The organism is Mesorhizobium sp. 1B3 (genome assembly GCF_050958605.1).
Lineage (GTDB): Bacteria > Pseudomonadota > Alphaproteobacteria > Rhizobiales > Rhizobiaceae.
Genome location: NZ_JBJHDO010000001.1, coordinates 567,166 through 680,518, shown reverse-complemented (window position 1 = coordinate 680,518; position 113,353 = coordinate 567,166). Strand labels below are relative to the sequence as shown.

The window sequence follows — 113,353 nt, the reverse complement described above, 5'->3', positions numbered from 1 at the left end:
TGGGGGCGTTCAGCTCGGCTACGACTACCAGACCGGTCCATGGGTCTTCGGTGCAGTGGCGGACATCGCCTTCACCAACCACGAAGCCAGCCTCAGCGGCTCGATCCCAGGGGTGGGGAACGCCTCGGCCGACTCGGAGCTGAAGTATCTCGGCACCGTCCGCGCTCGCGCCGGCTACGCCTTCGACCGCGCCCTGTTCTATGGCCATGGCGGTTTCGCCTATGGCAAGACCGAGCAGGATGTCGTTCTTGACGGCGTCTCCGTGTTCTCGGGCGACAAGAGCAGGACCGGCTTCGTCGTCGGCGCCGGCGTGGAGTACGCCATCACCGATCGGGTCTCCTTCCAGACCGAATACAGCTACGTCGATCTCGGCAAGGACGATATCTTCAGCCAGGGTGGCCTGACGGTTCGCGAGGACGTCAGCTTCCACACGATCAAGGCGGCTGTGAACTTCCGCTTCTAACGCGAAGATGTCTACGGAGGCCAAGCCCCAGGCCTCCACGCCAGCTTCTTCGGACCCCGGCCTCGGCCGGGGTTCTTGCTTCAGCGGGTGGTGCTACTCGTCCGCAAATTTCCGCGCTGAGACGCGTTGAATGCAGACATTGTCGTTAAGTGACTGCTCCACGCGCACGGAAGCCGCCACCTTGACGTAGTCCGGTGCCACGCATTTCCGCTTGAGTTGAAGGATCGAGGCGCATAACGGCGATGCGCTCGCCTAACGCGTGATCTCGCCGAGAACATCGGCCGGGAGGGAGCCGATTGGGCCAGACCGGCATGCCATTTACGCCACGGAATGTCGCATTCGGCCTTGCCGCATGCTTTCCGTTGCGGCCAATATCTCCTCAACAAAACATAAAAAAATCCCTTGGTCGGCACCAATGGAGTGAGGAGCACTCGATGTCCAACGAACTCGAATTCCTGAGCAGACATGTCGTTGCCGGCAAGTTGAACCGACGGGACTTCCTCGGCCGTGCCGCCGCGCTCGGTGTGACGGCCACCTTCGCCAACGGATTGCTGGCCGACGCCGCCAAGGCGGCTGGTCCGATCAAGGGCGGGATCCTGAAGGCCGGCATGCAGGGTGGTGAATCCACCAACAGCCTCGACCCCGCCTCCTGGGCGAGCCAGGTGCCTTATCTGTTCGGCCGCAACTGGGCCGAGCAGCTTGTAGAAGTGACGCCCGACGGCCAGATCGCCCCCAAGCTCGCCGAAGAGGTAGGCGCCTCGGACGACGCCAAGATCTGGACCTTCAAGATCCGCAAAGGCGTCAGCTTCCACAACGGCAAGGAGTTGACCCCCGACGACGTGGTCGCCACGCTCGAACGCCACTCCGACGCCAGCTCCAAGTCGGGCGCGCTCGGCCTGATGGGCGGTATCGACACGATCAAGGCCGACGGCCAGAACGTTGTCATCACGCTCAAGGAGGGCGACGCCGACCTGCCCTATCTGATGGCCGACTTCCATCTGATGATCCAGCCCAATGGCGGCAAAGACGATCCGACGGCGGGCGTCGGCACCGGACCTTACAAGATTGCCGTCAACGAGCCTGGCGTACGCCATGTCGGGGAAAGGTTCGACGGCTATTGGAACGCAGCGAATCGCGGCTTCGTCGATCAGATCGAGATCATCGTCATCAACGACGCGACCGCGCGCACCGCGGCTCTGCAGAGCGGCCAGGTCGACATGGTCAACCGCGTCGAGCCCAAGATCGTCGGCCTGATCAAAAACGTACCGGGTGTCACTATCCGCAACATCGCGGGTCGAGGGCACTACGTCCTGATCATGCACTGCAATACCGCGCCATTCGATAACAACGACCTCAGGCTGGCATTGAAATACGCCGTGAACCGCGAGGAGATGCTGCAGAAGATCCTGATGGGCTACGGCTCGATCGGCAACGACATACCGGTCAACGCCACCTATCCCCTGTTCTCGGAAATCGAACAGCGCCCCTTCGATCCCGAAAAGGCGGCATTCCACTACAAGAAGTCGGGGCATAGCGGTCCGATCCTGCTGCGGACCTCCGACGTCGCCTTCCCCGGCGCGGTCGATGCCGCCCAGCTTTACCAGCAGAGCTGCGCCAAGGCTGGAATCACCCTGGAGGTCAAGCGCGAGCCGGGCGACGGCTACTGGTCGGAAGTGTGGAACAAGCAGCCGTTCTCGACCTCCTACTGGGAGGGGCGCCCGACCCAGAACCAGATGTATACGACGGCCTACTATTCGAAGGCGGACTGGAACGACACGCGCTTCTTCCGCGACGACTTCGACAAGCTGCTGATCCAGGCGCGGTCGGAGCTCAATCCCGAGAAGCGTACGGCACTTTACAAGTCGATGGGAGAGATGGTGCACAATGACGGCGGCGTCATCGTGCCGATGTTCAACGAATTCATCGATGCCACCGGCCCCAGGGTCGCAGGATGGATCCAGGACCCGACCTCGGAGATGATGGGCGGATACGCCCTTTCCAAGTGCTGGGTTGCGGCCTGAGCCGCTCGTGCCCGCATGCGCTCACCGATCGTGAAACTCGTCGCCCAGCGCATCGTGCTGGGCGTCCTCCTGCTCCTGGCCGTTTCGGTCCTGATCTTCGCCGGCACCCAAATCCTGCCTGGCGACGTCGCCCAATCCATTCTCGGCCAATCCGCGACGCCCCAGGCGCTTGCCAACCTACGCCAGGAGCTCGGCCTGAACGATCCGGCCTATGTTCGCTATTTCCGCTGGCTGGGTGGTGTTTTGACCGGCGACCTGGGCAAGGCGCTCACCAGCGGTCAGGACATCGCAACCTCGCTGGGCAAGCGTTTCTGGAACACCCTGTTCCTCGCCTTCTGGGCCGCCGCGCTGTCGATACCGCTTGCCATTGCCGCCGGCCTGGTCGCGGTGCGCTACCGCAATGGCCCGGTCGACAAGGCGATCTCCGGCTTTGCACTCGCTTCCACCTCGCTGCCCGAATTCTTCATCGGCTACCTGCTGATCTATTTCGTGGCTGTGAAGATGCAATGGCTGCCGAGCGTCTCGACCGTTTATGACGGCATGGGCTTCGTCGATCGGCTGAAGGCGATAACGCTGCCGGCGCTGGCACTGACCTTCGTCGTCTTCGCCCACATGATGCGCATGACGCGTGCGGCGATCCTCAACGTCATGCAGTCGGCCTATATCGAAACGGCCGAGCTGAAAGGGCTGTCGCCGATCCAGGTCATCCGGCGGCACGCCTTTCCCAATGCCATAGCACCGATCGTCAATGTGGTGATGCTCAACCTCGCCTTCCTGGTGGTCGGCGTCGTCGTGGTCGAAGTGATCTTCGTCTATCCCGGCATGGGCCAATATCTGGTCGACCACGTCTCGAAGCGGGATGTCCCGGTGGTGCAGGCCTGCGGACTGATCTTCGCCGCCGTCTACATCTGCCTCAACATCGTCGCCGACGTAACAGCCATCGTCACCAATCCGCGCCTCAGGCACCCGAAGTGAGGGCCGGGTCATGCTTTCCCTGACACGAATCCCGACCGGCGCAGCTCTCGGCCTCCTCCTGACCTTCCTTTTCCTGGCCATGGCCGTGCTTGCGCCCTTCCTCGCCCCGTATCCGATGGACGCGACTGTCGGCGACGTCTGGCAGCCTGCATCGGCCGCCCATTGGCTGGGCACCGACAATCTCGGCCGGGACCTCTTTGCCCGCATGATCTACGGGGCTCGTACGACGATCTTCATCGCGGCGGCGGCAACAGCCATCTCCTTCGTCCTGGGCTCGGTGCTGGGCTTCGCGGCGGCTGTCGTCGGCGGATGGTTCGACACGCTCATGTCTCGCTTCGTGGATCTCATGATGGCGATACCTACGCTGATCTTCGGCCTGGTCATCCTATCAGTCCTGCCTTCCACCCTGACGACGCTGATCCTCGTGATGGGTATCCTCGATTCGACCCGCGTCTATCGCTTGTCGCGCGCCGTCGCGGCCGACATCAACGTCATGGATTTCGTCGAGGCGGCGAAGCTGCGCGGTGAAGGCCGCGGCTGGATCATCTTCCGGGAGATCCTGCCGAATGCCCTGTCGCCTCTGGTCTCCGAGCTTGGCCTGCGCTTCATCTATGCCGTGCTGTTCCTGTCGGCGCTGTCCTTCCTCGGCCTCGGCGTCCAGCCGCCGGAAGCCGATTGGGGTGGCATGGTGAAGGAGAACAAGGACGGCATCGTCTTCGGCGTGCCGGCGGCGCTGATCCCGGCCGCCGCCATCGCATTGCTGGCCATATCGGTAAACCTGGTCGCCGACTGGATCCTCAACCGCACTACCGACCTCAAGGGAGGCCGCGGCAATGGCTGACACCAAGCGCGATCCTCTCCTCGATATACGCGACCTGCGGATCGAGGCGACGGCCTATCCGCCGGGCGAGCCGCCACTTACTCTGACCATCGTCGATGGCGTGTCGCTGTCGCTGGAGCGCGGCAAGGTGCTCGGCCTTATCGGCGAATCCGGCGCTGGGAAGTCGACCATCGGCTTGGCTTCGATGGGATACGGGCGCGGCGGCGTGAGGATCACCGGCGGCGAGGTGGTGCTCAACGGGCGTGACATACTGAAGGGCGGGGCGAGGAGCCTGCGCCGCCTCCGCGGGCGCGAGGTCTGCTACGTCGCGCAGTCAGCCGCGGCCGCCTTCAACCCCGCCCACCGGCTCATGGATCAGGTCGTGGAAGCAGCGGTCGGGCATGGCGTCGCCTCCCGCGCCGAGGCAGAAAAACGCGCCATCGCCCTGTTTCGCAAGCTCAGCCTGCCGGATCCGGAAACCATCGGCAAACGCTTTCCGCATCAGGTTTCAGGCGGTCAGCTACAACGTGTGATGACAGCGATGGCGCTCTGCTCCGAGCCCGACCTGATCGTCTTCGACGAGCCGACGACAGCGCTCGACGTCACGACCCAGATCGACGTGCTCGCCGCCATCAAGGATGCGATCCGCGATACCGGCGTGGCCGCGCTTTACATCACGCACGATCTTGCGGTGGTTGCTCAGGTCTCGGACGAGATCATGGTGTTGCGGCATGGCAAGCTCGTGGAATGGGGCGACACACGACAGATCATCCATGAGCCTCGCCAGGACTACACGAAGGCGCTCGTCTCCGTAAACCGTATCGCGCATGAGGAGCAGCGCTCGGAAAAGGCGCCTCTCCTTTCCATCGCCAATGTCACGGCGGGCTATGGCGGCGGTGCGGTCCGGGTGTTGAAAAATGTCTCGATAGATATCCATCCCGGTCAGACGCTCGCCGTGGTCGGGGAGTCCGGATCGGGCAAGTCCACGCTGGCGCGCGCCATCACCGGCCTGCTGCCGCCGATGGAAGGTTCAATCACCTTCGCAGGGCGCAAGTTGGCAAACCGCCTGACAGACCGCAGCCGCGCGGATCTTCGCGAATTGCAAATGATCTACCAGATGGCCGATGTCGCGATGAATCCGCGTCAGACCGTCGGCGCCATCATCGGCCGGCCACTGGAGTTCTATTTCGGCATGAAGGGCAAGGAGCGCGATGCACGTGTCGCCGAGTTGCTCGACAAGATCGAGATGAGCAAGGGCTTCGCCGAACGTTACCCGGCCGAGCTCTCCGGCGGGCAGAAGCAGCGCGTCTGCATCGCCCGAGCACTGGCCGCCAAACCGAAGCTGATAATTTGCGACGAGGTGACGAGCGCACTCGACCCGCTCGTGGCGAACGGCATCCTGAAGCTCCTGCTCGAATTGCAGAGCGAAGAGGATGTCGCCTACATGTTCATCACCCACGACCTTGCGACGGTGAAGGCGATCGCGGACGCAGTAGTGGTCATGTATCGCGGCGAAGTCGTGCGCTACGGACCTAGATCCAAGGTGCTGACGCCGCCCTTCGACGCCTACACCGACCTGCTTCTTTCCTCGGTCCCGGAGATGGAGATCGGCTGGCTGGAAAAGGCCATCGAGGGCAGGCGCATGGAGGCGGCCGGGAATTGACATTTTTATCGGTTCCGATTCGGTGTGCGTTCTTCGAGGACTCGAAGGACGCACACCGAACTCCTAAAGGATCGCGTCGTCGCCTAGCTGATAGGCGTGAATATAATCGATCTTCATCTCGGCAGGAGTAGCGAGACCGTCCGCCGGTGTTCCGGCCCAACCGCCGAGACCCATATTGGCAATCATGTACATCGGATCATGCATGTCGGGAGGCGTCTCCGCGCGCGCCACCTCGACATCATCGAAGTACCAGACGAGTTCATTCTGGGTCCACAACAGCCCGTAGGTGTGGAAGCCTTCAGTATCGGAGACATTCGCGACGGAGCGTATCTGGGTGTGTTCTCCCGTTGCCTCGCTATGAGCGGTCAGCACCAACTGGTTGGGATTCTGTCCCCGCATCTCGATGACGTCGAGTTCCGGCGGCCATGTTCCATCCGCCGGAAGCAGCCAGAACGCAGGCCATGTGCCTTGGGTGTCCGGCATGTCGGCGCGAATCTCGAAATAGCCGTATGTCTGGGAGAACGACTCGAACGAGGTGATCATTCCCGATGTGTATTCGTAGTTATTTATGAACGGCCTGATCTCCTCAGGCGCGCGCGCGGCAGTGATCGTCAGGACGCCATCCTCGACGCTGAAGGGATTGACCGATTTCGTCGGGCGGTAATCGGTATCGATATACCATTCCAACTCCTTGTTGTCTGGAAGGGTGCTACCGTTTGGGGCGCCCCACCAATAGTTGGTGTCCCATGTTCCGGTTTGCCCGTTCCACAGGCTGAGGGAATCGAATTCATCTGCAAAAGTCAGTCTCAGATTCGACTTGTCGAGGCCGAGCTTGAATTGGTCGGCATGGAGTTGCTCGATCGTCTTGTTCGCGAAGACCAGCACCTCGCCGTCGGCCAAGCCGAGCGTGACGTCAATTCCCGACTGGAACATGTTAGCCTTGACCTGATCGAAAGAGGTGAAGCCGTAGCCGTCAAGGCGCACAATATCGTTCGCATTGAAATCCAGGATCACATCGCTGCCATTGCCCCGTTTTACGGAGAAGATATCGGCACCGTCGCCACCTATGAGCACGTCGTTGCCTGCCCCACCGTCAAGCGTCTGCTGAGCCGAGCGGCCGGAGATGATGTTGTCCTGGTCGTTCCCGATCGCGATTTGTCTATCGCCGGTGACGGTCAGATTCTCGAAATTCTCCGGAAGCGTGTAGCTCATCCAGGTGATGATCGTGTCGATCCCCTCGCCGGGTTGCTCGAACACCTGATCCTTGGTGGAATAGAGATTATAGATGTCGTCGCCGGCAAGACCCCACATGGTGACCGTGCCGTTGCCGCCGCCGTAGAGGGAGTCGTTTAAGGGAGTTGCCAGAAGGGTCGGCCCGGAATCGGCCGCCGACAACCACCTCGATGAGGGGCCGCTATAAGGAAGAAGAACGCCCAGGGCGTTTGCAACACTGGCCATTTCGCCGGCTCCTTTGCACTGCCCCGCCGCCGCTCGGAATGCATTGCTGGTATGCCAGCGTACGCCGGCACCGATTCCTGGTCCTCGTAACAAGGTCGGCGCTGAGCGTCACCCCCGGGATGGTAGTCCTCATACAAACTGCGGCAACCCGCGGTAACAAACTTGTGTCCGCAGATCTCAATAAGGCCACTCACGCTTACCGAGCGCTTTCACCGCGTCGACGATCCGCGTGAAGCTTTCGCGGGCTCGACGTACCGTGTGCCGCGCGCGCAGATAGCCATGCACGAGACCCCGCTCCTCCAGCGAATAGGCTTTGCCGCCAGCCGCATGAACGAGATCGCGGTACGCCTCGCCGTCGGACGAAAGCGGATCGCATTCGGCGGTGAAGATGACCGTCGGCGGAAGCGAAGAAAAATCCGGATCACGCATCGGCATGTAGCTGACGTCGTCCGAGACGTCGGCCCCGCCGGTGCGGATGTCCTTGTAGAAAACGAGGTCGCGCATGGTCAGCATCGGCGCGTTCGCATGGGTCACATAGGAACCCCTGGTGGTGTCGCCACCAAGGCCGGGATAGATGAGGATTTGTCCGATCGGAGCCCGCTCATGGCCGCGAGTGTGGTGCGCGACCGCAGCGGCCAGGTTGCCCCCCGCGCTATCGCCGCAGAGCAGGATCGGACGCGATGCCGTGGCGGCCCATTTGAACGCGGCCATCGCGTCCTGGAAGGCGGCCGGGTGGAGATGCTCGGGGACCAGCCGGTAATCGATGGACACCACCTCGTAGCCGGTACGGGCGCAGAGTTCGGCGCAAACGTCGTCGTGGCTGTCGAGACCGCCGAGGATAAAACCACCGCCGTGGAAATAGAGTACCATAGCTGCATTGTCGGACTTCGCCGCGCGATAGCTGCGGATCGGAATCGGATGGCTCGGCGCCTCGATAGCGCGGTCCTCCGCGGTCACGCCCTCGGGATAGCCGACGAAGAACTCGCGGCACATGCGATCGTAGATCCGCCTCTGCTCGGCGATCGTACAGTCGATCGTGTCGGGCGGATAAAAGCTGTTGGTCCGTTCGATGAAGGCCCAGGTTTCTGCATCGATAAGCTTCGTGTAGTCCGTGGACATGCTTATCGTCCTTTCCAGACGGGATCGCGCTTCTCGGCGAAAGCCCGGAAGCCCTCCTGATTGTCGTCGGAGGCATAAAGCTCATCGACGGTGCGGAATTTGCGTTTGGTGATCCAGTTCATCGCATCCTGGAATTCCATGGCTTCGGCTTTGCGCGCGACTTCCTTAATGGCCGCATAGACCAGGGGTGGCCCGGCGGCGAGCAGCCGCGCGGTCGCCCAGACCCTGTCTTCGAGCTTTTCCCTGGGCAACACCTCGTTGACCAGCCCCCAGCGATGAGCTTCCTCCGCATCCATCCAGCGGCCGGTCAGCAGAAGGTCCATGGCAACGTGATAGGGAATACGCTTCGGCAACTTCACCGTAGCGGCGTCGGCCAAGGTGCCGGCGCGGATTTCCGGCAGGGCGAAAGTGGAATGGTCGGCGGCATAAATGAGGTCGCAGGACAGCGCCAGTTCGAAGCCGCCCCCGACCGCCATGCCGTTGACGCAAGCAATCACCGGCTTGTTGAGATCGCGCAATTCCTGCAGTCCTGCAAAACCGCCGACGCCGTAGTCGCCGTCTACCGCGTCGCCGGCAGCCGCCGCCTTCAAGTCCCATCCGGCGGAGAAGAATTTGTCGCCGGCCGTCTTGACGATCGCCACACGAAGGTCCGGATCGTCGCGGAAGGACTGGAAGGTGAGCCCCATCAACCGCGAGGTCGCGAGATCGATGGCATTGGCCTTGGGACGGTCGAGCGTAACCTCGAGGATAGCGCCCTCGCGGCGCGTCGTTATGACTTCGGACATGAGCTGTCTCCATTCATCACCAACAGGGCGTCGGCGACCCAGGCACCCTGTCCTTCACGGCCGACGATCAGCGGATTGATGTCGAGTTCTTCGATCCGTTCGGTGTGGGCCGCGACGAAGGACGCGATTCCGAGAATCATCTCCAGCGCGGCGTCGAGATCGCCCTTTGGACGACCTCGATAGCCATCGAGCAGGGGGAAAAGTTTGAGCCCGCGCAATGCAGCCTCCACCTCTACCTTTGTCGCTGGGAGGAGCAGCGTGGCGGAATCCTTGAGCAGTTCGACCAGCACGCCACCCGACCCCAAGGTCATAACCGGCCCGAACAGCGGATCGCGTGTGACGCCGACGATCAGCTCGGCGACACCGTCCATCACCATCCGTTCGACATAAAGCCCGGTGCCGAGACCGGCGAGACGCTCGGCCGCGGCATGGACGGCCTGGCGATCAGCCAAACCGAGCTTCACCGCGCCCTGCTCGGATTTATGGGCCAAGCCGAGTGCCTTCAACGCCACCGGAAAGCCCAAAGCTTCCGCTGCCACGGCGGCTTCGTGGACATCGGCAACCCGTCGGCCTCGCGGAACGGATAGCCCATGCGCCGCGAGCAACGCCTTTGCCTCGGCCTCGTCCGGCTCGTGTCGGGCTGCCGTTTCGGCCTCCCAGCCTCTTGCCGCAACCGGATCGGCTGGCTTTCGAGACCACGCTTCGCCGACGAAGCCGGCGGCTTCCGCGGCATTCATCGCCTCGGGAATGCCATAAAGCGGGGCGATGCCGTGCGCGATCAGGTCGGCGCAGTACTGCTCCGGCAGGTTCTCCGGCATGGAGGCGACGATCGCGCCCTTGGCCGCATTGCTCCTCAAAGCGGCTTCGAAGGCGCGCAAGGTCGGAAACCACTCGGCATCCGAGCAGCGGTCGCCGCGGGGAAAATCGATCACCAGCATGTTGAGATCGAAACCGCCCGACGCCATGGCCGTGAAGGCAGCGGTCATGGCGGGTTCGTTGTTCCAGATGAAGGTGTGGTAGTCGAGCGGATTGGCGACGGCGACCAGCGGACCGAGCGCTTCCTTGACCCGCGCGTGGTGTTCGTCCACCAGCTTGGGAAAATAGACGGAGCGTCCGTCGGCACTGTCGGCCATGATGGACGCCTCTCCGCCGGAACAACTCATCGAGGAAAGCCGATACCCGGGAAGCGGGCCGACGGTGTGGAGCAGCTTCAGCGCCTCCAGGAAGGATGGGATCGTGTCGACCCGGGCGATACCCAGCCGCCTCAAGAAGGCTTCAGCGGCCGCATCGGATCCGGCAAGCGAGGCCGTGTGCGAGATCGTGGCCGCACGCGCCTGCTCGGACCTGCCGACCTTCATGGCGACGACAGGCTTGCCGAGTTCGCGTGCGCGCGCCGCCAAACGTTCGAAGCCAATGATTGAATCGAAGCCTTCGATATGAAGTCCCAAGGCCGAGACGCGCCCGTCCTCGACAAGCCCAAGCGCCATTTCCGACAAGCCGGTCTGCGCCTGGTTGCCGGCGGTCATGACATAGGCCACCGGCAGCCCGCGCTTCTGCATCGTCATGTTGATGGCGATGTTCGACGATTGCGTGACGATCGCCACGCCACGGATCCCTTCTTGAAGCCGCGTTCCGCCGTGCTGATCGGGCCAGAGAAGAGCCCCATCGGCATAGTTGATCAGGCCGTAGCAGTTGGGCCCGATGATCGGCATGGACCCGGCGGCCTCCAAGAGCCCCTGCTGCAGCTGCGGGCCTTCGGCATCGTAGTCGCCGGTCTCCAGAAAACCGGCGGCGAAGCAGACCGCCCCGCCCGCGCCGCGCTCGCGCAACTGCCTGACGATGTCCAGTGTCAGATGTCTGTTGACCCCCACGAACGCCGCGTCCGGGGCTCCGGGGAGCTCGGCCGCCGAACGGTAGGCCCTTACTCCTTCAACCGCGTCCTTCGACGGATGCACCGGCCAGATCTCGCCGGCGAAGCCCATCTTGAGCGACTCCCGCACGACCGCCGCCGCCTGAACGCCGCCGAAGACGGCAATGGATCTCGGCCGCAGCAGGCGCTCAAGACGGTGCATGGCAGGCACCCCCCTCTGTCCTGCCGGACATCTCCCCCACAAGGGGGGAGATTGGCCGTCGCGAATGATTTCGCCAATCTTCAGCCGAGCAAAGCGAGTGCAAAGATCGAAGCTGCCGATCTCCCCCCTTGAGGGCTACGACATTCACACATCTCACGGATCGTCGGCGGTCTCTGGAACACCCCTCAGCCGACCTCCGGCGCTTGTGCCGCGGCTCAGCCGCGTCACAGGCTTGTCGGCCACCTTCTCCCACAAGGGGAGAAGGTGGCCGCGCCAAGCGCGGTCGGATGAGGGGTACTCCAGAAAGCTCCGCCGGATGTGTGAATCTCGTAGCCTTGTGGCGGAGATGTCCGGCAGGACAGAGGGGGGTATGCTGATCCGCCATCATAGTAGCGCTATCCTCCCACCGCCCTAAGCAGCGCGCGCGAGATGATGTGCCGTTGTATCTCGGACGTTCCCTCCCAGATGCGCTCGACCCGGGCATCGCGCCAAATGCGCTCCAGCGGCAGGTCGGCCATGAGGCCCATGCCGCCATGAATCTGGATAGCCTCGTCGGCAACGAAGGCGAGCATCTCGGTCGCTTTGAGCTTCGCCATCGCCATGTCTTGGTCGGTGACTGTCCCCTGGTCGTATTTCCAGGCAGCCTCGAAGACCATGAGGTCGGCGGCCTTCAACTCAGTGGCCATATCGGCCAATTTGAAGGAGACGCCCTGGAACTTGCCGATCCGCTGGCCGAACTGCTCGCGCTCGGCGGCATAGGCGACGGCATGGGAGAATGCCCTGTCGGCACGGCCGAGGCAGGTCGCCGCCACCTGGAGACGTGTCGCCCCCAGCCAGCTGTTGGCGACCTCGAACCCTTTGTGGATTTCGCCCAGCACCTGCTCTCCGGGCAGACGGCAATCGTCGAATTCGAGGATCGAATTGGTGTAGCCGCGGTGCGAGACATTGCGATAGCCGTCGCGGACAGTGAAGCCTTTCGTGCCCTTGTCGACGAAGAAGGCCGTGATTTTCTTGCGCTTGCCGCGCGCGCTGTCCTCCTCGCCCGTGGCCATGAAGACGATGGCGAAATCGGCGATATCGGCATGCGAGATGAAATGCTTGGTGCCGTTGAGCACCCAGTCGTCGCCGTCCTGAACCGCGCTCGCCTTCATGCCGCGCAGGTCCGATCCCGCGCCCGGCTCGGTCATGGCGAGACAGTCCCATTTCTCGCCGCGTATGCAGGGATAGAGGTACTTTTCGCGCTGCTCCGGCGTACCGGCGAGCAGGATGTTGGAAGGCCGCGCCACGCAGGTCCAATGAAGCGCGTAATTCGCCCGGCCGAGCTCTTTCTCGTAGAGGAGCCAAGTCACGGTATCCAGCCCTGCCCCTCCGACCTCGACCGGCATGTTCGCTGCATAGAGGCCGGCGGCGATGGCCTTCGCCTTGAGTTCCTCGATGAGCTCGCGGCGCAGGTGGCCGGTCCTCTCGACCTCCGCCTCATGCGGATAGAGCTCGTTCTCGACGAAGGATCGCGTCGTCTCGACGATCAGCTTCTGCTCTTCGGACAGGCCGAAATCCATTGGCCTCAACCCTTGCTCTTCGCCACGTTGGCAGGCTTGCCCTTGCCAACGTCCTTCGCAGCCGCCTTGGCAAGCTGTTTCGTATAGTCCTTATGCAGCGCACCGGCGCCCCAGCCCTTGCCTTTGTTCTGTTTGGACAGCGCTTCCATGATGGCGACGAGATTGTCGTCGCGGATGCGCTCCAGCTCGCGGATCGACAGACCCTGCGCCTGCTCGTCCGACTGGGCGGCAATCTTGTCGACCAGTTCGTCCGTCAATTCCGGTACGTCGGTAAGCTTGGTCCAGGGCCAGGCGAGACAGGGACCGAACTGGGCAATGAAGTGGCGCATGCCCGCTTCGCCGCCGGCGATACGATAGACTTGGAACATGCCCATCTGCGCCCAGCGTATGCCGAAAGAGTAGCGCATGATGTCGTCGAGCTCCTCGACGGTGGTGATATCGTCCTTGATCAGCCACAACGCCTCGCGCCAGACGGCTTCGAGCAGGCGGTCGCCGACAAAGGCTTCGATCTCCTTGCGGATAACGACCGGCTTCATGCCGATCGAAGCGTAGACAGAGCGCGCTTTCTCGATCGTCTTCCTTGATGTCTTGTCGCCGCCGACGACTTCCACCAGTGGCAGGAGATAGACTGGGTTGAAGGGATGGCCCACGACAAGCCGCTCCGGACGTTCCATTGCGGCCTGCATATCGGAAGGCTTGAGGCCCGATGTGGAAGAGCCGATCAGCGCATCCCTGGATGCGTGGGCGTCGATCTCGGCCAGCACTTTGTGCTTCAGGTCGAGCCGTTCGGGCACGCTTTCCTGGATGAAATCTGCGCCGGTCACCGCCTCCGCAATGGTCTTGGCGTAGGTGACCCGGCCCTCCCCAGGCAACCCGCCCGGAGCCATCTTTCGGTAAGCGCGGCGCGCGCCCTTCATGACCTCGCCGACCTTTCGGGAGGCCTCCGGGTCGGGGTCGAAGACGGCGACGTCGATGCCGTTCAAGGCGAGCCGCGCGACCCAGCCGGCACCGATCACCCCGCCGCCAATCGCGGCGGCCTTGCAGATCCTGCTCATCGACTACCACCGCTTCTCGAGCTTGAGCTTTTCGCGCACATCTGCCGGTCCCATGATGCGGGAGCCCATGCCCTCGGCCACCTTCACCGCTCGCTCGACCAGCGCGCCGTTGGTGGCGAGCACGCCTTTTTCCAACCAGATATTGTCCTCCAACCCGACGCGAATGTTGCCGCCGGTGGCCAGCGCCACCCCCACATAGGGAAGCTGGTTGCGGCCGATCGAGAAGGCAGAAAAGACCCAGTCGGAAGGCAGGTTGGCGGTGAGGGCTGTAAGCGTGGCAATGTCGTCCGGCGCCCCCCAGGGAATGCCCATGCAGAGTTGCACCATCACGGGGTCATCGAGCAGGCCCTGTCCGTGAAGCCATTTGGCGAGAAGCAGATGACCGGTATCGAAGATTTCGACCTCCGGCCTCACGCCAAGCGCCTGGATCTGGCGCGCCATCTCCTTCAGCATGACCGGCGTGTTGGTCATGATATAATCCTGCTCGCCGAAATTCATCGTGCCGCAATCAAGCGTGCAGATTTCCGGAAGCAGCTTGGCGACATGGGCGAGACGCTCCGTGGCGCCGGCCATGTCGGTGCCTGCCGTCGCGGGCGGCAGGGGCTTCTCGACCCCGCCGAGCGTCAGGTCACCACCCATGCCCGCGGTCAGGTTGAGCACGACATCGACGCCAGACTGCTTCACCAGATCGACCACCTCTTCATAGAGATGAACGTCGCGCGCGCCCTTCCCGGTTTCGGGATCCCTCACATGGATATGGGCGATCGCGGCACCTGCATTCGCAGCCTCGATCGCCGCATCGGCAATCTGACGGGGGGTGACGGGAACCTTGTCGGAACGGCCGGTCGTGTCGCCGGAACCGGTCACGGCGCAGGTGATGAAAACGTCACGGCTGGGGTTGAGACCCATCAGAGCTCCTCCTTCTCCGGGGCTGTCCTTCTCCGATCATCCCTCGCCTTGCCGAACAGTGCTTTGCATTTTACGAATGAGGATTGATGAAAAGCGAACCAGCTTCAATCTTTCAGCCAGAGCGTTTTCCGCTCAGGATGACGCTGCTGATCTTTCCCGGTTCCTCGATCATGTGCGTCGCCTCGACGGTCGATCCACTGCGGGCAGCGAACCGAGTGTCAGGCGAAACGTTGTTCGACTGGAAGATCGTTTCGGCCGACGGGAACGCGCCTCTCACCACGGCGGACCTGCCTGTCGCCGTCAGCGGACGCTTCGACGCGCGGGAGGACACGGACGTTCTCATCGTGGTCGGAGGCTTTGGCTCGCGCGAACAAGGCTCTTCGGCCACGCTCGCGTCGATCCGCAAAGCGGCGCGTTCAGCCCGGGCGGTCGGCGGCGTCGAGGCCGGCACCTGGTTCCTCGGCCGTGCCGGTCTGCTCGACGGCCGCTCGGCGACGACCCATTGGGAGGATCTGGAGGATTTCGCGGCGGCCTTTCCGGAAGCAGACGTGCGGCCGGACCGCTACATCATCGATGGACCGGTCTTCACCACGGGAGGAGCCTCACCGACCTTCGACTTGATGCTGCACCTCATCCGCACCCGGCTCGGCATGGCGGTGGCGCTCGATGTGGCGAGCGTCTTCATTTATGACCAAGCGCGCGCTGCTACCGACGCACAGCCATTAGTGTCCCTTGGGCGGCTCGACGGCTACGATCCCCGTCTTGCCCAGGCCGTGCGGCTCATGGAGGCGCATGTCGACCAGCCCTTGACGATCGCCGCGATCGCCAAGCGGGCCGGGGTTTCGGCTCGCACTTTGGAGAAGATCTTCAACCACGCGATCGGCGAGACGCCAGGCGCATACTACCAGCGGCTGCGCCTCCTTGCGGCGCGGCGCCTGGTGCTCGACACCGCGGTGCCCATGGCCGACATCGCCGCGCGCACAGGCTTTTCGAGCGCCGCCGCATTTTCACGAGCGTTCTCGCATATGTTCGGCGAGGCGCCAGTGAGATTACGCCGACAGTGAACGCTGGCGTACCGCCTTGCTGTGCCCTGCCACGAGATATATATCATGGTATATATCATGTGTTTGGAGGCTCTGGAGGGGACAGCAGTTGCCAAGTTGTTCATGAACGGTCGGAGCCAAGCCGTTCGCCTGCCTGCCGAGTTCCGGTTCAAAGGAACGGAGGTCGAGATTTGGCGTGATCCGGAGACAGGGCACGTCGTTCTTGCGGAAAAACCTCAACGAACAGGTTCTTGGGATAAGTTCTTTGCCGCGGTCAATATGCTCAGGTCTGAGGATATTCCGGACGATTTCATGAAGGATCGGGATCAGGGCGCACAGGAGCGGGACGACCCGTTCAAGTGACCCGCCGTTCTATGCTCGACACGAATGCCGTCAGCCGGATCGTCACGAAACGATCGGCACCGGCCTTGAAGCGGATAAGCCGGCTTCCGCCGCGGGACCTATGTGTTTCGGTCATCACATTCGGCGAAATCAGATCCGGTTTGGTGAGACGCCCGGAAGCAACCCGGCTGGCGACAGCAACCACTGACTTCTTCGCGGAAATCGACGTGCTGCATTGGACCGAGGACTGCGCGATGGTTTACGGTCGCCTTCGCGCAACCTTGGAGCGCATGGGAAAATCCCTAGGCCCAATCGACATGCTCATCGCGGCCCACGCCCTTACGGTCGGCGCGACGCTGGTGACCAGCGATCGCGCCTTCCACTTCGTCCCCGACCTCGCTATCGAGGATTGGTTGGAGAGTTAGGCCCTCTCCAGCGCCACCGCGATGCCCTGCCCCACGCCGATGCACATGGTGGCGAGCGCGAGTTTCGCGCCGCGCTCCCTGAGTTCCAGCGCCGCCGTTCCCGAAATCCGCGCCCCGGACATGCCGAGCGGGTGGCCGAGCGCGATCGCACCGCCATTCGGGTTCACGTGCTCCGCGTCCTCGGCGATTCCGAGTTCGCGGAGCACGGCGATGCCTTGGGAGGCAAAGGCTTCATTGAGTTCGACCACGTCGAAATCGGCCGGCTCGAGGCCGAGCCGGGCGCAGAGCTTCTTGGTCGCAGGTGCCGGTCCGATGCCCATGACACGCGGGGCGACGCCCGCTGTCGCTCCGCCCAGGACACGGGCGATCGGCGTGAGGCCATACTTTCTGGCGGCAGCCTCCGAAGCGACGATCAGCGCGGCCGCACCGTCGTTGACGCCCGAGGCGTTGCCAGCCGTCACGGTACCACCCTGACGGAACGGCGTGGGCAGCTTGGCGAGGGTCTCGACCGTGGTTCCGGCGCGAGGATGCTCGTCCTTGTCGACGATCACCGGATCGCCCTTGCGCTGCGGGATGGTTACCGGCGCGATCTCCTTCGCCAGCCTGCCGCTCTTCTGTGCCGCCACGGCCTTCTCCTGGCTGCGCACGGCGAAGGCGTCCTGGTCGACGCGGCTCACCTTGAAATCCTCGGCGACGTTCTCGCCGGTCTCCGGCATGGAATCGACGCCGTACTGCTTCTTCATCAGCGGATTGACGAAGCGCCAGCCGATGGTGGTGTCGTAAATCTCGGCATTGCGGGAGAAAGCACTGTCGGCCTTGGGCAGCACGAATGGCGCACGCGACATCGATTCCACGCCGCCGACCACCATCAACTCGGCCTCGCCAGACTTGACCGCGCGCGCGGCGATGATGAGCGCATCCATGCCCGAGCCGCAGAGGCGATTGACCGTCGAGCCGGGGATCTCCTTCGGCAGCCCGGCCAGAAGCAAGGACATGCGCGCCACGTTGCGGTTGTCTTCTCCGGCCTGGTTGGCGCAGCCGAAGACCACGTCATCGACCGCTTGCCAATCGACCGAACCGTTGCGCTCGACCAGCGCTTTCAGCGGGATCGCGCCGAGATCGTCGGCGCGCACTGAAGAGAGCGATCCGCCGAAACGACCGATCGGCGTGCGGATGTAATCGCAAATGAAAGCTTCAGCCATCTTACGCCGCCTTTCCGGTCTTGGCTGTTCCCTGATGGGCAGCCTTGGTGCGCGCCTGCAGGTCGCGCAACGTTTTGAGCTCGAGTTCGGTGGGAGCAGGCGTGACCGCGACCTCTTCGGCGAACTTGACCGGCCAGCCGCAGGTCTCCTGGACCTGCTCGCGCGTGACGCCTGGATGCATGGAAACGACCGTGAACTCCTTGGTGACCGGGTCCGGCTTCCAGATCGCCAGATCGGTGATCAACAGCGTCGGACCTTTGGTGTCGATGCCGAGACGCTGGCGATGGTCGCCGCCCTCGCCATGGCCGAAGGAAGTGAAGAAGTCGATCTTCTCGACCATGCCGCGCTTCGATTGAGCCAAGGTGATGTAGACCTCCTGCGAGGAGGTGGCGATCTCCGGCGCGCCGCCGCCGCCGGGCAGCCGGGTCTTCGGCTTGTGATAGTCGCCGATGACAGTGGTGTTGATGTTGCCGAACCTGTCGATCTGGGCCGCGCCCAGGAAGCCGATCGTGATGCGGCCGCCCTGCAGCCAGTAGCGGAACATCTCCGGCACGGAGACCGTGGTCACCGCCGTCTCGCACAGTTCGCCGTCGCCGATCGACAACGGCAGCACGTCAGGCGCCGTGCCGATCGTGCCGCTTTCGTAGATCAGGGTGATGTCGGGCGCATGCGTCAGCCGCGCCACGTTGCAGGCCGCCGAGGGCGCGCCGATGCCGACGAAGCATACGTCGTCGTTCTTCAGCGCCCGGCTAGCGGCGATGGTCATCATTTCGTTGGGCGTAAAGCCGAGATCGGTGCTCATGCGTCTTTCCTCAGATGGGCGACCCGCCCGGCGAAATCGTCGGCGGTCTTCTCGATCACGTTCTTCTGCATCCATTCGCGGAACTTCTCGCGGTCCGACGCGATCTCGTCCCATTCCAGATAGGCGGCGTTGTCGCGGATATAATAGCCATGCGTATAGGAGGGATGAGCCCCGCCCGGCACGAGCGCGATTGCCGTGACCGTCCAACTTGGCAGGACAGTCAGGTTCGGGTGGAGATCGTCGAAACTGTCGACGACCTCCTCCACGGTCACCACCGCGCGTTTGGCGGCGAGAACGGCTTCCTTCTGGATACCGATGATGCCTTCGACCAGGACGTTGCCCTTCTTGTCGGCCTTCTGGGCGTGGATGAAGGTCACGTCCGGGCGCACAGCCGGCACGGCGGCGAGCTTCTCGCCGGTGAACGGGCAGGTGATCGACTTGATGTTCGGATTGACCTCGGCGAGGCCGGCGCCGCGATACCCGCGGAACACGGCGAAGGGCATGCCTGCCGCGCCCGCCTCATAGGCGTTTGCCATGCCGGCATGAGAATGCTCTTCGACCTCGACGGAACGCGGCCAGCCGTTCTCGATCGAGTCGCGCGCGCGGCGCAACAGGCCCACGCCAGGATTGCCCACATAGGAAAAGACGATCTTCTTCGCCATGCCCATGCCGATCATCTGATCGTAGACGAGATCGGGCGTCATGCGGATCAGCGTCAGGTCCTTGAAGCCCTGGCGGATCGCCTCATGCGCGGCGGCCGTTGGAATGAGATGCGTGAACCCCTCGAAGGCGACGGCGTCGCCGTCTTTCAGGTTCTCCGCCACAGCCTGGCTGAGCGGCATGAACTTTGCCATTGCGCGTACTCCGAATTGCGCCAGAGCGGCGGCCACCGCCTGACCTTTTTTTGCCCCGGCTTCGGATTCTCCGAAACCCAACATGTTCGTATTGCGAACATATGTTCTTTATGCGATACATTCCTATATGAGCGCTCAAGAGGAGTCAAATGTGGCGGAGACCGGCCGCGGGGAAACCGGGGATGGGCACTCGCGCGATCATGTGGCTTCGCTCGAACGCGGGCTCGGCGTGATGGAGATCCTGGCTGCGCACCCGGCCGGACTGACGCTCAGCGAGATGGCGGAAAAGGCCGGACTGACCCGAGCCGGTGCCCGCCGCTTCCTTCTCACCCTGGTCGCCACGGGATATGCTACGCAGAACGGCCGGCGCTTTTTCCTGTCGCCCCGTCTGATCTCGCTCGCCCGGACCTGGCTGTCGGGCGCTTCGCTTTGGACCTATGCCGAGCCCTTCATGCGCGAGGTGTCATCGACCCTGAACGAATCCTGCTCGGCGGGCATACTCTCCGGCGAAGACGTGGTCTACGTGGCCCGAGTGCCGAGCCGTCATCTCTTGAGCGTCGCCCTGAATGTCGGCACCCATCTGCCCGCCTATTGCACTTCGATGGGACGGGTCCTCCTCTCGGACCTTTCGCCTGAGGCGCTCGAGATCTTCCTGGCCAAGGCCACGATCCGAGCGAACACCCCCAAGACGATCACCAGTCGGACCGAACTCGCCAAGTTGATCGCGCGTGCCCGGGAACAGGGTTATGCCAGCGTGGACGACCAACTGGAACGCGGCCTGCGCTCGGTCGCCGTTCCGATCCGTGATCGCTCGGGCGCCATCGTCGCGGCGATCAACGCTTCGACGCAGTCGGCGCGCTTCTCGGTCGAAGAAATGGAACGCGTGTTCCTGCCTCACCTCCAGCGAGCGGCCGCGCGGATCGAAGACTTCTTCGTCGCCAAATAGATAGATGATACCAATGGTCGGTCGGATTGACCGCTGGAGCGCGCGACCTTCCGTCGGCGACTGGGGCGTCCTGGATGTACCAACATGCAGGAACAGTGGTATTACGCGTCGAGCACTGACTCGACATGTCTTGCCATTTCGTGGGCGGCGCGCTCGCCGTCGGCCGAGCGTATCGCATCGAGTATGCGCAGATGGTCGCCATAGGCCTGCCGCGACCGGCCCGGGGTCGTCGAAAGGAGCAGGAATCTCTCGCGGTCGACATGCGCCTTGATCGAGTGGACGAGCTGCCAGGCATTGGGCACGTCGGCCATCCTGGCGAGCAACGCGTGGAACTCCTCGTCCGCATCGAAGAAGCTGGCGTAATCGTCGATCTCGGCCGCGGTGGCCTGCCGCTCCATCACGGACGCCAGTGCCGCCTCGTCGAGCCCCGTCGTCGCCAGGCGCCGCACCACTTGCTGCTCGATCGCCGAGCGCACGAACAGTGCCTCCTCAAGACGAGAACTGTCGGGCGGGGCGACCACAGAACCGACCTGTGGCCGCGTGACGATCAAGCCCTCATTGCCAAGTTGCTGGAGCGCGCTGCGCAGCGGAGTTCGCGACACGAGGCAATGCGAGGCGATGTCGTTTTCGTGGATCGGCGTGCCGCCCGGCAGCCGTCCATCGACTATGCGATGCCGCAGCGCCGCATAGATCTGCGGGCCGATCGCCTGGCCGCGATCGATGTTTATTCCGGCAAGCGCCTGCGCGAGGTCGAAACCCTCCGGCACATGCTTTACACGCGGCATGTCTCGGCCTCACGGGCAACCGCGCGCCGCATGCCTTCGGCCAGCATCGGCTGAAGCTTGTGCTGCAACGCGTCGCGCCATTTCGCCGATCCGGTCAATTCCTCCGGGAACAGCCCCGGCAAAGCGAGAAGGTGGTCGGCGACTGCATTCGCATCGCGACGGGAGCCGGCGAGCGCCGTCGCGATCTCGCTCTCTCGCGGGTCGCGTAGCACATAGATGTCTCCCCTGTCCGTCATGCCGAGAGCGTAGCGCATCCAGGCGGCGACGGCGAAGGCATAGCTATCCAATGGGAGACCTCGCCGCAGCGCGATCAGGGCCGGTTCGATGATCCGCTGAGGTAGTTTTTGCGAGCCGTCCATGGCGATCTGCCACGTCTCATGCGCCATCGCCGGATTGGCGAAGCGCTCGCGAAGCTGCCCCGCATAGCCCTGGAGGTCCACACCCGGGACGGGCTCCAACGTGCGCGCGGCTTCGCGCATGTGGCGCGCGGCGAGCAGGGCAAGATCCGCGTCGGCCATCACGTCGCGCACATATTTGTGGCCGGCGAGGAAGCCCGAATAGGCCAGCATGGAATGCGTGCCGTTGAGCATCCTGAGCTTCATCTTTTCGTAAGGCGCGACATCCCCTACGAACAGCGCCCCCCCCGCTTCCCATTCCGGCCTGCCGGCAACGAACTCGTCCTCTATGATCCATTGCGAGAAGGGCTCGGTCTCGACAGCTGCATAGTCCTCGCGGCCGGTGGCGGCCAGCGTGTCGGCGAATGTCTTGTCCGTACTTGCCGGCGTGATGCGGTCCACCATGGTCGAGGGAAAGCTGACTTCGCCTTCCAGATAGGGAACCATGTTGGCGTTCCTTGCCGCCGCGAACTCGAGCGCCAGCCGGCGCAGGACCTTGCCGTTCGACGGCAGGTTGTCGCAACAAAGGACGGTGAAGGGCTGCTGTCCGCGGTTCCTGCGGTGCTGCAGCGCCGCCACGATGAGCCCTACCGCGCTTTGCATGCTCGTGGGCTCGGCAAGGTCGGCCGCAAGCGCCGGATGGTTGCGATCGAGCCCGCCTGTCTTGGGGTCGAGCCCATAACCTTTTTCGGTGATGGTGAGGCTGACGATCCTTGTCTCCGGCTTCGTCAGCGCAGCGAGCACCGCCGCTCGATCGCCGGGGGCGACCAGCACCCCCGCGATACTGCCGACGATGCGTGCGGACGTGCCCTCAGGGCCGCGCGTGAGCAGCGTATAGAGTCCCTTCTGCGGATTGAGCGCGGCGGCCACGTCGGGCGAGCGCAGGCTGACGCCGGTGATCATCCAGTCGCCGCCGGATCCTTCCAGCGCGTCGTCGGTGTAGACGGCCTGGTGAGCCTTGTGGAAGGCACCAGTCCCCAGATGCACGATGCCGCTCGGCCGGCGGCGGTCGTATGACGGTTTGCTCACTCCTTGCTTCAAGCCCGTCAGACTGTCGAGCCGCGCATTCATAGGCCGATCTCCGGATGGGAAAGCGCCGCCATCACGCCGCGCAGTTCCGCTAGCCCTTTCAGCCGGCCGATCGCCGGATAGCCAGGCTGCGCGCCCCGCTCGAGATCATCGAGTATATCCTGTCCATGGTCGGGCCGCATCGGGATCTCGGCATCGCCGCGGCCGTTTTCGCGGCGCCGCCGCTCTTCGCTGAGAAGCGCCGCGACGACGGCTACCATGTCGGTGTCGCCGGCAAGGTGCTCGTCCTCGAAGAAGGAGCACGGCACTTCATCTGTATCGCGACTGACGTTGCGCAGATGCACGAAATGAATGCGCGGCGCGAGTTCCCTCACCATGGCCGGCAGATCGTTGTCAGGGCGGGCGCCGAGCGAACCCGTGCAGAAAGTCGCCCCGCTGGCCGGGCTGTCGACGGCGTCGAGCACGTGGCGGTAGTCGGATAACGACGACATGACGCGCGGCAGGCCGAGCAGCGGGAAAGGCGGATCGTCGGGATGACAGCAGAGCCTAAGCCCCAGCTTCTCCGCGGTGGGCACGACTTCCGACAGGAAGTCCATGAGATGCCGGCGCAGCTTGTCCGGTCCGACCCGGTCATAGGTCGAAAGATGTTCCTTGATGCTTTCCAAGGACCAGTGTTCCTGAGCTCCCGGCAGGCCGGCGGTGATGTTGGCGGCGAGTTGTCTCTGACGCTCGTCACTCATCGACGCAAAGCGTCTTCTCGCCTCCGCGACCACCGGCACTGGAAAACTCTCGGCTGCGCCCTTTCGCGCCAATATGTGGATGTCGAAAGCGGCGAAATCGACAAGGTCGAAACGCATTGCCGTGCCGCCATGGGCAACCCGCCAGGCAAGATCCGTGCGGGTCCAATCCAGTACCGGCATGAAATTGTAGCAGACGACGGGAATGGCAGCCCGCGCCAGATTCTCGAGGCTGCGCCGGTAGTGGATGATATGGGCTCGCCAGTCGCCGGTCTGGGTCTTTATGGCCTCCGACACCGGGAGGCTCTCGACCACTTCCCATTTGAGGTGCGTCATGCCCCTTCCGTCGGGATGAAAAGCCACCTCGCGCTGCCTTTTCTCGATCTCCTCCGGCCGCCAGATCTCGCCGGTGGGCACGTGATGCAGCGCGGTGACGATACCTTCCACGCCCGCTTGTCGCGCATCCGCCAGCGTGACCTTGTCCGGCGGACCGAACCATCGCCATGTCTGACGCATAAACCCTCCTCGAATGCTGGCAATAACTAGTATTCAAGTTTCCGAATGATCGGTCAAGAAGTGCCGCCGCTCGCCTATCCTGACCACAGGCTGTCAGGAGCATGTGGTAGGAACGGCCCGTCGTAACGATCAGCGGGCCCGCCATGCCGGAAGAGAATTCCCTGCTTCTCAAGGAAATCATCAATCGCGACAGGCTCGCCCACATCGCGCAAGAGACCGCTGCGATCAGCAGCGGGTTCGACGCGGCGCGGTTCAAGGCGCTCGCCATGGAGAACCTCGATGGGCTGGCCATCATGCAGCGGATTCGCCGGGTCGCTACGAGCCTGCACCTCACCCTCCCCGGCAGCTATGCCGACAACGTCGATGTGCTTTGTGCCCTTGCCCCGCGCATCAACCACAGCTTCGCCTCGATCGCGCTGGCGGAGTATGTCGCGCTCTACGGCCAGGATCATTTCGACCTCTCCATGAAAGCACTGCGGTTCCTCACCCGTTTCGGCTCAGCAGAATTCGCCGTCCGGCCGTTCCTCGCGCGCGACCTCGAGCGAACGCTCACCGTCATGGAAGGCTGGGCGCGTGACGAAAACGAGCATGTGCGCCGGCTGGCCAGCGAGGGCTCCCGGCCGCGCCTGCCGTGGTCCTTCCAGCTCAAGGAGTTGGTCGTCGATCCGCAGCCGGTGGCCTGCATCCTCGAAGCATTGAAGAGCGATCCCAGTCTCTATGTCCGCAAGTCCGTCGCCAACCACCTGAACGATATTACAAAGAACCACCCGGGATGGGTGCTCGAACGGCTGGCGCAATGGCCGATGGATAATCCCCATACGAAATGGATCGCCCGGCATGCGCTGCGGACGCTGATCAAGAAAGGCGATCGTGGCGCGCTTGCCGTCATCGGCGCGGGCGGAAGAACACAGGTGCGGATCGCGAATTTCGCGATCGTTCCCAGCGGGATCACCCTCGGCGAACGCATCGCGCTCAACGCCTCCATAATTTCGACTTCCGATCAGCCGCAGCGTCTCGTAGTCGACTATGCCATTCATTACGTGAAGAAGAGTGGAATGCCGTCGCGCAAGGTCTTCAAGCTGAAGGAGATGGACCTCACACCGGCAGACACGCGCGAGCTCTCGGCCAGCCAGTTGATCCGCGATTTCACAACCAGGAAGCACTATGCCGGCCACCATCGCGTGGAGCTCGTGGTGAATGGCGAAGTGCTTGCCGAGAGTGGGTTTGAGCTCACGATTTGAGGAGCCTGTAGCCCCTCACCCGGCCTCCGCTTCGCTCGGCACCCTCTCCCCGTCGGGGAGAGGAGATCGTGAGACGTCCCAACTGAGTGGCATTTTCCAGATTGGCACGGGTGTCGAATATCTCCTCTCCCCAGCGGGGGCCCCAGCGGGGAGAGGGTGGCCGAGCGAAGCGGAGGCCGGGTGAGGGAGCGTTTCAGAAATGGCGCTATCCCTCAGACATACCGATTGACGACATTCTCCAGATACTCCTGACGGCCGGACCTCGGCTGCGGTTCTATCTTCTTCTTCACCACGCGGTCGGCAATCTCCTCGAGCGAGCGCTTGCCGGCCAGCATCGCCTTTGCCTCTGTCGACCTCCAGCCCGAATAACGCTCTTCCAGCGGAGCCGAAAGCGCCTTGTCCTCGATCATGCGGGCCGCGGCCTTGAGCCCACGGGCGCAGCAATCCATGCCGCCTATATGGGCGATCAACAGGTCGTCGGGGTCGAGCGACTGACGGCGCAGCTTGGCATCGAAATTCGTACCGCCGGTCTTGAAGCCGCCGGCAAGCAGCACCTGATAATAGGCGAGCGTCATTTCCGGCACGTTGTTGGGGAACTGGTCCGTATCCCAACCTGATTGATAGTCATTCCGGTTCATGTCGATCGAGCCGAAGATGCCCAGCGCGTTGGCCAGGGCGAGCTCATGCTCGAAGGAATGTCCCGCAAGGATCGCGTGTCCCTGCTCGATATTGACCTTCACCTCCTTCTCTAGCCCATATCGCTTGAGGAAGCCGTACACTGTCGCCACATCGTAGTCGTACTGGTGCTTGGTCGGCTCCTGTGGCTTGGGCTCGATCAGGATGGTGCCCTTGAAGCCGATCTTGTGCTTGTAGTCGACGACCAGCGACAGGAACCGCCCGAGTTGGTCGAGCTCGCGACGCATGTCGGAGTTGAGCAAGGTCTCGTAGCCCTCACGACCGCCCCACAGTACGTAGTTCTCGCCCTTCAGCCGCTTGGTGACGTCGATGCACTTCTTCACCGTGGCGGCGGCGTAGGCGAAAACGTCAGGGTCGGGATTGGTGGCGGCGCCCGCCATGTAGCGGCGGTTGGAGAAGAGGTTGGCGGTGCCCCAGAGAAGCTTGACGCCGGATTGCTTCATCTTGCCTTCGAACACGTCGGCGATCTCGTCGAGCCGGGCAGCGCTCTCGGCAAAGGTCGAGGCTTCCGGCCTCACATCGGCGTCGTGGAAGCAGAAATAAGGAACGTCGAGCAGGGAAAACATCTCGAAAGCGACGTCGGCCTTGAACCTGGCCTGCTCCATCGTCTCGCCGAACCAGGGACGCTCGAATGTCTGGCCGCCGAACGGATCGCCGCCGGGCCAGGTGAAGGAGTGCCAATAGGCGACGGCGAAGCGAAGGTGGTCTTCCAGCCTTTTGCCCAGCACCACCTCGTCCTTGTCGTAGAAGCGATAGGCGAGCGGGTTCGTCGATTCAGGTCCTTCATACTTGATCGGCTTGACATCGCCGAAGAATCCGGTGCTCACGATGAAACTCCTCTGATGGCGGGATAGGAGGCGCGGTAGCGCTGATAGGCGCCGGCATAGGCTTCGGCGAGACGACCGTCCGGCTCGATCACCGCGCCAGCTACAGGCGGCGTGCAGATGGTGAACGGATCGGCTGTTTCCGCGGCAATCAGCCCAAGCCGGGCGGCACCGAAAGCCGCGCCGAATTCGCCGTCGGCGGGGATGTCGACAGGCAATTGCAGCGCCGTGGCAAGCGCCTTGAGCCAGTAGCGCGACCGAGCCCCCCCGCCGATCGCGGTGACGCGCGACAGTTCCGTGCCGGCGACGCGCAGGGCTTCCAGGCTGTCGCGAAAAGCGAAGGCGACGCCTTCGAGGACGGCCTGGGCAAGCGTGGCGCGGTCCGATTCATGTCCGAGCCCGGTAAAGGCTCCGCGGATCACGGAATCGTTGTAAGGCGTGCGCTCCCCCGACAGGTAAGGCAAGAAGGTCACGCCTGTCGGCGCCTTGAGATCGCGCCCGAGTTCGGCGGTGAGCTCGGCCGCCCCCTTGCCGGTGATGCCGGAAAGCCAGTTGAGCGAATCCGTCGCCGACAGGATGACGCCCATCTGGTGCCAGGTATCGGGCAGCGCGTGACAGAATGTATGGATAGCGCTTTCGGGACTGGGCAGGTAGCTGGCATTGGCGGCGAACAGCACGCCCGAGGTGCCGAGCGAAGCGAATGCCGCGCCGGGTCTCACCGTGCCCATGCCGCAGGCAGAGGCCGCGTTGTCCCCTGCTCCGCCGGCCACAGTGACCTTGCCCGTAATTCCCCACCGGGCGGCGAGTTCGGCGCGCAGCGTGCCTGCCGGCTCGGTGCCTTCGACCAGCGCCGGCATCTGACGTTCGTCCATGCCCGTCGCCGCCAACAATTCAGGCGACCATGCGCGGCTGGCGACATCGAGCCATGACGTGCCGGCCGAATCCGACATTTCCGACATGGTCTCTCCGGTTAGCCAAAGCCGCAGAAAATCCTTGGGCAAGAGCACTTTGTGCACTGCACGAAAGATCTCCGGCTCGTTTTTCGCCACCCATGCCAGCTTGGGAGCGGTGAAGCCGGGGAAGACGATGTTGCCTGTGATCTGGCGGAACCGCGGGTCTTCATCGAGCGCCCGCGCCTCGGCGTGGCTGCGCGTGTCATTCCAAAGTATGCAGGGCCGGAGCACCCGATCACCTTCGCCGAGAAGCGTCGCACCATGCATCTGGCCCGACAGCCCAATGCCGCGGACGACGGCCAGCGCTCTTGGATAGGCTACCTTGAGTTCTCCCACGGCGGCTTCGGTAGCAGCGATCCAGTCTTCGGGGTCCTGCTCGGACCAGCCAGGGTGCGGGCGTGAAACGTCGAGATCGCTGCTTGCCGAGCCTACGACGTTCTGGTCGGCGTCGATCAGCAGTGCCTTGACGCCCGACGTGCCGAGATCGAGCCCGAGATACATGATTTCGCTCCTCCCGATTGGGCGTCAGCCCTGTGGCATTTCCTCCGGAGCTAAGCAGAATATGAAAACACCGCAGGGCGCAACTGGTCACCCAGCTCTCTTCGCAGATTTTTTTCGCCGTCCGTAATAAATAGATCAGGCAGAAGGCTGCATGGAAGCGATCGCGGCCGCGCGCTTCACCAACAGCTGCGAAAGTGGGCTGTCCGGACGAGCGGCGAAACGTTCCGCCGAAAGGGCAGTGGCAAGCTGGGCCATCCCGGCGCGGAACGCCGCCTCGATCAGCGTCAGGTCGATCACATCGCGCTGCGCGTGGCTGCCGCCGAAACGATGGGCGATCGACCGTATGGGCCGCAGCAGCCGCACGGTCTCGGCGAAATTGCCCTCGCCAAAGGCTCTGATCGCCAGCGTCACGGGGTGACCGACGTCGTGGGTAAAGGCGGCATTGTCGCCGCCGCTCTCCATCGCCACGCGCTGCGCTTCGATGAGAGTGGCGGCAAGATCGCTTCGGCCAGCGCCGACGAACGCCATCATCGCGTGGGCATCGTTGAAGGCGTAGTTGGCGGACTTCGCCTTGGGCGCCCAGTTCTCGGCGAGCGCCGCCCAGCGCCCTCCGACGTCGACACCGCCAAGATGGAGGCGCCAGAGGATCGCCGAAGCATCGACCATATTCAGCGCGATCGTGGAGCGCGAACCGAAGATCGGTCCGTCATAGAGCGACAGGACCTCGTCGATCTCGCCCAGATCGTAGTGGAAGAGCGCGAGATGCCACCAATTGTGAACCTGCAGGAAGCTTTCCCTGGACCAGGCGTCGGGATTGGCGCGCATCCAGGCTATGCCGTCGCGCTGCCGGCTCTGCATTTCCATGACATGGGCGACAGCATGCTGGGCCCAGCCGTCGCGCGGCTCGATCTCGGTCGCACGCCGTCCCAACGCCTCCGCGCGAACATAGTCGCCCATTTCCTCGAAGCCGAATGCCTGCATGCCCAGCATGGCGTGGTAGCCGGGCATGGCTTCATCCCAGGCGGGCAACGCGCGCGCAAGGCGATCGCGCAGCATGCGCGCATTGCCGGTGAAGAAGTCGATCTGGTGACCGGCCTGCAGGGCCAATGCGTCGCGGGGCATCTCGATCGTCAAGTCTTCCAGCAGCGCGGCGGCGTCGTGCCAGCGCCCCCGCCCCAGATGGCCGAGCGCCGCCACATGGGCGCGCTCCCGCGCAGTTCCGCCAAGCTCGACGGCAGCGGCATGGCAATCCAAGGCAACGGCCGTCGCCTCGCGTTCGGTAGCCAGTCCGAACAGATACCCCTTGAAGGCATGCGCCATGACGAAGCCCGGCGACGTTGCAATAGCCGCATCGATCGTGGCGACAGGGTCACCGACGAAACACTGGAGCTCGTGCACCGCCCGATCGTAAAGGACTGCGCTGGCCTCCGTCGCGCCGGTCAGTGGTAGACCAAGGCAGTCCCTGATTGCCATCAAAAAGGCTCCTGAAGCTCGCGCGCCCAGCGAAGAAAGGTGCAGCCTAACGCCGCCGGGTGCCCGCCGCCAAGCCATCCAGCGGGCATTGCTGACGAACTGCGGCGAATCGGTCGCACGGTCGGGCCATGTTTTGTTAAGCCGCAACCGGGCATTGCACCATTTTCCAGATTATGGCCATATCGTGGCGGGGACGGCGGTGGGCGTTTCACCTCGCGACGAGCGATCGCGCGAGGATGAGCGTATCGCCAAGGACGATTATGAGAATTTCAAGGACGGATCCTTTCGCCCGCCCGGTCTCCGCATCCCCCCTAATCACAAGACAATTGAGGCAAACGACCCTCCTCACTTCCACCGGCGTCTGCATGCTGTTGCTTGCGGCCGCGCCCGCCTCTGCCACCTGCACGTTCGCGCCGGGCCCTGGCGACAGCAGCTACGTCTGCGACAGCGGCGTCTCCGCCGGAGGACTCACGGATATGGATGGCAACAATACGCTCACCTTTCCCGCCGCCGGTTCCGGTACGCTGAACGGCAACGTCGTCTTCGGGGCAGGCAGGGATCGGATAGAGATGCAATCGGGAACCATCGCAGGTACGGTGGATCAGGGCCAAGGTGACGACAGCTTCGTCATCGGCGGAGGCGCCGTCGCTGGGAACATCCAGCAGGGGGCTGGCCTCGATAGTTTCCACATGACCGGCGGCACGATCCAATCGCTCAACCAGGGCGAAAACCTCGACGATTTTTTCATGTCGGGAGGCCACATCATCGATTTCGTCGAGGATGGCGACCGGGCCGTGATGACAGGAGGCCGTGTCGGCCGCGTCGACATGAAAGCCGCCGACAATCTGTTCGACATGTCGGGAGGCACGATCGACCGCAATCTCGTCGCGGGCTTCGGCAACGACACGATCATCCTGTCGGGCGGCACGATCGGCGGCAACATCAGCGTCAGCGCAGGCACCGACAGCGTGACCATCACCGGAGGTTCGGTCGCCGGCGACGTGTTGATGAGCACCGGCGCCGATACGTTCACCTGGGACGGCGGCGGTACTGTAGCGGGCACGGTGGATCTCGGCCAGGACGACGACACTGCAACCTTGCGCAATCTCGGCGCCGGTCAGATCGGCGGGACGGCGACCTTGACCGGCAATCTCGGCAATGATCGGCTGACCTTCGATAATGTCGCCACGGCCGGGATCGCCCGCTTCCAGAATTGGGAGACGATCGGCGCGACAAACGGTACGGCGCTCACCTTCGACGGCAATCTCGTGCTGGGCGACAGCGGCAGCGGAACCGGCGCGGTCGCTGTGGACGCCTCTAGCACGCTTCTCGGCGGGCAGGCCAATGGCGGTATTGCGGCTTTCACAGCCGGTCGACTCGCCAATGTCACCAATGCCGGACTTATCGACCTGACCAATGGCGGATCGAGCGCGACCGACACCTTCACCATCGCCGGCAACTATAGAGGCGACGGCGGGTCGTTGCTGCTCCAGACAGAGCTTGGCGGCGACGCCTCACCATCCGACAAGCTGGTGATTTCAGGCGGAACGGCATCCGGCTCAACCAGCATCGGAATCGTCAATGTCGGCGGCAGCGGCGCCCCCACGGAAGCAAACGGCATCCTGGTGGTGGAGGCCTTGGGTGGAGCCATCACGGCGCCCGGAGCGTTCTCGCTCAACGGCTCAGTAGCGGCGGGCGCCTACGAGTACCTGCTGTTCCGGGGCGGCACGACCGCCGGGGTCGGCGAAAACTGGTACCTACGATCCGCCCTGGTGCCGACGGTGGACCCGACGGAGCCATCCGCTCCCCCTATGCTCCCGGACCCGATAGTGCCCCCTACTCCTGGCGCCACTCGGGTCGAAGGAGAATTCGTGCCGCTCTATCGCATCGAAACGGCTGCGGATGCCGTTGTCCCACCGGCCGCATATTACCTGGAAATGGCGACGCTCGGCACGTTCCACGAGCGGCGCGGCGAGCAGAGCCTGCTGCAGAGCGCCGGCTGGATGCCGGCCACCTGGGCACGCATGTTCGGCCAGGACACGGAGGTGAAATGGTCGGGAACCGTCGCGCCCACCTTCGACGGCTCGCTCGCCGGCTTCCAAGCCGGCTTCGACATCTACGGTTCCGAGTCGCCTTCCGGCCATTACGACCGGGCCGGCTTCTTCGTCGGTTACGCACGTATGAGCGGCGATCTGCGCGGCCAGGCCCTCGGCTGGAACGACTATGCAGTCGGAAGCCTGGGGCTGAGCGGCACCAGCATCGGCGGCTACTGGACCCATGTCGGGCCGGGCGGCTGGTATCTCGACGGCGTGATGATGGGCACCTGGTATAATGGCAGCACCACCTCCTCGCGCCATGTCGCCATCGATCTCGACGGGACCGGCTTTACCGCCTCGCTGGAAGGCGGCTATCCCATTGCGCTGACGCCAGGCTGGACGCTGGAGCCGCAGGCCCAGATCATATGGCAGACAACCTCCTTCGATGATCGCCATGATGGTTTTTCGACCGTCGTTTTCGACAATGAAAGCGACTTCACCGGTCGTATCGGCCTGCGCCTCCAGGGCGACATGCCGGATGGCGGGGTCCCGATGAAGCCTTATCTCAAGACCAATCTCTGGCACGGCTTCGGCAGCGACCAGGGTCTCGACCTCGGCGGCGATCCGATCATCACCGAGTTGGATGGAACCTCCTTGGAACTAGGCGGCGGCGTGGTAGCCAATTTGACCGACAAGGTAAGCCTGCACGTCACCGGCGACTACACCACCAATCTCGGCGGCGAGAAGCGCAGGATCCTCGAAGGCAATATCGGCCTCACTGTGAAGTGGTGAGGTGCCGGGTTTCCGGAGTGCCTGTGCACATGGAGGGGCGCTCCGGGCCGGCTGCTTCCTGATCGATGTAGTCCACGCAGCAGGCGCCTCGCCTCATCGGGTGAGGCTGTCGCGGGGTCGACGCCCAATTGACGAGGCGAGCGGCGATCTCGCCCACCAATTGCGGAAGCAGTGACCTGAATCCCTGCATCACCCGACGCGGCCATGGCTTATCCTGGTCGGCACGCTGCACCGCATCGCGCTGAAAAACACCCAGCTCGCTGATGCCTCGGTCCACAACATCCGGCTGCTGCGCATTGCGCATTGCGCCCTGCTGCCCTCGTTAATGGTGGCCGAGGACAAGGAAGCGCTTTCGGCTGCCGAACCGTTGCACCGAACATATACAGATTGTCCACTTGACTTCAGCAATGGGCTGATGAGCGCGTTCATTTTCGCTGAGGTTCTCGGTGAAGTGCCAGTCAAACGAACTGCTAGAAAACTCACGTCCCCATGAGATAAGAATTTTTAATATCGGCCGATCTCATTTCCCATCATACTTGTCTGGAGGGCATTGATTGCGATTCTACCAGAACGGGAGGAGATAGATGTTTGTGCCAGTGCCCTTCGCAATTCAGCGGGGCTATTATACACGTGCCTTCGAATGGAACGGCCTCTACGTCGTTTCGGGCCCCGAGGTTCAGTCACTGAGCCTGATGACGGCAGCAGAGACCGCCTTCAACATGCTTCGCCATCGGCCGGATCTTGCCGGACTACTTGTGCAGGACAGGTCGCGTGTCGCCATCACGCCTCAGGGCGACTCGATCGTCGCGCTGCCCGAATTCCGCGATCTCGATGGCGAATTCACATCCGACGGGCGGCCGTGGAACCAGGTCACCGGTATTGCCGGGTACGACAACGGCTACATTGCGGCCAATGGAGAGTCTAACGTCCTGTCTCTGCCGAACGATCCTTACCGGGGCCAGGAGAACATCACGCTCCATGAATGGGCACATGTCATCCACATGGGCGCGATCAACAAGGTCACGTCTCTCGCCGATGAACTGACTGACGCCTTCAACGATGCCATGGCCGCCGGGCTTTGGAGCGGCACCTTCGCCAGTTCCAATGTGCTCGAATATTTCGCTGTGGCGACCGAGGCTTTCTTCGATTTCACACGTGAGCCCGACTCCTGGGTCAACCACGTGAACACCCGGGCAGAATTGGCCCAATATGACCCGCAACTCTTTGCCTTCATGGTGAAAATCTACGGTAACGACAACTGGCGCGACGGCGACTGGATCGGCGACGACAGTGCGGATGTGCTCAAAGGCTTGACGACCGCGGACCTGATCTTCGGCCTTGGCGGTAGCGACACTATCTCCGCCGGAGGCGGCAACGACAAGGTTTATGGCGGTACCGGCAACGACACGCTCGACGGCGGCCCCGGCAACGACACCCTGCGCGGGGAAACAGGGAACGACATCTATTTGGTGGGGTCGAGCGGCGATCGTACCATCGAAGCCGCAGGTGGCGGCACCGACACGGTGCGAGCCTCCGTGACCTGGACGCTCGGCACCGAGGTGGAACGGCTCGAATTGGCAGGCATCGCCAATCTGAACGGAACCGGCAACAGCCTGAACAACACGCTTGCCGGCAACGGCGGCAACAACCGGCTGAATGGCGCCGGCGGCAATGACACCGTAAACGGCGGTGCGGGCAATGACACCATTAATGGCGGTAGCGGAGATGACAGGCTCATCGGAGGGCCGGGCGCGGATTCATTCATCTTCACCACTCCACTCAATGCCGGGACCAACGTCGACAGGATTTCCGATTTCGTCCCCGCGCTCGACACGCTGCTGTTGGAGAACGCCGTGTTCACTGCATTGAAGACGGTGGGCGCGCTGGCGACCGCGAGTTTCTGGAAAAGCACGGCCGGCGTCGCCCATGACGCGACCGACCGCATTATCTACGACACCGACAGCGGCGGGCTTTCCTACGATGCCGACGGCGATGCAGCGGGCGCTGCGACCCAATTCGCGGTGCTGGCACCGAACCTGGCCCTGACCAATACGGATTTTGTCGTGATCTGATGATGGTTCCCGTGCATTCGACCGGATACACGGGTTCCAGTCTTGTTCAAACAGCCGCGGGATTGGGCCGCCGAGGCTGCAGGCGGGGCCGCGTCAGGGCACCGCCATAGAGGCAGGCATAGCCCAGGAATGCCAATGTCCAGGCCGCAGCGGAGACGTGCAGCAGTACGGGCACACCCGGCAGGAAAGCGGCAGCGATACGCAGTATCCCCGCCATGACGACGGCCGCGAAGGCCAGACATGTGCCGTTGCCCGCCCGCAATGGCCGCCCTGTATGTCCCAGTGTCGCCCGGGCCATAACGGCCAGGGTCATCGAACCTATCGCACCGACACCAAACGCATGGAAGCCCGCCGCTGGCGGAACCGTCTCCGGCAGGAGAGCGCCAAGTCCGGTCAGGAGGAAGCCGGCCGGCACGAAGAGATATGCGACATGCAGGATCAGAACCAGCGGATCGCGCAGCGTCCTGTCACCGGCCCAGCGTGAGAGCCTCGCCGCATTGAAGACGCCGGCCGGGAGCAATGCCGCCCCGCTTGCCGGATGATCGGGAAAGCAGGTCCAGGCAGCGAGCGAGAGAGCAGAAAGGGCGAGCGTCACGACGTCGAAGCGGTTGAAGGGGATTGGGAGCCGTCCCGGATTCTCCCGAACGAGCCAGTTACGGGTAAAGCTCGGAATGATGCGGCCGCCAATGATCATGATGAGCAGGATCGTCGCCCCGATCCCGAGTCTTCGCCCGATATCGGCAGCACCTTGGGAATGCGCCTCGATGTGGAAGATCACATTGGCAAGGAATAGGACAACGACCGGCACCAGCACCTTGAGGTTCCGCCAATTACGGCCTGCAACGATTTCGATCGCCGCGGCGGCGGCCACGGCAAGCAGAAACAGGTTGTCGATGGCTGCCGCCGCCAGCCAGCCGATATCGGCCGAGAAAAACACAGCAAAACGCCCAGCCAGCCAAAGAAGCGCGAGAACAAGCAGAGGGAGCCCCTGGACGGGCAACCGGCCGGTCCAGTTCGGAATGGCGGTAAGCAGAAATCCGGTCACGATCGCAGCGACGTAACCGAACAGCATTTCGTGGACATGCCAATCCACGGGCGCGAATTCGCTCGCCGTTTCCAGCCGACCGTAGAGCATGGGCAGCCAGAACAGGATCGCGATCCCCGCGTAAAGCGCGCCGAGCAAAAAGAAGGGCCGAAACCCGTAGGAAAGAATCGCGGGGTAGTTGCCGGGACGGACACGAGGAATAGCCATGGAGAGGCGCCCCTTTCATGGGGAAAGGCCGGGCAGACCGTCCGCCCGGCCGACTTGAAGATGTAGCGGCGAGATCGCCAAGGGTCAGTTGCCTGCTGGAACCTGCGCCAACAAAGCCTCGAACACTTTCTTGGCCTTGCCGGTCTGCTTGACCGCCTTTGCCTGTTCGAGGTTGGCCGGCTTGCCGACGACGATCAGCGCCACCATGCCCATGCCGTAATGCGGTGTGCATTTGACGCCATAGACACCTTCCTTGTCGAGGGTCACGGTGACCTGCTCGTTCATCTTACCCTTGAAAGGCGTGGCATCCTCGGGGATCATGCCCTTTATGCTTTCGGCGTCGTGGGATTTGTCGGTGGGTACGAAGGTGACGGTATCGCCGGGTGCTGCGGCGATGAAATCGGGCTGGAACACCATGGAGCCCTTCTCGCCCTTGTTCAGCATCTGGACCTGGTGATCGGCGGCCTGCGCGGTGCCGGCCAGAAGGGCGGCCGCGAAGGTGGCGGCAATCACGATTGTACGGTTCATGGTCTTGTCCTTTGTCCTGCTTCACGGCTCCAGCCGTTGCCTCTCCCTTATGGCGGAGCCGCACTGGCAACTTTGATCTTGCGCAAACTTGATCAGGATTTCAGGATTTGCGCGAGAGCGCGGCGCGTTGCCCTAAATAGCCGATATCCTTGCTCTTCCTCCGCCGTGAGGGCGTGGCGCTCACCTTTTAGATAATGGTCGAAGCGGGCGTTGGGCGTGGCGAGCGACCGCTGAAAGGCGGCGAGCGCGTCGAGGACCGTCGTGCGGTCGGGCGCAGTGCCATAGAGCGCGCTGAACCGAGCGGCATAGTCTGGATCAGAGCGCAGTTCCGGCAGCAACTCTTCCCAACTCGTATTCATCAGCCTGTCGTCGAGCAGCACCGCCTCGTTCTGCTCCTCGATAGTGCGGAAATTGCCGCGCCAGTTCAGGCGAAAACTCAAAAACGCGTTGAAGACAGTAGGCGAATTGAAGTCGAGCAAGCCCCCTTCCGCCGCTGCCGAGCGGACCTGGCCATCGTCCCCGCTGAGGTCGAGCCTATGACAGGAACCGCAGGCGATAGCATTGTCATGCGATAGCCGGGCATCGTTGAACAGGCTCTCGCCAAGCGCGATTTTTCCCTGGTCGGGAATTTCCGCGGCGACTATCGGAGTAATCGGCTCCTCGGCTGGAGGGGCAGTCTGGCCGATCACTGCCGCCGCAAACGGCACCGTCATTACAAAGCAAAACGGAACCAAAAACGCCGCCCGAGCCTTATCGTTGCGAACCATCGGCGAGCCTGTTCCGCGGCATTCGACCGCAAAAATCGTGGCGACCAATAAACCGCCCAAAAATCTTTGTTTAATAAGGCAATCGCCCTGTCATGGGTTCCACGCTTGCAGGCGACCTGACATGTCAGCCGGACAAGACACTCGTCACGAAGAGCAGTCAGAAGGCAGGATTGCGCCGGTAACGGCGGCGAGACATATCCTTGTCGTCGATGACGATTCTGACATGCGCGATATGCTCGCAACTTACCTGGAGAGCGAACATTTCAGCGTTACAGCCGTCGCCAATCGCGAGGCCATGTCGGCGGTGCTCGCCGCCAAATCCGTGGATCTGATAATTCTCGACATGAGGCTCGCCGACGAGGACGGGCTCGACATCCTGCGCGAGCTCGGCAGTCCGCCGGAAGCACCGATTATCATCGTCACGGGGCACAGGCGGGACGAAGCAGACCGCGTCGTCGGGCTGGAACTCGGGGCAGACGATTACATCACGAAGCCGTTCAGCCTCAGGGAACTGCTTGCGCGTGTTCGAGCCGTATTGCGTCGATCTGAGGCGGCGCGGCAGCGTTCGCCCGGCAAAAAGCGGACACGCTATCGCTTCGGCGGCTGGGAACTCGCCATGCGGACGCGGCGCCTGACATCGCCGACAGGCGAGGCCATCCCTTTGACTGCCGGAGAGTTCAATCTCCTGGCAGCCTTTCTGCAATCGCCGCAGCAGATTCTGAGCCGGGAGCAGCTTCTCTCCGCCAGCCGGGTGCACGACGAAGAGGTGTTCGACCGCAGCATCGACGTGCAGATACTGCGCCTGCGCCGCAAGCTGGAGGTCAACCCCAGCGAGCCTAAGCTCATCGTGACGGAGCGTGGCGTCGGCTATGTGCTCGCGACCACTGTCGAAGTCCTCTGACGAGGCCGCGAAGGGGATACCGGCCCAACATGCACGGGGCCGCAGCCACGTCCGAGCCACCAGAAATGGGACTTTTCCTCGATGAGGCTTTTTCTGTGCGGAGATGTAATGACCGGCCGCGGCATCGACCAGATCATGCCGCATCCGTCCGATCCCATTCTTTATGAAAACTACCTCCGCTCGGCAGCTGACTACGTGAAGCTGGCGGAACGCCGTTCAGGCCCGATCCCAAGAGCAGTTCCCTTCGACTATATATGGGGCGACGCGCTTGGCGAGATCGACCGACGCGAAGCCGATCTGCGGATCATAAATCTCGAAACCAGTATCACGGCCGACGGGGTGCCCGAACCAAAGGGCATCAATTATCGGATGCATCCCGATAATCTGGGCTGCCTCACAGTCGCGGAGATCGATTGTTGCGTCCTTGCCAACAACCATATTGCGGATTGGGGGCCAGCCAGCCTCGAGGATACACTGCGCGCACTGCAAGCGACCGGACTTGCCACCGCCGGCGCTGGGCTCGACCCCGATAGCGCCGCGCGCCCTGCCGTGCTCGACGCACGACCGGGCAAGCGGTTGCTGGTGTTCGCCTTCGCATGTCCGTCGAGTGGAATTCCAGCCCACTGGGCAACAGAAAGGGAGCGGCCCGGCGTCAACTTCCTCGCCGATCTCAGCGCCGGCGCGCTCATCGCCATTGCCCGATGGATCGACGAATGGCGTCGCCCTGGCGACATAGTCTTGGTTTCAATCCATTGGGGTCCCAATTGGGGCTATGAATTGCCGGGGCAGCACAGACGTTTCGCTCACGGCCTGATCGACCGCGCCGGAGTCGATGTCATACACGGGCACTCTTCGCATCATCCCTTGGCTGTCGAGATCCATGACGGAAGGCCGATCTTCTATGGGTGCGGTGACTTCATCAGCGATTATGAAGGGATCACCGGGCACGAAGCGTTTCGCCCCGACCTTGCGCTGGCCTATTTCGTCGATCTGGACGATGCGAGCAACAAGGTGCGCCATATCGAAATGGTGCCGTTCCGGATGCGGCGATTTCGGCTCGTGCGAGCTTCGGCGGCGGAAGCTGTCTGGCTCTGGCGAACCATGGCTCGCGAGTGCCTGCGTTTTGGTCGGAATATTCGCCTGAGCGAGCAGAGCACGCTCATACTGTCGGAAGCGGCGAGCGGATCTTAGACGAGCGTGGACCGGGGACCGCTTCGTCCACACCACGCGAGCGCGCATGATGCCGCCTCCGACAGACGCCGAGATCGTGCCGGTTATGGCCTAATCGGACTCGACGGTAAGCCTGCCCTTCATGTTCGGATGGAAGCGGCAGTAGAAATCCACCGCCTCCGCCTGGTCGAGCTGCTGGGTCACCGTTTTCTTCGCGGGTATCATAACCTCCCACGCGCCTTTCACTGTTGCGGTATGGGCAATAGGATCCTTGTTGATCCACTCGATCGTATCGCCGACAGTGGCAGTTATGACGGCAGGAGAGAATGTCAGCCTGTCGATGGTGACCCGGATGGTCTCAGCCCGTGCTTGGGCGCCGGCGCCGCATATGGGCAAGATCAATATGATGGCAAGCCAAAGGCGACGCCGAGTGGACATGGCATGCTCCTCTATTTCAGCTCGGCGGCCACATGCTCGGCATGAGCCTGATGACCCTGGAACAGCTTCAGCCCGGTTTCCAGCAGGCTCTTCAGTTCCGCGTTCTCGGCCGACGGGATGAGCAGCGTCTCGAGCGCGTCATTCACCTGTTTGTGATATGCGACCTCGTTTTCGATATAGGCCTTATCGAAAGCGGCGCCGTCGAGTCCGGCCAGTTCGTTACGCTTCTTGGTCGCCGCTTGCGTCAACGCCTTGCTGGTATCGTTGTCCTCGGGTGTGACCTTGAGCTTCTTGACGAGATCGAGGGCCTGGACATTTACCGCCTCGTGATCACGGATCATGCCGTTGGCGAATTCCTCAACGGCCGGGGTCTTCGACTTCTCGACAGCAAGCTTTGCGGTCTCGATATCGATGACGCCTGCCGTATAGGCGATGTGAGCGATTTGCGGGTCGGTGGGCTTGTCCTGCGCCTGGACTGGGGCGGCACCCAGAAGGCACAGGACGGCCAGTGCCGCCAACGATCTTGCGGGCATAAGCATCTCCTCTTATCGGGGCATCGGAAGCCCCGGAATGTTATCGGTTGACGTCGATTGGATGCCACCCGGAGGAAAACGTTCCCGAGAATCAGCCGGGAAAATCCAGTCGCCTTAGGACAGCCCCGGTCAGCCGGTCGCAGCGGCGACCCGCAAATGGAAAAGCGTCGAGCAGGATAGGACCGATCTTCGCGTCGAGCTCCTTCCGGAGCAGAGCACGGGCGCGATGCAGACGCGTCTTCACCGTCTGGGGACGCAGCCCAAGCAGTTCGGCTGTCTCCTCCATGCTCATTCCTTCAATCACTCTGGCCACGAAGACTGTTCGAAAGGCGTCGGGGAGATTGTCGGTCGCCTGCTCGACCAGTTGCAGAATCTGACGCTGCGCCATCCTACGCTCCGGATCGATGTCGTCGGGGCTCAGCGGGAAGCGGATGATCTCGGCTTCGGTCGCACCCGCTGACATAAGGCCGGCTCCTTCTGCCCGTCGCTTCCTGCGCAGCCGCCCGAGGGCCTCATTGATGGTGATCCGCGAAAGCCACGTCGAGAGGCTCGAAGCACCCCGGAAAGCATCCAGATGCGAGAAAGCCCGCATATATGCTTCCTGCACGACATCTTCGGCCTCGGCATCGTCCCGCACAACGCCACGAGCGATACGATAGAGCCGCTGGTTGTTCCGTCTCATGATTATCCGAAACGCCTCTCGGTCGCGCGCGAGAGCCCGCGACACCAGATCCATTTCGTCAAACCCCACATCCGATACCTGCGTCCCGGCTTCCCTTGCGAGCATTGGCGATCTCCTTCGGCTCATTGGATGCCGCTTGGGAAATAACGTTCCCGATCCCATCCTATTCCTGCGCCGACAGACGCGATCGTCATAGCCGATCAGTCATCACGAGTCGTCCATCAGCAAGGCTCGACGATTCCAGTGCCCTGGAGAAGGCGGATCACTCCAGTGTCTGTATCGCCATCCGGAACGCGTTCGCGTCACTCGAACGAACAGGGCCAACTGGCCGGCATCGTCAAACCGGGCGGCAGCTTGGTCTCGGCATCGCCGCAAGCTATGTCGACTTGCGCCTGTTCAAGGCCCGAGGCGGCCGACAAGTCGAGGCCTTCGATCCTGGTCAGGAACATGAAGGCTTTGCCAAAGTCGATCGGCCCTTCGAAAATCGCACCGCTCAGATCGGCTCGGGCAAGGTTTGCCAGCGGAAACCGGACCCCGCTCAGCACGGCCTTGTTGAAATTCGCGCGTCCGAGCTCGGCCTTCTCGAAGAGCACACCGTTAAGACGCGCCTCGCTGAAGTCGGAACGCTGCAGCTCGGCACTGGCAAATGACGCGCCTTCGGCAGAAACGCCTGCGAAATTGCTGCGATAGCCCTCGACTTTGGCGAAGTTGGCTTTTTGCGCGCTGGCGCCGGCAAGCGACGTTCGTACGAGGGTGGCGCCTTGGAGATTTGCCGAATTGAGGTTTGCTTCCCTGAGATCGGTGGCGCTGAAGTTGGTGCCGGTAAGATTGGCACCTTCGAGATCACCTCCCCGAAGCACGATGTTGCCCTTGTTGCAGTCACTCCAATCCGTCCCTGGCTCAGGAGCCGTCATGCAACGCTGCTCGGCAGCGGCGCCCCCTGCAAAGAGGAAGGCCGAAATAGCCAAAGCCGCGCCCCGGAGAGAGACGGATGCGGCCGCGGCTCCCCTCGCCCGCGGGGCGCGGCTCCTCTCATGGGCGCCATTGTCAATGCCATCATGAATTTCCATCGTGCTGCTCCGAGATCCTTGTCGCATCCGAACCGTTCAAACGGGATTGCCGCCGGTATGACAGAAGTTGTGTTGAAGAACATCGTATCGATCAAGCACCTCTGGAACATGCCTTAAATGACATGCAGGTGAATAGGATCCATCACAGGCTCGGCACCGCCGCGATTGATTCGACAAGCGACGGCAAGCCGCGACGCTACTGATGATCGACTTTACCACTCGACACCTCGAATTAGCCGCGGCGCAAATCGACGATCATGGCGGCAGGAGATGAAAGTCTGCCCCTTCGGGCAGCAGCTGTCCGCCATCGACCACGATCGTCGTGCCGGTAATGTAGCTTGCATCGTCGGAGGCGAGGAACAGGAAGGCGTTGGCGACGTCACGTGGACTGCCCAGCCGTCCGAGCGGGATCGCATCTTCCATGTTCTTGATGAAGGTCGGGCCGCGATGCATTTGAATCGCCTCGGTGAGGATGTTGCCGGGCTCGACGCCGTTCACGGTGATGCCGTAGCCGGCGAACTCCAGCGCGGCCGAGCGGATGAAGCCATTGATGCCGGCCTTCGTCGCGCCATAGTGACCGTGGCCGGGACTCGTGACATGCGGGCCGGTGATCGAGGAGGTGAAGAGCATCCGCCCCGAACCCTGGGCTTTCATCGGCGCGAGAGCAGCGCGCGCGGCGTTGAAGCAGCCGCGAAGATTGACACCCATGACACGGTCCCAATCCTCGGGGCTGGTGTTCTCGATAAGCTGCCAGGGATAGATGCCCGCATTCTGGACAACAATGTCCAGCCGACCATGCAGCTCGAGGGCCAGCCGGACAGCAGCTTCGGCATCGGTCATCCTGGAGATGTCGGTGAGTATGAAGCCAGCGCCCAATTCCGTTGCGGTCGCCCGACCTGCTTCGTCCTCATTGTCAGCCAGCACGAGCTGCGCGCGTTCTTCCGCGAAACGTTGCGCGATGCCCTTGCCGATGCCGCGTGCGGCACCGATGATCAGGGCGACCTTGCCTTTGAGCCGTGCGGTCATGCGAGCGTTTGCCTCAATTTCTGCTTGAATGTGTCGAGGAGCACCGCCGCCAGCACCAGCAACCCGTGAATGACCTGGGTTGTGGTGGGCGGCAAACCCATCAGGTTTATAGCGGTATTGATCGAGGAGAGCAGGAGGGCGCCGGCGTAGACGCCCGGCACCGATCCGACGCCCCCCTTGAGGCTGACGCCGCCGATCACAACCGCCGCGAAGGCGTTGAACAGCAGTCCGACGCCGAGATTGGCCGTCGCGCCGGAGGTGCGGATGGCGAGCAGCCAGCCGGCCAGGCCAGCGATGGCGCCGGCAAGTATGAAGGCGATGATCAGGTTGCGGTTGACGCGAATGCCGGCTCGGAAGGTCGCTGTCTGGTTGCCGCCGATCATGACCAGATGCCGGCCGAACGGCGTCTTGGAAAGAATGAAGGAGAAGACAATGAATGAGGCTATCGCGATCCAGGCGGTCAGCGGCAGACCGAACAGCCTCTGGATGCCGAACCAGCGGATGGCCGGCGCGAGGTCCTGAGCGGAACGGCCGCCGGAGATGGCGAGCACCAACCCGCGTACCCAGATGTAGGACGCAAGCGTGATAATGAAGGCGCTCATGTCGAGCTTGACGACGAGCACGCCGTTGACGGTCCCGATCAAGGCGCCGACGAAGACGGCGATCAGCAACGAGACCGGCACCATCAGCCACTCCGGGCTCAGCGTGATGCCGAGACCGATACCGGCCGAGCAGAACAGAATGCCAACCGCCATAGCCGAGAGCGCGGCCACGGATTCGACGGAGAGGTCCATATGGCCGGCGATTATGACCAGAGCCAGGCCGATCGACATAACGCCGAGCACGCTGGAGGCTTCGATAATATTGGCGAAGATGCCGAGCTGGAAATAGTTCGGCACGAAGATCGAAAAGATCGCCAGCACGAACAGCAGCATGAACCAGACGAGGTTGTCCAGGACAAGCTCGAGGGTGCGGCGGGTGCGTGGTGTCATCGACCGTTCCGAGTTCGGTGTGGACGCTTCACCTCCGGCGATTACCGTCCGGAACGAGAGCGAAAGGAATGCCGCGGCGTTTCGGAAGCGCCGCGACAGTGGCAAATCGCGACTTACTCTATGGACTTCACCGTCTCGGTCGGCGGCTTCATGTTGCCCCAGAAGGCCGGGTTGTCGACGTTCTCCTTGGTGATCGCAGCGCCGGGGATCTTCATGTTCGGTCCCCAGGCTTCGATCGTCAGCACCGCTGGCAGGCCCAGCACCTCATAGTTGCCAGCCTTGATCTCCTGCTTGTTGACCACCTTGTCCATGAACATGGCGACGGCCGCAGCTTGTGCGTAGAGCGGCTGCTCCACCTCGACGTTGAGCCAGCCCTTGCGGATGAGGTCGAGGCCGACGGGCGCGCCGTTGGAGCTCATCATCATGACGTCGCCGGGTTTCTTGCCGGCCGCCTCGAGAGATGCGACAGCCGCAACCGAAAGGTGAGCGGCGTGGCTGAAGATCAGGTCGATGTCGGGATTGGAGACGATGTTGTCGGCGACGATCGTGCCGGCGTTGCTCGCCTCCCATTGCATGGCCGGGTGCGAGATGATCGTCACTTCCGGAAAAGTCTTCATCTTCTCCTCGAAGCCCTTCTGGATGTCGAGCGTGTAGGGATCGCCGGGGTCGCCAAGCACCTGCAGTATTTTGCCCTTTACCGACCCATGTTTCGCCTTCAACAGCTTCTCTGCCTGCTCGGCCGCGACATGACCGATCTCGACCGTGCCGGCGACGGAAGTGAAGTCGGAGGGCGTCGCGGTGATCTGGCGATCGAATTGCACGACCGGGATACCGGCGGCGCGCGCCGCCTCGACAGACGGCTTCAGCGCGTTGAAATCGACCGCGGCAAGGATGATGGCGGCCGGCTTCAGCGCGATCACGTCGTTCATCTGTGACTGCTGGGCATCGGTCTTGTTGTCGGCATTGAGCGTCTTCATCTCGTAGCCGACCTGTTTCAGGAACATCTCGAGCGCGGTCACAGAGCCGGTCTGAAACTCGTCGAGCAGGGTGGGCACAAGATAATAGACCGTGCCCTTCGACTGTGCGAAGGCCGGCGTCAACATGGCGAGCGCCAATGCCAGAACGCCGAAGGCGGATAATGCCATACGCTTCATGTTCTCGCTCCTCTCGTAACCGGAAAACCCCTCACTATCCCCCGTCGCCTGCCGGTCCGGTGCCGGCAAGGGTCTCCCCGGTGATCATGCCGACCACCGCGTCGGGACTTGTTTTCGATCGCGGCACATCCCCAGCCACGACACCCTGGCGGATCACCACGATCCGGTCGGCGACCTGGAATGCCTGCTGCATGATGTGCGTGATGATGATGACGCCGATGCCTTGGGCGGCGACCTGGCGGATCATGTCGAGGCCGCGCCGCGTCTGCTCGACGCCCAGCGCGGCGAACGGCTCGTCGAGCAGCACCAGCTTGCCGCCCCAGTGAACGAAGCGGTTGAGCTCGATCGCTTGCCGCTGGCCGCCCGAGAGATGCTCGACGTTGGTGCGCAAGGAAGGGATGCGTGTGCCGGCATTGGCCAGCGCGTTCGCCACCTCGCGCTCCATGGCGCGCTCGTCGAGGATGGGGATGCCGAGAAACCTGCGGGTGATCTCGCGTCCCATGAAGAAGTTTGCGACCACGTCGACATTGGTGCAGAGTGACAGGTCCTGGTAGACGGTCTCGATGCCGGCAGCTTTGGCCTCGGCCGGGGTCTTGGCAAGGAAGTCCTGGCCTTCGAAGAGCAGACGTCCCGATGTCGGATCGAGTCCCCCGGAGATGATTTTCACCAGCGTCGACTTGCCTGCGCCGTTATCGCCGAGCAGCGCGACGACCTCACCCTTGTTGATGGAAAAGGAGATTCCCTTGAGCGCTTCGATCGCGCCGAAGTTCTTGCGGATATCTTCCAGCACGAGGAGTGGCGTCGTCATGCTGCAGTCTCCCCGCTAGGGCCGAGCACGTCGCGCTTCCGTTCGCCAACGAACATATCGCCGAAACGGGGCAACAGCACGCCCGATCCAGGCACTGCCATGCCGATGCCTAGCATGCGGCCACCCGGCCTGCGCCGATCGGCGTGATACGGATGTCGACCGTCAGCACCACCCGTTGGGGGACTTCGCCGCGCGTCGTCGGGCCATGCAGGCCGACTGCCTCGAGCACAATCCGGCGATTATATGGCCGGCCGAACTCCTGATGGACACCTCTGAGCGTCACGTTCTCCCTCCGGGAGATAAACGTTACACCGAGGTCACTATTCAGTGAAATGGATTTCATAAAATGCCGGGGGCCTCCCGCCCGGCCCGGCGATGCGTCTGACTTCATCCATTAGCTACAGTCCCTTCAACAGCCGCTTGCGCGAGGCGGTCGCCCAAGAATCGAACATCGAGATGGCACCGTCACTCGGCCACGGCCCTAGGCGGCCGCCTTGCATATGTCACGGCGACTGTATACTATGTATATATGCGACGTTCACAAAGCGAAAGCTCCGACATGTACTTAGCGCTCTCGGTTTTGGGTTTGCTGCTGGTAGCAGTGACAATGGGCCTGTCGTTGGCCCACGCGCTGGAGTTTCCCGGAAAACTGCGGCTCGACGAGCCGACTTACCGGGCTGTTCAGGCGATCTACTATCCAGGCTTTACGATCGGCGGGCTCGTCGGAGAGTTCGGCAGCATGCTCTTGCTTGCCGTGCTGCTTTTTCTCACACCGACCAATACCGATAGATTCTGGTGGACCGCTGCGGCCCTCGCTCTGCTGATTGTGGGTCACGCGACGTACTGGTTTGTTACGCACCCGGTGAATAGCGCATGGTTGAGAGACACTCAGCTCAGCGGCGCTAGTCAGTTCTTCTTCGGTCTGTTTTCTGCTCCGGATGCGGACTGGCGCCATATGCGAAATGTGTGGGAGTGGTCCCATGTCGGCCGCGCCGGCTTGGCGACGCTTGGTTTTCTCTCAATGACAATGGCGATAACCCGTTAGGAAGTCATGGCGAAGTCAGCCCAGAAGCGGAAATCTCCCTCCGGCTCGAAGCGTGGAGATCTCTCGCGCGACAAGCTCATTGCAGCCGCCATCCGGCTTATCGATGAAGGGGGCGCGGACGCGCTGACGATGCGAGCCCTCGCTGACATGGTCGGCGTGACCCCGATGGCGCTTTACAATCACTTCAGCAGCAAGCGCGATCTTCTCGCTGCCGTCGCCGAGCACATCATCGACGCCGCGCAGTTCGACGGCCAGCATACGGATTGGCGAGAGCAGATACGTCACTGCTTCGATGTCCTTCGGGATTTGTGCCTTCAGCATCCTGGACTGCCAGGTCTGCTTGAGCAGGATGGCGCTGCGCCCGGAACGGCCTTTGCTCCCATGGAGGTGACACTGCGGGCGCTTCAATCGCAAGGGATGACCGAACTCGACAGCGCAAGGACCTTCTTTCTCCTCATAGGATTCACGCTGAGCCAAGCCTCTTATCAAACTCGCCCAATTCCTGCACTTGAACCCTCTGAAAAGGTCCGAACTGAACGCATCGCAGGTCGCGGCTACAAGACCATCGAGCGTCTCGATATGCCTGTGACGTGGGATTTCGATGCGAGCTTCGCCTTCGGCATTTCGCTGATCCTGAATGGGGTCGAGACCACCGTTTCGAAAATCGCCGAGGCGTGGCCGTAATAGAGGCGTCTTCGGCAGAATTGGCGTTCGCATGATCTGGTTGTCCCGCACAATGCCGGACGTTCCCTCGGTTGAGATGAGTTCGGATCGAAACGACGAAAGGTCAAAAATGTCTACATCAGTGCTCTACATGTCGATGTCACTTGACGGGTATATAGCCGGTCCCAACGACAACCCGGGCGGTGATGGTTTCATGCGCTTGCACGAGTGGTACGGCGATTTCTCGCGGCCATCCGGAGCGGTCGGCGCGTTGTTCGATGAGGCGAACGCGTACGGAGCTATCCTCGCGGGTCGGCGTACAGTGGAGCAGGTTGATCACTGGGGCGGTGATCGTAACGGTGTCCAGATCTTCGTACCCAGCCACCGCCCTCCCGGTCCCACAGTGGCAAACTATCCGTTGGTTACATACGTGACCGATGGAATCGCTAGCGCGATGGCGCAGGCGAAAGCCGCCGCCGGCGACAGACATGTGTTGGTGCACGGCGCGTACACAGCGCAGCGGGCGCTCGAGGCCGGAGTGCTGGACGAGATACAGATTCACCAGATTCCAGTATTGTTTGGAAATGGCCTAACGATGTTCACAGTGTTGCCATCGCGTGTGGAACTGGAGATCGTACGAGTAATCGATACGCCGCAGGCCACTCACATTCGGTACCGCGTATGCCACTAATTCGATCGACAATTCATCGTCTCCGCGATCCTGGTCGAGATCCGGTAAGTAGGTGTGGCATTCCATCATCTCGCTCTTTCCTCGAACGGCCAGACCTATCTGCTGCCGCGGACGGCATAGATCTGCCGACTATCAGATCCGGGCCGCACGAAGATTCCTGAAAGGAGTTCCAGCCATGTCACTCGTTCGCATCCACAACTTCGCCATCTCTCTCGACGGTTTCGGTACTGGCGAAGGTCAGAACGCCGATGCACATTTCGGTCACGCTGGCGATAGACTGCATCAGTGGATGTTCGCTACCCGCTGGTGGGGGCCCGGCGGTAGCGGTGGCGTCGACGACGTCTTCGTCCAGCGGCACGATCCGGGGATCGGCGCAGAGATCATGGGTGCCGGGAAATTCGGCCACCCCGGATGGCACGAGGACCCAAACTGGAAGGGTGCGTGGGGTCCCAACCCACCGTTCCATACACCTGTGTTCATCCTCACGCATCACACGCGTCCGTCGATCGCGATGGAGGGCGGCACGACTTTCCACTTCATCGACGCCTCGCCCGCGGAAGCACTCGAAGCGGCGCGTGAGGCTGCGGGCGGTCAGGACGTGCGCCTCGGCGGAGGCGCTACAATGATCCGCGAGTTCCTTGCGGCAGGACTGGTCGACCATATGCATATCGTCGTGGTTCCGATCCTCCTCGGACGCGGCGTGCGTCTTTGGGACGGACTGGAGGGTCTCGAGACGAACTATGACATTGAGGCCGTGTCATCGCCCAGCGGCGTCACGCATTTGACGTTCACACGCAGGGACGTATGAAATCGCGCCAGTCGATGCGACCTGATGAGGCGGGAAAAGTATTCTTGCTCACAGTCGACGCGTCAGTCCATTACCCTCCTGAAGCTACGACCAATGACTAAACGGGATGGCAAGCGGCGATCTGCTTGAAGGAACAATGATTGGAAGCTGCCGTTGGTAATAAGGCCAGAACGGGAGCGTCGCTGTGATCCACCATGTCTCGGTTGGGACAAATGACGTCAAGCGGTCCAAGCGTTTCTACGACGCTGTCTTGCCCATCGTCGGCATACTGCCGATGGCAGAAGATGAGGGAGGACTGGGTTACGGCTGCGGCATGTTTCACTTCAGCGTTCAGGTGCCGATTGACGGAAAACCTGCGACTGTGGGCAACGGCACTCATATCGCGTTTGCCGTCGAGGATCGTTCGATGGTGCATCGATTTTACGCAGCTGCATTGAAACATGGTGGCAGCGACGATGGCGGACCGGGGCTGCGGCGCGATTACGATGCCAACTATTACGGGGCATTCGTCCGCGATCCAGACGGTCACAAAATCGAGGCCATGACCTACTCCGCGAAGTAGTGGCTAACGGAGGCTCCATGCCGAACCATCCCTATGCAATTATCGAAGCCCCTTCCACGCTGGGCCTGGCGACCGACGGTGTGGAGCACTTACCCGACCAGCTCTTGGACTTCGGTCTTGCGGAGCGTATCCAGGCGCGCCGCGCCGGGCGGCTGGCTGTACCCCCGAAGGACCCGACGCCCGATCCCGAGACCGGCATCCTGAACGCTACGGCAATTGCAACGTGGTCGCCCGAGCTCGCCGACGCCGTGGAAGCGTTGCTTGACGCAGGCGAGTTTCCAGTGGTGCTGGGCGGCGATTGCACGATCTTGCTGGGCTCAATGCTCGCGTTTCGACGGCGCGGCCGCTACGGCCTGTTCTTCATCGACGGCAATGCCGATTTCTTCCAGCCCGAAGCGGAACCCAATGGTGAGGGCGCCTCGATGGATCTCGCCTTCGTCACCGGCTACGGTCCGTCGCTCCTGACCGATATCGAAGGTCTCAGTCCTCTGGTCCGTCCCCAAGATGCCGTCGCATTCGCGTATCGCGATCATAAGGATCAGGAGGAGTACGGAAGCCAGCCGCTCCCCAAAGAGCTCAAGGCAATCGACCTTCCCGCTGTGCGTGCAATGGGCATAGAGGCCGCAGCGCGCGAAGCGGTCGACCACCTGACGCGAGAGGAACTGGACGGCTTCTTCATCCATCTCGACGCCGACTGCCTCGACGACGTGATCATGCCGGCTGTCGATTTCCGCGTGCCGGACGGGTTGTCGTGGGACGAGCTAAGAGCCGCGCTTCGGATTGCCTTAACGAGCGGCAAGGCAGTAGGCCTCGAGGTCACCATCTACAACCCGCGCCTTGATGACCACGGCAGCGCCGGCCGGGGCCTGGCCGACGTGCTAGTCGCAACGCTCGGAACAACAGCGCCATAACGCTGACGGACACCCCGTCACGGTCCGCCACTTTGTATATTATAAACTGTCTTGTCCTCAGACTTCAGTGCAAAATCACTCCCACTCGATGGTTCCGGGCGGCTTGGAGGTCACGTCGTAGACGACGCGGTTGATGCCGCGTACCTCGTTGATGATACGGGTTGCGGCGGCGGCGAGGAAGTTCATGTCGTAGTGGTAGAAGTCGGCCGTCATGCCGTCGACCGAGGTGACGGCGCGCAGGGCGCAGACATATTCATAGGTGCGTCCATCGCCCATCACGCCTACCGTCTGGACCGGCAAGAGCACGGCGAACGCCTGCCAGATCGCGTCGTAGAGGCCGGCCTTGCGGATCTCGTCGAGATAGATCGCGTCGGCCTCGCGCAGGATCTCCAGCTTCTCGCGGGTGATGCCGCCCGGGCAGCGGATGGCGAGCCCCGGTCCCGGGAAGGGATGACGGCCGATGAAGTGCTCGGGTAGGCCGAGCTCCTTGCCGAGTGCGCGCACCTCGTCCTTGAAGAGCTCGCGCAGCGGCTCGACGAGCTTCATGTTCATGCGCTCTGGCAGGCCGCCGACATTGTGGTGCGACTTGATCGTGACCGACGGGCCGCCGGTGAAGGAGACACTCTCGATGACATCCGGATAAAGCGTGCCCTGCGCCAGGAAGTCGGCTCCGCCGAGCTTCTTCGCCTCCTCTTCGAACACCTCGATGAACAGCCGGCCGATCGTCTTGCGCTTTTTCTCCGGATCGGTCTCGCCTTCAAGGGCGCCGATGAAGCGATCCGAAGCGTCGACCAGGATCAGCGGCAGGTTGTAATGCTCGCGGAACATCGCGACCACGTCGGCCGCCTCGTTCTTCCGCATAAGGCCGTGGTCCACGAGGATGCAGGTGAGCTGGTCGCCGACCGCCTCGTGGATGAGCAGGGCCGCGACCGAGGAATCGACACCGCCCGAGAGCGCGCAGATGACCTTGCCCTTGCCGACCTGTTTGCGGATCGCTTCGACAGCCTGCTCACGATAGGCGGCCATCGTCCAATCGCCGGCTATGCCCGCGATGCGATGCACGAAATTCGTCAGAAGTTTCGCGCCGTCCGGCGTGTGCACGACTTCGGGGTGGAACTGGACGGCGTAGAATTTCCGCGCCTCGTCGGCGATGGCCGCGAAAGGCGCGCCGGGCGAAGTGCCGACGACCCGGAAGCCGGGTGGGATCGCGGTGACACGGTCGCCATGGCTCATCCACACCTGGTGGCGCGTGCCCTTGGCCCAAATGCCCTCGAACAGGGCGCAATCTTCCTCGATCTCGAGGAAGGCGCGGCCGAATTCGCGATGATGCCCCGCTTCAACCTTGCCGCCGAGTTGCGCGCACATCGTCTGTTCGCCGTAGCAGATGCCGAGCACCGGCAGGCCGGACTGGAAGATGGCGTCCGGTGCGCGCGGGCTACCGATGTCGATAGTCGAGGCCGGGCTGCCGGAAAGGATCACCGCCTTGGGCTTGATGCGGTCGAAGGCTTCCTCGGCCGACTGGAACGGGACGATTTCCGAATAGACGCCGGCTTCGCGCACCCGCCTGGCGATCAGCTGAGTGACCTGGCTGCCGAAGTCGATGATGAGGACGGTGTCGGGATGGTTCTTCATGGCGGGCCTTTAAAGAAGAAACCGAGTCGGCGCAATGGGTATCGATGCCGCCCTCGCGCCCATGGTCACGATGAATCTAGAAGGGAATCTTAGAAGGAGATCGTGCCGCTTCTGAGGCCTTGTTCCAGCCTGTCGACCGCAGCGGCCAGCTTCTCGTCTATGACGTGGAGGTATTCCGTCCAGTCGCCGACGTGGCGGAGTTCGGCCGCGCCGTCGGAAATGCCGCGCAGTCCGATCAGCGGGAGGCCGAAGAGCTGGCAGGCGCGCAGAATGGCAAAGGTTTCCATATCCACCATGTCGGCTTCGATGCCGTCGTAGGCAGCACCGGAAATCACCGCGCCGCCGGTCGACAACGTCGCTTCCTCTATGCCGGGGATGCGCAGCGGCAAAGGAATGGTGACGGGCATGTCCAGAAAAGGCGTCGCGCCTTTTTCGAAGCCCAGCACCGAGGCATCCATGTCGCGATAGGAGACCGAGGCAACCTGATAGATGCCGGCCTGCTCGAGCGATCGGCTGCCGGCCGAGCCCAGCGAGACGACGAGTTCCGGCAGCTCGCATGCGGCCTGCAGACGGGCCAACATCGATCCCATCGCCACGCCGGCCTCCACCGGCCCGACGCCGGTCATGAACGGCACGAAACGACGCTTGAGATGCAGGCCGTATTCGGCGGCCGCCGCCATCACGAAAAGGACGCTCCTGCCCCCGAAATTCCTCGGCGCCACCGGCTGCCCCTCGTCTAACCTTCCAGCCCGCTACGGCCGGTGATCGTCATCATCGTGCCCGTCATGGTGGCGATAAGCTTCGCCTCGCCGTCAGCGGCGAAGGCGTAGGCCTGGCCGTCCGCCACGATGATGGTGCGGCCGGGCTTGGTGATTGAGCCTCGGAACAGAAAACGCTCGCCCCTGCCGGGCGCCAGCAAATTTACCTTGAATTCGATGGTCAGCACCGCGGCGTTGGCCGGCATCATCGAATAGGCGGCATAACCGCAGGCAGAGTCCAGAGCCGTCGAAATGATGCCGGCATGCAGGAAACCATGCTGCTGGGTGAGCTCTGCCGAATAGGGCATTTCGATCTCGACCGTGCCCGGCGTCACCACGGTCAGTTGGGCTCCGATCGTCTGCATGGCCTTCTGGCGCGCAAAACTGGAGCGCACGCGCTCCTCGAAATCGGCATCGGGCATCGGCTTTGCCATCGCTCACTCCCAGTAATGTCGACCGCTTATTGCAAAGCCTGTCGCTCAAGGCAATCATTCCTGCTGCAGTGCAGCAAGCCGACGCGTTAGTGCAAGCGCCGCATTGCGCCGAAGAAGAAGCCGTCCGTGCCGCTGCGTGCCGGGCTGAGGATGATGCCACCCCCCGGTAGTATACGCCCCAAACCTTCCCTGTCGGGGAACAGATCCTGCCACAGTGCCTGATGGTCGACCGGAGCAAAGTCCTCGTTCGCCGTAGCGAAGGCTGCGAGCTGGGCGCCGTTCTCGGCGGAAAACACCGAGCAGGTTATGTAGACGAGCCGCCCGCCCGGCTTCACGAATTCCTTCGCCGTGGCCAAGATTGCAGCCTGCTCGGCGATGCGCGCATCGAGCTGGCGCTCGGTCAGGCGCCATTTGGCGTCCGGCCGACGCCGCCAGGTACCGGAGCCCGTGCAAGGAGCGTCGACGAGGACGATATCCATCTGGCCGGTCAAGGCCGAAAGATCGGAAGCTCTGGACACGACTTGAACGTTGCGGTTCTCCGATCGGCGCATACGATCGAAAATCGGGGCGAGCCGCGCCTTCTCCGCATCATGCGCGAAGATCTGGCCGCGATTGTCCATGATTGCCGAAAGCGCCAGCGTCTTGCCGCCGGCGCCCGCACAGAAATCGAGCACCTGCATGCCGGGCTCCGCCCCGGCGAGTTCGGCGACGATCTGCGATCCCTCGTCCTGCACCTCGAACCAACCCTTCTGGAATGCGGGCTCTGCTTGGACGTTGGGATGGCGCCCCGAACCGTCGATCGGCGGAATGCGCAGACCGTTCGGTGCAAGTGCGGTGGGCGCGGCTTGCGTCTCCGCGAGTTCGGCCATCACCCTGGCACGATCTGCCTTCAGCGTGTTGACGCGAAGGTCGAGCGGCGGCCGTGCCGCGAGCGCCGCCCCCTCGGCCACCCAATCCTGGCCGAAGCTTTCCTCGAGCAGCGGCGCACACCAATCCGGACAGTCGGCGCGTACGGCAGACGGAGCTTCAGTGGCGCTTCGCGCCGCGATCGCCCGGAGCTCATCCGTCCCCAATAGCTCCGGCCCGAACCTGTCGCCATCCAGCATTTCGTTGAGGGATTGCGGCGTCAGGTTCCATTCCAGCAGCAAGGCGCCGAAGCCAAGGGCACGGGGGGTGTCGGCGTCGAGCAGCCAGCCGGCAGACCGGCGTCTGCGCAATGCATCATAGACGATGTTGCCGATTGCAGCGCGGTCGCCCGCGCCAGCGAAACGATGCGACAGCCCCCAGTCCCTGAGAGCGTCGGCCGCCGGCCGATGCCGACGCTCGATATCATCGAGTACCTCGATGGCCGCAGCCAGCCTTCCGCCTGTTCTCATGTCCGGTTTCCCCGTCTTCGGCCTACCCGATAGTGGGCGTAGCTAGCCGTCAAAGCCGCCGCGTACAAGCGCAAACGCGCAGAAATCATTTCCTGCCGAGCAGCGCCCTAAAAGACAACGGGCGCGGCGGATATGCTTGGGCTGGCGGCGCAACTGCCTGCGGACGGCCAAATGCCTCACGCTCGCCCCATCCCTACGGGCCCTTGCGCGACGAACAGTCAGCGGATGCACTGATATCACAACCCGGCGATATGGAGGGCGAAGGAAATCCACATCAAGGCGAGCACAAGAGCGCCGACGGCAAAGGCGGTGGTGCGATAAGGCACGATGTTGATCGTGACATGGACCAAGGCGTGGACATAACGGGACAGGGCGAAGATCCACGCGAGCGCCAGCACCCAGTAGGAAACGCCATTCGTCGCGTAGAACGCCAGGCAGGCGACGTAGAAGAGCACGGGCAGTTCGAACTGATTGGCGAGATTGTCGCCGACGCTCACGCTGCCGGCGGGTTCGCCCGAGTGATCCTTGAACTGGCTGATCCTGACCTCGCGCGTCCTGACCGCCGCGCCGCGCCGTTTCATCAGAACGGCATAGACGATATAGACGAGCAGGACCTGGACGAGCATCGGCCAGAAGATCGCTGTCTGGTTCACTTTCCCCTCCCAGGAATGCCGCGCGAGATTTGCTCAGGATGAGAAAGACTGCAATCCCTCTTCGCAGCGCCTCGGCCACAGGTCTTAACGCGGCCTTTACCCTTCTCGACCAGGATTGCAACCGGGGATAGAGGGGCCTTCTCATGCTTCCAGCCACGATCAACCGCTTCAAGCCGGCTGTCGCCGTGATGCAGTCGATCACCATGCTGCAGGAACGTCTGAGCCGCGATGATAGTCCCGGTTCGCGCATCGGCCAGATCCCCGCCCAGGTCGCCCCGCCCAAGGACATGAAGGCGGTCAACGAGCTCTATTTCGGCAGCCAGCTCACCCTCACCGAAGCCATGACCCGACTCATGGAGAAGGTGGTCGGCTATGTGAACGACAAGCTGTCGCTCGGCCGCGACGGCTCCGAAGAAGGAAAAAAGGCTGGCACCGAATGGCGCGGCAAGGCGCTTCTGGATTATGTCGAGGTCGGTTCGGAGGCCGACTTCTCGCTGCCTAAACCCGGCAAGAACGGCGTCACATTCCAGCAAGTCGCCCGGATGATGCTGGACATGTTCGACACGGGTTTCCTGTCGCGCGACCGGGCGTTGATGAGGGAACTGGAGCAGATGATCGGCTTCAGGCTCGACGGAATGAGCGTAACCGATCTCCTGCAGGGTTTCGCCGACCCGAACAGCGAAGCCGCCGAAAAGGTTCGTGGCGTGCTCTCCGAAGGGCTGGCCGGCCAAGCCGGCAGCAAGGTCAGCCAGCGGCTCGAGCGTGCGGCCGCCGGGCCGAAATCAGTCGAGGAGACGCTCGCCGACACCAGGAAATCGCCCATCGACGAGGTCGATGAGGAGACGGTGAAGGAAGATCTTGAAGCGGTGAAGGCGGCACGGACGCTCGAAAAGGTCGAACAGGCAGCGGAGCTGCCCGAGACGGTGCGGAAGGCGTTGGACGAGATGAAGGAGGCTGGGGCCGAGCACGGAGGGGCAAGCATCGCGGCGGCCGTGCTCCAGGCGCTCGGGAGCCTGAGCGCCGACGGACCGAACGACGATGCCAAGGCCGAAACTTCCGCCAGCGGCGTGGTCGATTCAGAATTGGAGGCTTCGCTCCCGCCGGCGAGCGAGGCGAACCGCCCTGCCCTGGCGCCTGTTCTGCGGGCCTATCTGGAGGCGCAGGAAGCGGAACAGGAACAGGAAAAGCGCTTTTCGATGGTGATGTAAGCACTTGGCCGCGGCGCGGACCAGCGCGCCGAAGCCGCGGTGTTTCACATTGGTATCCTCGAGAGGGACGCTGGCATCCGGACCCGACGTCGACGCTTAAACTGCCCCGGGATAATTCGGGCTCTCACGCGTGATGGTCACGTCGTGCGTGTGGCTTTCACGCAAGCCGGCATTCGAGATGCGAACGAAGGTTGCTCGCGAACGCAGCTCCGCCAGATCGCGCGCGCCGACATAACCCATGGCGGCTCTCAGACCGCCGGTGAGCTGGTGCAGCACGCCGCCCGCAGGGCCCTTATACGGCACCTGGCCCTCGATGCCCTCCGGCACGAGCTTCAGCGTGTCGCGAACCTCGGCCTGGAAATAGCGGTCGGCCGAGCCGCGCGCCATCGCGCCCACCGAGCCCATGCCGCGATAAGCCTTGAAGGAGCGCCCCTGGTGCAGATAGACCTCGCCCGGGCTTTCGTCCGTGCCGGCGAGCAGCGAACCGATCATTGCTGCGCTGGCGCCGGCGGCTAGCGCCTTCGCCAGGTCGCCGGAGAACTTGATCCCGCCGTCGGCGATGATCGACACCCCGGCTTTATCCGCCGTTTCGACCGCCGACATGATGGCTGAAAGCTGCGGCACCCCCACACCGGCGACGATGCGCGTGGTGCAGATGGATCCTGGGCCGATGCCGACCTTGACGGCATCCGCACCCGCGTCGATCAGCGCTTTCGTGGCGTCCCCCGTAGCGACGTTGCCGGCCATGATGCGCACCGCATTCGACAGCTTCTTGGCTCGCGCAACGGCATCGAGCACGCGCTGCGAGTGGCCATGGGCGGTGTCGATGACGAGCAGGTCGACCCCTGCTTCGATCAGGCGTTCGGCACGCTCGAAGCCGTCGTCCCCGACGCTTGTCGCAGCCGCTACCCTCAACCGGCCCTGGGCGTCCTTCGCGGCGTTGGGGTTGAGCTGCGCCTTCTCGATGTCCTTGACGGTAATGAGCCCGACGCAATTGCCCTGCGCGTCGACCACCAAAAGCTTCTCGATCCGATGCTTGTGGAGCAGGCGCTTGGCCTCGTCCTGATCGACCGTTTCCTTGACGGTGACGAGGTTCTCATGGGTCATCAGTTCGGCCACCTTCTGGGCCGGGTCGGATGCGAAGCGAACGTCCCGGTTCGTCAGGATGCCGACGAGGCGACCGGTCCAATGGCCGCCCCTGCCGCCATTCTCGACGACCGGTATGCCGGAAATGCTGTGCGAGCGCATCAGCGTCAGTGCGTCCGCCAGCGTTGCTTCGGGACCGATGGTCACCGGGTTCACGACCATCCCGGATTCGAATTTCTTTACCTGGCGGACCTGTTCCGCCTGCTCGGCCGGTGAGAAGTTGCGATGGATGACGCCGATGCCGCCTGCCTGCGCCATGGCGATCGCCAGCCGTGCCTCGGTCACGGTATCCATTGCCGCCGACAGGATCGGCAAGTTGAGTTCGATGTCGCCGGCGATCATGGTGCGCACGTCCGTTTGGCCGGGCATGATCTCGGAGTGGCCGGGCTGGAGCAGCACGTCGTCGAAGGTAAGCGCCAACGCGCCGGTAGCGGTCTCGATGATTTTCGCCATTGCCGATCCTTGAATTGCGTCAGGGGCGCCAGACCTGTTGGTCCGCGCCCGACTCGATTTTCCCTTTCAGGATTGGCAGCGGCTGGTAACACGTCCGACGGCCAATGAAAAGATGCAAGCGACCTTCTTGCGCGAGAACGGGTTCTCGGCAATGTTGCAAACGTCACAAGATACAACCTGAGTATCGGAAAAACATGAGCGAAATCGTACTCGATGCCCCATCGCGGACGGTGCCGTCACCTGTCGTGCGAGAGCACTTCACCTTCAACGGCTCGGCGAGCGAGTATTTCGGCATCTGGATCGTCAACGTTCTTTTGACGATCCTGACCCTCGGCATCTATTCGGCCTGGGCCAAGGTAAGGCGCCAGCGCTATTTCTATGGGAACACCGTTCTGGCCGGCGCCACCTTCGACTATCACGCCAGCCCCAAGCAGATCCTGTTCGGGCGCTTTATTGTCGTATTCCTTCTCATTCTCTACAATGTACTGACGACAGTCGCACCGCTTGCCGGTATCGTGGTCAGCCTGGGCTTCGTCTTCGCCATCCCCTGGTTCGTCATGCGCGGGCTGCGTTTCAGCGCCCGGGTCACGAGCTACCGGAATGTCCGCTTCGATTTCAACGGCGGCTATGGCAGAGCCTTGCTCGCCTATATAGTCGGGCCGATCCTGGCGTTTGTCTCGCTGGGCATCCTTGCACCTCTCGCCTCGTCCTGGATGTGGCGCTACACGCTGGGCAACGTACGTTACGGCGACAGGCCGGTGCGCTGCGAGCCCGCATTAGGCAAATTCTACGGCCAGTGGTGGCTGCCGGCTTTGCTGCTCGGCCTCGGCCTGGTGGCATTGGTGGTAGCGGTGCTTCTGGTTGCATTTGTCGATTGGCTTGCTACCACGGATACCGAATTTGCTGGAGCTCTTGCTGGAGCTATCATAGAGAGCATTTTCATATCATTGCTTCCCACCGCTCTGATCCTTGCCCTCATCCTCGTTGCAAGACTTGTCTATCAGGCAGGGATCCGAAACGTGGCGTTTAATGCCACGGTGATCGATGACCGACACCGGCTGGTCTCATCAATCCACCGCGGCCGTTTCACCTGGATCTCGGCTTCGAACCTCGCTGCTACGATTGCTACCCTCGGCCTTGCTCGCCCGTGGGCGGCGGTGCGCATGGCCAGGTACCTGGCCACGACGACGGCGCTGGACGCCGGTGGCTCGCTGGAAGATTATAGCAGCACGCTTGCCGATACCGGCTCGGCGGTGGGATCGGAATATATGGACATCGAGGGTTTCGATTTTGGCTTCTGACGGGCGGAGGCGCTTGCTTTCCGGACTCTGGCGCCCGCCCTTCTCCGGCCGCTCGACGACCGCGATCCTGTCCGTCGACGCAGCCGGAATCGCCGCCGCAATCGATCCGACCTCCAGGCAGAGGCTTGCCTCCGCTGATTTCGTAAAGGTTCAGGTTTCGGACCGCGTCGGCTCTATCCCCCGCAAGCTCACCTTTCCCGACGGAAGCGTATTCGAGACCGGCGACAACGACGCGGTCGACGCCCTGATCAGGTCACAGTCGAGCCGCTTTGCCGGGCTCATCCACCGACTCGAACGTTTCCGTCCGCGCCTCGTCCTGCTCGTGGCGCTGGTCATCGGCCTTTGTTTCGCAGTCTATCGCTTCGCCGTGCCTGCGCTCGTCGAAGCTGCGATCGTGCTCACTCCGCCTGTCGTGCCGAAGCTGATGAGCCGGAGCGTGATCGCCTCGCTCGACCAGGCGGTTCTTGCGCCTTCGGAGTTGCCGCCCGAACGGCAGGAACGATTGCTGCAGAAGTTCGCCGCACTCGCAGCCTTCGCGCCTCGCGGCGCCGCCGCGGTGGAAGGAAACAAACCCGCCGCCTACACTCTCAATTTCCGCAAGGGCGGCATGATCGGCCCGAATGCCTTCGCCTTGCCCGACGGCACCATCGTGCTCACCGACGAACTGGTGGCACTCTCCGACGGTGACGAAGCGATCCTCGGCGTGCTCGCTCACGAGATCGGACATGTCGACCATGAGCATAGTCTTCGCCAGCTTTACCGCGCGGCGGGTGCCTCGGCCCTCATCATGCTGATCGGCGGCGACATCGGATCGGGCACCGAAGACCTGCTCGTGCAGGGATCGGCGCTGCTCGCGCTCTCGCACTCACGCGAGGCGGAACGCGAGGCCGACCGTTTCAGCGTCGAACTGATGCACAAGGCCGGTCACGACCCTGCCGCCATAGGACGCTTCTTCGAACTCCTGCGCGACAAGCTCGACGACAAGGACGGCGGCGGTTTTCTCTCCACCCACCCGGCAACGCCCGAGCGTATAGAGGAAACCAAGCGCTACGTGGAGGAAATCGTGAAGGGCAAATGATGTAACCCACCTCGCCCAAACGTGACGGCAAATTCAGACGACAAGGTTTGCTTTTCATGTTAACCGCCGGCCTGTCCCTCTTCTGATCCGGCTACGGACGTGAACCGAACCCTCCCGCTCATCCTCGCGGTCGCGCTCTTCATGGAGCATATGGATTCAACGGTGATCGCCACCTCGTTGCCGGCGATCGCCGAGGATATGCAGACCAGTCCGGTGGCGCTAAAGCTCGCGCTCACGGCCTATCTCGTGTCGCTCGCGATCTTCATTCCGATCAGTTCCTGGATGGCGGACCGCTTCGGGGCAAAACGTGTCTTTCGCGGCGCAATCGCCGTCTTCATTGTCGGCTCGGTGTTCTGCGCCGTCTCCGGCTCGCTGACCGCCTTCGTGTTCTCACGTTTCCTGCAAGGTGTGGGCGGCGCCATGATGACGCCGGTTGCGCGTCTCGTGCTGGTGCGCTCGACGCCCAAGCGCGAGCTGGTATCGGCCATGGCCTGGCTCACCGTTCCAGCCCTTGTCGGCCCGATGGCCGGCCCACCCGTGGGTGGCTTCATCACCACCTTCTTCACATGGCACTGGATATTCCTCATCAACGTGCCCATCGGCCTGATCGGGATCGTTCTGGCCGGGAGAGTGCTGCCGGACATCGAGCCTGTGGGCGCGGCCCCGATCGACGCCATAGGCTTCTTCCTGTCGGCCATCGCAGCATCCGGCGTGGTTTTCGGCCTGTCCGTGGTCAGCCTGCCGGCCTTGCCGCCCTGGGTCGGCATGACCACGCTCGCCATCGGAACGATCGGCGGCATGGTCTACGTCATGCATGCGCGGCGCGCCACGAGCCCACTCCTCAATTTGAGGCTGTTCAAGGAGCCCGTATTCCGGGCCGCTATCACCGGCGGCTCGCTGTTCCGCATCGGCAACGGGGCGGTGCCATTTCTCCTGCCACTCATGTTGCAGCTCGGCTTCGGCCTCACCCCCTTCCAATCCGGCATGCTGACCTTCGTCTCCGCGATAGGGGCGATCGCCATGAAGTTCCTGGCGCCGCTCACCTTGCGCGCAGGCGGCTTTCGCACGGTACTGCTGTTTGCTGCGATATGCGGCAGCGCCTTCATCGCGGCAAACGGCTTCTTCACCCCGCAGACGCCACCCGCCGTGATCATGGTAGTGCTGCTCGGCGCCGGATTCCTGCGCTCGTTGTTCTTCACGTCAACCAATGCGCTGGTATTCGCCGACATCGAACCGAAGGAGGTGAGCCAGGCGACCGCTATTTCGGCCGTGGCACAGCAGATCAGCGTGGCGCTAGGCGTCGCGATCGCCGGCGGCATATTGGAGGCCTCCGCCTATTTCTCCGGTGGCGCGATAACGCTCTCCTCCTTCTCCACCGCCTTCCTGATCGTGGCCGCGATCACCGCGCTGTCGGTCGTGCCTTACATCGGCCTGGCTCGCGACGCCGGCAGCGCGGTCTCGGGGCATGGAAGGCAGAGTGCGCCGGGCGAGTAGCAAGCAAAGAACCCCGCGCTTTCCCGGGCGGCAAGCACTTTCCTACTCGCTATTTGCTCTTCCCTTGAAATCCTTCGCCAGCAGGAACAGTTCCACGGAAGCGTCGCGCGAAGCAGGCGGCTTGACGTGGTGGACGGAACGGAAGTTGCGCTTCAACATGTCGAGCAAACCGCCTTCCGTGCCGCCCTGGAAGGTTTTGGCCAGGAAGTGGCCGCCGGGCTTCAGCACGGAAACGGCGAAGTCGGCGGCGACCTCGCATAGATGCATGGTGCGCAGGTGGTCGGTACGGCGGTGGCCTGTCGTCGGAGCCGCCATGTCGGAAAGAACGATGTCGGGGTCGCCCCCAAGCGTGTGACGGAGCTTCTCGGGTGCTTCCTGGTCGAGGAAGTCCATCTTCAGGATTGCCGCCCCGGGCACCGGGTCCATCTCCAGATAATCGATCCCCACGACGCGCGGATCGGCCTCGGCCGACTTCACGCGTTCGGCCGCGACTTGAGACCAGCCCCCGGGGGCCGCTCCGAGATCTATGATGCGCATGCCCGGTTTGAGCAGCTTATATTTGTCGTCGATCTCGATCAGTTTGTAGGCCGCCCGCGACCTGTAGCCTTCGCTCTTCGAGCGCTGGACATAGGGATCGTTGAGATGCCGTTCGAGCCAGCGACGCGAGGATTCCTTCAGACCGCTCTTCTTCTTGACGCGCGTCCTCAGCACGCGCGTTGCTCCGGCTTTGGCTGGCTTCTTCGTCATGATCGATGCCTGTGCCCGTTCTGTCGCCAGACCCCGTCCTCTGCCATCAGCTCACTCAATATGCCCTCGCGCAGGCCGCGATCGGCGACGCGCAGGCGCTCCGACGGCCAGACAGCGCGGATCGCTTCCAGGATGGCGCAGCCTGCAAGGACAAGATCGGCCCGGTCAGCCCCGATGCAGGGATTGGCCACGCGCTGGCGGAAGTCCCAGGAGAGAAGCCGCTCGATCATGGCGTTGACACTGGCGCCGTCCATCCACAACCCGTCGACACGCCGGCGATCGTAACGTTCGAGTCCAAGGTGCACCCCTGCCAAAGTCGTGACCGTGCCCGATGTGCCGAGCAGGTGGAACCTGGCCCCATTGGCGAGATGACCAAGTCGGTCGCGGCCCTCGAATTTCCTCAGAAGCCCGGTCACATCGTCGACCATCGCCTGGAAAGTTGCTCGCGAGACATGTCTCCCGCCGAAGCGCTCGGCCAGCGAGACCACGCCCACGGGCAATGAGGTCCATGACACGATGTGGTTGGCGAGTCGGGACGAACGGCGGCCCGACACGTCGATCAGCGCAATCTCGGAGGAGCCGCCCCCGATGTCGAACAGCACAACGCCTTGCGTCTCCTCCTCGATCAGCGAGCCGCAGCCGGACACGGCGAGCCGAGCCTCCGTCTGGCGGTCGATGATCTCGAGGGAGAGCCCTGTCTGCGCCTCGACCCGCTCCAGAAAGGCCGCCCCGTTCTCGGCCGAACGGCAAGCTTCAGTCGCAATCAGCCGGGCTCGGCGGATCGTGCGGTTGCTCAGCTTGTCGCCGCAAACCTTAAGCGCCTCCACGGCGCGATCCATGGCCGCGTCGGCAAGACGGCCGCTGACGGAAAGCCCCTCGCCCAGGCGAACGATGCGCGAGAAGGCATCGATCACACGGAACTGCCCGGGCCGTCCGGGTACGGCCACCAGCAGCCGGCAATTGTTCGTGCCGAGGTCGAGCGCGGCAAAAACGGGCTGGTCTTGGAAGGGCGGGCGGCTGCCGCTTCTTTTGGCAGGCGGCGAACCCAGCCGAATCTCGCGAGCCGGCGGCGCGGGCGGGTTCGCTGGCTCCTGCGGTGCCGACGCTGGCTGGCGCCCGTCGCGGGCGAAAACTTTTCGCCCGCGCCTGCGCTTCCGGCGCTTCTTCGGTTTGGGCTGCTGGTGCGCGACGCCGTGGTCTGCCCGGCCATTGCCGAGCCATGTTCCCGCCGCCCGTTCGAAAATCCGGTCGGCAGATGAACTCCCGGCGCGTCGCGCCGAAAGATCCCGCGACACCTCGTCACCCGGCGGCTCGGCGCCGATCTCGGGGTCTTTCACCGTTTTTCCTTCATGCGCGGCGCGAACCAAGAGGACGCTGCACACGCTTAGATTTTTCTAGTTGAGGTCAAGATAGCAGTGCAGCGCGCGTTCACCAAGTCCCGGGCTGGAGGAAAATGTCCTTGTTCCCAAACGCTTGTTTCCCGACACCATGCCTGACGCAAGGAAGGCACAATGCTGCGCCAGGATAGTTTGCGCGGTGAATCGACGAAGCGTTGAAGCCGATCAACACAACGTCAGACGGAAGTGGGTTTCCTTGGCCGATTAATCGCTTTATCGAAACATTAGGCAACGCTTTAACAATCAGGCAACCCAGGGGAGACAGCCCAACGGATGAAGTGGAAGGATTATGTTTGGCCCGTGATCGGGCTGGCGGCGGTGGCGTTTTCGGGGTGGCTTCTTTACGGCGAGTTACGCGGCATCTCAGCGGAGGACGTCGTCGCTGGCTTTCAGGCCATTCCCGTCCATAGGTGGTTTCTGGCCGGCGCTGGCGCGATCGTGGCCTACGCGGCTCTCGCCGGCTACGACCACATCGCCCTCACCCATCTCGGGAAACGCGTCTCGTGGATTTTCGTGACCCTTTGTTCCTTCACGACCTACGCTCTCTCGCACAATATCGGCGGTTCCGTCGCATCCGGCGCAGTCATCCGCTACCGGGCTTACGCTACGCAGGGCCTCACGGGCCAGGATGTCGGCGTTCTCGTCGCTTTCTGCTGGTTCACCTTCATCCTGGCAACCGTGTTCCTCTTCGGCATCGTGCTCGTGCTGGAGCCTGGGCTGACTGATCGTTTCGTCGATCTCGAAGCCTTGCCGATCACACTTTCGTCAACGACCGGCTTCATCTGCCTTGCCCTGGTCGGGCTTTACGTGCTGGGAAGCTGGATCGGCTTCCGCCCCCTCAAGATCCGCGGCTTCCGCCTCGACTATCCGCGCCTGCCGATCGTCGCGCGCCAGCTCACCATCGGCCCGATCGAGTTGATCGGCGCGGCCTCGGTCATCTATTTCGCGCTGCCGGAAGCCGGCAATCCTGGCTTCCTCATTGTGCTCGGCGTCTTCATCGTCGCCTTCTCCGTAGCCTCTGCCACACATGCGCCGGGCGGCATCGGCGTCTTCGAGATCGTGGCGCTCGCCGGCTTCCCCGACATGGACAAAGTGTCGGTGCTGACGGCGTTGCTGGTCTTCCGCCTGTTCTATCTCATCGTTCCGCTGCTGCTGGCGCTGTTCGTGGTGGTGGGCTTCGAGCGCCGTCAGCTCGCCAGGCGACGACGACCGTTCGGCTAGACGGACAGTCCAAAAGGCACTCTTCCTCGGCGGATCGCCCACCCTCCATTTTCTCGACGGTTGAATGCGCAAGCGGGGTTGACTATTTTGAGGGCCTGCGCGATACGCAGGCCGCGCGTCGACATGACCGCCGCGGCGCGGCATCAGCCGCTTGCTGGGGAATAGGTTAACGGTAGACCAGCGGACTCTGACTCCGTTAGTCCTGGTTCGAATCCAGGTTCCCCAGCCAACCACTTTCTTCCTGAACGAAATCATCGTCCTCAAGAGCCGCGTGGAAGATCTGAAGGGCATGGCCAGATGGCCTAGCTTTCCCTGCCCTCGCTTGAAGGCCCACTTGAGGACGGCCGATCGCCATAAGCCCTGCAACGGGTCGAACAGTACAAGGAGGGGGAAATTGGCCCTCAAGTCGAGTTGAAACGGCAAACCGAACGAAGATCCGAGTGCCCGGTTTAGCTCTCTTCTAAGCAAATCTCCCGAAATGTGCATGGTTTCAAGGGACGACATGCGCCAGTTCAAGAACGACAGCGCGTCCCGTAGATCTTCATATGCGACGCGCTATAGGACGCGCTGTAGAGGGTCGTCTCTTCGCAGTGTGGTGACTTGAGCACGCAGATTATTCGCTTCTGGCGATTCAAAAAGAACCGGCCAGGAGAAGCTCTTGGCCGGCCCAAAAGAAGATGACGAATTTCCCGCCTGTCATCTCACGGGCACATCATCAACTGGGATGCAGGGTGACAATCTTTCGTAAGAACCGCACTTACATTTGCTATTTTGAAGTATCGGAAGAAATAAAATTTGTTGCCCTCAATCGGCCTCAGACAGATCGCGCTCTCTTGCGCCGGCTATTAAAAGCGCATCATGGAGCGACTCCTTCGCTGGAAATGGTCGCTGAACGCGGTATGGTTCGGCCGGCCAAGAACAAGGAAGAACACATGCCACTCACTGGGATCACGGACCCCGGCCAACTGGCCCTCCTGACAGCGGTTCTTGAGGATTACTGCCGAAAGCAAGGGATCAAACCCGAAACGGCAGAATGGTACGCCGCTGGCCGCCGCCTCATTACAATCCATTCCCAAGGAGCTGCCAGCCCAGGGGAAATGTTGGCGAAGCTAGAGCGGCAACAACACTCGGAGCCCTGAAGATCCACCCTCGCCGGAGCTCACGATAATCAGCCCTGCTCCATCGGCTGGCGAACGTCCTCCACACCGCGATGATCTGCCCGCAGAGAAGGATGAGGATGAACGCGCGTAACCGGTATAACGAACCTCCCTGCTCTGAATGGCTCACGACCTCGCCATGTCAGAGCGAACGATCGTATGTGAGCATATCCGCTTCGGCCGCGGCCGCGATGAACGCTTCCCGCGCCTTTTTGATCAGCCTGGGATTTCGCTTGTGATCCATGCATTGCAGCAGCGCTTGCTTAGCTGCATCGCGGCCAAAACCTCCGACCATGGACGGCCACTTTGAGGCCAGCAGTTCAGCGGCCTCGCGCGTGCCTGAAACAACGTACATGGCCGTCCCTATGATCACTGAGACGGGCTTATCGAACTGGTAATCCACCGAGGGAACTCCTCAACGACCTGCTCGTGATCAAACGCCGGACTCGATAGATGCGTTCCCGGCATTGTCACGAAATGTGCAGAGTGAGAACAACTCAGTGATCAAGCCACCCCTCGCCGGGCGCAAAAAGATCGAACCGCCTCGTCACATTCGCTGTCGGCCACACCGCATTTTTTTGCAGCGCGATAAATTTTTTGTGCGTTGCGGAATCACTTCGATCTTGGTATGTCCATATGCGTCGGCCATCTACTCCTCCCAGATGCGATGCCGACGCACCGAATGCGGCGCACCTCCTCCCGCGCGGCATTTGAGTTCAGAGCCCGCTGCCACCTCCTCCCGGCAGCGGGCTTTTTTTATTTGCGAAAGAAAGCCGCCAAGCTGCACTCATGCTCAGCTTGCGTCGCGGTACATCGCAGGGCGGTTGCGAACCGGGTCCAGCAAAGACCAGTCGCCTTGCTCGACGGAATACCCTCCGGGAAATGGTGGGCGTGGCTCAACTCCAATGGAACGGAGCACCCGCTCGTCGCGGTAATAGGAACGCGACACGACGGCTTCGACCACGGACAGCCCTCCGGGGCGGGATGCGCGCAACCTCGCCAGGAGTTCGGTTTGGTCGGCGATAGCGAGACTTTCGAGTGGGCGACCGGCTGCGTCCGCCACCGCGCGCAGCGTGCGGCGCAACTCCTCCCTGTCGCGTCCGATCGATTGCACCATGTCTTCGATGATCGCCTCGTCGTCCGCACCGGGAACCGCGAACTCGTCGCTCGCAGGAATCATGTGCCCGGCAATGCAACGGAGGCAATCGATCTCGGGAGGAGACAGGCCTGCGGGCTCTTCAGCTTCGGGCCGGCCGGAAATCTGCGAATCAGTCGAAGAGGTCATGGATACGGGTCTTGATCTGGTCGGCGATGTAGAGCGCCGTCGCCTGGATGGTCGATGTCGGGTTGACGCCGCCCGACGTGACGAACACGCTGCCGTCGACGATGAACAGGTTCTTCACATCGTGGGCGCGGCCCCACTCATTGACTACGGAGCGTTTCGGGTCCGTGCCCATGCGAGCCGTGCCCAGGAGATGCCAGCCTGCATAAGGCAAAGGCGAACGCGTGACGATGTCGTCGGCGCCGGCGGTCCGCAGGATTTCCGTGCCGCGGGCCACGGAGTGGTCGAGCATGCGCTGCGTGTTCTCGCCGATCCGATATGTGATCTTCGGCGCAGGAATCCCGTTGCCATCCTTCAAGTGCGGATCGAGCGTGACGCGGTTGATCTCCTCCGGCAGATCCTCGCAGATGGACACCATTCCCGCCTGATGGTCGAAAAGGCTTCGGAAGGCGGCATGGTGTCCGTCACCCCACGGCACGAGCCCATCCGCCATGCCGTTTATGGCGGTCATGACCGGCCCGAAGCCCCGCGTGAACTGGTAGCAATAGCCGCGCACGAACCCACGCGTGGCGTCGGTTTCGTAAAACTCCATGCTCCACATGAACACCCGCGAGCCGCGATAGCCGTCGAGCGGCTCATTGAACCGCCCGCGCACCAGCGCGTAGGGATGGAACATCAGGTTTCGCCCGACCTGCCCGCTGGAGTTCGCCAGCCCGTTCGGAAACTGCTCGGAAGCGGAGTTGAGCAGGATACGGGGCGTCCCGATTCCGTTGCAGGCCATGATGACGATCTCGGCCGGCTGGAAGACTTCCTGGCCGTCGGGGCCGAAGTACCAGGCGCCCGTCGCCATCCTGTCTTCGTTCGTCTCGATGCGGCTGACGCGGCAGTTGGTGCGCAGCTCGACGCGACTGCGCAATGCCTCCTGCCAGTAGGTGATATCGGTGCTAGCCTTGGCTCCCTGGGCGCAACCATGGCCGCAATGCCCCAGATTGATGCAGGGTGCCCGACCATCATATTCCCGCGACGTGATCGCGCTGTCGGATGGCCACCAGTGCCAGCCGAGCTCGTTCATCGCGCGGCCCATCATTTCGCCGGTTCGCCCCAGCGGCAGCGGAGGCATCACCGCCTCCTTCGGCGGATAGGCGGGGTCACCCGCCAGGCTGGCCACTCCCATCATCCGGTCGTTCAGCGCGTAGAAGGGCTCCAGGGTCCGATAGTCGATCGGCCAGTCGTCCGCCACGCCGTCGAGCGAGCGCACCCGGAAATCCGATGGGTGCATTCTCGGGAAATGGCCTGCATACAGCACCGTCCCGCCGCCCACGCCGTTGAAATTGGCGATCTTGATCGGCGAGTCGTCGTCGTTGATGGGATAGTCCGCCGCCAGCCCGCGCCTGTTCGGGCTGATTGCGTAATCTTCCGACTGCCTGCCCTCCCAATCGCGGCCCGTGGCCGGGTATTTGGAGGAATTCGGCCAGTCGCCTTGCTCGAGGCACAGGATGCGCATTCGCGTGTCGGCAAGGCTCCACGCGACGGCCGCCCCTGAGGCTCCGCCGCCGATGATCAGGACATCGACGGGCTCGTTCATTGGAAAGGCGCCTTTCATGCGATCGTCACGTCTGTGGGCTCGATGCTCAGACGGCGAGCCGCGGGGTCTGGGTCCGGTTGATCATCCCCGTCGATTTGAGCGGCGGATATTTCGCCAGCGCCGCCTCCACCGGCTCGGTGCCCCAGCCCGGGCGGTCGGGAAGGATGAGATAGCCGTCCTTGTATTCCGGCACATGGCTGAACACTTCCGTGTCCCAGGAAATGCGGTCGATGTCGGTCTCCATGATGCGCATGTTGGGTACGACGGCGCTGAAATGCGCGTTCATCATCGTGCAGAGATGGCCGTAGAAATTGTGCGGGGCGACATTGACCTCGTAGGCTTCCGCCGCGGCGGCGATCTTAAGCGATTGCCAGACGCCGTTCCACGGGGTGTCGATGATGGCGACGTCGATCGACTGATTCTCGAAATAGGGCAGGAACTGCTGCAGGCCGATCAACGTCTCGCAGGATGAGATGGGGTGCGGGCTGTTGGCGCGGATGTAAGCCAGCGCCTTGGGGTCGAGCGTGTCGAGCTCGATCCAGAAGAGATCGAGATCACGCGTTTCGCGCAGGATCTTGAGAAAGCCTTCGGTGCGGGCGTTGAAGTTCAAGTCGAGCAGGATGTCGATGTCGGGACCGGCCGCCTCGCGCATGATCTCCAGATGCCTGCGCAGGTTCTTGAGCGTGTGGCGCTCGACGTTGCGCGCCGGCTCGTGCGGGCGGCCGAAGCCAGGTGCCCAGGCCTCGATGCGGTCGTTCTCGTCATAATGGAAAATGTTGGTCTTGAGCGCGGTATATCCGGCCTCCCCGACATCCCTGGCGATCTGGCGCACGCCCTCCACGTCGACGATCCCGGGCGAGAAGTGCTCGGTGCGCATGCGATAGGCCACGCAGTGGGACCAGTAGACGCGGATCTTGTCGCGAACCTTGCCGCCGAGCAGCACATGGCACGGCACGTCGAGCGCCTTCGCCTTCGCATCGAGCAGCGCGTTCTCGATGGCGCCCAGCGCCTGGCCGACAACGCCTCCGAACGCGGGCCGCGTAACGTTGCGCAAATCCTCGCGGATATGCTCATGCAGCATTGCGCTCTGCCCGATGATTCTGTGGCTGATCTGGTTGATGACCGCGGTGACGCCGGGCGAACCGAAATTCTCGTCATACTCGCTCCAGCCGACGATGCCCTCCTCGGTGGTGATCTTGAGGAAATGATAGTTGCGGAAGGAATTGCTGCAGGACAGCGTCTTCACTTCGGCTACGATGGCTTTGTTTCTCATTGTCTTTCCCAGGCTATCTAAGGGTCTGTCCGCTTTTGCCGCACGTTCGAAGGCGGCCGGTTCGAATGGTTGCCGTGTGCAATGGATGTCTTGAGGCTATCCCCATCCGGAGATCGACTTGACATCGAGGAATTCCTCGATGCCCAACCGACCGCCTTCGCGTGCACGGCCCGAGGCCTTTACCCCGCCGAAGGGTGAACCGGCGCCGCGTGGCTGCCCGTTCATCTCGACCATGCCCGAGCGCAGCCTGCGCGCGAGGCGGTTGCGGCGAGCTCCATCCTGGCTCTGAACGTAGTTGGTGAGGCCATATGGAGTGTCGTTGGCGATCGAGATCGCCTCGTCCTCGTCGTCGAAGGGAATGATGGACAGGACCGGTCCGAAGATTTCCTCCCTTGCGATCGCCATGTCGTTCGACACGTCCGCGAATACGGTCGGCTGGACGAAATAGCCGCGGTTGAAACCGGCAGGGCGTCCGGGCCCGCCCGCGACGAGCCGCGCGCCTTCGGCGGTGCCTTTCTCGATCAGGCCCTGGATCCGTTCGAACTGGGCTGCGGAAACAACCGGCCCGATATGCGGCCCGGAGACTCCAGGAGCCCCGACCGGGATCGACCCCGCGACCTGCGCCGCCGTCTCCACCGAGCGTTCATAGATCGAGCGTTGGACGAGCATCCGCGAGGGAGCGTTGCAATTCTGGCCGCTGTTGACGAAGCATTGTCGAACGCCTCGCTCGACGGCCTTGTCGTCGGCATCGGCGAAAACGATGTTCGCGCCCTTGCCGCCCAATTCCAGCCCGACGCGCTTCAGGCTGTCGGCCGCCGCCTTGGTGATGGCGATGCCGGCGCGCGTCGATCCTGTAAAGCTCACCATGTCCACGTCGGGGTGCGTGACGAGCCGTTGCCCGGCTCCCGCACCGTTGCCATGAACGAGATTGAAGACGCCGTGAGGAATGCCCGCCGCATCGACGATCTCGGCAAAGACGGCCGCCGAGAGCGGCGCCATCTCGGACGGCTTGAGCACGACGGTGCAGCCCGCGAGCAAGGCCGCGGCGACCTTCAGGGTGATTTGGCTGATGGGCCAGTTCCAAGGCGTGATCAGCGCGGCCACCCCAACCGGTTCGAGCGCGATCCGGTCGTTGGGCGCATGCGCCCCCAGCGGTCTGACGAACTCGAAGGACTGCATGGCAGCCAGATAGTTCGCCATGTGGCGGGGTCCCGCGCCGGCCTGGGCCTGGCGCGCCAAGTCGATCGGCGCGCCCATCTCGCGCGAGATCGCCTGCGCCATGTCTTCCATCCGCTCCAGGTGGATGCTTCGCATGCGCTCGACGGCCGAGGCGCGCTCCTCCGGCGGGGTCATCGACCAGGATGGAAAGGCCTTCGAGGCGGCAGCCACCGCGGCATCCACATCCGCATCGCTACCGAGCGAGACGACGCCGAACGGTTCCTCCGTGGAGGCATCGACGAGCGTATGCTCGTGTTCCGACCGGGCGGCAACCCAACGGCCGCCGATGTAGAACTGGCGCAGTTCAAGCAATGCGATCTCTCCTGTTTACGAAGTTCGGCGCGAATCTGGCAGGGCCGCTGCCATTGCTCGGAGGCGTCCGATCAGGCCGGGTCCCGCCGCTTGCCGGTGCGGGTATCGAAAATATGGAGGTCGTTCGGTCTGACGGTCAGGCAGATCGTCTCACCCGGCTTCACCTCGGTCCGTCCCCTGACGAGGACGCGGACGATGTGCCCGCCCATCCGCGCGGTAATCTGCGTTTCCGAGCCCGTCGGTTCCACGACCGAAACGACAGCCGGCCAGCCCGTGTCCGCAAGATGCAGGTGCTCGGGGCGAAAGCCGATCGTTATCCGATCATTGCCGCCCGGCGCGACTGGCAGCGGCAGGGCGAGGCCGTCGTCCGCTATCAAGCGTCCGGCATCGTCAACCAACCCTTCCACGAAGTTCATCGGAGGCGAGCCGATGAAGGCCGCAACGAACAGGCTCCGCGGCTTGTCGTAAAGCTCGAGCGGCGGCCCCATCTGCTCGACCACGCCGCCATTCATGACGACGACGCGGTCGGCAAGCGTCATGGCTTCGATCTGGTCGTGCGTGACGTAGATCGTCGTCACCCCCAGCCGCTGGTGAAGTTCCTTCAGTTCCGAACGCATCTGCACGCGCAGCTTCGCATCGAGGTTCGACAGTGGCTCGTCGAACAGGAACACGTTCGGGTTGCGCACGATGGCGCGCCCCATGGCGACGCGCTGGCGCTGGCCACCCGAAAGGGCGCGCGGCTTCCGCTCCAGCAACTGCTCAAGGCCGAGTATGCGCGCAGCCTCCTTGACGCGGGTCTCGATCTCGGCACGCGGCGCGCGGCGCTGGCGCAACGCAAATCCCATATTCTCGCGCACGTTCATGTGGGGATAGAGCGCGTAATTCTGGAACACCATGGCGATGTCGCGATCCTTCGGCGCCACGTCGTTGACGACGCGGCTGCCGATGGCGATCTCCCCGTCCGAGATTTCCTCGAGGCCGGCCACCATGCGCAGAAGGGTCGACTTGCCGCATCCCGATGGGCCGACAAGCGCCACGAACTCCCCGTCGTCGATGTCTACGGAAACACCGTGGATCACTTCGATCTGTCCGTAGGATTTGCGGACATCCCTGATGCCAACCGTGCTCATTCCTTCGAAGCCTCTCCCTTGTCTGCCTGCCGGTTTCGGGACGCGAAGCCGGCAGGCGCCATTCAGTTACGGTGCGGTCAGACGGCGCTCTCAGCTCGAGAGGGCTCTCCGGACGCCAGCGTGCCGGCAAGCGTCTCATAGGCCGTTCGCTCATGCTGCTTGACCAGTGAAGCAGCCAGGTCGAATTGGCCGGCACGGATCGCGTCGCGGATCGCCTGATGCTCCTTCAGTGATTCGGCCATGCGCTGCGGCATGGCGGTAAAGCCGTAATGTCCCGAGGTCAGCGCGCTGAGACTGACGAGCATGCGTAGCGACCACTGCGAATGCGGCGTGTCGTAAAGCAGGATATGGAACTCGTGATTGAGCTGCGTGTAGCTCTGGATGTCCTGCGCCGCGACCGCCTCGGCGGACGCAGCCAGGTTGGCATCGATCTCGTCGAGACGCTTGGCTCCGTGGCTCGACGCGCCGAGTTCGATCGCGAGCGCTCCAATGAGCCCGCGCAAGGCGTAGATTTCGCGGAACTGTTCGCTCCCTGCGCTGGCCACGACCGCGCCGACATGCGTCTGCACATCGAGCCAGCCCTCGGCGGCGAGGCTTCGGATCGCCTCTCGGATCGGCGTCTCGCTGATGCCGAGTGCTTCGGAGACCTCGCGCGTCGTAATGCGATCGCCGGGCTTCACCGTCCTCGACAGGATCAGGCCCTCGATATGGCGCCGCGCGATGTCGGCTTTGGAAAGAAAGATGGGGGGCTGCGACATCAGACTGCCTGCCTCGAACCATCTTGGTGAACTGCCATGATCTTCATCCCTTTGTTGCGCCGTCGGCCAGCCCCTGAATGAGCCATTTCTGGACCAACAGAGCGAAGACCACCACTGGAATGACCGTGATCGTTCCGACAGCCGTAAGAGCGCCCCAATTCGCGCCGTTCACGGTGTCGCCGGCGATGCCGGCGATGGCGACCGGGATGGTGGAGGCGTTGCGATTGGTCAGCACCAGGGCGAAGAGCAACTCCTCCCAGGCCAGGATCATGCTGAAGATCAATGTGGAGAGCAGGCCTGGCAGCGAGATCGGCAAGATGATCTTGAAGAAGGCACCAAACCGGCTGCAGCCGTCGATCATGGCGGACTCTTCCAATTCCTTCGGCAGCGCCAGAAAGAAACCCCGCATCAGCCACATCACATAAGGGATGAGAAAGGTGCAGTAGGCCAGGATAAGCGTGATGTGCTTGTCGGTGACACCCAGGGAACGCGCCACGAGGAACATCGGTACCGCCAGCGCGATGGGCGGAACACCGCGGGAAAGCAGGATCAGCACGCCGATCGTCGCAGCTCCCCGCAGCTTGATACGCGCCAGCGCATAACCGGCCATCGCGCCCGCCGCGATCGAAAGCGCTCCCGAACCGGCCGCCACGATGATCGTGTTGATCAGGCGCCGGTTGATGTCGGCGCGCTGCATGTAGTTCAGATAGGTTTCGAGCGTGGGGGTGAAGAACAGCGTCGGCGGCATGGTGAAGATGTCCCGCTGGTCCTTGAACGAGCTCAGCACCATCCAGAAGACCGGAAACAGGAACACCAGGCAGGCGAAGACACCGGCAGCGATGCGCATGCGCTTGCCGAATTTCGACTTGCGGCGCAGCGGAGGCAGGACGGCGGTCGCGCTCAATGGAGTTCCTCCAGCTTGCGGGTGCCGCGCAGAAAGACGCCGGTGAGCACCATCGTCAGGACGAGCACGATGACGGCCATGGCAGCGGATTCGGCAAAGCGCAGCGATCGGAACGCTTCCTCGTAGATGAAGAGGTTGATGACGTTGGTTGCGCCGCCGGGTCCGCCATAGGTCGCGGCCAGGGCGATGTCGAACATCTTCACAGCACCCAGCCAGCGCACGACGAATGTCGCCGCGATGATCGGCAGGAGCAGGGGCAAGGTGATGGACCACAGCACCGACCACCAATTGGCACCGTCGATCTCGGCCGCCTCGAAGATGTCGCGCGGGAGAGCGAGCAGCGCGGCGGTCGCGATGAGAACCACGAAGGGTGTCCATCGCCAGGTGTCGATGATGACGATCGCGGCCATTGCAAGATTGGGATCACCGAACCAATCGAGCGCCTGGAAGCCGAACAGGCCGATGAACCAGTTCATGATACCCCAGAGCGGATCGAGGATCATGCGCCAGATACCGCCCGCCACGACAGGCGCCACAACCATCGGTATGATGAACAGCGCGCGCACGGCCCCGCGCCCGCGCCATTCGGCATTGATGAGGAAGGCGATGCCGAAGCCGAGAACGATCTGCAAGGGCAGCGCGAAGACGAGGTAGATCAGTGTCACCTTCATCGAGGACCAGAAGCGGTAGTCCTCGAGCACATGGACGTAGTTGTCCCAGCCCACCCATTCCACCGCACTGAAGGTCATGAGGTCGAAGCGGGAGAAGCTGATCTCGATGGTGTAGAAGATCGGGTAGGCGAGCATCGCGGCCAGGATGATTGCCGCAGGCGCCATGAACGCCCAGCGCGAGACTGCATCCGCCAGTTTCGCTCCCGCGCGAAGGCTCCTCCCGCTCCCCTTGCCTGCCGTCATCGTCATCGCGATGCCCTCCCCGAGCGACGCCTCAGTCGAGGACCTTCTCGATCTTCTCGGCGGCGACGTTGAGCGCCTCGGCAGCACTCACCTGCCCCGCCATGGCACGCGCGATCTCGTCGGCCAGGATCTGCTGAGCGGCATCGGAGCGCGGATGGCGGATACGCCACATCTGGCCCTTCTCGGCCGCGTCATAGGCCTGCTGAAGGGCGGTGAACACAGGCTTCAGCCAAGGCTCCGCGGGAGTGGAAGCGAGTGTGGACTTGCGCGCCGGGAATACGCCCAGATTGGCGGCATGCCATGCCTCACCCTCTTTCGAACTCAGCCACTGGATCACCGTCCAGGCGGCCTGCTGGTTCTCGCTTTTGGCGGACACCGTCCCGCTCCAAATGCCGCGATGGGCGCCCGCACCGGTGGAGCCGACGGGCATGACCTGCATGCCGACCTGCTCGGGCTTCAGCGTCGTGGTCTTCGCGTCGATCGCAGAGCCTTTATAGACACTGCCCCAGTTGAACATGGTGGCAACGAGGCCCTGCCGGAAGGCTTGGATCGATTCCGAAAAGCCGTGACTGACGGCGCCGGTCGGCGCGAATTCCAGAAGCTTCTTGTGCGTTTCGAGCGCGGCGACACCGGCCTCACCGTTGAAAGCGGGCTTGCCATTGTCGTCGAGCAGGCGGCCGCCATTCGAGTTCATGATCGTCTGCCAGATGGTCGGCGTCAGCGGCTCGCGAACGAAGTAGGTATCGACCGCCCATGCGTCGACCTTGCCATCGCCGTTGGTGTCCTGGACAAGCTTCGGCGCCTGTTCGAGATACTGATCCCAGGTGAGATCCGGCGTCGGAACCGGTACCCCAGCCTTCTCGTAGAGGGCCTTGTTCACGAACATCATCAGCATGTTCGAGCGCAGCGGCACACCATATTGCGCGCCCTTCCATTCCCCCGCGGCCAACGGCGCAGCGTTGAAGTCGGCCCAATCGTAACCAGCATCCGTCCATCCCGCGACTTCGGCGCTCTTCAGGTCAAGAAGAGCTCCGACCTCGGCCAATTGCGGCACCCACGGGTCATCGGCGATAATGATGTCATAGGTCGGGGACGGGCCAGTGGCGTCGAGCATGCTCTTGGCAAGCAATTCGACATACGGCACGCCGTCGATCGTGACCTTGATGTTGGGGTAGTACTTGTTGAACTCGGGCACCATCAGGGTCTGCCATTGATTGGCAAACGCCTCATTGGCGATCATCCGCACCTCGACCGGCTGGTCCGGCGTCCCGAGCCCGTTGTCTTGCGCATACGCGGCTGCCCCGGAGATCATCAGAGCTGATGCGGCCGCCATCAAGGCGCGCCGCGATATCGCTGCGTCGAATTTTACCATGCAGTCCTCCTTCGTGACCTCGAGCAGAATCCCCGCGAGGCCGTCTCTCTCCCATTCCACATTCTATATAATCCAGAATGCAGAAAGTGGGATAGGCGATGCGGAATCGGTTGTCAACCAAACGCCACGGCGTCTCCGTGGGAAATGAGCACGAATATGGCTTCGAAAAGCCAATCGGCGCGCTCCTCCGGCCGTTCCGGGTGACGAGTTCGCCGCTTGCCGGGCGTCGGGGCTGGCAGCATCACGCTCGCCGACGCAGTCTTTCGCCGATGAGCGCACCGCAAAAAAATGGCTCGGCAGTAGCCGAGCCGAAGTTCCGGGTAGGCGGGCATCAAGAGGGGACGGGGTGCGGGTAAGCCCGCCGGCCCTCAAACTCCAGCTATGGGATTTTGTTCCTGGAGGCGCCGATCCAACGGCAGCTTGGGCGCCGAGGATCGAATGGAGGCCGACCTGGCCGGCCGGCGGCATCCATCACATTATCAGATCAGCAGCAACCACCCGGGAAAAGATGGCCAGATAATAGCTGGCTGCACCGAAGGAACCGCATCGATCAAATAGTTCAGGCTCGGCTTGGCCCCAGAACGTCTGCAAGCGGCATCGATTTCGCCACCTCTTCTGGCCGCGCGACATGCAATTCGGCAAGATACCAACCGGTTTCCTCCGCGTCGGTGGCGTCGATTGCCAGGCGGTCGAGATTGTCGAGCACATGCTGCCGCTCCGTGGACGATGCAAAGCGCCGCTGCCGAAACAGGCCTTCCACTTTCTCGGTGACATAACCGTGCCGGCTCAGCATTTCTTCCGAAGCTCCGAAATCGAACATGCGCAGCACGAAATGCGCCATCCAAGGGCGGCTGTCGAGACTCGGTTCCAGGAGCCGCTCGAGGGACTTCTCCGTGACATAACCGACGCACCCGGTCGAAATAATGAGATCGGTGTTTTCGATGGTCGCAACGTCTTGCGGTGTCGGCTCTTTCTTCTCGAGATTGGTTGCAATTCCGGCGTCGAGCATGCCTACGTCGACGGCATAGGATATCGCACGGTCAGCCAGATCGACGCCGACCATTTCGAGCGCAGCATCCACCGGTTCAGCATAGAGTTCGCGATCTCGCTCGAGGAGTTTCTCGACATCGTCGAAGTCCGTCTCTCCGTAAAGCCCGTAAAGTTCGTCGATTGAAAGCCCGTGCTTGAGGAGCGCGCCGTTCACTCCATAGGAGCAGCCGAGGTCGACTACCTTGGTCGAATTGGATTCGACGGCGCTACGTCGCGCCTCGATGAGGCTTTGAAATTTGGGCTTTGCTTCCTGTGGAATTCTGTAATCCAGTCTAGATAACGTTGAATAATAACCAATCGGGTCTGTATTGTTGTAAACATCGTTCAGGTTAATCTTTCCAGTTTCGTCGTATGTAATATTTTTCAACGTCTCGATTCCGTTTCCTCAAAATACGAATCCAACATAGCGCACTCGACGTGCGCGAAAGGATTCCTTACCAGACGAGGGGTATTGTTTAGCGCATGCTTCCCGAAAACTGAACCCGCAACGAGACAAAAGTCTCCTTGCCGTCATAAAGCATGGATAAAGTGCGACTTGAGGATGGTTGCCAAGCCCCTGGACGACGGGGTGATCCCTGCCTCTCAGGCCTGATTTCTCATCCAAAGGCCAGGTTGGGCAGCCACAGCACCACGCCGGGGAAGAAGACAAGTAGCGCGATCAGAGCACAGATGGCTGCGAGGAAGGGAAGTGATTCCACCGAATATTCCTCGATCGTGACATCCATCAGCGCGCAGACGGCAAACATGGCCGAACCGCTCGGCCATGTCATGCCGCCCAGGGTGACGATGCTCATCATCAAGATGCCGAAATGCACCGGGTCCATGCCGACGCTGACGACGATGGGCACGAAGATCGGCGTCAGCAACAGCACCATGACCGTGCTGTCGAGCGCCAGTCCGGCGATAAGCAGGAAAAGAAGGATGGCGAGCACGATCATATTGGGGTCGGTGATGCCGGCCAGCATCCAGTCGGCAAGATGTTGCGGCACTTGCAGGTAGATGGTGGCGAAGCCGACCATGCCGCTCATCAGAATGATGAGCATGATCAGCCCTACATCCGAGGAGGCGTGCGCGAAGGCGCGCCAGACCTTTTCCAGCGTCAGTTCGCGATGGGCGAGGAACCCGACCGCGAGGGCATACACGACCGCGAAGGAGCCGACTTCGGACGGCGTGAACACGCCGCCGCGAATGGCCAGCACCAGGGCAATCGGGAACAGGATCGCCCACTTCGCATCCCAGGCCGCCAGGGCGAGCGCGCCGAAGGTGGGTTTGGCCGTATCGGCCACCACATAGCCGCGCCGCTTGGCGATGCCATAAGCGGTGATCATCAGCACGACCATCATCAACAGACCAGGAATGATGCCCGCCAGGAACAGCCTGCCGATGGAGACGTTGCCGATATAGCCGTAGAGGATAAGTCCGATCGACGGCGGGATGGTCGCGGTGATCAGCGAGCCTACCGCAATCGCGGCGGCGGAGTAGCCCTTCCCGTAGCCCTTGGCGATCATCGCCGGGCCGAGAATGCGTGCCTCCATGGCCGCGTCGGCCACGGCCGACCCCGACACTCCGCCCATCAGCGTGGAAAGCACGATAGCGACCTGAGCGAGGCCACCCGACATCCAGCCGACCGCAACCAACGACACCTTGAGCAGACGAGCCGTTATGCCGCTCTCGTTCATCAGGTGGCCGGCCAGCACGAAGAAAGGCACGGCCAGTAGCGGAAAACTCTGGCTCATCGTGGCGATCTTCTGGACTCCGATCGACATTGGCATGCCCGCATCGGTCACGAAGAAAACGAAGCCGGCAATGCCGGTCGCGAAGGCGACCGGCATGCCCGCCACCATCAGCACGACGAAGACGATCGAAATCAGCAGCATGTCAGAGTTCCAGCGGAGGCGGCGCGGCCCTGTCGGCCGCCGTCCTGGTGTAGACCAGCGCGCCCTGCCCGCGGCGGCGCCAGGCATCCACCATGTTGTATAGGAGAGAGGCGCCAAGCAGGATGCAGCCTGCGGGAACTGCTGCAGTCACCCATGCATAGGAGAGGGTGCTGTCGCCGAAAGTGCGCTCGCGGTTGAGCAGGGTCAGGTGGAATCCTTCGACGGCGAGTATCGCCAGGAAGGCAAGCACGAGCGCCGAGCAGGCCAGTTCGAGCCACAGATGGTGCCTATGGCCGAGATATTTGACCAATACCTCCATCCCGAGATGTGACTTCTCTCGCATGGCCTTCGTCGCGCCGAGAAAGCACAGCCAGATGAACATGAGTTGCGCCATGTCCACCGACCAGATCAGCGGACGGCCGTAGAAGCGCATGATCGACGCGACGAAGACGAGCCCGGTGATGGCGGCGAGCAGGGCGACGCAGATTGCAAGCTCGATTTGCGCGAGGCGCTTGAGCATGACGAGATCCTCCGCAGCGCGGCAACGATCTCGATCGCTTCCGCGCGTTGTCCGGTTGCGGCTACGGCTTACTGTTTGGCGATCGCCTGCAGGGAATCGCGCAAGCTGCCATAGCCGAGCTTTTCGTACACGCCGGCCGTCGCGTCCTTGAACGGGGTGACATCGATCTCCTCGATCGTCATGCCCGCTTCCTTGAGTTTCGCCTCGATCTCGGCCAGCTTGTCGCGCGTGCCATAGGATGCCACGTCGCCAGCCTTGAGGGCCTCTTCGCGCAGCACCGTCTGCAGCTCCTGCGGCAGGGAGTCGAACCAGGAAGCACTCGTCACCAAGCCTGTGATCAGGTTGATGTGGCCTGTCTTGGTCAAGTACTTCGTCACCTCGAACAGCTTCGAGCCGTAGCCTGCCGGAAGCTGCGCTTCGACCGAATCGATCGCCTTCTGCTCGAGGGCGGAATAGACCTCGGCATAGGGCATCGGCGTCGGCACGGCGCCCATCGCCGTGACAGTCTCCACCCAGACCGGCGCGCCGGGCGTCCGCATTCGATTTCCCTGGAGGTCGGCAGGCTTTTGCACCGGGCCGGCCGTCCAGAGATGCCGCTCCCCCTGCCACCAGTTGAAGGAAAGGATCTGGTGGCCGGACGTATCGTGCAGCTTGCGGACCCATTCCTCGAACATGTCCGACGTCACCACCTTGCGGATGCCATCGTAGCCCGACGCGAGATAAGGCGCGCCCAGCACGCCAAGCTCATTGACGAAATTGGCAAGGCGGCCGCCATCGACCACCACGGCCACGGGCGCACCGGCTCGGGCCTGCTCCAGCACGTCCTCGTCTGGACCGAGTTGCGAGTTCGGGAACAGCTTGACTTCGATCGCGCCATCCGAGCGCTGGGCAACCGCGTCGCGGAAACTCTCCAGTCCTCTGTAGAGCGGATCGTCCACGGTCAGCGCCGTATTGATGCTTAGCGTGTAGTCCGCGGCCATGGCCGGCAGCGCTGCTGCGACCAGTCCGGCAGCGAGTAGTGCCTTGAGCGAGGCGAACCTCATGATTTCCTCCCTTGGAAAGGCGGCACATTTTGTAGAAGCCACCCTTTTGCAGGCTAGAATGGTAGTATATGACTGTCAACATGAACATGCACCCCGAACTCGCCCTTCTTCCCGACGACAGCCGACGGATGCGTCAGGCCACCATCGGCAATCGCGTCTTCGAGGCGCTGCGCCAAGCCATCGTCCAACTGCAGCTTCGCCCCGGCAATCCACTGTCGGAAGCGGATATCGGCCGCCAGCTAGGCGTCTCGCGGCAGCCGGTGCGCGAGGCCTTCATCAAGCTCGCCGAGGTGGGGTTGGTTGAGATCAGGCCGCAACGGGGAACCTTCGTCCGGCTGATTTCGGCGCGCGAAGTCCGCAATGCGCGGTTCCTGCGCGAGGCGATCGAGGTTGCCGTCATTCGCAAGGCGGTCGCAGAGGCGGCCCCCGAGCAGACCCTAGGCCTCAGGCGCATCATCGCCGACCAGCGCGCGGTCGCCCGCGAAGGCGACAATGTCGGTTTCCTGCGGCTTGACGAGGCCTTCCACCAGGCGCTTGCGGCTGCCGCTCGTTGCGAGGAGGCATGGCGGGTCGTGGAGGGACTGAAGGCCCAGATGGACCGCGTACGTTATCTTTCCCTTCCCGACGCAACGCCGCTGGAGACGATCATCGCCCAGCACGAGGAGATCGTCGAGGCTGTCGAGCACGGCACGCCGGAGGCGGCCGAGGCGGCCATGCGCCACCACCTCTCGGAGATCCTCATCTCGCTGCCCAAGCTGTCAGTCGATCATTGCCAATTCTTCACTACTTGAGGACGGGGAAGAGCGCCCGCCGAGGTTCTGAAGGACACTTTACGACACCGACCGCGGTCCCGTGTCGTGGACTTACGCCTGACGTCCCGCTCCAAGGATCTCCGCGACCGCACGTTCGAAGCGCGTTGCTTCCGTCACGAGCCAATCGGCCATGGCAGGCCAATTGTCTTCGGCATAACAATTAACCCGCCAGATCGAGTTCACGCCGAGGCCGTCGGCGCTCTGTTCCGGCCGGAGGCTCAGCCTGTTTTCGAAAGCCGCGCGATACGGCTCCAGGCGCTGGCCGACCTGGACTGCACCAAGCCTTTCGTTGCGGCCGAAGAAAACACCGACGACATTCTGTTCGGGCGCGACATACATGGTGATGACGACCTCGAAAGCGGGCAATCCGCGTTGCCAGAACCACGGTCCGCGACGGGCGCGACGAGCCCTCTCATCCGGATGGCGTTCATCGAACAGTGCCCAGAACGAATGATGGCGGAACTCCGCGGCGCTGCGGCCGGTGCGGCTCACAGCCCTGCCTCGCTTTGCCGAGGGGACGGCCCGTCGGCGGTCACCACCACCGACATGCCGGGGATCAGACGGTCGACGCCTTCCTGATCCGGATCTATCGATATACGGACCGAGATCCGCTGCGCGATCTTGGTGAAGTTGCCTGTGGCGTTGTCGGGCCTGAGGACGCTGAACTCCGAACCGGCCGCCGGCGAGAAATGTTCGATCCGTCCGCGCATCCGGCGCCCCTGCAGTGCATCGACCGTAAAGCTCACCTCCTGGCCGACCTGCAGATTGTGGACTTGCGTCTCCTTGAAGTTGGCGATGACCCAGACGTCATGCGGCACGATCGCCATCAATTGCGTTCCCGCGGCAACATATTGCCCGACCCTGGCTCCCACCTCGCCCAGCCGGCCGTCGCGCGGCGCGACAATGCGCGTGTTCTCCACGTCGATCTCGGCGAGATGCGCCGCGGCTTCCGCGCCGGCGACCGCAGCCTCGAGCGAGCCGCGACCGACGACGATCGTCGCAAGTTGCTGGCGAGAAACCTCGAGCACCGCCTGCGCCTGATTTACCGCCGCACGAGCCTGCGCAACATTCGTACGGGACTGGTCCGCCGCGCTCTCCGTCACGACGCCCTTGTCGAGGAGCGGCTCGATGCGGTCCCACTCGGCCTGCGCCCGCTTCAATGCCGCCTCCGCACTTTCGAGCTGGGCCTCGCTCGAGGCGATGCTCGCCTTGGCGGACAGCTCCTGCTGCGTGGAGTTGGCCAGCGCCGCGCGCTGGGCCGCAAGCGTTGCCTCGGCTTGTTTGAGCTTCTGCTCGTAGATCCGCCTGTCGAGTTGAACGAGGAGATCTCCCGCTTTCACGGTCTGATAGTCACTCACCGGCACTTCGGTAACATAGCCGCTGAGTTGCGGACTGATGATGGTCACATAGCCGCGCACATAGGCGTTGTCGGTCACCGGCACACGATCGTAGAACGGCGGCAGCCGCCAAGCGTAGAGGATAAGGAGCAACCCTGCCAGGCCGGCCAGGAGCGCCACCAGGGTTGCCGAGGATCTCAGAGCTTTCAGCATGGCCATGGAATCTAAGCGGAAGCCGGCTCGGCCGGTGTTCTGAAATACCACATAGCAGCCATATGCAGCAGCAGGGCGACCAGTGCCAGGAAAGAAAGAACGGCGACCAGCAGGAACGCGTCGTTGTAGGCCAGGATTGTCGCCTCCTGGGTTGCTCGCTTGCCGAGGATCGCCAGCCCTTCTGCACGAAGCAGCGCCTTGTCGGTCAACGTGCCGGAATAGGCTCCCGACAGTTGTCCGATGCGTTGGACGACGAGCGGGTCCGCAAGGGTGATGTGTTCGACCAGGAGGTTGGAATGGAACTTCTCGCGCAGCGTCACGAAAGTCTGCAGCACGGCGGAGCCGAGGAGTGCACCGATGTTCTGGGTGACGAGAAACACGACAAAGAAGGAAAGAATGTAATTCGGGCCCCTCTTGAGAGCTGACGCCAGGCCGGCCGCCATGGCCGGCGGCAAGAAGAGCGCCGCGGCCATGGCGATCATGGCCTGGCTGGCATACATTTGCGGAGGCCGCGTAAGATTGGTCGCCTGGCTGTCGAGCCATGACCCCATGACGAGGAGGCAAAGCGCCACCGCGTGGAGGGCCGGCTCCCGCCCCGGCTTCAGAACGGCCGCGCAAATCAATCCGCCTGCAAGCGACGCCACGATCATGATCATGTAGAGCATGCTCAACTGATCATTCATCAGACCGAGGGCCTGAAAGAAATTCGCGGCCACCGAGCTTTGCTCCGAAAGCACGATGCGAAACGTCAACAACGCCGCGGCGAAATGGACGATCTCACGACTTGCAAGCCACCGTATGTCGAGGAGTGGGCTTTTCCGGTTGAGCTCGACCGCCACCGCCAAGGTCACGCAGACGATCGAGACGGCAAGCATCATTCCGATCCAGGGCGCCTCGAACCACCAATAGAGCCGGCCGAGGGTCAGCACGACGGCCAAGGCTCCGAAACCGACGGCGATCAGCAGATAGGACACGATATCCAACCCGGTGATGACGTGAATCCGCGGCTGTGGCTTGAGCGGCAACAGGTAGATCGCGGCGAAGGAAAGCAAGGCCAAAGCCATCTCGAAGGTGAACAACCCGTCCCATTCACCGATGTCCAGCAGGTGCGGCGACACCAGCCTCGCCAAGGGCGCGGCAAGCAAGGTGTTCGTCATGGCCAGCGATACGCCGTAGCTCAGCCTCTTGTCCTGAGGGAAGGCTTCCAGCATGTAGAGGAAGGCGAGCGACGACATCGGCGCGGCCGCGATGCCGCTGAAGAAGCGCACGACGAGCGCGGAATTCAGATCGGTCACGAACAGGTGCATCGCGCACACGAGCAGGAAGCCCAGGATGCTGAGCTCGGCGAAATTGCGCAGTCCGTACTGGTTGCGGACCTTGATGAGCACCAGCGCCAGACTTGCATTCGGCGCGACATAGGCAGCCATCAGCCACGTCGCCTCGTTGGTCGTGGCGCCGATCGAACCCTGAACCTGGGGAATGTTCGCCGACACCAGGTTCATGCCAAGCCCTTGGGTCAGCGACAGCAGCAACGACGCACCGATATAGACGGCGGCTCTTGCGGGCGTCATCACAGGGGCTGGCTTCGGCCTCAGCCTTCTGCGACGGCTTCGCGGGGGAGGCTCAGGCGGCGCAACCATCGTTCCACCGAGTCCCAGAGCGCGCAGGGCGCCTGCGCGCCATTCCTGCTTTCGAAACCTGACCAGACCTCGCCAGCATCGGTGGCTGCCATGAATGCATCGACTTCCGCCCATTTGAGGCCTCGCCGCGGGCTTTGCAACATCGCATCCGGTCCCGCGGGTACGCATATTCGCACCTGCGGCATTATTGCAGTGCAGGCATGCAGCTTCGGCGGTTGCGGCTGACGACTGGCCGCCCTATCTACGCGCCGTTGGCGATTACTCCTCCTCCCAAATCGCCACGCTAGATGAAGCGCCGTCGACCTCCTCCCCGACGGCGCTTTTTCTTTGCGCGGCTTTCATCGATGGCGGCTAGGAGATATTATCCGCGCGATTGTCCTCTTTGCGACATGACCGTTGAACGCCCACCGTAGAATTGATCCCAAATAACGTTTGTTTTAACAGCGGAATTTCGCCCAACGGCGCTCGCAAGGCAGCTATGCAGATTCCTCCATTGCGACACCGGCCCTGCGAGCCTAACTAACCGTTGTCGGCGGCCACTCCTCCTCCCAGGCTGCCGTCTCATGAAGCGCCGTCGCACCTCCACGACGGCGCTTTTCTTTTTGAGGCTTTTGAAAAGCGGGTATTCCGCTGGCCACGATCTTGCAGGGCAGCCATGCAGTTTCCGGCATTGCAGCGACCGACGTCACCGCCTATCTGAGCGGCGTCGGCGACTACTCCTCCTCCCAAGTCGCCGCATCAGATGAAGCGCCGTCGACCTCCTCCCCGACAGCGCTTTTTCTTTTGCCGGGCGCCTGTCCGGCCGGCACGGCTGCGACACTTTGCACAGCAAATTCCGGTGGCTAGCCATTGCGCATTCGCAGGGAACCCCCTATCTCACGGTTGTGGTGATCAATCCTCCTCCCTGATCACCACGCCAGATAAGCGCCGTCGACCTCCTCCCCGACGGCGCTTTTTCTTTGTGTGGGAGTGCCGCGCCCACTCGGTGAGACCGGCTGGACCCGAGGTCGGCGCGATCTGGCTCACACTCTGTTTCCAAGCCGCTCAAAAGTTGGTTGCTTCACACCGGCAACGAGGAGGCCAAAAGATTGCGACAGCGCAGGACCGATGATTTGATGCATTGCACAAATTGGATCGCGATGATTCGAAGAGAACACTGGGCTTAACAGCGATTTGCGGTCACTACCCAGCATGTCGGAACTTCATAAACTCATCGTCGTTGCGGCCTTCGACTGGGGGAACGACGGCCAGTTCGTGCAGTCGTTCGGTCCGGCGGAGCAAAAGACGGAAGAAAGCGCTATCGAACTTGCCGAAGCGCTGGACCGCAAACATCAGTGTGTCGTTGCATGGTGCCGGCAGGTAGACCCTCAATCCGGACAGGATGGGCCCTTGACCATCCTGTTCCAGACCAAGGACGAAACCGCCCTCCCCGTGACCACGGACTTGCAGCGATCCCGGGCGGCATGACAACGGAAGCGTAAAGGGCAACCTGCAGGGAGGGAATGGAACCTCCCTTGCCACCCGCGGCATCCTGTTCCGTCGAAGTTCAGGCTGCCTCGATTTCGGCCTGCAGTGCAAGAATATGCTGTTCCGCTGCGGAGGCCGCCGCACGCTCGATGGCACGAAAGCGCGCGACCACGGCTAGCCCGACCGAGGTGAGTTGCGCGCCGCCGCCACGCTTGCCCCCGGTCTGGGCCGCGACGACGGGCTTGCCGAACAGCTTGTTCATCTCCTCCACCAGATCCCAGGCATGCTTGTAGGACATGTTCATGCGACGCGCGGCGGCCGAGATCGAGCCGAAGGCGGCGATCTGCTCGAGAAGCTCTATCTTGCCCGGCCCGATGCGGCCGTCCGGATCGAGATTGATCCGCAGGCTGAGGGATGGCACGTCTCTCTCGCTCCCAGGCAATGACAAGGTGCTTGTATCAGAGTCGGCGCCCGCATGTCGTTATGTCCGTGAAAATATAGAGGGTGCTCTCATCGCGCAACGCTTGCCCGATCGAAGTTCACCGACTTGACCACCGCGAAGACCGGCTTGCCGACGACCAGTCCGAGTTCGTGAACCGACAGACGGGTGATGCGCGAAACCACCATCTGCCCGTTGCAATCGATCCGCACATCCGCGAGCGCGCCGCTTCCGGGGCTGATCTCCTCGACGGTGCCAGCGAGGATATTGAGTGCGCTGAGGCCACGCGGACTCTCGGTTGCGATCAAAACGTCGCGCGCTCGAATGCGCACCCTGATCGTCCGTCCGACCTCAAATCCGATCGCGGGCACACGGATCTCGCCGGCTTCCGACGAAAGCACGGTCGTCCCGAAGGACTCGTCCCGGGCCACCACTTTCATCTCGAGCACAGCGCCGCCCTCGGCTCGCTCTTCTTCCGGCAACAGGTCCAGGCGCCGCACGATTTCCGACATGGGACCGGAAGCCGCGACCTTGCCGGCCGACAGCACCACAATGTCGGTCGCAAGCCGGGCGACCTCGGCCATGGAATGGCTGACATAAACGATCGGTATCTTCGTTTCGTCACGCAAGCGCTCGATGTAGGGCAGGATCTCCGCCTTGCGCGCCTCGTCGAGCGAAGCCAGCGGCTCGTCCATCAGCATCAGCTTGGGGCTTGCGACCAGAGCGCGGCCGATCGCAACGCGTTGTTTCTCGCCGCCTGACAAAAGTGCCGGCTTGCGGTCGAGAAGATGGGCGATGCCGAGCAGGTCGACGATCCCGTCCATATCCGCATAACGCTCGGCCGACGGCGTGAAGAACCGCCCAAAGCCCAGGTTCTGCCGGACGGTCATGTGAGGGAATAGCCGGGCGTCCTGAAAGACGTAGCCTATACGGCGCCGATGCTTCGGCACGAAAGTCCTGGTACCGGTGTCAACGAGGACGCGGCCGTCCGCGACGATTCTGCCCTTGTCCGGGCGTGTCAGCCCACCGACGAGATTCACCAGCGAGGTTTTTCCGGAACCCGAGGGACCGAACAACGCCGTCAACCGCCCGCCGCTCTCGAAGGCGGCGTCAAGCTCGAAGGCGCCGAGCCGGTGGCGGACATCGACCGCGAGCATCATTCGACATCCATGCGGCGGCCGACACGGCGGGCCAGAACTTCCGATGCGACCAGCGCGATCATGGCAATGACGATGGAGATGAGCGTCAGCCGTAGCGCGCCGGCCTCGCCGCCAGGAACCTGGGTGAACGTGTAGATCGCCGAGGGTAAGGTCTGTGTTTCGCCAGGGATGTTGGAGACGAAGGTGATCGTGGCGCCGAACTCTCCCATCGCCTTGGCGAAGGAAAGAACCATGCCGGCAATGATGCCGGGAAGGATGAGCGGCAGCGTTATCGTTCCGAACACCCAAAGCGGGTTGGCGCCCAGCGTGCCGGCCGCCGCCTCGAGCTTGCGATCGACAGCCTCGATCGACAGGCGGATGGCACGGACCATGAGCGGAAAGCCCATGATGCCGCAGGCCAGTGCAGCTCCCGTCCAGCGGAAGGAAAAGACGATCCCGAAATTCTCCGCGAGGAAGGCGCCGATCGGTCCGCGCCGGCCGAAGGAAAGAAGCAGCAGGTAACCGGTCACGACAGGCGGCAGGATCAGTGGCAAGTGCACGATGCCGTTAAGGACCGACTTGCCCCAGAATTTGCCGCGCGCCAGCAGCAGCGCGATCAGGATGCCGGGCGGCAGGCTCGCCACCATCGCCCAACTTGCGACCTTGATGGACAACCGAACCGCGGTCCACTCATCGGGCGTGAGGTCCAGCCATGTCATGCCTGTCAAACGGTCCCTCTTTCCTCCTCACTCGGTGACCATCCGTATCAGTTCGATGCGACCGGCGCGAGAACAGTGAAGCCCTCTGCCTCAAACAGTTCCTTGGCCTTGGCCGAGCGCAGGCACTCGAGGAAAGCTGAGGTGTCGTCGTCCTCGGATTCGGTTGTCTGAGCTACAGGGTAAACGATCGGCGGGTGCGTGTCCGCCGGAAAGGCGGCGACGACCTTCACCTTGGGGTCGGCTGCCGCATCGGTCTTGTAGACAATGCCGAGCGGTGCCTCGCCGGTGGAAACGAGCGCAAGTGCGGCGCGCACATTCTCCGCCTGGGCGACCTTGCCCTCGATCGCCCCCCACACGCCGAGCTTCTCCAGCGCGGCCTTGCCGTATTTGCCCGCCGGTACGGAATCGACATTAGCCATTGCGAGCCTGCCGTCACCAAGAAGGCCGGCGAGATCGAAACTCGGTTTGATCTCGGCGGCCGTGGACGAATCGGCGGGCGCGACAAGCACGATGCTGTTGCCGAGAAGCTGGATTTCGGTGTCCTTCTTCGTCAGACCCTTGTCCGACAGATACGTCATCCAGTCGAGATCGGCGGACATGAAGATATCGGCAGGAGCTCCCTGCTCGATCTGTTTGGCAAGCGCTGAACTCGCCGCGTAGGAAATCGTCGCCTTCTCCCCGACGTCAGCCTCGCAGGCCGAATTGACGGCATCGAGCGCGTTCTTCAGGCTTGCGGCCGCGAACACGGTGAGTTTCCCGTCAGCCCCGACTGCCGGGACGGTCGACATTGTGGCACCGCTTATCGCGGCTGCCAGAAGAAATGCAACTCGCCTTCCAGACATCGGGCTCCCCTCGCTGGCGAATCGTCCCTGGTTCGGCGGCGCGCCGACCAATCGTTATATTCATACAAACATAACAATGAGCAGGCCGGCAAGCGAAAATCGTTACCGCCACCTGGCCGCCGGCCAGACCGCAGCGCTAAGGGGCCGGAACAATCGTTCGCCAAATCCGAACGTTTCAAGCCAAGAAATGCGTTGGAAGCCCGAATAGGAGAATGTCATTCCAAGATGAAACATTCCTGGAGTATCGAATTGCCGCCGCCCTCCGCCGAACTTTCACAAAAACCCGTCACCCGAACAGTCGTGGCTTCCACCGGCCCCGTCGCGCTTCCTCCGGGCATCGTCCTCGCCGCGATGATCACCGGAGTTGCCTATTCCATCCGCGAGCTTCCGGGGCTTGGTGTCTTCAGCCCAATGATCCTCGCCGTGATCGTCGGAATGATCTTCTCCAACGTCGTCGGCAACTCCGCGAGAACAAGGGCCGGCATCGGCTTCGCCCAACGCAGCCTCCTTCGTTTCGCCATCGTCCTCCTCGGTTTCCAACTCACCATCGGACAGGTCGTCTCGATCGGTGGCCCGGGACTGGCGATCGTGGCCTCCACCCTCGTCGCGACCTTTCTGTTCACCTTGCTCCTGGGCAAAATGATCGGCGTCGACCGCGAGCTAGCGCGACTCATCGCAGCCGGCACGTCGATCTGCGGGGCTTCCGCGATCGTCGCGACCAATGCGGTGACCGGCGCGCGCGAAGAAGACGTCGCCTATGCCGTCGCTTCGATCACGCTTTTCGGCACCGTCGCTATGCTGCTGTTTCCAGTCCTTGGGCCGATCTTCCATCTCGACCAGCAGGGCTTCGGCCTGTGGGCTGGAGCCGCGATCCATGAGGTCGCCCAGGTCATCGGCGCAAGCTTTCAAAACGGCGCGCAATCGGGCGAAGTCGGCACGATCGCCAAGTTGGCAAGGGTCGCGATGCTCGCCCCGATGCTGCTCGCTCTCGGCTTCGTCGTCCGGCGCGGCAACAGCGCGCGCACCTCGCGGGCACCTTTTCCCTGGTTCGTGATCGCCTTCGTAGCGGTCGCGGCGCTCAACAGCATCATCGACCTTCCGGCCGAGATCCGCAGCGGGATCAATGGCGTCACGACGCTGCTACTCTCGATCGGCCTCGCCGCGCTCGGCCTGCAGGCGGATATCAGCGAAATTCGGTCACGTGGGCCCCGCCCTTTGATCCTTGCGCTTTCCGCGTTTCTCTTTATCGCCGGTTTCAGCCTTCTGCTGGTGAAGCTCCTGCAGTAGACCGCTTGCGACGTTGGCGCGGCAAATGCTCTAAGGATCGAAATGACGCTGGAACAATTGCGGATCTTCGTCGCCGTGGCCGAACGCGAGCACGTCACGCGGGCGGCCCGCGACCTCAATCTCACGCAATCGGCCACCAGCGCGGCGGTTGCCGCGCTGGAGTCGCGTTATCAGACCAAGCTCTTCGATCGGGTCGGCCGCCGCATCGCGCTTACCGACGCCGGGCGACTTTTCCTCGTCGAAGCGAAGGCCGTTCTGGCACGGGCGGCGACGGCAGAGCTCGTGCTTGCGGATCTCGCCGGACTGAAGCGGGGTTCCCTTCATCTGGCGGCGAGCCAGACAGTGGGCAACTATTGGCTGCCCAAATTCATTCGCGCGTTCCGACAAAAGCACCCCGGCCTCTCGGTAATGCTGAGCATGGGCAACACCGAGACGGTCTCCGCCAGGGTGCGAGAGGGGACCGCGAATCTCGGGTTTGTCGAAGGAGATGTCCAAGAGCCGTCACTTTCGGTCACGGCCGTGGCCGAAGATGAGATGGTGCTGGTTGCGCCGGCTGGGCATCCATGGACCGGCAAGACAGACGACATCGATCTGCGGTCGGCTCATTGGGTGCTGCGGGAATTCGGCTCCGGCACACGCTCCATCCTGGCCGGAATGCTCAAGGAGAAGGGCTTCGAAATGTCGGATATCGACATCGAGCTTGTTCTGCCGACCAACGAATCCGTGCTTGCCGCCGTCGAAGCAGGAGCCGGGGTGACCGTCATGTCACGGCTGGTCGCCGCCAGCGCCCTACAAGCGGGCAGCCTCGCCGCGGTCGAATACCCACTACCGCGCCGGCGCTTCTCCATGCTCCGCCACAAAGAGCACTATGTCACGGCCGCCGAACGCGAATTCATTCGTGTGACGGAGACAGCCAAGGACTGATCCCCTCACGAACTCGCGGCGAGATAGATTGCGGCGAGCCGCTCTACGCCAACCTGATCGTCATTGTCGAAGCGGCCGGGCAACGGACTGTCGAGGTCGAAGACGCCAAGCACCGCGTCGTTGCGAATGAGCGGCACGACCAATTCCGACCGGGACGCTGCATCGCAGGCGATATGACCGGGAAAGGCAAGCACGTCTTCGACCAGGACGGAGGCCCGGCGCTCGACCGCCGTTCCGCACACGCCACGTCCGACGGCGATGCGCACGCAGGCAGGCTTACCCTGGAAAGGCCCGAGCACAAGCTCATCCGCGGAGCGCAGGAAATAAAAGCCTGCCCAGTTGAGATCGGGCATCATCTGGAAGATCAGCGCCGAAGTATTGGCCGCATTGGCGATGGGGTCGCTTTCACCGGCCAGCAAGGCGCCGAGTTGGTCGGCCAGTTCCCGGTAGAATTCCGGCTTCTCCAGATTGCCGATGGCCTTCGCCGCAAACATGATGTCAGTCTCCAATCAACGTCCAGAACCGATTCCGCAGCCGAGGCCGCATGGCAACCATCAGAATCGCAGCCGCCATCATCCGCGACGGGAACGGAAATCTGCTGCTCGTGCGCAAGCGCGGTACGCAAGCGTTCATGCAAGCCGGCGGCAAGATCGAACCTGACGAGCAGCCCGTCAACGCCTTGGCGCGCGAATTGCGTGAGGAACTCGGCATCACGATGGCGCAGAGCACCTATCTCGGCAAATTCTCGGCACCGGCCGCAAACGAACCCGGTGCCGAGGTGGTGGCGGAACTGTTCGAGGTCACGGCAGACCAGGAGCCGGTACCGGCAGCCGAAATCGAAGAGATGATCTGGTTCAGTCCCGGCCAGCGCGAAGACATCCTGCTCGCTCCGCTGACGCGCGATATCGTGCTCACAAGAGAAGCCGGCGAGAAGCAAATCGGATAGGGTTGCACTATCTGGCCGGAGGTTCGAACAGTTCGATGGGGTTTCCTGCGGGATCGTCGACCAGGACCTGTTTGCCGCCCATTCCAGCCACGATCTCGTTTCGAAATCTCGCACCGGCGGCGCGCAAGCGTTTGACTTCGTCTTCGATGTCGGCGACCTCGATCTGGATTCGGTTCCATCCGCCGGGCTCGGGCCTGCGTCCGTCCGGCATGGGTTGCGATGCTCCGCCCGGCCCGCTGGTACCGTTCAACAGCAGGCGCAGGTCGCCTCTGGCGAGCATTGCGAAACTCGGGGCGGGATGCATGGCGACGGTGAAGTCGAGGGACTGCGTGTAGAATGCAATCGCTGCATCGACATCATCGACGATGTAACGAACGTTGACGGTAGCCATCTCAATCCTCCTTCATGTCGGCCCCAGCGCGGCACCGGTGGCTGCAAGCAGCACAACGACGATCCATGGCTGGGCCTTCCAGACCGTGAGCAGAAGAAAGCCCGTAAGCGCGAGCGCGAAATCGCGTGGGGCAAGGATAGCACTGACCCACACAGGACTATAGAGAGCAGCGCCGAGAATGCCGACGACGGCGGCATTGGCGCCCCGCATGGCAGCCTGTGCAGCCGGATGGATTCGGAAAGCATCCCAAAACGGCAAAGCGCCGACCAGAAGAAGAAGACCGGGCAAAAAAACCGCGACGAGCGCTATCGCCGCGCCGGCAATGCCGTTGGGATGCGGCCCCATGACTGCCCCCAGATAAGCGGCGAAGCTGAAAAGCGGGCCAGGGACGGCCTGTGCAGCCCCATACCCGGCAAGAAACGCGTCGTTGCTCACCCATCCCGGCGGGACGAGCTCGGCCTGGAGCAAGGGCAGCACGACATGGCCGCCGCCGAACACGAGCGCCCCGGCCCGATAGAATGCATCGACGAGCGCGACAAGTGGCGACTGTTCGGCAAGCAAAGGGAGGACTGCTAGAAGAAGGAAGAACAACGCCAGGGCCACGACGCCCGCCATCCTCGAAACTTGGAAGCGGAGGTGTCCGGTCATGGACGTCGCCCCATTTCGGCATAACCACAGGCCGGCGAGTCCCCCGAAACCGATCGCCGCCATCTGTGCGATGGAACCCGCCGCGAACATGACGATCAACACGGCAGCGAGAGCGATGCCCGCACGCCTCCGGTCGGGTGCGAGGGTCCGTGCCATGCCCCAAACCGCCTGGGCCACGACGGCAACGGCAACGACCTTGAGGCCGTGCAGGAGACCTGCCCCGAAAGGTCCCGAGAAGGCGGCTGCGCCAAACGCAAAGATGACCAGGAATGCGGCCGACGGCAGCGTAAACGCCGTCCATGCCGCAAGTGCCCCGAGCGGACCGCCGCGCAGCAGCCCAAGCGCAAATCCCACCTGGCTGCTTGCAGGCCCGGGAAGGAACTGACAGAGCGCGACGAGATCGGCATAGCCTTCTTCATCGATCCATTTGCGCCGGATGACGAGTTCGTCCCGAAAATAGCCGAGATGGGCAATCGGTCCGCCGAACGATGTCAGTCCCAGTTTGAGAAAGGCACGGAAGACCTCGCCGGGCGTGCCGCGTTGCTCAACAACGCCAGTGGGCTGCATATCCGATACGACCTCGCGAAATACCTTCGAACCTACGCCTCGTTCCTCCCGAAAATCGATTCCGATTTTCGGGAGGATGCGACAGGAGCCCGCCCGGCACCGGCGGCGATGATCTCATCGGTATTGCCAAGGAGCTTACGCACCGCTGCGCGGGCCGCTTCCGGGCGCCTCAGCCGGATGCTTTTTTCGATGTTCTCATGGAGCGATTGGGCATAGGCGAGATCGTCCTGCTCGCGCGTGACGAAAATGAAGAGCTGGTCGAAGGCCGACTCGACCAACACCCCGAGCGGCACCAGCAACTCGTTGCCGGAGGCACGCAGTATGGCGAGGTGGAAACGGGTGTCCGCCGCGGTACGCTCCGACAGCGACGGCGCTTCGCCCATCTGCCGGCAGGCCTCGCTGATCTCGGCCATCTGCTCGTCCGTCCGGCGCCTGGCCGCGAAAGCCGCGGCCTCCGGCTCGATCAGGTAGCGGAATTCCTGCACCGTCTTCAGGAACGTCTCCCGATCCGGCGACATCGCATACCAGGTGAGGACATCGCGATCGAGAAGGTTCCAGCGCTCGCGTGGCTCGACCCAGCTTCCTACCTTGGGACGCGAATTGAGCAAGCCCTTGGCCATCAGCATCTTGATCGCTTCGCGCACCGCCGAGCGGCTGACGTCGAACATCCTTGCCCACGCCGCTTCGTTGGGCAGGATTGCGCCGGGGGCATAATCGCCATGCACGATGCGCAGCCCGATCTCGTTGGCGACCGAAGCATGCACGCTGCTGCCGGAAAGCCGCGCGCGCATCCGCGCCGGCTTCGCCTCCACGACGGTTTCGACCGCATCGGCGGTCGTCCGAGCCTGCCTTTCCCTTGCCATTCTTTCAGCCCCCTTCGCTGAGCCCTGGCGTGGTCCAGGGCGAGCGCGAATCCTCGGATACGCCAAGGCGGAGCCTGCCAGAACCCGGCGTCCTGGAGAAGCGTCAAACAGTCGCTCTCCCGGCCGCCCTGTCGCAGCCGGCCGAAAAAGCGCTACCAGCAGGCCGGCGGTTCCACCTCCGTTGAGGAAGCGCAAAGGCGCCGGCAGCCGACGATCCTATTTCTGGATGCAGGTGTCGGCAGTGTCCTTCGTGCATTCGTCGAGCCCGGTGAAGACCGGATCCTCGACCGCCTTGCCGGCGATCAGATCGAGCATGACCGATGGGGCCTTATAGCCCATCTCGAAGGGCCGCTGGCCGACCAGCGCGGTAACGAGCCCCTCCTTGGCAATGGCGACCTCTTCGCCGATCGTGTCGGCGGCGACGATCACGAACTCGTTCTTGGCGATCTTCTCGGCAAGTGGCTTGGTGAAATCCCGATAGGGCTGCGGCGCCATGAACAGGGGCCAGCCGCCCATGATGGCGAAACCGTCGAGGTCGGGGTTGGCCGCCAGGATGTCGGTCATCGCCTGCACGCCCTTCACGCCGTCGTCATTGGTGAAGACCGGGCAACCGGCGACCTCGGTCCAGCCGCCTTCGCCTTTCAACTCCGTCAGGCCCTTTTGGCCAGTCAGTGCATCGCGCGCGCCCTGTGCGCGGCGCAGGATGTTGTCGGCGCCGGGATTGCCTTCGATCAAGCACACCTTGCCGCCGTCCGGCTTGGCCTTCTTCATGTACTCGCCGAGACGATAGCCCATCATATAGTTGTCGGTGCCGAGGTAGGTCTTGCGCAGGGCCGCGTCCTCGACGGTGAGATCCGCGTCAATCGTCATGACGGGCACGGTGGGGTTGGAGGTCTTCAGCGTCTGCGCGATCAGCTTGGCGTTGGAGGGCGAGATCGCGATCGCCGCTGTGTCGGCCTTCCCCAGCATGTCCTGGACGATCTGCGCTTCGCCGGCTTCGTCCGACGTGGAAGCCGGACCGGTATAGAAGCATTCATATTCCGAGTCGGCGTTCTCCTTGTTCCATTTCTGGCAGCCCTGGTTGATCGCCTCGAAGAAGGCGTTGTCCAGGCCTTTGACGACGATGACAAGCTGCTTCTTGGCAAGAGCGGGCCCGCTGCCGAGAGCAAGGGCAGCCGCGGCGATCAGAAGCGGTAATTTCCTCATTCGTTCCTCCCGTGAATGAACAGACGTCCTCCAATGCAAAACATCAGCCCCTCGGGCCCGGCGCCTTCACCGTGGCCAGCACCCACGCCGTCTTGTCGACGACAGGGATCATCATGGATCATCCTCCCCATTTCAGCTAATAACGGCCCGGGCCGCCCGTCAACGATCAATTTGTCCGACAAAACTGATTTTTCGAACTAGCTCCCCCTTGTTCGCACGGACGATTGATTGACGCCCGCGCAAGCCTCTGCATAAATTCGAGCTGCGTCTCCCGGGAGAAGATCGACAAGAATTATTGCATGTGCTTGCCGCGGAGGCCCCGCGCAGGATGGGAGGATCAGACCGGTGGCGGTTCTCGAACTCGAGAACATCTCGAAGCATTTTGGCGCCATACAGGCGGTCAACGACGTCTCCGTTTCGCTCGAGGCCGGGGAGGTCGTGGGTCTGATGGGCGACAATGGCGCCGGGAAGTCGACGCTCGTGAAGATGATCGCGGGGAACTTCCGCCCGAGCCACGGTACGATGCGCCTGGACGGCAGCGAGATCGTGCTCCATCGCCCCGTCGATGCGCGTCGCCACGGCATCGAGATCGTCCACCAGGATCTCGCCCTGTGCGACAATCTCACCGCGGCCGCGAATGTCTTCCTGGGCAGGGAATTGCGACGCGGCCTTGGCCCGTTCCGGGTGCTCGACTATCCCGCCATGTATCGCCGTGCGGCGAAGATCTTCGCGGAGCTGAAGTCCGAGACGCGCCCGCGCGACCTCGTCCGGCAGATGTCGGGCGGGCAGCGCCAGGCCGTGGCGATCGCCCGCACAAGGCTGTCGGAACCGAAGATCGTGCTGATGGACGAGCCGACTGCCGCCATTTCCGTTCGCCAAGTCGCGGAGGTGCTCAACCTGATCCGGCTGCTTCGCGACCAGGGTATGGCCATCGTGCTCATAAGCCATCGTATGCCCGACGTCTTCTCGGTCGCGGACCGCATCGTCGTGCTGCGGCGTGGCAGGAAGGTGGCGGACAGGCCGATCGCCTCGACATCGCCCGAAGAGGTCACAGGTCTCATAACAGGCGCCATTGAACAGGTCTGAGCGAGATGGCCATAACTCTTGACGGGCAGATCGCCCAGAAACAGCACAGCCGCCTCTCGGCGATTTTGGGAAGCCAAACCTTCTGGGTTTTCATGGCCGTCGTCGCCGCTTGCATCTTCCTGGCCTTTGCGACGGATTCCTTCGCCACCACGAAGAATTTCTACAACATCACGCGCAACACCACCTTTGTGGCCATCATCGCGCTGGGCATGACATTCGTCATCATCACAGGAGGGATCGATCTCTCGGTGGGCTCCGTACTTTGCTTGTGCAGCATGGTGCTGGCCGTCGTGATGCATGCCGGCTACAGCATAGAAGTCGGCATCGCGGCCTCGATCGGCACCGCCCTTCTCATCGGCGGCTTCAATGGCGTGCTCATAGCCTATCTCGGCTTTCCACCCTTCGTGGTGACGCTCGGCATGCTGTCGATCGCCCGCAGCCTGGCCATGGTCGCGTCCAACAACACGGTGGTGTTCGAGTTCGGGCCGGACCATGACCTGCTGCTCGCCCTGGGCGGGGGTGCCTGGCTGTTCGGCATCGCCAATCCCGTCATCTACATGGTCGTACTTGCCCTCCTCACGGGCTTCGTGCTGCGCTGGACCAAGTTCGGCCGACATGTCTTCGCGATCGGCGGCAACGAGCATGCCGCGATCCTCACCGGCGTTCCGGTAAGACCCATCAAGGTCGCCGTCTATATGATCTCGGCGCTGTCGGCCGGCATCGCGGGCATCATCCAGACCGGATGGCTTGGTGCCGTCACCACGAATATCGGCGCCGGCATGGAACTCCAGGTGATCGCGGCCGCCGTCATCGGCGGCGCCAATCTCGCCGGCGGAGCCGGCACGGCAATCGGCGCGATCATCGGCGCAGCACTGATCGAAGTGATCCGCAACAGCCTTGGCCTGCTCGGCATCAATGCCTTCTGGCAGGGCACCTTTATAGGCGGCGCCATCATCGTGGCAGTCCTGTTCGACCGGTTGCGCCACGTTCGTCAAAGCGACTGAAGGCAGTCCAAATCCTGCGGCTTTAATCCTATTTGTCAGACAATTATTGACTCCGTTTTCGTGCTGCGATTAGCTGTTGCCGGACGAGAGGAATTCCGGGGGAGGCGTACCGGGAGGAGATTTCGAAGCGGAAGCCTTCCGCCACTCGGCGCTCACGCCGGATATTCGTTCATCGCTCACCTACTGCCTAGGGAAACAAGAGGTTCGGCCACCAGATCCACTATCCAGGCCAACATCCAGGGAGGACGCAGATGAGACTACGACTTGCTTTAGGCGCGCTGCTGATGACCGCCGCTTTCGCGGTTTCGTCGGCTGAGGCGCAGGACAAGAAGGCGCTCGCTTTTGTCGTCAACGGGGCCTCCGATTTTTGGAAGCTTGCCGAAGCCGGCGTCAAGAAGGCCCAGGAAGAGTTGCCCAACTACGATCTCCAATTCAAATATCCGGAACAGGCGGCCGCAGCCGTGCAGCAGCGGCTGATGGACGATCTCGTTGCGGCCGGCGTCTCGGCTATCATGGTGAGCGCCGTCGATCCGAAGACGTCGACGGAAGCCCTGAACAGGGTCGGTGGCCAGGTGCCGCTGTTCACCACCGACAGCGATGCGCCGGATACCAACCGCATCGCCTATATCGGCTCGTCCAACACCGATGCTGGCAAGCAGGCAGGCGAGATCGCGATCAAGGCTATGCCTGACGGAGGCAAGTGCATCGGGTTCGTCGGACTTCCCGGCGCAGACAATGCCCGTGAGCGCATCGAGGGCATGAAGGCCGCGCTCCAGGGCTCGAAGGTCGAGCTGATCGATGTGCGTGGCGACGATATCGACCAGACCCGTGCGAAGCGCAATGTCGAGGACGCGCTTGCCGCCAATCCGGACATCGATTGCATGGTGGGCTTCTACTCCTACAACACGCCGCGCATCTACGAAGTGCTCAAGGAAGCCGGCAAGCTGGGCAGCATAACCATCGTTGCCTTCGACGAGGACCCGATCACCCTTGGCGGCGTGCGCGAAGGATCCATCGCCGCGACGGTGGTGCAGCAGCCCTATGAATGGGGCTATCAGGGTATGAAGCTGATGGCGAAGTATCTCGAAGGCGACAAATCCGTCGTGCCGGCCGACGAGCTCATCATCGTGCCGACCAAAATCATCGACAAGGCCAATGTCGATGCCTTCGAGACCGAGCTCAAGGCGCGCATCGCAGGCAAGTGAAGCACATCACGAAGGCCGGTCTGCCGGTCCGCTCGCCGGCCTTTCTCCGATCTTGCCCGATCGCGCTCTTGCAAACATAGTTGCTCATGGCCGCTCCGTTCCTGACGCTGACTGGCATCTCGAAGCTCTACCCCGGTGTCAGGGCTCTGGAGAATGTCAGCCTTGCGGTGTCCGCCAGCGAAGTCATCGGGCTTGTGGGGGAGAATGGCGCCGGCAAATCCACCCTGATGAACGTACTTGGCGGCGTGGCGGAGCCGAGCGACGGCACCATCACGATCGACGGAGTGGACGTCGCGCGGCTCTCGGTGACCGAATCGATCCGCGCCGGCATTGCGTTCGTCCACCAGGAACTCAACCTGTTCGATAATCTGACAGCCGCGGCGAACATATTGATCGGACGCGAACCGCTGCGCGGAGGACCGCTGCGCCTGATCGACCGTGACGCGCTTGAGGCCGCCGCGCGACCTTATCTCGCCCAGCTCGGCGCGGATTTCGCCGCCGACACGCCGGTATCCTCACTCTCCCTTGCACAAAAACAGGTCGTCGAGATCGCCAAGGCTCTGTCGCTCAAGGCGCGGCTGGTCATCATGGACGAGCCGACATCGAGCCTCACCGTCACGGAAACGGAGCGGCTGCTCAAGGTTCTGAACAGGCTCCGTGCCGACGGCGTCGCCGTGATCTTCATTTCCCATCGACTGGGCGAAGTGAAAGAGATCGCCGATCGCGTCGTCGTGCTTCGCGACGGCAGGACCGTCGCCGAACTCCCGCGCCACGAAATCGAGACAAACCGAATGATCCGCCACATGATCGGCCGCGAGTTGAAGACCCTCTACCGGCCGCCGGCTGCCCCGCCGGGAGACGTCGTGCTGGAGCTCATCCAAGCGAAGACAATCTTCCGGCCTGGCGCGGAGGTCGACCTCACAGTGCGCCGAGGCGAAATCCTTGGCCTCGCAGGGCTTGTCGGCTCCGGGCGGACGGAACTCGCACGCACCATCTTCGGCCTCGATCCCCTGCTTGGCGGCGAGATCAGGATCGACGGCAGAAAGGCGGCAATCGGCTCCCCGCAAGTGGCGATCGAGCGGGGCATCTATCTCGTTCCGGAAGACAGGAAACGGGCGGGCCTCATCCTTCCATTCAAGATCCGGGACAATATCAGCCTCGCCGGTCTCGGGGCGCTTGCCCGGCTCGGCATCGTCGATCGAGCGAAGCTCCGCGACCAGGCCGAGGTCCAGAAAAGAAAGCTGGACATACGCTGTCCGAACATGGCGGTGCAGGCGGGATCGCTGTCGGGCGGAAACCAGCAGAAGGTCGTTCTCGCCAAATGGCTTTCCATGCGCCCGAAGCTGCTGATCTTCGACGAGCCGACGCGCGGCATCGATGTCGGTGCAAAGAACGAAATCTACCGCCTCATGCGCGAACTCGCCGACAAGGGCGTCGGCATATTGATGATCTCCAGCGACATGGAGGAGGTCATCGGCGTCAGCGACCGCATCGCAGTCATGCATGAAGGTGCGATCGCGGGCTTTCTCGACCGCACGCGCTTTACCGAAGAAAACATCCTGTCGCTGGCAGTGGGCCGCGTGCAAGACAAGGAGGCTGCCGAGTGAATCGCAAGGACCTGGGGCTTCTCGTTCTGATCCTGGTAGTGGGCACGGTCGTCGCCGTCATCAACCCGCGCTTTCTCTCGCCGGTGAACCTGTCCAACACCGCCAATCTGATCGGCCTGTTCGGCATCTTCGCGCTGGGCCAGGCATTCGTGATCATTTCGGGCGGCATCGAGCTTTCCGTCGGATCGATCATCGCGCTGCTCGGCGTCATCTTTGTCGATCTCGTGGCGAGCGCCGGCGTGCCATGGGGCGTCGCGTTCCTTCTGGTCCTCCTCCTCGGCTGCCTGATCGGCCTGGTCCATGGCCTGCTGATCACCCGCGTCGGCCTGCAGCCTTTCGTTGTCACGCTCTGCGGTCTGCTGATCTATCGCGGTATCGCCCGCTATTACACGGACGACGCCACCGCCGGGTTTCCCTTCGGTGCCAGCTTTCCCGCGCTCGAATGGCTGGTGGCCGGCCGTTTCTACGGGATCCCGCACAGCCTGATCGCCTTCGCCGTCCTGACGGTGATCATGGCGGTCGTGCTCCACCGGTCGGTCTATGGCCGCTATCTTTTCGCGGTGGGCAACAACGAGGAAGCCGCCCGTTATTCGGGCATCAATACATCGCGCGTCATCGTCACGGCCTATGTGATCTGTTGCGGGCTGACGGCGATCGCCGCGATCTTCATCGCGATGTACACGCGCTCGATCTCGCCGTCGTCGCACGGCAACTTCTACGAGCTTTATGCGATCGCCGCGGCCGTGCTGGGCGGTTGCTCGCTGCGCGGCGGCGAAGGATCCATCCTCGGCGTGGTGCTCGGCACCGTCCTGCTCCAAGTCCTGCAAAACCTCGTCAACTTGCTCGGCATTCCGAGCTCGCTCAACTTCGCCGTGATGGGCTCCGTCATCCTGGCGGGTGTGATCGCCGACCAGCAGTTCTCGAAACGCAAGAGCCTGAAGACGGTGCCCGCGGAGTAGCTGCCGTCTGTGACCGACCATCCCTCATCCGACCTCGCTTCGCGAGGCCACCTTCTCCCACAAGGGGAGAAGGTGGAGCCTGGCATATCGGCTTCTGCAAATCGGCGCCTCTGGTGATTGGCGCGAGCGGTCCCGCACCTGCCCTTCTCCCCTTGTGGGAGAAGGTGGCCGAGCGAAGCTCGGTCGGATGAGGGGTTTTCTACGGCGTCAACTCTCCCGCGGGTACGCAGCCTCGAAGGCCGGTAGCTTCGCGCATTCGGCAACGATGGCGTTGATCCGCGAGAAGGACGCGGTGTCGGCTTGCCAGCGGTTCGCGTTATAGACCTGCGGCACCAGGCAGAGATCGGCCATAGTCGGCCGGTCGCCATGGCAGAAGCGGCCGGTGGCAGGATGATCGAGCAGTTTCTCGATAGCCGAGAGACCCTCGCCGATGAACTTCTTCATCCAGTCGGAGCGCACCGCATCGCCGCCTCCCGTCAATGCCATGACGTGAGCGACGGGGCTGAGATTGCAGATCGGATGGATATCCATGGCGATGGCGTAGCTAAGTGCGCGCACCCTTGCGCGCCCAGCGGGATCCGGTGGCAACAGGTGCGCCCCGGGTCGCGTCTCTTCGAGATATTCGACGATTGCCAGCGACTGGGTGAGCCTCAGCCCGTCGATGTCCAGCACCGGGACAGCGCCTTTCGGATTGCGGGCGAGATGTTCGGGCGTCTTGTGCTCTTTCGCGAGCAGATTGACGGAAACCGCCTCATACTCGATGCCGAGCAGATTGAGTGCGATCCGCACGCGATAGCTCGCCGAGGAGCGCCAATAGTCGTAGAGGACTGGTGTGGTCATGGCCGGAACCGCTCCCTTGCCTTGCTGATCGCGGCACGCAAAATCTCCAGATCGCCAACCTGGTTGGCGAGGATCAGCACCAGACGGGCGTTGAGCCGCGCGCTCTCTTCCTCGGACAAGTCCTGATGGGCATCCAGCAGAGCCGCGTAGAATACGTCACCTGCCGCGCCGAGACGGTCCGTGCCAAGATCGACCTTCATCATGCCCTCCCGAGTGCGCGCTGATGCGCCGTCCGGATCGCTCCGGCGTCGGGCGTGCTGAAGCAGGCTGCAACATGCTGGTCCGGGCGCACTAGATAAGTCAGATTCTCGCCATAGCGGCGGAAGGCGTGCCCCGTGACATCCTGAAGCTCACCCTCGCCCGGGCGCGCAACATGGACGTGGCTGAGATCGTTCACCTCGATACGAGGCCGGTCGCCAAAAGACAGCAATGCAAAACCGTCATTCAATTGATTGAGCAGCCAGACCGGCCGGCCGTCCTGCTGGAGAGGCGCGTCCAGGCAGGCCTCGCCGGGCTCCAGAATCGCATCGGGCGAGCGGGTTTGCAACGACAGGCCGGCAAGCGAGCACGGCACCGACAGGCGGCCGGAATTGACGAGCTTGCGGGCAAAGACCATGTCGCCCGCCAGATCGAGGACTTCGTCGCGGAGCATCTTCTCCATGGCCGATTTCGGCGTCATGAAATTCGTTGCGCGGGCCGAATTGGAGATGTTCTCGTCGGCGCCGTGAATCCGCTCATCGTCATAGCTTTGGAGCAGGGTTTCGGGTGCCTGCCCCTTGATGACGGCCGCCAGCTTCCAACCGAGATTGTCGACGTCCTGGAGGCCGCCATTGCCGCCGCGCGCGCCGAAGGGCGACACGATATGGGCACTGTCGCCGACGAAGATCACGCCGTCATGGACGAAGCGTTCCATGCGGCGGCATTGGAACGTGTAGACGGATATCCAGTCGAGCTCGAAATCGCTCCGGCCGAGCACCTTCTCTATCCGCGGAATGACGTTCTCCGGTCGCTTCTCGACTTCCGGATCAGCGTCCCATCCAAGTTGTAGATCGATACGATAGATGTCGTCGGGCTGCTTGTGGAGCAGGGCCGACTCTCCGGCATGGAACGTCGGCTCGAACCAGAAGCGGCGCTCCGATGGGAAGTCCGCCTTCAATTCGATATCGGCGATGAGGAAGCGCTCCTCGAAGAGCTTACCGGCGAATTCCAGGCCCAGCGCCGTACGCACGGCCGACTTCGCGCCGTCACAGGCCAGCAGATAATCCGCCTGGATGCGGTAGGTGCCATCCGGCGTCGCGACGCGGGCAGTGGCGCCCGTGGCCGTCTTCTCGACGCCCACAACTTTGTTCTTGAAACGGAGATCGATGAGGTCGGGGAACTCGCGGGCACGTTCGACCAGATACTGCTCGACGTAATATTGCTGGAGGTTGATGAAGGCCGGCATCTTGTGCCCGTCCTCCGGCAGCAGGTCGAAACTATAGACCTCCCTCTCGCCGTGGTAGAGGCGGCCGATCTTCCAGGTGACCCCCTTCTCGACCATGCGCTCGCCGACGCCCAGACGATCGAAGATCTCCAGGGTTCGCTTGGCCCAGCAGATGGCACGGCTTCCGACCGAGACGACGTCGTTGTCGTCGAGCACGACGCTGGCGACGCCGCGCAAAGCAAGATCGATCGCCATCGAAAGCCCCGTCGGACCGGCGCCGACGATGACGACAGGATAGCGCGACGGCGCCACCCTGCCGGAGACTTCCGGGGGCGGAACATAGCCGAAATGTTCGTAGCGATACCGCGCCATCGATCCTCCCTGAAGCCGCGACTTCCTGCGCCGGTTCAGCCCTGCAGGCGCTCCCACATTTCGCGGTCACGCTCGGCCGTCCAGATGCGCGGCGTGTCAACGCCCAGAGCCTCGTCATAGGCGCGCGCCACGTTGAAGGGCAGGCAATGCTCGTAGATGGCATAGGACGAGAATTTCGGGTCGCATTCGGCCCGACAGGCGTCCCATGCCTCCTTGAGCGAACCTCCGCCCTGCGCCACGCGCGCGATCGGGCGGTAGGTCGACGTCACGAAGTCGGCCGTGCTGTCCAGCGCAGTGTCGACCATCTTCTCGCCGACCAGCGCATCGCCCCGGCCCGGCGCGATCGCCGAAGGCCGGAAGGCGCGGATCGCCTCCAGCGTCGCCGGCCAGTCGGCGAAATGGGCATCGCCGCAATAACAGGCCGAGTGGTACTCGACGATGTCACCGGTGAACATGACATTCTCGTCGGGCACATGGGCGACGATGTCGCCGGCCGTGTGGGCCCGACCAAGGAAGTGCAGATCGACCCGTCGTTTACCGAGATAAAGCGTCATACGATCGTTGAACGTCAACGTCGGCCAGGTGAGGCCTGGAATCGATTCATGCCCCTGGAACAGGCGGGGGAAGCGTCCGAACTCGGAATCCCAATCCTCCTGCCCGCGCTCGACCACCATGGCGCGCGCCTTCTCCGACATGATGATTTCGGAAGCCTGATAGGCGGAAGCCCCGAGTACCCGCACCGCATGATAATGCGACAGCACGACCTGTTTGATCGGCTTGTCCGTCACGGTGCGAATCTTCTCGATCACCTTGCCGGCGAGCCTGGGAGTCGCCTGCGCGTCGACGATCATCACGGCATCGTCGCCGATGATCACGCCGGTGTTCGGATCCCCTTCCGCCGTGAAGGCCCAGAGATCCCGGCCGACCTCGGTGAAGGAGATCTTCTTCTCCGCGAGATCCCCTTGCGAGGCGAAGGACTTGGCCATTCCGTTACTGCTCCTTGCTGTATTTCTCGACCGTCTGCTCGATCGCGCCAAAGATCGAGTGACCGGCCTTGTCCTTCATCTCGATGCGCACAGTATCGCCGAAGCGCATGAAGGGCGTCGTCGGCCGCCCCTCGTTGATCGTTTCGATCATGCGGATCTCGGCGATGCAGGAATATCCCGCGCCACCTTCCGCCACCGGTTTGCCCGGTCCGCCGTCGAGCTTGTTCGATACCGTGCCCGAACCGACGATCGTTCCGGCACAAAGCGGGCGCGTCTTGGCTGCATGGGCGACGAGCGTCGGAAAGTCGAAGGTCATGTCGACACCGGCATTGGCGCGGCCGAACGGCTTGCCGTTCAAGTCGACGCTCAGCGGCAGATGGACCTTGCCGCCGTCCCAGGCATCGCCAAGTTCGTCCGGCGTGACGGCAACCGGCGAGAAGGCGGAGGACGGCTTGGACTGGAAGAAACCGAAACCCTTTGCGAGCTCGGCCGGGATGAGCCCGCGCAGCGAAACGTCATTGACCAGCATGACGAGCCGGATTGCCTCGCGTGCCTCATCGACGCTCGCCCCCATCGGCACGTCGTCGACGACGACGGCGACCTCGCCCTCCATGTCGATGCCATAGGCTTCGTCGGCCATGCGGATCGGATCGCGCGGGGCGAGGAAAGCATCGCTGCCGCCCTGATACATCAGCGGATCGGTCCAGAAACTCTCAGGCATTTCGGCGTTGCGCGCCTTCCGGACAAGCTCGACATGGTTCACATAGGCTGAGCCGTCGGCCCATTGATAGGCTCGCGGCAATGGCGAAACCGCGTCGTGCTCGTGAAAACGCTCCGACGGCACGGAGCCATGCTCCAGCGTTTCCGACAGTGCGGCGAGATGCGGGGCGATGCGCCTCCAGTCGTCGAGCGCCGCCTGCAGGGTCGGGGCCAGAAAGGAAGCGTCGGTGTAACGCGTCAGATCGCGCGAGACGACAACGAGTCTTCCGTCACGCTTTCCATTCTTCAGAGATGCAAGCTTCATATGGCTTCCTGCCCTTGGAGTTATCGAGGCCCGTCAGTTCGCAACGGAGCAGTCCAGCTTAGACCGGTGGGCGGCCGCATCAACTCCAATCGCCCTCGATCGTGCCGTTGAAGCGTTTTTTCAGCCCGCTCCAGCAATCGATGTAATTGTCCTGGCGTGCTTCGGTCTCGGCCGCGTAGCGCGTGAGCATCTGGGGAAAGCGCGTCTCGAACATGAATGCCATGGTGTTTTCGAGCTTCACCGGCTTCAGCTCGACCTGCGAAGCCTTTTCGTAGCCATCCGCGTCCGGACCATGCGCCAGCATCATGTTGTGCAGGCTGACGCCGCCGGGCACGAAACCTTCTTCCTTGGCGTCGTACTTGCCGCGGATCAGCCCCATGAACTCGCTCATGATGTTGCGGTGGTACCAGGGTGGCCGGAAAGTGTTTTCCGCCACCAACCAGCGCGGCGGGAAGATGACGAAGTCGATATTGGCGGTGCCCTCTTCGCCCGAGGGTGCCGTCAGCACGGTGAAGATCGACGGATCGGGATGATCGAAGAGGATCGCACCGACAGGCGAGTAGGTCGACAGGTCGTATTTGTATGGCGCGTAATTGCCGTGCCAGGCCACCACGTCGAGGGGCGAATGGCCGATCTCGGTGACATGGAACTGGCCGCACCATTTGACGATCAGCCGGCAGGGCGTGTCTTTTTCCTCGAACCAGGCGACCGGCGTCTTGAAGTCGCGGGGGTTGGCGAGGCAGTTGGCGCCGATCGGCCCGCGATCGGGCAGCGCGAACTTGGCGCCGTAATTCTCGCACATATAGCCCCGCGCCGAACCATCGATCAGCTCGACCTTGAAGACGAGGCCACGCGGCAGGACGACGATCTCGCCAGGATGCGCCTCGATCACGCCCATTTCAGTGAGGAAGCGGACGCCGCCCTCCTGTGGCACGACGAGAAGTTCGCCGTCGGCATTGAAGAAATGGTCGTCCACCATGTCCTTGTTGGCGACGTAGATGTGCGCGGCCATTCCGGCTTGGGTGAAGACGTCGCCCGCTGTCGTCATCGTCCGGATGCCGGCGATGAAGTCCGTTTCGGCATTGGGCATGGCCGGCGGGTTCCAGCGCAACTGACCGAGCGCCAATTCATGATCACCGATATTGGGCGCCGATTTCCATTGCGCGTACTGGATCTGCCTGAAACGCGCCGTGTGCTTCACGCTCGGACGGATACGATAGAGCCAGGACCGCTCATTGGTGCCGCGCGGCGCGGTGAAGGGAGACCCGGAGAACTGCTCGGCATAAAGACCATAGGCCGGCCGCTGCGGCGAGTTACGTCCTTGCGGCAGCGAGCCGGGAAGGCTTTCGGTTTCGAAGTCGTTGCCGAAGCCCGGCATATAGGAATAGGCCATGATGCTCCTCCAGCGCCCGAAGGCGTCATTTTATCAAATTCGTTGCATTCGTAACGATTGAAAATGCAACCATCAACCAGAAAGGCGAGCCGGGAACATCCACCAGACATCGGATCTGTGCACCCATCGCGTCAAACATGCGGAATTTGAGCATCCATCACTAGAAACGTGCATGACTTCTATGGAGAACCTCCATTTTTTCCAACCATTCGCACGCATCTTGCGGGGCATGGAGAGTATAATTGGAAAAAGTCTCGGAGCGAACCGCGGACTTACCGCGCATGACAGGAGGATATCATGGGTCCCTTTCCGCACGACGCGCCGCCCGCCACCATCAGCAAGACCAATCCAGCCGGCACGGACGGTTTCGAATTCGTCGAATTTGCCCATCACGAACCCGAGAAACTCTCCGAATTGTTCAGGCGCATGGGCTACACACCGGTCGCCAAACACAAGTCCAAGAACATTACGGTCTGGCGGCAGGGCGACATAAACTATGTGGTGAACGCGGAGCCGGGATCGCATGCCATGCGTTTCGTGGAAAAGCACGGGCCATGCGCCCCCTCCATGGCGTGGCGTGTGGTCGACGCGAAACATGCCTTCGAGCACGCTGTTTCGAAGGGCGCCACGCCCTATGAGGGAAACGACAAGGCTCTCGACGTGCCGGCGATCGTCGGAATAGGAGGGTCGCTTCTCTATTTCGTCGAAACCTATGGCGACAAAGGCTCGGCTTACGACGCCGAGTTCGAATGGCTGGGCGAGCGCAACCCCAAGCCCGCGGGTGTCGGGTTCTACTACCTCGATCACCTCACCCACAATGTCTATCGCGGAAACATGGACAAGTGGTGGGCCTTCTATCGCGAGCTGTTCGGCTTCAAGCAGATCCACTATTTCGACATTGACGGCAGGATCACCGGGCTGGTCAGCCGCGCCATCACCTCGCCTTGCGGCAAAATCCGCATCCCGCTGAACGAGTCCAAGGACGACACCAGCCAGATCGAGGAGTATCTCAGGAAATACAAGGGCGAAGGCATCCAGCACATCGCCGTCGGCACGGACGACATCTACGGTTCGACGGACCAGCTTGCCGGAAACGGGTTGAAATTCATGCCCGGCCCGCCGGACACCTACTACGAGAGGTCACATGCTCGCGTGAATGGCCATGACGAGCCGATCGACCGCATGAAGAAGCATGGCATCCTGATCGATGGCGAAGGCGTGGTGAACGGCGGGATGACCAAGATCCTGCTGCAGATCTTCTCCAAGACCGTGATCGGTCCGATCTTCTTCGAGTTCATCCAGAGGAAGGGCGACGAAGGTTTCGGCGAAGGCAATTTCCGGGCCCTGTTCGAGTCCATCGAAGAAGACCAGATCCGTCGCGGCGTGATCAAGGTCGAAGCCGCCGAGTAGCCTGCCGCTACGCAAAACTCGAGGAGAGGTGGCGCTTTCGTGCCGCCTCTTTTTTCGTTTGCTACGCCACCTTGATCGATGCACGGATCTTCGCCGGGCGAGGCAAGAAACTGGTGGAAGGCCAGCGCCACCGTTTGCGTGAAAGCATCGTCGGACGCTACCGTTCGGCGATAAGGGATCTCGCGTGCAGGGACTAGATCATGGACATGGAGGCGCCTCTGCAGTCGCTGCACCAGCGAATTCTCGAGGATATTCGCGAGTGCATACTCTCAGGCGCGTGGCCGCCGGGTTTCCGTATCCCTTTCGAGCATGAGCTGACCGCCGAATACGGATGTTCCCGCATGACGGTGAACAAGGCGCTGTCGCAGCTTGCCAAGGCAGGGCTGATCGAAAGACGCCGCCGCTCCGGCAGCTTCGTCACGCGGCCAAAGTCGCAGGCGGCGATCCTGGAGATTCATGACATCGGGACCGAAGTCGAGGCACTCGGCCTCCCCTATCGCTACGAGCGTCTCGAACGCCACCGTCGCAGGGCCATCGCGGAGGACAGGCGGCAACTCGGTTTCTCAGGGGGTTCCGTGCTGGAACTCCTGTGCCGCCACTTCGCGGGCGAGCGGCCGTTTTGTCTCGAGCAACGCCTGATCAATCTCGCTGCGGTTCCCGAAGCGGGGGATGAAGCCTTCGACGAGACCGCCCCGGGGCCATGGCTGACAGCACGCGTACCGTGGAGCGCCGCCGAACACGCTATCAGCGCGACGGAAGCGGGTGGGGCAACCGCCTCCATCCTCGGCATTGCACCGGGCGCGGCCTGCCTTGTCGTCGAACGAAAAACCTGGAATGCCGAACGCCCCATCACCCACGTCAGGCTGATCTATCCGGGCAACGACCACCGACTCGTGGCTCGGTTCTCACCGCCTGGGGAATAGGAAATACCTGCTTCGGCCGGCAAACCACTTCATCGAGGGCGATGTTGCGCGGCCTACTCCACGGCGTCAGCCGCCCGACGCCTCCAATATGCGGCTTTGCCGGGATCCACTTCCACGCCCTCGCCCGAAGCATAGATCCGTGCCAGGCTCTCCATCGAGAGCTTCAGCCCTTTTTCGGCCCCGTTGTGGAACCAATGGGCAGCAAGCGCCAAGTCTTGCCTTGAATAGTCAGCTCGCGAATAGCATACACCGAGATTGTGAAGCGCCGGCTCCACCCCTTTCTCGGCCGCGACCATAAACAATTGGATAGCCTTGCCGACATCCATGGCCAGGGCGCTGTTTCCGGTGTCGTACATCTGGGCCAAATTGTAGGCTGCGTACTCGTCCCCCATTTCGGCGGATGCTTCCAAGAGCCCTGCCGCACGCTTCAGGTCTTGCTCGACCTCCTTCCCCTCCCAATAGTAGAGACCAAGTCTCCTGAGAGCGAAGGCAGAACCAAGTCTGGCCGCGTCGTGAAAGGCGGGCAAGGCAAGCTCGTGGTTCGGCTTGCAATGCTCTCCGTTTGTCAGGAAGTCCGCGAGAAACTCCAAGGAGTGCACGTCCTGACGCTTAGCTCCCTCAGAATAATATCCGATCGCCTTCTCGATAGATTTCTCCACGCCGACCCCAGAATAGTACAGGTCTCCGAGGCCGCCGAAGGCTGGAGGAAAGTCGCCGGCCGCGGCGGCCAGAAAATATTGAAGGGCTGCCGCGGGCTCGGGTGCATCGACAGCCGCATGCAGATAGATGTTACCCAACATGTATTGGGCCTGGGGCACCTCCAGATCTGCAAGCTCTTTCAGAACTTCGATGGCTCCGGCTGTATCGCCGGACAAAAACATCTCTCGTGATTCCTGGTACCTCCTGATGATCTCGGGATCATCGTCAGATCGCGCCTCGTCAGAAACAGCCAATTCCGCCCCCATGAACTTAGAAATTGCACACCTTAATGATTCTCGGGTTCCCGTGGACAAACTGAAAACGGCCAGCCCGCACCACGCTTGTTGGAGTTCGGTCCAAGGCTGCAGAGTTTGCCGACGACCACCTTCTATCGGTTGCCGTCACTCTAATATTTTCGTCTGAAGGTTGTAATATCGTACCGAAGGACCGCGCCGCCCTGCCGCTTCCCAAGAACCAGCGCATGTAGGAACGTCGCCACGCAGAAAGTGCTGTGTCGCACGCGTAGTCTGGCCATCATGTTCTCGGCCGGCCATCTCGAGGTGGCCGGCCGGGCGCCGCCAGGCGCCTGGCTTTGGCTCCATTCCCGACTCAGGACGTAGAGCTCGTTCCTTCCGGCTTAGAGGGCCGCGACGACGATGATCTCGACCTTGTACTCGGGCGTGGCAAGCTTGGCCTCGCCGGTGGCGCGGGCAGGCGCGTTGGGGCCGTCGACCCACTTGTCCCAGACCGAGTTCATCTCGGCGAAGTCAGCCATGTCGGCGAGCCAGATCGTCGCCTGCAGGATCTTGGATTTTTCCGAACCGGCTTCCTTCAGCAGGCGCTCGATCGTGGCAAGAATATCCTGAGTCTGCTCGGCTACGCTTTTGCCCGGCGTACCGACCTGACCGGCGAGGTAGACGGTGTTGCCGTGGATCACGGCCTGGCTCATGCGAGGTCCTGCTTCGATGCGACGAATGGTCATGAAAGTTCTTCCTTCTACTGGTGCCGTTCAGGATCGGAATCGCGCGGGTGAGAGCGCCGCGTCCAACGATTCCAGCTCCCCAGAGGTCCGCCTTATCAACCGTCCGGCAAGCCGTGACAAGGCGGGCGCGCGGCACTTGGTGG

The 113,353-nt window shown here is 62.6% G+C and carries 106 protein-coding genes, 1 tRNA gene and 3 pseudogenes (1 of these 110 cut by a window edge); 39 read left to right on the top strand and 71 right to left on the bottom strand.

Going from position 1 to position 113,353, the window contains the following annotated elements:
* The 5 genes from ACCO56_RS03180 to ACCO56_RS03160 form a co-directional block, all read left to right on the top strand.
* Positions 1–463, top strand: the 3' portion of a protein-coding gene (locus tag ACCO56_RS03180; RefSeq protein WP_433637531.1) for an outer membrane protein. Its footprint begins 227 nt before the window's first position; only the last 463 of its 690 coding nucleotides appear in the window; its start codon lies beyond the left edge, outside the window; its stop codon occupies positions 461–463.
* A 434-nt stretch (positions 464–897) separates the two neighbouring features.
* On the top strand, positions 898–2,484 hold the full coding sequence (locus ACCO56_RS03175) for an ABC transporter substrate-binding protein (RefSeq protein WP_433637528.1): 1,587 nt from the start codon (positions 898–900) through the stop codon (positions 2,482–2,484).
* A 15-nt stretch (positions 2,485–2,499) separates the two neighbouring features.
* Positions 2,500–3,459 carry an ABC transporter permease gene (locus ACCO56_RS03170; RefSeq protein WP_433637527.1) on the top strand — a complete coding sequence of 320 codons (960 nt, stop codon included), beginning with the start codon at positions 2,500–2,502 and terminating at the stop codon, positions 3,457–3,459.
* 10 nt (positions 3,460–3,469) lie between these two features.
* Positions 3,470–4,300 carry an ABC transporter permease gene (locus ACCO56_RS03165; protein WP_433637526.1) on the top strand — a complete coding sequence of 277 codons (831 nt, stop codon included), beginning with the start codon at positions 3,470–3,472 and terminating at the stop codon, positions 4,298–4,300.
* Positions 4,293–5,942 (top strand): ABC transporter ATP-binding protein, encoded by a 1,650-nt coding sequence (locus ACCO56_RS03160; RefSeq protein ID WP_433637523.1) that lies wholly within the window; start codon positions 4,293–4,295, stop codon positions 5,940–5,942. Before ACCO56_RS03165 ends, ACCO56_RS03160 begins: the two co-directional genes overlap by 8 nt.
* A gap of 63 nt (positions 5,943–6,005) precedes the next feature.
* Here ACCO56_RS03160 and ACCO56_RS03155 read toward each other — a convergent pair whose 3' ends face one another.
* The 7 genes from ACCO56_RS03155 to ACCO56_RS03125 form a co-directional block, all read right to left on the bottom strand.
* Positions 6,006–7,400, bottom strand: coding sequence for a family 16 glycosylhydrolase (locus ACCO56_RS03155; RefSeq protein WP_433637521.1), 1,395 nt, complete (start codon positions 7,398–7,400; stop codon positions 6,006–6,008).
* A gap of 177 nt (positions 7,401–7,577) precedes the next feature.
* Complete coding sequence (locus tag ACCO56_RS03150; RefSeq protein ID WP_433637519.1) at positions 7,578–8,519, bottom strand: alpha/beta hydrolase; 942 nt, start codon at positions 8,517–8,519, stop codon at positions 7,578–7,580.
* A gap of 2 nt (positions 8,520–8,521) precedes the next feature.
* Positions 8,522–9,304, bottom strand: coding sequence for a carnitinyl-CoA dehydratase (locus tag ACCO56_RS03145; RefSeq protein WP_433637517.1), 783 nt, complete (start codon positions 9,302–9,304; stop codon positions 8,522–8,524).
* Positions 9,289–11,376 (bottom strand): acetate--CoA ligase family protein, encoded by a 2,088-nt coding sequence (locus ACCO56_RS03140; protein WP_433637516.1) that lies wholly within the window; start codon positions 11,374–11,376, stop codon positions 9,289–9,291. Before ACCO56_RS03140 ends, ACCO56_RS03145 begins: the two co-directional genes overlap by 16 nt.
* A gap of 395 nt (positions 11,377–11,771) precedes the next feature.
* Positions 11,772–12,935, bottom strand: a complete 1,164-nt coding sequence (locus ACCO56_RS03135) for an acyl-CoA dehydrogenase family protein (protein ID WP_433637514.1) — start codon at positions 12,933–12,935, stop codon at positions 11,772–11,774.
* A 5-nt stretch (positions 12,936–12,940) separates the two neighbouring features.
* The gene (locus ACCO56_RS03130) at positions 12,941–13,990 is read right to left on the bottom strand and encodes a carnitine 3-dehydrogenase (protein WP_433637512.1); all 1,050 of its coding nucleotides are present in this window, start codon (positions 13,988–13,990) and stop codon (positions 12,941–12,943) included.
* A gap of 3 nt (positions 13,991–13,993) precedes the next feature.
* On the bottom strand, positions 13,994–14,899 hold the full coding sequence (locus tag ACCO56_RS03125) for a 3-keto-5-aminohexanoate cleavage protein (RefSeq protein ID WP_433637510.1): 906 nt from the start codon (positions 14,897–14,899) through the stop codon (positions 13,994–13,996).
* An 83-nt stretch (positions 14,900–14,982) separates the two neighbouring features.
* Here ACCO56_RS03125 and ACCO56_RS03120 point away from each other — a divergent pair, with 83 nt between their 5' ends.
* From ACCO56_RS03120 to ACCO56_RS03110, 3 genes are read left to right on the top strand one after another with little or no spacing between them, the layout of a single operon-like run.
* Entirely contained in the window at positions 14,983–15,963 is a 981-nt protein-coding gene (locus ACCO56_RS03120; RefSeq protein ID WP_433637507.1) for a GlxA family transcriptional regulator, read from the top strand.
* 45 nt (positions 15,964–16,008) lie between these two features.
* Positions 16,009–16,305, top strand: a complete 297-nt coding sequence (locus ACCO56_RS03115; protein WP_433637504.1) for an antitoxin — start codon at positions 16,009–16,011, stop codon at positions 16,303–16,305.
* An 11-nt stretch (positions 16,306–16,316) separates the two neighbouring features.
* The gene (locus tag ACCO56_RS03110) at positions 16,317–16,709 is read left to right on the top strand and encodes a type II toxin-antitoxin system VapC family toxin (RefSeq protein ID WP_433638319.1); all 393 of its coding nucleotides are present in this window, start codon (positions 16,317–16,319) and stop codon (positions 16,707–16,709) included.
* Here the strand turns inward: ACCO56_RS03110 and pcaF are convergent.
* From pcaF to ACCO56_RS03095, 3 genes are read right to left on the bottom strand one after another with little or no spacing between them, the layout of a single operon-like run.
* Positions 16,706–17,911: a 3-oxoadipyl-CoA thiolase gene (pcaF, locus tag ACCO56_RS03105; RefSeq protein ID WP_433637502.1), complete on the bottom strand. Its 1,206-nt coding sequence runs from the start codon at positions 17,909–17,911 to the stop codon at positions 16,706–16,708. The two genes, ACCO56_RS03110 and pcaF, sit on opposite strands and share 4 nt — an antisense overlap.
* Position 17,912: 1 nt before the next feature.
* Complete coding sequence (locus ACCO56_RS03100; RefSeq protein ID WP_433637501.1) at positions 17,913–18,713, bottom strand: CoA-transferase subunit beta; 801 nt, start codon at positions 18,711–18,713, stop codon at positions 17,913–17,915.
* Positions 18,710–19,567, bottom strand: coding sequence for a CoA transferase subunit A (locus tag ACCO56_RS03095; protein ID WP_433637499.1), 858 nt, complete (start codon positions 19,565–19,567; stop codon positions 18,710–18,712). Before ACCO56_RS03095 ends, ACCO56_RS03100 begins: the two co-directional genes overlap by 4 nt.
* A 151-nt stretch (positions 19,568–19,718) precedes the next feature.
* Here ACCO56_RS03095 and ACCO56_RS03090 point away from each other — a divergent pair, with 151 nt between their 5' ends.
* Complete coding sequence (locus ACCO56_RS03090; protein ID WP_433637497.1) at positions 19,719–20,513, top strand: IclR family transcriptional regulator domain-containing protein; 795 nt, start codon at positions 19,719–19,721, stop codon at positions 20,511–20,513.
* A 101-nt stretch (positions 20,514–20,614) separates the two neighbouring features.
* Here the strand turns inward: ACCO56_RS03090 and ACCO56_RS03085 are convergent, their stop codons facing one another.
* Genes ACCO56_RS03085 through uxuA form a run of 3 tightly spaced genes read right to left on the bottom strand, consistent with a single transcriptional unit; the run spans position 20,615 to position 23,975 of the window.
* Positions 20,615–21,298 carry a GntR family transcriptional regulator gene (locus tag ACCO56_RS03085; protein WP_433637495.1) on the bottom strand — a complete coding sequence of 228 codons (684 nt, stop codon included), beginning with the start codon at positions 21,296–21,298 and terminating at the stop codon, positions 20,615–20,617.
* Entirely contained in the window at positions 21,286–22,764 is a 1,479-nt protein-coding gene (locus ACCO56_RS03080) for a mannitol dehydrogenase family protein (protein WP_433637494.1), read from the bottom strand. The genes ACCO56_RS03085 and ACCO56_RS03080 overlap by 13 nt, the downstream gene beginning before the upstream one ends.
* Positions 22,761–23,975: a mannonate dehydratase gene (uxuA, locus tag ACCO56_RS03075; RefSeq protein ID WP_433637492.1), complete on the bottom strand. Its 1,215-nt coding sequence runs from the start codon at positions 23,973–23,975 to the stop codon at positions 22,761–22,763. The genes ACCO56_RS03080 and uxuA overlap by 4 nt, the downstream gene beginning before the upstream one ends.
* Before the next feature lie 143 nt (positions 23,976–24,118).
* Between uxuA and ACCO56_RS03070 the strand changes: the two genes are divergently transcribed.
* Positions 24,119–25,216 (top strand): DNA alkylation repair protein, encoded by a 1,098-nt coding sequence (locus ACCO56_RS03070; RefSeq protein ID WP_433637491.1) that lies wholly within the window; start codon positions 24,119–24,121, stop codon positions 25,214–25,216.
* Between the two features lie 212 nt (positions 25,217–25,428).
* Here ACCO56_RS03070 and xylA read toward each other — a convergent pair whose 3' ends face one another.
* The 3 genes from xylA to ACCO56_RS03055 all read right to left on the bottom strand — a co-directional run bounded on the left by xylA (position 25,429) and on the right by ACCO56_RS03055 (position 29,663).
* Positions 25,429–26,739 (bottom strand): xylose isomerase, encoded by a 1,311-nt coding sequence (gene xylA / locus ACCO56_RS03065; RefSeq protein ID WP_433637490.1) that lies wholly within the window; start codon positions 26,737–26,739, stop codon positions 25,429–25,431.
* Entirely contained in the window at positions 26,736–28,190 is a 1,455-nt protein-coding gene (gene xylB / locus ACCO56_RS03060; protein WP_433637487.1) for a xylulokinase, read from the bottom strand. The genes xylA and xylB overlap by 4 nt, the downstream gene beginning before the upstream one ends.
* 135 nt (positions 28,191–28,325) lie before the next feature.
* A complete protein-coding gene (locus ACCO56_RS03055) occupies positions 28,326–29,663 on the bottom strand; it encodes a tetratricopeptide repeat protein (RefSeq protein ID WP_433637485.1) in 1,338 nt (445 codons plus the stop codon).
* A 365-nt stretch (positions 29,664–30,028) separates the two neighbouring features.
* On the opposite strand from ACCO56_RS03055, the gene ACCO56_RS03050 reads away from it, so the two are divergent.
* Positions 30,029–32,491: an autotransporter outer membrane beta-barrel domain-containing protein gene (locus ACCO56_RS03050; protein WP_433637483.1), complete on the top strand. Its 2,463-nt coding sequence runs from the start codon at positions 30,029–30,031 to the stop codon at positions 32,489–32,491.
* On the opposite strand, the gene ACCO56_RS03045 is transcribed toward ACCO56_RS03050, so the two are convergent.
* A complete protein-coding gene (locus ACCO56_RS03045) occupies positions 32,475–32,795 on the bottom strand; it encodes a hypothetical protein (protein WP_433637481.1) in 321 nt (106 codons plus the stop codon). The genes ACCO56_RS03050 and ACCO56_RS03045 overlap by 17 nt on opposite strands.
* A gap of 280 nt (positions 32,796–33,075) precedes the next feature.
* Here ACCO56_RS03045 and ACCO56_RS03040 point away from each other — a divergent pair, with 280 nt between their 5' ends.
* Positions 33,076–34,563: a hypothetical protein gene (locus ACCO56_RS03040; protein WP_433637479.1), complete on the top strand. Its 1,488-nt coding sequence runs from the start codon at positions 33,076–33,078 to the stop codon at positions 34,561–34,563.
* Between the two features lie 46 nt (positions 34,564–34,609).
* Here ACCO56_RS03040 and ACCO56_RS03035 read toward each other — a convergent pair whose 3' ends face one another.
* From ACCO56_RS03035 to ACCO56_RS03025, 3 genes are all read right to left on the bottom strand, one after another.
* Positions 34,610–35,815 (bottom strand): NnrS family protein, encoded by a 1,206-nt coding sequence (locus tag ACCO56_RS03035; RefSeq protein ID WP_433637478.1) that lies wholly within the window; start codon positions 35,813–35,815, stop codon positions 34,610–34,612.
* Positions 35,816–35,899: 84 nt separating this feature from the next.
* Positions 35,900–36,343 (bottom strand): pseudoazurin, encoded by a 444-nt coding sequence (locus ACCO56_RS03030; protein WP_433637476.1) that lies wholly within the window; start codon positions 36,341–36,343, stop codon positions 35,900–35,902.
* Between the two features lie 92 nt (positions 36,344–36,435).
* Positions 36,436–37,056 carry a cytochrome-c peroxidase gene (locus tag ACCO56_RS03025; protein ID WP_433637474.1) on the bottom strand — a complete coding sequence of 207 codons (621 nt, stop codon included), beginning with the start codon at positions 37,054–37,056 and terminating at the stop codon, positions 36,436–36,438.
* A 175-nt stretch (positions 37,057–37,231) separates the two neighbouring features.
* On the opposite strand from ACCO56_RS03025, the gene ACCO56_RS03020 reads away from it, so the two are divergent.
* Positions 37,232–38,011: a response regulator gene (locus ACCO56_RS03020; protein ID WP_433637472.1), complete on the top strand. Its 780-nt coding sequence runs from the start codon at positions 37,232–37,234 to the stop codon at positions 38,009–38,011.
* An 81-nt stretch (positions 38,012–38,092) separates the two neighbouring features.
* Positions 38,093–39,202, top strand: a complete 1,110-nt coding sequence (locus tag ACCO56_RS03015) for a CapA family protein (protein ID WP_433637471.1) — start codon at positions 38,093–38,095, stop codon at positions 39,200–39,202.
* 90 nt (positions 39,203–39,292) lie between these two features.
* On the opposite strand, the gene ACCO56_RS03010 is transcribed toward ACCO56_RS03015, so the two are convergent.
* The 9 genes and pseudogenes from ACCO56_RS03010 to ACCO56_RS02970 form a co-directional block, all read right to left on the bottom strand.
* On the bottom strand, positions 39,293–39,619 hold the full coding sequence (locus ACCO56_RS03010) for a cupredoxin domain-containing protein (protein ID WP_433637469.1): 327 nt from the start codon (positions 39,617–39,619) through the stop codon (positions 39,293–39,295).
* Between the two features lie 11 nt (positions 39,620–39,630).
* On the bottom strand, positions 39,631–40,152 hold the full coding sequence (locus ACCO56_RS03005) for a DUF4142 domain-containing protein (RefSeq protein WP_433637467.1): 522 nt from the start codon (positions 40,150–40,152) through the stop codon (positions 39,631–39,633).
* A gap of 91 nt (positions 40,153–40,243) precedes the next feature.
* Complete coding sequence (locus ACCO56_RS03000) at positions 40,244–40,888, bottom strand: RNA polymerase sigma factor (RefSeq protein WP_433638318.1); 645 nt, start codon at positions 40,886–40,888, stop codon at positions 40,244–40,246.
* A 248-nt stretch (positions 40,889–41,136) separates the two neighbouring features.
* On the bottom strand, positions 41,137–41,904 hold the full coding sequence (locus ACCO56_RS02995) for a pentapeptide repeat-containing protein (RefSeq protein ID WP_433637465.1): 768 nt from the start codon (positions 41,902–41,904) through the stop codon (positions 41,137–41,139).
* Positions 41,905–42,159: 255 nt separating this feature from the next.
* Complete coding sequence (locus tag ACCO56_RS02990; RefSeq protein WP_433637463.1) at positions 42,160–42,930, bottom strand: SDR family NAD(P)-dependent oxidoreductase; 771 nt, start codon at positions 42,928–42,930, stop codon at positions 42,160–42,162.
* Positions 42,927–43,922 (bottom strand): ABC transporter permease, encoded by a 996-nt coding sequence (locus tag ACCO56_RS02985; protein WP_433637460.1) that lies wholly within the window; start codon positions 43,920–43,922, stop codon positions 42,927–42,929. Before ACCO56_RS02985 ends, ACCO56_RS02990 begins: the two co-directional genes overlap by 4 nt.
* 113 nt (positions 43,923–44,035) lie before the next feature.
* Positions 44,036–45,076, bottom strand: a complete 1,041-nt coding sequence (locus ACCO56_RS02980) for a sugar ABC transporter substrate-binding protein (protein WP_433637458.1) — start codon at positions 45,074–45,076, stop codon at positions 44,036–44,038.
* 34 nt (positions 45,077–45,110) lie between these two features.
* A complete protein-coding gene (locus tag ACCO56_RS02975) occupies positions 45,111–45,884 on the bottom strand; it encodes an ATP-binding cassette domain-containing protein (protein ID WP_433637456.1) in 774 nt (257 codons plus the stop codon).
* 157 nt (positions 45,885–46,041) lie between these two features.
* A pseudogene (locus tag ACCO56_RS02970) lies at positions 46,042–46,167 on the bottom strand (ROK family transcriptional regulator); the annotation flags it as partial.
* Positions 46,168–46,443: 276 nt separating this feature from the next.
* Between ACCO56_RS02970 and ACCO56_RS02965 the strand changes: the two are divergent.
* The 6 genes from ACCO56_RS02965 to ACCO56_RS02940 all read left to right on the top strand — a co-directional run bounded on the left by ACCO56_RS02965 (position 46,444) and on the right by ACCO56_RS02940 (position 50,564).
* Positions 46,444–46,929 carry a DUF1772 domain-containing protein gene (locus tag ACCO56_RS02965; protein WP_433637454.1) on the top strand — a complete coding sequence of 162 codons (486 nt, stop codon included), beginning with the start codon at positions 46,444–46,446 and terminating at the stop codon, positions 46,927–46,929.
* 6 nt (positions 46,930–46,935) lie between these two features.
* The gene (locus tag ACCO56_RS02960; protein ID WP_433637453.1) at positions 46,936–47,613 is read left to right on the top strand and encodes a TetR/AcrR family transcriptional regulator; all 678 of its coding nucleotides are present in this window, start codon (positions 46,936–46,938) and stop codon (positions 47,611–47,613) included.
* Positions 47,614–47,644: 31 nt separating this feature from the next.
* Positions 47,645–48,283 (top strand): dihydrofolate reductase family protein, encoded by a 639-nt coding sequence (locus ACCO56_RS02955; RefSeq protein ID WP_433637451.1) that lies wholly within the window; start codon positions 47,645–47,647, stop codon positions 48,281–48,283.
* 175 nt (positions 48,284–48,458) lie between these two features.
* Complete coding sequence (locus tag ACCO56_RS02950) at positions 48,459–49,091, top strand: dihydrofolate reductase family protein (protein ID WP_433637450.1); 633 nt, start codon at positions 48,459–48,461, stop codon at positions 49,089–49,091.
* A gap of 184 nt (positions 49,092–49,275) precedes the next feature.
* On the top strand, positions 49,276–49,653 hold the full coding sequence (locus ACCO56_RS02945; protein ID WP_433637448.1) for a VOC family protein: 378 nt from the start codon (positions 49,276–49,278) through the stop codon (positions 49,651–49,653).
* 17 nt (positions 49,654–49,670) lie between these two features.
* Positions 49,671–50,564, top strand: coding sequence for an arginase family protein (locus tag ACCO56_RS02940; protein ID WP_433637447.1), 894 nt, complete (start codon positions 49,671–49,673; stop codon positions 50,562–50,564).
* A 75-nt stretch (positions 50,565–50,639) separates the two neighbouring features.
* Here ACCO56_RS02940 and guaA read toward each other — a convergent pair whose 3' ends face one another.
* The 5 genes from guaA to ACCO56_RS02915 all read right to left on the bottom strand — a co-directional run bounded on the left by guaA (position 50,640) and on the right by ACCO56_RS02915 (position 55,417).
* Positions 50,640–52,196, bottom strand: coding sequence for a glutamine-hydrolyzing GMP synthase (gene guaA, locus ACCO56_RS02935; RefSeq protein WP_433637446.1), 1,557 nt, complete (start codon positions 52,194–52,196; stop codon positions 50,640–50,642).
* 89 nt (positions 52,197–52,285) lie between these two features.
* Positions 52,286–52,918 (bottom strand): 5'-methylthioadenosine/S-adenosylhomocysteine nucleosidase, encoded by a 633-nt coding sequence (locus ACCO56_RS02930; protein ID WP_433637444.1) that lies wholly within the window; start codon positions 52,916–52,918, stop codon positions 52,286–52,288.
* 14 nt (positions 52,919–52,932) lie between these two features.
* Entirely contained in the window at positions 52,933–53,388 is a 456-nt protein-coding gene (locus tag ACCO56_RS02925; RefSeq protein ID WP_433637442.1) for a PaaI family thioesterase, read from the bottom strand.
* An 86-nt stretch (positions 53,389–53,474) separates the two neighbouring features.
* Complete coding sequence (locus ACCO56_RS02920; protein WP_433637439.1) at positions 53,475–54,764, bottom strand: RsmB/NOP family class I SAM-dependent RNA methyltransferase; 1,290 nt, start codon at positions 54,762–54,764, stop codon at positions 53,475–53,477.
* Positions 54,765–55,000: 236 nt separating this feature from the next.
* Positions 55,001–55,417: an MAPEG family protein gene (locus ACCO56_RS02915; protein ID WP_433637437.1), complete on the bottom strand. Its 417-nt coding sequence runs from the start codon at positions 55,415–55,417 to the stop codon at positions 55,001–55,003.
* A 143-nt stretch (positions 55,418–55,560) separates the two neighbouring features.
* On the opposite strand from ACCO56_RS02915, the gene ACCO56_RS02910 reads away from it, so the two are divergent.
* Positions 55,561–56,625, top strand: a complete 1,065-nt coding sequence (locus ACCO56_RS02910; RefSeq protein ID WP_433637435.1) for a hypothetical protein — start codon at positions 55,561–55,563, stop codon at positions 56,623–56,625.
* A 96-nt stretch (positions 56,626–56,721) separates the two neighbouring features.
* Here the strand turns inward: ACCO56_RS02910 and guaB are convergent, their stop codons facing one another.
* Positions 56,722–58,224: an IMP dehydrogenase gene (gene guaB, locus ACCO56_RS02905; protein ID WP_433637432.1), complete on the bottom strand. Its 1,503-nt coding sequence runs from the start codon at positions 58,222–58,224 to the stop codon at positions 56,722–56,724.
* 194 nt (positions 58,225–58,418) lie between these two features.
* Between guaB and ACCO56_RS02900 the strand changes: the two genes are divergently transcribed.
* From ACCO56_RS02900 to ACCO56_RS02890, 3 genes are all read left to right on the top strand, one after another.
* Complete coding sequence (locus ACCO56_RS02900; RefSeq protein ID WP_433637430.1) at positions 58,419–59,525, top strand: YjgN family protein; 1,107 nt, start codon at positions 58,419–58,421, stop codon at positions 59,523–59,525.
* Positions 59,515–60,603, top strand: a complete 1,089-nt coding sequence (locus tag ACCO56_RS02895; protein WP_433637427.1) for a M48 family metallopeptidase — start codon at positions 59,515–59,517, stop codon at positions 60,601–60,603. The genes ACCO56_RS02900 and ACCO56_RS02895 overlap by 11 nt, the downstream gene beginning before the upstream one ends.
* A gap of 99 nt (positions 60,604–60,702) precedes the next feature.
* Positions 60,703–62,097 (top strand): MFS transporter, encoded by a 1,395-nt coding sequence (locus tag ACCO56_RS02890; protein WP_433637425.1) that lies wholly within the window; start codon positions 60,703–60,705, stop codon positions 62,095–62,097.
* A 42-nt stretch (positions 62,098–62,139) separates the two neighbouring features.
* Here the strand turns inward: ACCO56_RS02890 and ACCO56_RS02885 are convergent, their stop codons facing one another.
* Together ACCO56_RS02885 and ACCO56_RS02880 are read right to left on the bottom strand one after the other, a co-directional pair.
* Positions 62,140–62,844, bottom strand: a complete 705-nt coding sequence (locus ACCO56_RS02885; RefSeq protein ID WP_433637424.1) for an RlmE family RNA methyltransferase — start codon at positions 62,842–62,844, stop codon at positions 62,140–62,142.
* Positions 62,841–64,226, bottom strand: a complete 1,386-nt coding sequence (locus tag ACCO56_RS02880; RefSeq protein WP_433637422.1) for a Ppx/GppA phosphatase family protein — start codon at positions 64,224–64,226, stop codon at positions 62,841–62,843. Before ACCO56_RS02880 ends, ACCO56_RS02885 begins: the two co-directional genes overlap by 4 nt.
* 288 nt (positions 64,227–64,514) lie before the next feature.
* Here ACCO56_RS02880 and ACCO56_RS02875 point away from each other — a divergent pair, with 288 nt between their 5' ends.
* The 3 genes from ACCO56_RS02875 to ACCO56_RS02865 all read left to right on the top strand — a co-directional run bounded on the left by ACCO56_RS02875 (position 64,515) and on the right by ACCO56_RS02865 (position 66,601).
* A complete protein-coding gene (locus ACCO56_RS02875) occupies positions 64,515–65,462 on the top strand; it encodes a lysylphosphatidylglycerol synthase domain-containing protein (protein WP_433637420.1) in 948 nt (315 codons plus the stop codon).
* Between the two features lie 155 nt (positions 65,463–65,617).
* Positions 65,618–65,691 (top strand) — tRNA-Gln (locus tag ACCO56_RS02870).
* Positions 65,692–66,193: 502 nt separating this feature from the next.
* Complete coding sequence (locus tag ACCO56_RS02865; protein WP_433637418.1) at positions 66,194–66,601, top strand: hypothetical protein; 408 nt, start codon at positions 66,194–66,196, stop codon at positions 66,599–66,601.
* Between the two features lie 160 nt (positions 66,602–66,761).
* Here ACCO56_RS02865 and ACCO56_RS02860 read toward each other — a convergent pair whose 3' ends face one another.
* The 14 genes from ACCO56_RS02860 to ACCO56_RS02795 all read right to left on the bottom strand — a co-directional run bounded on the left by ACCO56_RS02860 (position 66,762) and on the right by ACCO56_RS02795 (position 81,857).
* A complete protein-coding gene (locus tag ACCO56_RS02860) occupies positions 66,762–67,022 on the bottom strand; it encodes a DUF982 domain-containing protein (protein WP_433637415.1) in 261 nt (86 codons plus the stop codon).
* A gap of 390 nt (positions 67,023–67,412) precedes the next feature.
* Positions 67,413–67,799, bottom strand: coding sequence for a hypothetical protein (locus tag ACCO56_RS02855; RefSeq protein WP_433637413.1), 387 nt, complete (start codon positions 67,797–67,799; stop codon positions 67,413–67,415).
* An 88-nt stretch (positions 67,800–67,887) separates the two neighbouring features.
* Entirely contained in the window at positions 67,888–69,486 is a 1,599-nt protein-coding gene (locus ACCO56_RS02850) for a GMC family oxidoreductase (protein ID WP_433637410.1), read from the bottom strand.
* Positions 69,487–69,532: 46 nt separating this feature from the next.
* Complete coding sequence (locus ACCO56_RS02845) at positions 69,533–70,759, bottom strand: mandelate racemase/muconate lactonizing enzyme family protein (protein ID WP_433637408.1); 1,227 nt, start codon at positions 70,757–70,759, stop codon at positions 69,533–69,535.
* Between the two features lie 96 nt (positions 70,760–70,855).
* Positions 70,856–72,289: an aldehyde dehydrogenase family protein gene (locus tag ACCO56_RS02840; protein ID WP_433637405.1), complete on the bottom strand. Its 1,434-nt coding sequence runs from the start codon at positions 72,287–72,289 to the stop codon at positions 70,856–70,858.
* 71 nt (positions 72,290–72,360) lie between these two features.
* The gene (locus ACCO56_RS02835; protein ID WP_433637404.1) at positions 72,361–73,419 is read right to left on the bottom strand and encodes an ABC transporter ATP-binding protein; all 1,059 of its coding nucleotides are present in this window, start codon (positions 73,417–73,419) and stop codon (positions 72,361–72,363) included.
* A 77-nt stretch (positions 73,420–73,496) separates the two neighbouring features.
* Positions 73,497–74,177 carry a GntR family transcriptional regulator gene (locus ACCO56_RS02830; protein WP_433637402.1) on the bottom strand — a complete coding sequence of 227 codons (681 nt, stop codon included), beginning with the start codon at positions 74,175–74,177 and terminating at the stop codon, positions 73,497–73,499.
* A gap of 43 nt (positions 74,178–74,220) precedes the next feature.
* Positions 74,221–75,081, bottom strand: coding sequence for a carbohydrate ABC transporter permease (locus ACCO56_RS02825; RefSeq protein WP_433637400.1), 861 nt, complete (start codon positions 75,079–75,081; stop codon positions 74,221–74,223).
* The gene (locus ACCO56_RS02820; protein ID WP_433637398.1) at positions 75,078–76,001 is read right to left on the bottom strand and encodes a carbohydrate ABC transporter permease; all 924 of its coding nucleotides are present in this window, start codon (positions 75,999–76,001) and stop codon (positions 75,078–75,080) included. Before ACCO56_RS02820 ends, ACCO56_RS02825 begins: the two co-directional genes overlap by 4 nt.
* Positions 76,002–76,026: 25 nt before the next feature.
* Positions 76,027–77,367: an ABC transporter substrate-binding protein gene (locus ACCO56_RS02815; RefSeq protein WP_433637397.1), complete on the bottom strand. Its 1,341-nt coding sequence runs from the start codon at positions 77,365–77,367 to the stop codon at positions 76,027–76,029.
* 559 nt (positions 77,368–77,926) lie between these two features.
* Complete coding sequence (locus ACCO56_RS02810) at positions 77,927–78,571, bottom strand: hypothetical protein (protein ID WP_433637395.1); 645 nt, start codon at positions 78,569–78,571, stop codon at positions 77,927–77,929.
* A 442-nt stretch (positions 78,572–79,013) separates the two neighbouring features.
* Positions 79,014–80,294, bottom strand: a complete 1,281-nt coding sequence (locus ACCO56_RS02805; RefSeq protein ID WP_433637394.1) for a TRAP transporter large permease — start codon at positions 80,292–80,294, stop codon at positions 79,014–79,016.
* A 1-nt stretch (position 80,295) separates the two neighbouring features.
* Positions 80,296–80,814, bottom strand: a complete 519-nt coding sequence (locus tag ACCO56_RS02800; protein ID WP_433637392.1) for a TRAP transporter small permease — start codon at positions 80,812–80,814, stop codon at positions 80,296–80,298.
* 68 nt (positions 80,815–80,882) lie between these two features.
* Positions 80,883–81,857: a C4-dicarboxylate TRAP transporter substrate-binding protein gene (locus tag ACCO56_RS02795; RefSeq protein ID WP_433637391.1), complete on the bottom strand. Its 975-nt coding sequence runs from the start codon at positions 81,855–81,857 to the stop codon at positions 80,883–80,885.
* A gap of 68 nt (positions 81,858–81,925) precedes the next feature.
* Here ACCO56_RS02795 and ACCO56_RS02790 point away from each other — a divergent pair, with 68 nt between their 5' ends.
* A complete protein-coding gene (locus tag ACCO56_RS02790; RefSeq protein ID WP_433637389.1) occupies positions 81,926–82,648 on the top strand; it encodes a GntR family transcriptional regulator in 723 nt (240 codons plus the stop codon).
* Positions 82,649–82,720: 72 nt separating this feature from the next.
* Here ACCO56_RS02790 and ACCO56_RS02785 read toward each other — a convergent pair whose 3' ends face one another.
* From ACCO56_RS02785 to ACCO56_RS02775, 3 genes are read right to left on the bottom strand one after another with little or no spacing between them, the layout of a single operon-like run.
* The gene (locus ACCO56_RS02785; RefSeq protein WP_433637387.1) at positions 82,721–83,161 is read right to left on the bottom strand and encodes a hypothetical protein; all 441 of its coding nucleotides are present in this window, start codon (positions 83,159–83,161) and stop codon (positions 82,721–82,723) included.
* Complete coding sequence (locus ACCO56_RS02780) at positions 83,158–84,219, bottom strand: HlyD family secretion protein (protein ID WP_433637385.1); 1,062 nt, start codon at positions 84,217–84,219, stop codon at positions 83,158–83,160. Before ACCO56_RS02780 ends, ACCO56_RS02785 begins: the two co-directional genes overlap by 4 nt.
* 11 nt (positions 84,220–84,230) lie before the next feature.
* Entirely contained in the window at positions 84,231–85,790 is a 1,560-nt protein-coding gene (locus ACCO56_RS02775) for an MFS transporter (RefSeq protein WP_433637384.1), read from the bottom strand.
* 1,260 nt (positions 85,791–87,050) lie between these two features.
* Between ACCO56_RS02775 and ACCO56_RS02770 the strand changes: the two genes are divergently transcribed.
* Entirely contained in the window at positions 87,051–87,326 is a 276-nt protein-coding gene (locus tag ACCO56_RS02770) for a hypothetical protein (protein ID WP_433637382.1), read from the top strand.
* Between the two features lie 79 nt (positions 87,327–87,405).
* On the opposite strand, the gene ACCO56_RS02765 is transcribed toward ACCO56_RS02770, so the two are convergent.
* The 4 genes from ACCO56_RS02765 to modA all read right to left on the bottom strand — a co-directional run bounded on the left by ACCO56_RS02765 (position 87,406) and on the right by modA (position 90,411).
* The gene (locus ACCO56_RS02765; RefSeq protein ID WP_433637381.1) at positions 87,406–87,747 is read right to left on the bottom strand and encodes a winged helix-turn-helix domain-containing protein; all 342 of its coding nucleotides are present in this window, start codon (positions 87,745–87,747) and stop codon (positions 87,406–87,408) included.
* 89 nt (positions 87,748–87,836) lie between these two features.
* On the bottom strand, positions 87,837–88,925 hold the full coding sequence (gene modC / locus ACCO56_RS02760; protein WP_433637379.1) for a molybdenum ABC transporter ATP-binding protein: 1,089 nt from the start codon (positions 88,923–88,925) through the stop codon (positions 87,837–87,839).
* On the bottom strand, positions 88,922–89,623 hold the full coding sequence (modB, locus tag ACCO56_RS02755; protein WP_433638316.1) for a molybdate ABC transporter permease subunit: 702 nt from the start codon (positions 89,621–89,623) through the stop codon (positions 88,922–88,924). The genes modC and modB overlap by 4 nt, the downstream gene beginning before the upstream one ends.
* A gap of 47 nt (positions 89,624–89,670) precedes the next feature.
* Positions 89,671–90,411 carry a molybdate ABC transporter substrate-binding protein gene (gene modA / locus ACCO56_RS02750; RefSeq protein ID WP_433637376.1) on the bottom strand — a complete coding sequence of 247 codons (741 nt, stop codon included), beginning with the start codon at positions 90,409–90,411 and terminating at the stop codon, positions 89,671–89,673.
* A gap of 279 nt (positions 90,412–90,690) precedes the next feature.
* On the opposite strand from modA, the gene ACCO56_RS02745 reads away from it, so the two are divergent.
* Positions 90,691–91,752, top strand: coding sequence for a YeiH family protein (locus ACCO56_RS02745; RefSeq protein ID WP_433637374.1), 1,062 nt, complete (start codon positions 90,691–90,693; stop codon positions 91,750–91,752).
* Positions 91,753–91,794: 42 nt separating this feature from the next.
* Positions 91,795–92,676 carry a LysR family transcriptional regulator gene (locus tag ACCO56_RS02740; protein ID WP_433637372.1) on the top strand — a complete coding sequence of 294 codons (882 nt, stop codon included), beginning with the start codon at positions 91,795–91,797 and terminating at the stop codon, positions 92,674–92,676.
* A 5-nt stretch (positions 92,677–92,681) separates the two neighbouring features.
* Here the strand turns inward: ACCO56_RS02740 and ACCO56_RS02735 are convergent, their stop codons facing one another.
* On the bottom strand, positions 92,682–93,170 hold the full coding sequence (locus ACCO56_RS02735) for a GAF domain-containing protein (protein WP_433637369.1): 489 nt from the start codon (positions 93,168–93,170) through the stop codon (positions 92,682–92,684).
* A gap of 50 nt (positions 93,171–93,220) precedes the next feature.
* Here ACCO56_RS02735 and ACCO56_RS02730 point away from each other — a divergent pair, with 50 nt between their 5' ends.
* Complete coding sequence (locus ACCO56_RS02730; RefSeq protein WP_433637367.1) at positions 93,221–93,622, top strand: NUDIX hydrolase; 402 nt, start codon at positions 93,221–93,223, stop codon at positions 93,620–93,622.
* A gap of 7 nt (positions 93,623–93,629) precedes the next feature.
* Here the strand turns inward: ACCO56_RS02730 and ACCO56_RS02725 are convergent, their stop codons facing one another.
* The 4 genes and pseudogenes from ACCO56_RS02725 to ACCO56_RS02710 form a co-directional block, all read right to left on the bottom strand.
* Positions 93,630–94,013, bottom strand: coding sequence for a VOC family protein (locus ACCO56_RS02725; protein WP_433637365.1), 384 nt, complete (start codon positions 94,011–94,013; stop codon positions 93,630–93,632).
* Between the two features lie 12 nt (positions 94,014–94,025).
* Positions 94,026–95,228 carry a chromate efflux transporter gene (gene chrA / locus ACCO56_RS02720; protein WP_433637363.1) on the bottom strand — a complete coding sequence of 401 codons (1,203 nt, stop codon included), beginning with the start codon at positions 95,226–95,228 and terminating at the stop codon, positions 94,026–94,028.
* A gap of 104 nt (positions 95,229–95,332) precedes the next feature.
* A pseudogene (locus tag ACCO56_RS02715) lies at positions 95,333–96,019 on the bottom strand (FadR/GntR family transcriptional regulator); the annotation flags it as partial.
* 288 nt (positions 96,020–96,307) lie between these two features.
* Positions 96,308–97,297, bottom strand: a complete 990-nt coding sequence (locus tag ACCO56_RS02710) for a substrate-binding domain-containing protein (RefSeq protein ID WP_433637361.1) — start codon at positions 97,295–97,297, stop codon at positions 96,308–96,310.
* A gap of 224 nt (positions 97,298–97,521) precedes the next feature.
* On the opposite strand from ACCO56_RS02710, the pseudogene ACCO56_RS02705 reads away from it, so the two are divergent.
* From ACCO56_RS02705 to ACCO56_RS02685, 5 genes and pseudogenes are all read left to right on the top strand, one after another.
* Positions 97,522–98,383: pseudogene (locus tag ACCO56_RS02705) on the top strand (ATP-binding cassette domain-containing protein).
* A gap of 5 nt (positions 98,384–98,388) precedes the next feature.
* Complete coding sequence (locus ACCO56_RS02700; protein ID WP_433637360.1) at positions 98,389–99,387, top strand: ABC transporter permease; 999 nt, start codon at positions 98,389–98,391, stop codon at positions 99,385–99,387.
* A gap of 251 nt (positions 99,388–99,638) precedes the next feature.
* The gene (locus ACCO56_RS02695; RefSeq protein WP_433637359.1) at positions 99,639–100,592 is read left to right on the top strand and encodes a sugar-binding protein; all 954 of its coding nucleotides are present in this window, start codon (positions 99,639–99,641) and stop codon (positions 100,590–100,592) included.
* A gap of 86 nt (positions 100,593–100,678) precedes the next feature.
* Positions 100,679–102,199 carry a sugar ABC transporter ATP-binding protein gene (locus ACCO56_RS02690; protein ID WP_433637357.1) on the top strand — a complete coding sequence of 507 codons (1,521 nt, stop codon included), beginning with the start codon at positions 100,679–100,681 and terminating at the stop codon, positions 102,197–102,199.
* Positions 102,196–103,158 carry an ABC transporter permease gene (locus ACCO56_RS02685; RefSeq protein ID WP_433637355.1) on the top strand — a complete coding sequence of 321 codons (963 nt, stop codon included), beginning with the start codon at positions 102,196–102,198 and terminating at the stop codon, positions 103,156–103,158. The genes ACCO56_RS02690 and ACCO56_RS02685 overlap by 4 nt, the downstream gene beginning before the upstream one ends.
* Before the next feature lie 207 nt (positions 103,159–103,365).
* Here ACCO56_RS02685 and maiA read toward each other — a convergent pair whose 3' ends face one another.
* The 6 genes from maiA to hmgA form a co-directional block, all read right to left on the bottom strand.
* Positions 103,366–103,998 (bottom strand): maleylacetoacetate isomerase, encoded by a 633-nt coding sequence (gene maiA / locus ACCO56_RS02680; RefSeq protein WP_433637353.1) that lies wholly within the window; start codon positions 103,996–103,998, stop codon positions 103,366–103,368.
* A complete protein-coding gene (locus tag ACCO56_RS02675; protein WP_433637352.1) occupies positions 103,995–104,201 on the bottom strand; it encodes a DUF2783 domain-containing protein in 207 nt (68 codons plus the stop codon). Before ACCO56_RS02675 ends, maiA begins: the two co-directional genes overlap by 4 nt.
* The gene (locus ACCO56_RS02670; RefSeq protein ID WP_433637349.1) at positions 104,198–105,793 is read right to left on the bottom strand and encodes an FAD-dependent oxidoreductase; all 1,596 of its coding nucleotides are present in this window, start codon (positions 105,791–105,793) and stop codon (positions 104,198–104,200) included. Before ACCO56_RS02670 ends, ACCO56_RS02675 begins: the two co-directional genes overlap by 4 nt.
* A 35-nt stretch (positions 105,794–105,828) precedes the next feature.
* Positions 105,829–106,779 carry an MBL fold metallo-hydrolase gene (locus ACCO56_RS02665; RefSeq protein WP_433637347.1) on the bottom strand — a complete coding sequence of 317 codons (951 nt, stop codon included), beginning with the start codon at positions 106,777–106,779 and terminating at the stop codon, positions 105,829–105,831.
* 4 nt (positions 106,780–106,783) lie between these two features.
* Entirely contained in the window at positions 106,784–107,803 is a 1,020-nt protein-coding gene (locus ACCO56_RS02660) for a fumarylacetoacetate hydrolase family protein (protein WP_433637346.1), read from the bottom strand.
* Positions 107,804–107,882: 79 nt separating this feature from the next.
* Positions 107,883–109,196 (bottom strand): homogentisate 1,2-dioxygenase, encoded by a 1,314-nt coding sequence (gene hmgA / locus ACCO56_RS02655; protein ID WP_433637345.1) that lies wholly within the window; start codon positions 109,194–109,196, stop codon positions 107,883–107,885.
* Between the two features lie 297 nt (positions 109,197–109,493).
* Here hmgA and hppD point away from each other — a divergent pair, with 297 nt between their 5' ends.
* Both hppD and hutC read left to right on the top strand, forming a co-directional pair.
* Positions 109,494–110,606 carry a 4-hydroxyphenylpyruvate dioxygenase gene (hppD, locus tag ACCO56_RS02650; RefSeq protein ID WP_433637343.1) on the top strand — a complete coding sequence of 371 codons (1,113 nt, stop codon included), beginning with the start codon at positions 109,494–109,496 and terminating at the stop codon, positions 110,604–110,606.
* Positions 110,607–110,806: 200 nt separating this feature from the next.
* Positions 110,807–111,529: a histidine utilization repressor gene (gene hutC / locus ACCO56_RS02645; RefSeq protein WP_433637341.1), complete on the top strand. Its 723-nt coding sequence runs from the start codon at positions 110,807–110,809 to the stop codon at positions 111,527–111,529.
* Positions 111,530–111,582: 53 nt separating this feature from the next.
* Here the strand turns inward: hutC and ACCO56_RS02640 are convergent, their stop codons facing one another.
* Both ACCO56_RS02640 and ACCO56_RS02635 read right to left on the bottom strand, forming a co-directional pair.
* Complete coding sequence (locus ACCO56_RS02640) at positions 111,583–112,494, bottom strand: tetratricopeptide repeat protein (protein ID WP_433637340.1); 912 nt, start codon at positions 112,492–112,494, stop codon at positions 111,583–111,585.
* A 371-nt stretch (positions 112,495–112,865) separates the two neighbouring features.
* Positions 112,866–113,210, bottom strand: a complete 345-nt coding sequence (locus ACCO56_RS02635; protein ID WP_433637338.1) for a RidA family protein — start codon at positions 113,208–113,210, stop codon at positions 112,866–112,868.
* Between the last annotated feature and the right edge of the window lie 143 nt (positions 113,211–113,353).

Coding starts and splice junctions, on each gene's coding strand:
- ACCO56_RS02975 (WP_433637456.1), bottom strand. CDS start 45,884: ATGACGACGCCACTCCTCGTGCTGGAAGATATCCGCAAGAACTTCGGC.
- ACCO56_RS03110 (WP_433638319.1), top strand. CDS start 16,317: ATGCTCGACACGAATGCCGTCAGCCGGATCGTCACGAAACGATCGGCA.
- ACCO56_RS03155 (WP_433637521.1), bottom strand. CDS start 7,400: ATGGCCAGTGTTGCAAACGCCCTGGGCGTTCTTCTTCCTTATAGCGGC.
- ACCO56_RS03085 (WP_433637495.1), bottom strand. CDS start 21,298: ATGCCGCGTGTAAAGCATGTGCCGGAGGGTTTCGACCTCGCGCAGGCG.
- ACCO56_RS03100 (WP_433637501.1), bottom strand. CDS start 18,713: ATGAGCACCGATCTCGGCTTTACGCCCAACGAAATGATGACCATCGCC.
- ACCO56_RS03070 (WP_433637491.1), top strand. CDS start 24,119: ATGCCGGAAGAGAATTCCCTGCTTCTCAAGGAAATCATCAATCGCGAC.
- ACCO56_RS03035 (WP_433637478.1), bottom strand. CDS start 35,815: ATGGCTATTCCTCGTGTCCGTCCCGGCAACTACCCCGCGATTCTTTCC.
- ACCO56_RS02995 (WP_433637465.1), bottom strand. CDS start 41,904: ATGGAAATTCATGATGGCATTGACAATGGCGCCCATGAGAGGAGCCGC.
- ACCO56_RS02875 (WP_433637420.1), top strand. CDS start 64,515: ATGAAGTGGAAGGATTATGTTTGGCCCGTGATCGGGCTGGCGGCGGTG.
- ACCO56_RS03005 (WP_433637467.1), bottom strand. CDS start 40,152: ATGCCCGCAAGATCGTTGGCGGCACTGGCCGTCCTGTGCCTTCTGGGT.
- ACCO56_RS02665 (WP_433637347.1), bottom strand. CDS start 106,779: ATGGCCAAGTCCTTCGCCTCGCAAGGGGATCTCGCGGAGAAGAAGATC.
- ACCO56_RS03140 (WP_433637516.1), bottom strand. CDS start 11,376: ATGCACCGTCTTGAGCGCCTGCTGCGGCCGAGATCCATTGCCGTCTTC.
- ACCO56_RS03055 (WP_433637485.1), bottom strand. CDS start 29,663: ATGGCAATCAGGGACTGCCTTGGTCTACCACTGACCGGCGCGACGGAG.
- guaA (WP_433637446.1), bottom strand. CDS start 52,196: ATGAAGAACCATCCCGACACCGTCCTCATCATCGACTTCGGCAGCCAG.
- ACCO56_RS02695 (WP_433637359.1), top strand. CDS start 99,639: ATGAGACTACGACTTGCTTTAGGCGCGCTGCTGATGACCGCCGCTTTC.
- modC (WP_433637379.1), bottom strand. CDS start 88,925: ATGATGCTCGCGGTCGATGTCCGCCACCGGCTCGGCGCCTTCGAGCTT.
- ACCO56_RS02775 (WP_433637384.1), bottom strand. CDS start 85,790: ATGACGCCCGCAAGAGCCGCCGTCTATATCGGTGCGTCGTTGCTGCTG.
- ACCO56_RS02845 (WP_433637408.1), bottom strand. CDS start 70,759: ATGAGAAACAAAGCCATCGTAGCCGAAGTGAAGACGCTGTCCTGCAGC.
- ACCO56_RS03160 (WP_433637523.1), top strand. CDS start 4,293: ATGGCTGACACCAAGCGCGATCCTCTCCTCGATATACGCGACCTGCGG.
- ACCO56_RS03125 (WP_433637510.1), bottom strand. CDS start 14,899: ATGGGTCTCAACCCCAGCCGTGACGTTTTCATCACCTGCGCCGTGACC.
- ACCO56_RS02675 (WP_433637352.1), bottom strand. CDS start 104,201: ATGATGAAGGTCGATCTTGGCACGGACCGTCTCGGCGCGGCAGGTGAC.
- maiA (WP_433637353.1), bottom strand. CDS start 103,998: ATGACCACACCAGTCCTCTACGACTATTGGCGCTCCTCGGCGAGCTAT.
- ACCO56_RS02725 (WP_433637365.1), bottom strand. CDS start 94,013: ATGGCTACCGTCAACGTTCGTTACATCGTCGATGATGTCGATGCAGCG.
- ACCO56_RS03040 (WP_433637479.1), top strand. CDS start 33,076: ATGTTTGTGCCAGTGCCCTTCGCAATTCAGCGGGGCTATTATACACGT.
- ACCO56_RS02830 (WP_433637402.1), bottom strand. CDS start 74,177: ATGTCGCAGCCCCCCATCTTTCTTTCCAAAGCCGACATCGCGCGGCGC.
- hmgA (WP_433637345.1), bottom strand. CDS start 109,196: ATGGCCTATTCCTATATGCCGGGCTTCGGCAACGACTTCGAAACCGAA.
- ACCO56_RS02965 (WP_433637454.1), top strand. CDS start 46,444: ATGTACTTAGCGCTCTCGGTTTTGGGTTTGCTGCTGGTAGCAGTGACA.
- ACCO56_RS02990 (WP_433637463.1), bottom strand. CDS start 42,930: ATGACCGCACGGCTCAAAGGCAAGGTCGCCCTGATCATCGGTGCCGCA.
- ACCO56_RS03165 (WP_433637526.1), top strand. CDS start 3,470: ATGCTTTCCCTGACACGAATCCCGACCGGCGCAGCTCTCGGCCTCCTC.
- ACCO56_RS03050 (WP_433637483.1), top strand. CDS start 30,029: ATGCTGTTGCTTGCGGCCGCGCCCGCCTCTGCCACCTGCACGTTCGCG.
- ACCO56_RS02820 (WP_433637398.1), bottom strand. CDS start 76,001: ATGACGATGACGGCAGGCAAGGGGAGCGGGAGGAGCCTTCGCGCGGGA.
- ACCO56_RS03170 (WP_433637527.1), top strand. CDS start 2,500: ATGCGCTCACCGATCGTGAAACTCGTCGCCCAGCGCATCGTGCTGGGC.
- ACCO56_RS02670 (WP_433637349.1), bottom strand. CDS start 105,793: ATGGCGCGGTATCGCTACGAACATTTCGGCTATGTTCCGCCCCCGGAA.
- ACCO56_RS02780 (WP_433637385.1), bottom strand. CDS start 84,219: ATGCTGAAAGCTCTGAGATCCTCGGCAACCCTGGTGGCGCTCCTGGCC.
- hutC (WP_433637341.1), top strand. CDS start 110,807: ATGGACATGGAGGCGCCTCTGCAGTCGCTGCACCAGCGAATTCTCGAG.
- ACCO56_RS02735 (WP_433637369.1), bottom strand. CDS start 93,170: ATGTTTGCGGCGAAGGCCATCGGCAATCTGGAGAAGCCGGAATTCTAC.
- ACCO56_RS03150 (WP_433637519.1), bottom strand. CDS start 8,519: ATGTCCACGGACTACACGAAGCTTATCGATGCAGAAACCTGGGCCTTC.
- modA (WP_433637376.1), bottom strand. CDS start 90,411: ATGTCGACCGTCCCGGCAGTCGGGGCTGACGGGAAACTCACCGTGTTC.
- ACCO56_RS02815 (WP_433637397.1), bottom strand. CDS start 77,367: ATGGTAAAATTCGACGCAGCGATATCGCGGCGCGCCTTGATGGCGGCC.
- pcaF (WP_433637502.1), bottom strand. CDS start 17,911: ATGGCTGAAGCTTTCATTTGCGATTACATCCGCACGCCGATCGGTCGT.
- ACCO56_RS02805 (WP_433637394.1), bottom strand. CDS start 80,294: ATGCTGCTGATTTCGATCGTCTTCGTCGTGCTGATGGTGGCGGGCATG.
- ACCO56_RS03010 (WP_433637469.1), bottom strand. CDS start 39,619: ATGTCCACTCGGCGTCGCCTTTGGCTTGCCATCATATTGATCTTGCCC.
- ACCO56_RS02850 (WP_433637410.1), bottom strand. CDS start 69,486: ATGAACGAGCCCGTCGATGTCCTGATCATCGGCGGCGGAGCCTCAGGG.
- ACCO56_RS02885 (WP_433637424.1), bottom strand. CDS start 62,844: ATGACGAAGAAGCCAGCCAAAGCCGGAGCAACGCGCGTGCTGAGGACG.
- ACCO56_RS02950 (WP_433637450.1), top strand. CDS start 48,459: ATGTCACTCGTTCGCATCCACAACTTCGCCATCTCTCTCGACGGTTTC.
- ACCO56_RS02790 (WP_433637389.1), top strand. CDS start 81,926: ATGACTGTCAACATGAACATGCACCCCGAACTCGCCCTTCTTCCCGAC.
- ACCO56_RS03135 (WP_433637514.1), bottom strand. CDS start 12,935: ATGGATTTCGGCCTGTCCGAAGAGCAGAAGCTGATCGTCGAGACGACG.
- ACCO56_RS02710 (WP_433637361.1), bottom strand. CDS start 97,297: ATGAGGAAATTACCGCTTCTGATCGCCGCGGCTGCCCTTGCTCTCGGC.
- ACCO56_RS03115 (WP_433637504.1), top strand. CDS start 16,009: ATGGTATATATCATGTGTTTGGAGGCTCTGGAGGGGACAGCAGTTGCC.
- ACCO56_RS02855 (WP_433637413.1), bottom strand. CDS start 67,799: ATGATTCCTGCGAGCGACGAGTTCGCGGTTCCCGGTGCGGACGACGAG.
- ACCO56_RS03145 (WP_433637517.1), bottom strand. CDS start 9,304: ATGTCCGAAGTCATAACGACGCGCCGCGAGGGCGCTATCCTCGAGGTT.
- chrA (WP_433637363.1), bottom strand. CDS start 95,228: ATGCAGCCCACTGGCGTTGTTGAGCAACGCGGCACGCCCGGCGAGGTC.
- ACCO56_RS02925 (WP_433637442.1), bottom strand. CDS start 53,388: ATGGCAAAGCCGATGCCCGATGCCGATTTCGAGGAGCGCGTGCGCTCC.
- uxuA (WP_433637492.1), bottom strand. CDS start 23,975: ATGCGTCAGACATGGCGATGGTTCGGTCCGCCGGACAAGGTCACGCTG.
- modB (WP_433638316.1), bottom strand. CDS start 89,623: ATGACATGGCTGGACCTCACGCCCGATGAGTGGACCGCGGTTCGGTTG.
- ACCO56_RS02795 (WP_433637391.1), bottom strand. CDS start 81,857: ATGAGGTTCGCCTCGCTCAAGGCACTACTCGCTGCCGGACTGGTCGCA.
- ACCO56_RS03080 (WP_433637494.1), bottom strand. CDS start 22,764: ATGAATGCGCGGCTCGACAGTCTGACGGGCTTGAAGCAAGGAGTGAGC.
- ACCO56_RS03045 (WP_433637481.1), bottom strand. CDS start 32,795: ATGCGCAATGCGCAGCAGCCGGATGTTGTGGACCGAGGCATCAGCGAG.
- ACCO56_RS03175 (WP_433637528.1), top strand. CDS start 898: ATGTCCAACGAACTCGAATTCCTGAGCAGACATGTCGTTGCCGGCAAG.
- ACCO56_RS03000 (WP_433638318.1), bottom strand. CDS start 40,888: ATGGATCTGGTGTCGCGGGCTCTCGCGCGCGACCGAGAGGCGTTTCGG.
- ACCO56_RS02920 (WP_433637439.1), bottom strand. CDS start 54,764: ATGAGAACAGGCGGAAGGCTGGCTGCGGCCATCGAGGTACTCGATGAT.
- ACCO56_RS03015 (WP_433637471.1), top strand. CDS start 38,093: ATGAGGCTTTTTCTGTGCGGAGATGTAATGACCGGCCGCGGCATCGAC.
- ACCO56_RS02940 (WP_433637447.1), top strand. CDS start 49,671: ATGCCGAACCATCCCTATGCAATTATCGAAGCCCCTTCCACGCTGGGC.
- hppD (WP_433637343.1), top strand. CDS start 109,494: ATGGGTCCCTTTCCGCACGACGCGCCGCCCGCCACCATCAGCAAGACC.
- ACCO56_RS03025 (WP_433637474.1), bottom strand. CDS start 37,056: ATGACGGTGCCGTTTGCGGCGGCAGTGATCGGCCAGACTGCCCCTCCA.
- ACCO56_RS03095 (WP_433637499.1), bottom strand. CDS start 19,567: ATGGCAAAGTTCATGCCGCTCAGCCAGGCTGTGGCGGAGAACCTGAAA.
- ACCO56_RS02640 (WP_433637340.1), bottom strand. CDS start 112,494: ATGGGGGCGGAATTGGCTGTTTCTGACGAGGCGCGATCTGACGATGAT.
- ACCO56_RS02635 (WP_433637338.1), bottom strand. CDS start 113,210: ATGACCATTCGTCGCATCGAAGCAGGACCTCGCATGAGCCAGGCCGTG.
- ACCO56_RS02980 (WP_433637458.1), bottom strand. CDS start 45,076: ATGAAGCGTATGGCATTATCCGCCTTCGGCGTTCTGGCATTGGCGCTC.
- ACCO56_RS02700 (WP_433637360.1), top strand. CDS start 98,389: ATGGCCATAACTCTTGACGGGCAGATCGCCCAGAAACAGCACAGCCGC.
- ACCO56_RS02955 (WP_433637451.1), top strand. CDS start 47,645: ATGATCTGGTTGTCCCGCACAATGCCGGACGTTCCCTCGGTTGAGATG.
- ACCO56_RS03130 (WP_433637512.1), bottom strand. CDS start 13,990: ATGAGCAGGATCTGCAAGGCCGCCGCGATTGGCGGCGGGGTGATCGGT.
- guaB (WP_433637432.1), bottom strand. CDS start 58,224: ATGGCGAAAATCATCGAGACCGCTACCGGCGCGTTGGCGCTTACCTTC.
- xylB (WP_433637487.1), bottom strand. CDS start 28,190: ATGTATCTCGGGCTCGATCTCGGCACGTCGGGCGTCAAGGCACTGCTG.
- ACCO56_RS02910 (WP_433637435.1), top strand. CDS start 55,561: ATGCTTCCAGCCACGATCAACCGCTTCAAGCCGGCTGTCGCCGTGATG.
- ACCO56_RS02800 (WP_433637392.1), bottom strand. CDS start 80,814: ATGCTCAAGCGCCTCGCGCAAATCGAGCTTGCAATCTGCGTCGCCCTG.
- ACCO56_RS02730 (WP_433637367.1), top strand. CDS start 93,221: ATGGCAACCATCAGAATCGCAGCCGCCATCATCCGCGACGGGAACGGA.
- ACCO56_RS02740 (WP_433637372.1), top strand. CDS start 91,795: ATGACGCTGGAACAATTGCGGATCTTCGTCGCCGTGGCCGAACGCGAG.
- ACCO56_RS02770 (WP_433637382.1), top strand. CDS start 87,051: ATGTCGGAACTTCATAAACTCATCGTCGTTGCGGCCTTCGACTGGGGG.
- ACCO56_RS02690 (WP_433637357.1), top strand. CDS start 100,679: ATGGCCGCTCCGTTCCTGACGCTGACTGGCATCTCGAAGCTCTACCCC.
- ACCO56_RS02745 (WP_433637374.1), top strand. CDS start 90,691: ATGAAACATTCCTGGAGTATCGAATTGCCGCCGCCCTCCGCCGAACTT.
- ACCO56_RS02835 (WP_433637404.1), bottom strand. CDS start 73,419: ATGAGCACGGTTGGCATCAGGGATGTCCGCAAATCCTACGGACAGATC.
- ACCO56_RS02960 (WP_433637453.1), top strand. CDS start 46,936: ATGGCGAAGTCAGCCCAGAAGCGGAAATCTCCCTCCGGCTCGAAGCGT.
- ACCO56_RS03020 (WP_433637472.1), top strand. CDS start 37,232: ATGTCAGCCGGACAAGACACTCGTCACGAAGAGCAGTCAGAAGGCAGG.
- ACCO56_RS03030 (WP_433637476.1), bottom strand. CDS start 36,343: ATGAACCGTACAATCGTGATTGCCGCCACCTTCGCGGCCGCCCTTCTG.
- ACCO56_RS02985 (WP_433637460.1), bottom strand. CDS start 43,922: ATGACACCACGCACCCGCCGCACCCTCGAGCTTGTCCTGGACAACCTC.
- ACCO56_RS02660 (WP_433637346.1), bottom strand. CDS start 107,803: ATGAAGCTTGCATCTCTGAAGAATGGAAAGCGTGACGGAAGACTCGTT.
- ACCO56_RS02900 (WP_433637430.1), top strand. CDS start 58,419: ATGAGCGAAATCGTACTCGATGCCCCATCGCGGACGGTGCCGTCACCT.